The organism is Vibrio sp. F13, assembly GCF_020806305.2.
GTDB lineage: Bacteria > Pseudomonadota > Gammaproteobacteria > Enterobacterales > Vibrionaceae > Vibrio > Vibrio crassostreae_C.
Genome location: NZ_CP170176.1, coordinates 691,485 through 806,827, shown reverse-complemented (window position 1 = coordinate 806,827; position 115,343 = coordinate 691,485). Strand labels below are relative to the sequence as shown.

The following is a 115,343-nucleotide window of genomic DNA, read 5'->3' as shown; positions in this document are numbered from 1 at the left end:
GTTTTTTAACCTCTAAGCTTTTCAAGTGTTGATATATTTCGGGTGATGAAAAGTCCCCTTTGAGGATTCGAGATGTAAATTTGTCTTGGAATTCATCTTTGGCGACAGCGTTTAGCAACTGTCTAATGTTTGGAGAACGCGTATCCGAACGGAAAAATGTATCTAATAGCTGTTGCTGCCTCTCTAGAGCAGCGACATAGCTAAGCAAGTATTGGTTTTTAAACTCTGGGGAGCGATTCAAACTGAAGCTTAACCACGCTTCTCTCTGAGTCCAAAACACATAATGCGTAAGATTGATAAACATCGCTTCAGCTTGACCGATATTTTCATCGACTAAGGCCATACGATATTCAGACAGCTCCATCAGCACGTCTTTTAACAAATCGAAAGCACGCTCTGTCAATTGTCTGCTGTCTCTGGTTTCAGATGTACTAGCTAGGGTCATCAACAGCTTTTTCAATTCAGCTAACTGAGGATCAATACTCCAATTGCTGTCGAACTGTTGAAGTTGCGTTCCATACTGAGTCAGTCTATCCAGTTCTGATTGCAGTGTTAAAAGCAACTGACCTTTCTCAGGGGAATCATTAGACAGCACCAACCATCGATAAGCATCACTTGAAACCGTATTAAAAAATTGAAGCGCTTCGACCTTAATACGCGTTGTTTCAAGGTGATTCATCTTCTCATCGTTCTTAAGCACTTCATTCACTGTAAACCCGAACATAATGAGTACAGAAACCGTGGAAAGAAAAATAAGACGCCATCTAATTGACATATTTATCATTTTTATAACGACTCCCTTCCCGAAAGTAATTTACCTAGCCCAAATTAAGAATAGGACATTAACAGGGGGTTATTGATCAAATTGGATATGAACAAATGATACTCTGAGCCCAGAACGAAAAATTAGAATCAACAGGCATCCAAAACAGGGCTTTAAAGCGGAGGAGTCTGCTTTACTAAGTGAGATTGAGACAAGCCGATTTTAGACAAGTGAACGTTACGTGAGAGAGGTCTACTCGAGGAGGTTTCTACAAATGAGATGTAAGCAAGCGAGGTTTTAGTGAGCAAAATGTAAACAAAAGACGTTTTCTCCAGTTATTATCACCGGCATAACAAGTACACATCCACATTCTGCGGCTCAACTAGACTGTGAATAATGACTCTGCGTGCTAACAAAGTGGATAGTTAGGTTAAAATTGTGACATCCAATCGTTTGCGTGATGCACTTTTCACACTCAAGCTAGGCTTATTCAAAGGTCAAACATCAATACTCGTTAATTCCCTTATTTATCGTTTACTGTTTACGTGTAACTTGAGTTAGCGATCACACTTTAATGTTCAATATGACCTGTATTACATATTATCCTTTGAATTGAGTATTTTTTGACGAAAAATAAGTGCTACAGATTATTAAAGTCAATAGTCTTTATCGACGTTCAAATCTTGATTTATGGCTAATATAAAGCCAATTTACAGATATTTTGTCTGCATTTATTTTTCCTAGCAGAATAACCCGTCGTACCTTACAATCCTGCCACATAAAAATTACAAGTTACACACAAGGTATATCAGCACATTTAAGTGGCAATAAAGACCACAGACTGATGCCTCAAATCCCCTATGCTGATTGGCTTCCCTACAACCGCCATGAATGCAGAAACTTAACGTGAAAGGTCCCGAGTAAAGATGAGTCCCGAAAAGCACCTCCTAGATTGGCAAACTAGTCAAACCATTGCTGAATCCATCGCTCCAACTTTAGGTCAGTTATACCGTCAAAAAGGCGTAGAAGTTATCCTCTTTGGTAAGACCTTAGTTAACGCGACAACTATCGACATCATCAAAGCTCACCGCATCGCAAAACGTTACACTGGTTCTCCTCTTACAGCAGAACAGACTCAACCTATTATTCAACACCTTCTCTCTATGGACTTATCTCCATGTCGTATTGATGTTGGTCGCCTTGCGCATTCATTCTGGCAAGATCGCGAAGACACACATGGGTTGGATGATTTCCTACAAACTGCACTTATCGAATCGCTTGAAGGCGATGCAATGACAGAACCTCGTGACGTTGTATTGTACGGTTTTGGTCGTATTGGCCGACTGCTAACTCGTCTGTTGATCGAGAAAAGTGGCCCGGGGTACCCACTGCGTTTACGTGCAATCGTTGTACGCGGCGGCAAAGATGGCGACCTAGAAAAACGTGCAAGCCTGCTTCGTCGTGACTCTGTACACGGCCAATTCAACGGCAGCATTGTTGTAGACCAAGAACGCAAAGCGATCATCGTTAACGGTAACTTCATCCAAGTTATCTACGCAAACAAACCAGAAGAAGTGGATTACACGGCTTACGGTGTTGAAAATGCACTTGTGGTTGATAACACAGGCGTATGGCGTGACGCGGAAGGCCTGAGCCAACACGTTGCGTGTAACGGTGCGAAGAAAGTGCTACTGACTGCACCTGGTAAAGGCGACATCAAGAACGTGGTATTTGGTGTGAATGAAAATGTTATTCAGCCAGAAGACACCATCATCTCTGCAGCAAGCTGTACTACTAACGCAATCACGCCAGTATTGAAAGCGGTTCACGACAAGTTTGGCGTGCTGTCTGGTCACATCGAAACGGTGCACTCATTTACCAATGATCAAAACCTAATCGATAACTTCCACTCGGGTGATCGTCGTGGTCGTGCTGCATCATTGAACATGGTACTGACATCGACTGGCGCTGCTAAAGCAGTATCAAAAGCGATGCCGGAAATGGAAGGTAAGCTAACAGGTAATGCGATTCGCGTTCCTACGCCAAACGTTTCAATGGCAGTTGCGAACCTAAACCTTGAGAAAGGCACAAACAAAGAAGAGTTGAACGAGTACCTGCGTGAAATGGCGCTGTCTTCTGCTTTGTCTGCACAAATTGATTACACAGACTCGACTGAGATTGTATCTACCGACTTGGTTGGCTCTCGTCACCCAGGTGTGGTTGACGGTGTGGCGACTATCGCACAAGACAACCGTGCCGTGCTGTACATTTGGTACGATAACGAGTTTGGCTACAGCTGCCAAGTTGTTCACTGTATGGAACAGATGATGGGTGTACGCTACAAGACATACCCAGAAGTTTAATTAACTTCGCTCTTGTAGATACGTCCATCGCAACAAGCTCCACAACATAATAACTATATCTGCGAAGTCTGTATGGACTTCGCAACCCCTTTTGTTTTACTCCCCCGTATAAACAAGAGGGTTGCCACTTAGATCTGCTCTCTCTAACTGATCTAGGTGGCCTTTTTACATCTAGCGCCCTAACTTTTATCGCTATAATAAGATCTTGTCTTCATCACTCTTGCACAGCTTTACGTCTGTTATAACTCAACCTCAACATCTGACTGAATCGAGCTTGAACATGCAAGCACGTAGCCCTGTTCAATCTGCTCTGGCGTCAATGTTTCTTGGCTGCTTGATTCCACAGATCCTTTGGTCACTTTGCATTTACACGAACCACAAATCCCACTACGACAAGCGATAATAATTGGAACGCCTGCTTTTTCTAATGAATCCGCCAATGGTGTGCCAGTTTCCGCTTCAACTTCAGCGCCGAACGCAGGCACAAATACCTTAACAGCACTATTCGTATCGTCAGCAATTTCGGCGTTTGACGCTTCTGATTGAGCATCCTGAGTAGCAGGAGTAAAGCTTTCTTGATAGAAGTTATCCATGTTGAACTCAAGCTCTTTCAGATAACTCTCAATATCTTGCATGAAGCCGACAGGCCCACACAGGTAAACCGTTCTATCTAAGATATCTGGGCTCAGTTTCACCAACCAGTTTTTATCTAAACGACCTTGAGGGGCGGTTGTTCCTTCGTTGTCTTTTAACAGCAGTTTTAAGTTGAAATTCGCATGTGATTCATCGAGCTGATGAAGTTCTTGAAAGTAGATAGTCTCAAGCTTGTTGCGTGCCATGTGGACGAAATCAATCTCAATGTCACTGTCACTGTCTTGAGACAGCCAATATTTTACCATCGCCATTACGGGTGTAATGCCACAGCCCGCACTCACTAGCGTTACTTTCTTTGTTGCCGTTGGCATGCAATCAATACAGTTAAACGCGCCTGCCGGCTTCAACACAGAAACCTCGTCACCTTCATCAAGCTCATCAACAATAAAGTTCGAAACCAAGCCACCTTCCACACGCTTGACCGTCAACTTCAGGCGGTTATCTTCGGGGCAAGAAGCCACGGAATAAGCACGGTAATCCGTTTTCGTCGGCATATCTAAACCCAAGGTGATGAACTGACCGGGCTTAAAATTGAAATGTAAATCTTGTGGAACACTGCCAAGCTCAAAGCTGACCGTATCTGGCGTCTCGTGCCATTTCTTTAAACACACTAAATTGATTGAATCGCTATCCGACCATGCATACATAGTTCACACACCTCACTGATACTAAAGAATTAAATCTAAAAAGCCCCGCCGCTGCACGTTCCTAGAGAACAGCAACAACGGGGCTTGGGAGTGGGCTTAGATTAAGCCGCTAAGATTGTTTTAAGATCTTGCTCTGGCGTTGAGATAGAACGCATATCGAACTCGTCTTGAATAATCTTTAGTAGGTTTTCAGTTAGGAATGCAGGCGCTGTTGGGCCTGTGTAGATACCTTTCACACCCAGTGCGAACAGAGTAAGCAGGATAACGATCGCTTTTTGCTCGAACCAAGAAAGAACAAGTGTTAGTGGTAGTTCGTTGATGCCACAATCAAACTCTTGAGACAGCGCAAGAGCAAGCTGAATCGCTGAGTATGCATCGTTACATTGGCCAACATCGAGCAGACGTGGAATACCGTTAATGTCGCCGAATTGGTTTTTGTTGAAACGGAATTTACCACATGCCAATGTCAGGATTACTGAATCTTCTGGCGCTTGAGCTGTGAAATCTGTGTAGTAGCTACGTTCAGATTTGTCGCCGTCACAACCACCCACTAGGAAGAAGTGTTTGATGTTGCCTTCTTTCACTTGTTCAACAACCGCAGGCGCTGCTTCCATCAAGGCGTTACGACCAAAACCGACAGTGATCATTTGCTCGATCTCGTCATGCTTAAAGCCTTCTTGCGCAAGAGCACAATCGATCACTGCACTGAAATCGTCACCTTCAAGGTGAGCAACACCCGGCCAGCCTACGATGCTACGCGTAAATAGGCGGTCAGCGTACGAGCCCACATCTGGGTTAAGCAGACAGTTAGATGTCATTACGATCGCACCTGGGAAGTTCGCAAATTCTTTTTGCTGGTTCTGCCAAGCGCTGCCGTAGTTACCCGCAAGGTGTGGGTACTTGTTTAGTTCAGGGTAGCCGTGTGCAGGTAGCATCTCACCGTTGGTGTAAACGTTAATGCCCTTGCCTTCCGTTTGTTGAAGGATCTTTTCTAGATCATGCAGGTCGTGACCAGAAACAAGGATACAGTGACCTCGCTTCGTCTTCACATTCACGGTTGTTGGTTGAGGGTGACCGAAGGTATCTGTCTCGCCTTTATCCAACATTTCCATGACCTTGTAGTTCATTAAGCCGATCTGCATAGACGTATCTAACAGTTGTTTTAGGTCTGATGGATCTGTGCCTAGGAACGCCATGATTTCATGGTATTCAGCGAAAATAGCGTTATCAGTTTGACCAAGAACACGTGCGTGATCCATGTAAGCTGCTGCACCTTTTAGACCGTATAGGCAAAGAAGGCGAAGACCAATCACATCTTCGTGTTGAGAGTCGTGACCACGGTTTACCGCCGCTTGAGGGGCAAGCGCCAATAGCTCTGAAGAGTCCGTTGGAAGGTCGAATTGAGCAGCAGCAGAAAGCGCTGGGATCTCAAAACCAATCAATGTCGCTGCCGCGCGAACCTGTTGCTCTAAACGCTGCTTGAATTCATGGGACTGTTGTGCGAATTCGATGATACGAGCAGGGTCGAAGTTAACGTTGGTTAGTGTTGCGAAAAACGCTTTTGGCGCCCACTCGTCGATTTCAGTATCAATAACATCACACGCACGGCCCAAATTGGCCCAAAAAGAAACACCTTGAAGAGAATGCACCAACACGTCTTGAAGGTCGGATACTTCCGAAGTTTTACCACACATACCTTGTGCGAAAGAACAGCCTTTTACGGTTGGGGTTTGAATTGTTTGTTCACATTGAATACAGAACATATAAGGGCTCCAGTAATTTTTATTAACTGTAAGTACTTTGCTTACAGTGACTTATTCCAACCCCTATAGAGCATCAAGCGTGCCAACTTTTAACATATTGATTTTATTAAACTTAGTTTTATTCCATGTTTTTAGTGCGTGATTATGACTACATATAAACTCCCTAACAGCACACATCCGTGTCATAGTGACTCTCAGAGATTTATTAACGGCGTTCATGTTTCGTTCAGAATAGAAGCGATAAAGTAACAACATAGAAAAAGAGGAATGAATATGAAAAATATATTAGTTACGATTGTTGCATTGTTTACTGGCCTTTTGGCGTTATTCACAAGCTTGATCCTTGCTATTCCTTTAGCTATTGCAGCTTTAATTACTGGCAAGCGCATTCAGAATCAAATGAAGAAACAAGGTTTCGCAGCTCATATGAACACTCGTCAGTCATCAACCAATGATGCCGGTGTTATTGAAGGTGAATACGAAGACCTTTCAAGCAAAAAGTAACCTAAACTTTAGTTTCAGACATAGTGAAAGCACAACAGAGACAAGATTACATAATGCAAAGAAAGCCCCTCCTAGCACTGCTGGCCTTAACGACTTTAAGTCTCGTTGGTTGTTCCAACGAGACACCGATACCCGCTTACGAAACATCTCCAGACTTGCCTAGCTATCAGCAAGACAGCTTTGATGCCTACGTCAATGACACACAAGATTGGTTATTGAAAAACCGCGTGTTCATGACGGAAGACAAGCAACTCGAGATCCAACTCAATTCACCAACCGAGTATCAACCAACCTCGCCAAACGGCAAGGCGGTATTATTGGTTCATGGATTAGGCGACTCACCTTACTCATTTAAAGACATCGCTACCCATTTGGCAGAGCAAGGTTACTTAGTGAGAACCGTATTACTTCCGGGTCACGGCAGTCGCGTGGGTGATTTAATGCAGCCGAGCCTAGAAGATTGGCAAGGTGTGGTGGCTCATCATACGAAGTTACTTGAGCAAGAGTATGATTCTGTTTGGCTAGGCGGCTATTCAACCGGCGCGAACCTCGTGACTTCACAGGCGATGAACGATCCAAAGATCTCTGGGTTACTGCTGTTCTCACCTGCGTTTCAACCGAGCTCGTCTGCCGTTCAATACGCGGGACTAGCAAGCTACTTTGTCACTTGGGCGGATCAAGATCCTGAAGACAATGTGTTGCGTTACAACTCGTTGCCAATGAATGGTGCATCGGTTTACTACGAGACATCAGAAGTCGTACGTGGTAACTTACAAGATAAACACTTCGATAAACCAGTTTTTATTATGATGAGTGAAGGCGACAGCGTGATTGACACCAACTACGTTCAGCAAGCCTTTACTGAATCTATGCCGAATCCAAACAATGTGTTGGTTTGGCAAGGAGAGACGACTCTCGAGGATCCTCGCGCTGTTCAGTACAGCATGAAGATCCCAGAGCAACGCATCTCGAACGGCTCTCACATGGGCTTACTGTTCTCACCAAACAACCCTTATTACGGAATCAATGGTAGCGAGAAGATTTGCTCCAATGGTCAGGCAGAAGGGTTTGAAGAACAATGCAATGCAACCAGTGAGGTTTGGTACTCAGCTTGGGGGTATCGTGAAGAAGGGAAGAACCATGCTCGTTTGACCTATAACCCTTACTTTGCTGACTCAATGAAAGAATTAGATTCGGTTCTAAACTCAGCAGGCTAACTTCTTTTAGCTGTTAACTGTTAGCGTTTAGATAAGTAGAAACAAAAACGGCTCACAAGATAATCTCTTGTGAGCCGTTTTAGCTCTTAAGGTCTAGTGATGACTAAATCATCCACACCACGCGAACAGCAAGCAGGATCAGCACCACGCCAGATAGTCGATCAATCAACTGAGCTTTCGAGCGAATACGTTCAACAATCAACGGGCTAGACAGTACCAAGGTGATAAAGGTGTACCAAAGGCCGTCGACAATCAGCGGCGTTGAGACAATAATCACTTGATTGGTCAGTTCATTACCTAGCGCTACAAATTGGCTAAACAGAGCGATGAAGAACAATGCGATCTTTGGGCTCAAGATAGAGATCAAGAAAGCCTCACGAGCAGACTGCATGTAACTCATCTTTTCACCCGCTTCTAATTTCGCGGCAACACCACCTTTCGAACGTAACGCATTAACGCCAAGATAAAGCAGATAAGCAGCCCCCGCTAAGCTAATACCTTTAAATAACATTGGGGATTGCTCAAGCACAACGGCTAAACCAACAATGGTTGCGAACGCATAAATACCGATACCAGCAGCGTGTGACCAAGCTGCGATAAGCCCGTTCATACGGCCACCAGCCAAACTGTGTTTAGCGATCATCGCCAAGCTTGGGCCCGGAGACATTGCACCCAACAAGCAAATCGCTAATAAAGAAAACCAAATTGTTACTGTCATCATTCCATTCCTAATAAAATAAAGCGTTCCAGCTGAACGCTCTACGCTTAATACTCAATACTTGGCACTTACCATAATTCGCAGGAGGTATTATTTGAAATCAAAGATTATCATCACACCTATGATTTCAAGTCATACTGATATTGTAACTCGACTTTTGCATGGCTTGGAATGCTTTTTCTCGCGCCCATTTGTGGGCAGAGTCGTTGTCATATTTAGGATGCCACATTAACCAATAGGTATGCATTTCCGTATCAAATGGCAACGAAAAGTAGGTAGTATCGAGGTGTCGACCTAGGTTATAGGCGATATGTTCTGGCACGATCATCAGATAGTCGTCTTGCAATAACACAGTACCAGCAGATGAAAAGAACGGAACCTGTAAAGCCACTCTTCGCTTCAGCCCTTGCTTCTTCAATGCTATGTCCGCGTAACTGTCTTTATCTCCACCACCCGTCACTTTGATGTGAGAGTAGTGAACAATATCTTCTGCACTCAAAACCGCTTGTTGAGCCAGCGGGTGCGACTTTCGCATCAAACACACCGACTTATCTTCACCAAGTTTGATACTTGAGACATGTTCTGGCTTTGTGGGAAACATACTGGAAGCCAAATGAATCCCAGACTCGTTCAGTGCTTCAAGGTAGTTTGGCTGCCACAATCGATAAGCCAGATTAATGTTCGGTGCTTCAGCAGACACCTCTGCCACAATCACAGGAAGAATATACTGAGCGACATAATCACTCGAAGACAACACCAATTCACCCTGCCAGTCTTGCGGCTCGAAGGGTTTATCATCTAACAGGTGGTCAAACTCGCCAAGCAGGTCGTCGAGTTTACCTTTGAGTAGCAATGCACGGTTGGTCGGCACCAGTTTGTTGCCGTCACGGACCAGCAAAGGGTCGCCACACAAATCACGTAACTGGCTGAGCTGACGGCTCACCGCGGATTGTGTGATATGCAAACGTTGGGCGGCACGGCTCACATGACACTCTTCAAGAAGTACATGCAGTGAACGCAGTAGGTTTAAGTTGATATTGCCTAACATGAATGCACCGTCGCATTCTGTTTGTTGAAAAACTCGGTCAAAACCGTATGAGTCATTAAGTGGCGAAGATCCGGGTAACTTTGCAGCTGATCGCGAACTCGGTTCAAGCTCTCCATGCTTTCCACTTCCACGTACAACATCATATCTGTCTCACCGCTAATAGAGTGGCACCATTGCACCTCATCAATACTCTGGATTTGTTTCGCGTAAGACTCACAACTATGGTCACTACTCGACATGTCGAACTTCAACAAGATATAAGCGCACACATTCTTCGTTTGGTTGGGTTCTGCCACTTGAGCGCAGTAGCCCGTAATCACTTTGTCGCTTTCCAGTTTCTTGATTCTGGCGTTCACCGCTGAGCGCGAGAGGCTGACATCTCGGGCGATATCGCTCACTGAGCATCGTGCATTGGTTTTGAGAATATCCAAAATCTGGCGATCAAATTTATCCATGCTTCTGATTCTTTTCATTTATTGTTCTATTTATAACGCCTAATTTGACACAACTTTCCTACTTATAACAGCCATTCTGACAGCCGACACTTTCACACTGAATCGGATTAATACCGTTAAAATGACGGTGTCTTACGACGTTTCGCTAGCTGTATTATTGATGTCAACAATGTATGCTCTCAATCATAACTTCTCACACACCAGAAGAAAGTTACTGGAAGACCGTGACCAGAATCAAATAGCTAGGAGAGCGAATGACACAACTCAAACAAGAAATCACGCTTATTTCAGGAATCGGACAACTCTCGACGACCTTGCTAGGCACTGGATTATTTATGATCCCTGCGATCGCAGCAGGCATTGCAGGACAGTTGTCTCTTCTCGCTTGGTTAATCCTGTTTATCGCTATTTGCCCGATTGCACTGACCTTCGCATCATTAGGAAAACGCTACCCGAATGCAGGTGGTACTGCCTATTTTGTGCGCCAGGCGTTTAGCGAGCGATTAGAAACAAGCGTGGCGTGGTTGTTTGTGAGTGTTATTCCTGTCGGTATTCCAGCGGCCATTGCACTGGCTGGTGGTTTTGCTCAACAATTGTTACCCGCACCTCTCGATACACCACTTGGTGCTCAATCCTTTACCGTCGCCCTGCTTATTGCCGTCAATTTGATGGGCAGTAAATCTTCTGGCCGACTGCAAACCGTGATCGCATTGTCGATTTTTGCCTTAGTCAGCGCTTTTGTTTGGAAAGCCGACATCACGGCAACCGATGTTGCTCTTCCTGCCATCTCATCCAATTCAATGTGGTCTATCGGCGCTGCTTTAGCTGTCATGTTTTGGTGCTTTGTCGGAATAGAAGCTTTTGCTCACATGGGAGAGGAATTCAAAAATCCACAACGTGACTTCCCAATCGCCATCATTGCAGGCTGTTTTGTTGCGGGGCTAGTGTACTGGGCTTGTTCAGTAGTGATTCTTAAGCTGGGTGCTTTCGGTTCATCTGAATTCGATGCCGCATCCATCCCTTGGGTAACAGAACAACTGTTTGGTAATGGCTTCAAAACCGTCATCAGCGTGCTGGGGTTCTTTGCTTGCTTTGCCAGCCTAAACCTTTACACACAAAGCCTGTCTCGGATGATCTGGGCTCAGGCCCGCCAACACAGCCCTGCAAGTCGAATGGCTCAACTGAACAGCCGCGGCGTACCGCTCTACCCAACGTTAGCAATTGGCTTTGTCGTGCTTATTTCGTGTGTGATTGGTGAGCTGTCTAATTTAGACCTTGAGTTCTTTCTCAAGCTCGCCAACGGTATTTTTGTTCTGGTTTATCTGCTCGCAATGTTAGCCGCTTGCCGATTACTAACAGGCGCATCTAGATACACTGCCATGCTTTCATTGGTCATCTGTACCTTGGTGTTTATCTGTTTAAGTTGGTCGATGCTCTATGCTGTGACTGTTTTTGTGACATTGTCACTCCCTTGGCGGAAGTGGCTAGGTAAAGGTAAACCCACCGTCTCTATCGACAAGTTGTAACTCGATTCGTGATGAATCAGAAAATGGTAAACAAGCCCTACCAATATTACTGATAAAAAAGCCGAGCGATCTGTTTGATCTTCGGCTTTATGTCAGCCAATCGGATATTTCCAAACCCCAACACCACCCCACTCCAATCACGAGCATCACTTGATCCATATTCATAAAAATCAAACGGACGAATGATGATATTTTCAAGCTCAGCTCTATGACTCCATTCAGTCTCAGATATACCTTGATACCACTTCACGGTCACATGTAGCCCTGCTGCCTGACTGATCACTTCAAGATCACCGTTAAACTCGCTTTCAATCGCTTCTATCATGGCTTCATACTTGAGTTTGTATGACCGACGCATCTTTCTAATATGACGCAGCAAGTCGCCTTCTCGAACAAAATCCGCCAAAGCTTCCTGTGTGTGGGACGCCGTGTCTCCAGTAAGCGCGTCTTTGATCTCAAGACACTTCGCCACCAGACTTTCTGGTACCACTAAGTACCCTAATCGAAGGCCATTGAACATAACCTTACTCAGAGAGCCGACATAGATGATGCGATCATCGAACCCCAACTTTCCCGCCAACCCTTGCATGCAGGTATAAGGGCGATGAGCAAACTGGAACTCACTGTCATAGTCATCTTCAATGATCCATGACTGATGTTGATTGGCCCAGTCGATCAGTTTAAGGCGTTGCTCAGTATTTAAAGTCGTGCCCATTGGGTATTGGTTACTCGGTGTAACATACAGAGCCTTAGCGTTACTGGACAACACTTTTTCAATATCTAGCCCCACCTTTTCACGCACACTTACACCTTCTAACTCTAGTCTCAACAGATCGATAATTTTATGTACTTGTCGATAACCGGGTTCCTCCACGAGGATTTTGTCGCCCATCGCTAACGTTGCCATTAATCCGATTGAGATGGCTTGCTGCGCACCTGCGGTGATGATGATTCTGTCGGCATTACAATGAACGGAACGACTGCTTGCAAGATACCCACTCAACGCTTCCCTCAAGGCTGAGCTTCCCTGAACCTCTTGATTGCCCGCAATGTTCTGACGTGTAGAGTGACGTTGCAGCAACCTCTGCCATTTCGCAAAAGGGAACGCATCTAAGTCAGGAACTCCTGGGGCAAAGCTGCGGTTAATGTCGTTAGGTGTCGCTATGTTTGTACTCGGTTTACTGACTGTTTGTTTGACCTTCGGATCCTGAACACTGTTTGGCTTAGACAAACTTAGAAAGTGTTCTGGTTGTTCAACCGAGACATAAAACCCTGAGCCTTGCTTACTCTCGATATAGCCTTCAGTAACCAGTTGTTCGTACGCATAAATCACCGTATTTCGACTCACCGATAACTCGACAGCCAACTTACGTGTTGAAGGTAACTTACTGCCCTTGCTCCATAAATCTTGAACGATCTTCTCTCTTATCGCGTGGAACAAGGCGGTTTGACGCGTGCCGTGTTGTTCGTCTAACTGTAGATCACCGACATCGATAGGCTGCATAACTGGATCCAAATAGTGTTTAAAAGTGGCTCTATTTAATAGACCAGTTAATCGCTACATTAATCAAAAGGCAATGATTAAGGAGCGATTATGTTATCTAACACGAAAAGAACCACGATTAAAAAAGGGGCTCACAAAGCCGTATTTGAACAAGAGAAACTGCACCAAATTATTGATGAGAGCTTAATCGCACACATTGCATTGCAGGGCGAACAAGGACCAATGGTCATCCCGATGCTCGCGTGGCGAGTGGGTGATATAGTCTACATTCATGGAGCTAAAAACAGTCGCCTACTAAAAGGACTAAAAAAGGGAGAACCAACCTGTTTAACGTTCACCTTGTTCGATGGTTGGGTGCTGGCTCGTTCGGCATTTCATCATAGTGCGCATTATCGTTCTGCTGTGGTATTGGGGTCATTTTCAGTCATCGATGACAATCAAGAAAAGGATCGCTTGTTGAATATCTTTATTGAGCAAATCGCACCGGGCAGAACCGATGAAGTGAGGCTCAGTAATGAAAAAGAACTCACTGCGACCGAGTTGTTGGCGATACCTTTAACAGAAGCTTCCGTGAAGATTGGTAAACATGGAGTGAATGATGATAAAGCCGATATGGACATTCCAGTTTGGGCTGGCGTATTACCCTATAGAACTGTTGTTGGGCCGTTAGAAACCGTTCCAGAACAAGAAGGCATCATTGAAACACCAGATTACCAACAAGCTTATGGTGAACGCTGGTATCAGAATTAACACTCGAAGATGGTGAACTTGATAAAATTGTATACAATCTGAATTACAAAAATTTAACATGACTCAATAATGTAATCAGACGATGAAAACGAACAAGGATATTCTGCCGTTTCAAGGCTTGCTCAATGGCATTGGGCAAGTCTATTTCACACCGTCTATCATGACGTCGACTTTGCTGTTGCTTGCCATTTCTATTAAGTCACTGGCGCTGGCTTTTCTTACCTTACTTGGCGCCAGTTGCAGCTATGCATTAGCTTTCTATGGCTATATGTACACCAACACCAACACCAACACCAACACCAACAAGTCAGTTGACGACATTGATAGTGGAATGTACGCGCTAAATGGCGCTTTGATTGGTTTATTTATCGGTAACTTTTTTGGTGTGACACCATTATTGGCTTTAGTGACTGCGTTAGGTGCATTACTCACGGTGCCGATTGCCCACATCGTATTCAGTTTTGAGAAATATCGCGGTTACACTAGCGCCTTTATCCTCACCACTTGGCTGATTTATATTATCCAATCAACCTTTGAGCTGTCAGCGTTTTCTGCACCTGATTCCGCACTGATGCCACTCATCAGTATTGAGGCTAACTCGTGGTTCAACCTGCCGACAGTGGTGATCCCGTTGTTAAAAGGGATAAGCCAAGTCAGCTTCATCGAAAATGCGTTGTCGGGGCTCGTTATCTTAGTCGCCATCGCACTCAACAATATCAAGCATGCCATTTGGGTTATGCTCGCAGTAATAATTAGCACCGTATTTAGCGGGTTGATTGGCGCTTCTAACGAACTGGTAGCCCAAGGTCTTTACGGGTACAACGCCATTCTTGCCACTTTAGCACTTGTGCCCTATCCGCGAATCCGTTGGCCGTTAATCCTATTAGGCATGCTGTTAAGCTGTCTCATCACACTTGGTTTTCATGAACTGTCACTGTTACCACTCACCGCCCCTTTCATTTTGAGTACTTGGGGGATGGTTTACTTGTCCAGCCTGATCCATAAACGAACCATAAGTTAGCTCTGAATAGTTACAGGCCAGTTTTTAGGCGCTCAACATATTGCTTGGGTGTCAAACCTCGATGTTTCTTAAACATCCGATTAAAGCTCGCGACATTGGTATAGCCGAGCCTCGTCGCGACTTTATCTATTGGCACTGAATACATCAACAACTCCACCGCCACATTACTTAACGCATAGCCCATAATGGTAGAAAAGTTGATGCCTAAGTTATGCAATCGACGTTGAAATTGCTGTTCAGATAACCCAAGCAAACTCGACACTTTATGCAGTGTTGGCAGGCCGAAATGGCGACTGTAATTGATCATCTCATAGGTCACCTTATGCTCATCCGCGGCATCAGGCATGTTGAGGTAATTATCTAAGTCATGAAAGTTCATTGCCAAGCTCATCTTGCCGCTAGAAGGGGCTTGATTGCTCGATAACCTCGACTGGCTTGGTATCCAGATTTCAGTTCGTGGCTGGCCCCACTGAATATTGCACCCAAAATACTCTTGATAGAGTTGAGTGTTCTCGCGATAACCTGCGATAGAGACGGCTGCGGGAGTAAAGTCGTCTCCCAAGTAACGCCTTAATATCTTCATCATAAAGATGGCAACTCGAATTGAGTCATGAACTTTACCCACCTCAGTATAAGCAGGATTGTCGTAGCACCATTTGATGAAATTACCGACTTGAGCGCCATATAGAAAAGCCCCGGACTGCAAACAGTGCAACCCGATGTTAACTCGGCGTATAGACGACGCCAGATCGTGCCCCGAGAAAAACCAGTTAGAGAGAGGACCTAGCCTTTCAATATCCACTCTATCAGCCAGCTTCAAGATAATATCGGAATCACCGGTTTGTTGTTCAAGTAAGCCATACCATTTGTCCACTTCACTTACGGGGATAAGGTTCATCGGGTTATTAAACACCGATTTAGGAATACCTAATTGCTCAGTATTCACAGCCTTATTAGTCGTTGCGTATTGGTAAATACCCAAAATACCCAATGCTCTTAAGAAGTTACAATTGTTCATTAGCCACCATACTTAGAAGTCACTATTACAGATCAAATCATAATGACATCATTATTAAAGTAATTGGTAAATTATCAACTTCTAAATCTGATATCAATAACACTCGGTGCTCAATTTAACCTAGGGTATATCAATGAGTTTAGTTAGTGTCCCATTTGTCGGAACCGGCGCAGATACCGCACTACACGTAGTTGCAGGCGTAGTGTTAGTCGCAACCATCGCTGCTGCATGTTACGGCTTCTGGCGTGTGCATGAATTACCAATCAACAAGGCTCACAGTAAAGAGCATCAACAACTCGGTTTGATCACCGCATTAACATGGATTGGTTTTGTATGGCACTGGGTATGGGTACTAGCAGTAATTTTGGCCTTCGTTGATATGGAAAAAGCCATCATCAATCTAAGAGACACATGGAAGTCACCGACCACAACCAAGGAGCAAACAACTTCCGACAAGCAAGATGAGGAGAGCCAAACATGTTAGAAGGCTTGGCAATTTGGGCACTGTTCATTTACTTACTCAGACTTGTTGGTATGCCTTGGAACAAAGGCACCAAGGCGTTTGCGTACCTAGGGGGTACATCTTGGTTGCTGTTTGTATGGGTTGGCCTACTCAATTTTACTCCGATGGATCTATCGGGAGGCTCAGTGGTTCAGTCTCCACATATTCAGCTGCGTCCCGATTCAACTAATGTGTCGGGAAAAACTTCCAAAGTCCACATCGACCCAAACCAGGATGTGACTGAAGGACAGCTAATTTACGAAATTGATGACACTAAATATGTCATCGCAAGAGACAAAGCCAGCGTTCAACTTGAGTCTGCAGAGGTCGCTTTAGACACAGCTCGTCAAGAAGTGAGCATTGCAAAAGTCAGCTATCAATCGGCGCTTGAAGACATCAAAGCTTCAGTCGCACAAATAGATTCGGCTAAAACAGACTTAGTACTGCAGTCAAAGACGCTTGATCGTTACCAGAAGCAAAACAAAGTGGTAGAACATACGATCACTGAAACTGACATCGACCAACAAACAGCAAAGGTAGACTTAGCGACGTATAACGTTACGACATTGGAATCTCAGCTTAGCAAGAAAGAAGTCGATGCCGAGAATGCGAAGTTGAACATCCACAAAGCTGAAACCAATGTGAGCAAGAAGCAAACTGAGGTCGATTCAGCAAAGGCAACACTGGCACAAGCACAATGGGACTTGAACAGCACCAAAGTCACGGCACCGACTGACGGCTTTGTAACGAACTTTATTCTTCGTGAAGGTCAGCGTGTTTCAATGATGCCTCGTATCCAGATGTATACCGAAGAGAAGTACGTGCTGATGCGAGTTAACCACCAAGCGATTCGTAATATTAAGGTCGGTCAACCTGCGGAATTTGCGACAGCGGTATACCCAGGAAAAGTGTTCTCTGCAACCGTAGAAGGCATTGTAGAAGCCACTGGTGAAGCGCAAGCAAGTTTGCTGGGTATCGATGAGCAGGTTCGTGTTACCACAGGCAAAAACCTTCAGAACAAGCACCACTTTGTTCGTTTAAAAATTGATGAGGCAGAGGGTTACGATATTCCTGTTGGCTCTGTCGGATTAGCGTGGGTAAGCGGTGAGAAGCCTATCAGCTTTATGGCGTTCCTAGACGTAATACGCGGGATCATCATTAGAATGAAGTCTCAACTGTACTTCTTCTACTCCATCTAATACTTCCTATTGGTGAAACAATACCCAAGCCCGTGCGCTCTTAGATCGCACGGGCTTTTTGTTTATTTCACCATTCGTCGCCAGAAAGAACACAAACCCGAAAAACGAATAAACACTCTAAAGTTGCAAATCGCAATTGCATTTTGCAATTGGGTATTTCAAAAACGCAAATTAAACGCTCAAATACGCACCAGATTGCTATAAAACTGCCGTTTTACGTGGTTTTAAAAGTTGGCACACTAACTGCAATGTATATATTGACCCTTCTTAAGCCGAGGGTCACCTAGCCAACTGACGTTGTTAGTGAACCTATTCTTGTTCACAAAATATATAGGCCAATTGCGATTATTGCGATTGGCTATTTTTTTGCCTGCAGTTTGGCCAACCGCCCTCTTTTTCGATACAGACACCCATTCAGACGTATAATAATAAGCATTCATAGCCAACCAAGAACAGCAGATAACCAACGCATTATAGAAAACGTTTTCTATTTGTTTTTTTTAAATAAAGACAGAAAATAACCCTATGTTTTACAAGACAATTACTGCAATAACTGGTTTTTATGGGCAATTATTGACAAAATTAGCATTGACTATGTGATTTATATCACCATAATGCGCAAGTTTGCCTGCAATACGGCGACCGTTAATTTTAATTTTGATCATTTGCGGAGGTAAAAAATGGCTGCTGATAATAACTACAGTCTAGGGCCGGTTCCTACATCGGCTAGGAAAGGAGTCGCTTCACTCACCATGGTAATGCTTGGACTCACTTTCTTCTCTGCAAGTATGTGGACAGGTGGTTCACTCGGGACAGGTCTTTCATTCAACGATTTCTTCCTCGCCGTTCTCATCGGTAACCTAATCCTCGGTATTTACACTTCTTTTCTTGGCTACATCGGCTCATCTACTGGCCTCTCTACCCACCTCCTTGCTCGTTTCTCTTTCGGTACTAAAGGCTCATGGCTTCCTTCTGCTTTACTTGGTGGTACACAAGTCGGTTGGTTTGGTGTGGGTGTTGCGATGTTTGCTATTCCAGTACAAAAAGCAACGGGCATTGATACCAACACCTTGATTATCGTATCTGGCTTATTGATGACGGGTACAGTGTACTTCGGCATTCAAGCGCTAATGGTGCTTTCAGCGATTGCAGTGCCTGCGATTGCGATTCTGGGTGGTTACTCAGTACTGACTGCGGTAGACAGTGTTGGTGGACTAGAGCAATTGCAACTTATTAAACCAGAGACGCCAATGGACTTTTCAATGGCTCTTGCAATGGTTGTAGGTTCGTTCGTAAGTGCGGGTACGTTAACGGCCGATTTCGTTCGCTTTGGTAAAAAGCCAGCAAGCGCAGTATTAATTACTATGGTTGCGTTCTTCATCGGTAACTCGCTGATGTTTATCTTCGGCGCAGCAGGAGCAGCAGCAACCGGTCAGGCTGATATTTCAGATGTGATGATCGCGCAAGGTCTGCTGCTTCCAGCCATCATCGTGCTTGGCTTGAATATCTGGACAACCAATGAAAATGCACTTTATGCATCCGGTTTGGGTTTATCTAACATCACTGGTCGCTCAAGTACTACAATGTCAATCATTAACGGCATTATCGGTACGATTTTCGCACTTTGGTTATACAACAACTTCGTTGGTTGGTTAACCTTCCTTTCGCTGGCGATTCCACCAATTGGTGGCGTAATCATCGCCGACTTCTTCGCGAACCGTAAACGTTACAAAGATTTTGCAAATGCAGAGTTCCAAACCGTTAACTGGGCTGGCATTATCGCGGTAGCAACAGGCGTAGCCGCTGGTCACTTCCTACCTGGCGTTGTTCCTTTGAACGCAGTGTTAGGTGGTGCAATCAGTTACCTCGTGCTTAATCCTCTATTGAACAAAAAAGCTCTGAAATCTCAGGCCGCTTAAGGACACACTATGACAACCTTATTAATCAAGAACGCGAAACTTCAAGACCAAGAAGGCTTGAAACAGATTCTGATTGAAAATGGTCAATTTTCTCGCATTCTCGATAATGGCGCGCAAATCAATCATCAAGGCGACATCCTTGATGCTGAAGGTGGCATTGCAGTTACTCCTTTCTGTGAACCGCACATCCACCTAGATACTACTCAAACTGCTGGTGAGCCTAACTGGAACATCTCTGGCACTTTGTTTGAAGGTATTGAGCGTTGGGCTGAGCGCAAAGAACTGCTATCAATCGAAGACGTAAAGTCTCGTGCCAAGCAAACACTGAAATGGCAGATAGCTAACGGTGTTCAACACGTTCGTACACACGTTGATGTGTCTGACCCAACACTCGTTGCGTTAAGAGCGATGGTTGAAGTTCGTGAAGAGATGAAAGAGTGGGTCGACATCCAGATCGTTGCATTCCCTCAAGAAGGTATTCTTTCATACCCTAACGGCAAAGAGTTGCTTGAAGAAGCAGTGAAGATCGGCGCTGACGTTATCGGTGCTATCCCTCACTTCGAATTCACTCGTGAATACGGGGTTGAATCTTTGCATTATGTGTTCGAGCTTGCACGCAAGTACGACTGTCTGATCGACGTTCACTGTGATGAAATCGACGACGAACAGTCTCGCTTTGTGGAAACATTAGCAGCCCTTGCTCATAAGTTTGAAATGGGCGAGAAAGTAACTGCTAGCCACACCACTGCAATGGGTTCGTACAACAGTGCTTACACATCTCGCCTATTCCGTCTATTGAAGATGTCTGGTATCAACTTCGTGGCAAACCCGCTAGTGAACATTCACTTACAGGGCCGTTTCGACGATTACCCGAAACGCCGCGGTGTAACGCGCGTTAAAGAGATGCTAGCAGCAGACATCAACGTTTGTTTTGGCCACGATGATGTGTTTGACCCATGGTACCCACTGGGCACAGCGAACATGCTTCAAGTTCTGCACATGGGACTGCATGTAACACAGGTTATGGGCTACGACCAAATCAACAACTCACTTGATTTGATCAGCAAGAACTCTGCTCGCACATTGAACATTCAAGACAACTTCGGTATCGAAGAAGGTAAGCCAGGTAGCTTGCTGATTCTTCCTGCTGACAATGGCTTTGATGCAGTACGCCGCCAAGTACCAGTGCAGTACTCAATACGCCACGGTAAGGTGATTGCAGAGACTCAACCAGCGAAAACAAAAATAAATTTAGATCAAACTGAAGATATCAACTTTAAGCGTTAATATCGTCTATACTAATGATCAAAAGGAAGCTGAGATGCTTCCTTTTGTTGTGTTGGACGAAGCGACAAAACTATCACTAAATCAGTGTAAATCTTGTACATTCGCACGGTATGACAAAAAAAGCACAAATTTCTTAAGCAATGCGTGTACATCTCAAAAGACTGTGTTAACATGCTCTCGCTCTGTTAGCCGGAGTTATTTAAGTTAGATGAATAGTAAAAAATTGACATGTAAAATCGTTACCCGTTTTTGTAAGTAGTTTTTCCTTATTTCTTAGCAATATTAAATAATTCAATTATCAGCGCATTGCATTAAATGCAATCAACAACTTAGAAAATTTATGAATAAGGGACAAATTATGTCTAACACAAATACTGGCACTGTAAAATGGTTTAACGAAGAGAAAGGTTTCGGTTTCATTTCTCAAGACAACGGCGGCGCTGACGTATTCGTACACTTCCGTGCAATCGTTTCTGAAGGCTTCAAAACTCTGAAAGAAGGCCAAAAGGTTTCTTTCGAAGTTGAAAATGGTCAAAAAGGCCTACAAGCAGCAAACGTTGTTGCTCAATAATTAGCTCTTATAGCTAAAAAGAATTTTAAAGCGCTGATTTTTATCGGCGCTTTTTTATGCCTGCTTATAAACATTTCCCCTCTCGATACAGGCTTTCCCCCGTAAACTCTGAACAAATGCAAATCACCAGCCAAGCGTCCTCAACCTAGACTTTCTCAATTAAAGCTCAACGATCAATTTACGTCACTTTTTGTATGCACTTCCCTAGACAACACTTAATTCTCAGTAATACCAATCCGGAAAATTAACTGATCAGGTCAGTCCAATCTCTTGTACACATTTTTGTGACGCGATCTTTGCACTCAAGAAATCCATTCCAAGCGCTACAGACCTTCGAAACAATATCGTTATAATCAATGAAGTTTTGGTTTGCTAGATAGTGTTGCCTTAACCAACTCCACACTTGCTCTATAGGGTTAAGCTCTGGTGAGTATGGCGGCAATTTGATAATACTGACATTATCAAATGGGTTAGCAATATCATCGGTATGCCATCCTGCGCCATCCATTATTACCACTGAATGACGGTCTTTTTCTGTGACTTTAGATATCTGCTCTAGATGGTTTATCATGATGTCTTTGTTAACCCAAGGGACGACCATTGCCTCACCAATCCCTCTCGATGGGCACACTGAGCCAAACAAATAAGCGTATTCAAATTGCTGCTGTTTTACTACGCGAGGTCTCGTTCCACGAGTAGCCCAAAGACGTGTTGTTGTGTTCTGCTGACCAAACCTAGCTTCGTCTTGAAACCAGACATCAACACTCTCTAGCCCAATATGGCCGGGGATCTTAAGGATCGTTTCGATTTGGAATTTTTTTAAAATCGTCCTGTATTTGCTGTGATTGTTTAGGGTGTTTGGAACGAGAAGTTATCCAAGAAAAACCCATGTGGTCGAGGAGATAATAGATGGAATTAGGGTGGTAGTGCTTGTCAAAGTGTTTAACGATGTAGTCATGTATATCGCTTCCAACAAGGCGGCCACCAGAAGGTGATTCAGCTTCTTTTTTTATGAAGGCACTGAGTTGAGCCCGCTGCTCATCGGTGAGGTATGCAGGCCTACCAGTCCGAGGTTTTTCTTGAAGTCCTTCTAGGCCTTCTTCAAAAAAAATCCGAACCCATTTATTGACACTGGTTCGACTGACTTTGAGAGATTTTGCAATTTGTGTACGAGAGAGGCCGTCTTTAAAGTGTGCTAGCGCAAGTAAACGCATCTTCATCTGAATGGTTTTTTGCTGGCTCGCAAGCTTTTTGAAGTCAGTGTTATTAAGGCTATCCATGGCTAAATTTCACAATAATTCATCAATCTTAATTAGATCACATTTTTACTTTAATTGGTATAATCTTTTGATACTAACTCACGCTACACCGAAAGTTTGATAAGCCCAAATATGGTTAAAGAACAATCCATTAGATTACGCTTATGAATACGCAATCGATATTCATAATAAAAATGAGTTATTTATCCAACCCTCATCCACTAATCATATAATTTTTAAAGCAAAGACCTTCGAAATCCGCTAACCTTGTTCGCAAGTGGCTTAGTTGTTTTGGTATCTGCAGTAAAAATAATGAACAAAGACGAATTTCAGAAATCCACCGCAAATCTAAAAAAAGCGGTGCCTCTTATGATGAAGAACAGGGTGTCAACGACACCTGCAAATTACGCACTTTGGTACACCTATGTCGATAACGCTATTCCCCAGCTGACTCAAGACATGGATGGTGTTTTAGAACACTACGGTATTTGTCCTCCTGCCGTTGGTGAGCAGCTATACAACAATTATGTTGCCAGCAAATCCGAAACCAATATCAATGACCTTCGCGCTAATTTGGAACTGTTAGTTTCTGAAGTTTCCAATTCAATGAATGACACCCTGACCGACACCTCCGCTTTTTCTGACATGATCGATAAAAGCTTCGAGGACTTGGCTCGTGTTGATAATGAAAGCCTATCTATTGATGAAGTCATGTCCTTAGTTCGACAGCTGGTGTCTGAATCCCGTCATATTCGTCACTCTACTCAGTTTTTAAACTCTCAGCTAAACTCTGCAACCTCAGAGATCACCAAGCTAAAAACCCAGTTAGTAGAAGTTCAGAAAGATGCGCTTTTCGATAGTACAACCACACTCTATAACCGTCGCTCTTTCGACCGTGACATAGAAACCCTGTGTGAAGCACAACAATCTTTGTGTCTGATTCTTCTCGATATCGACCACTTTAAAAATTTCAACGACACCTATGGCCACTTGTTTGGCGATATGGTGCTTAAAGCGATCGCTCGCAAGCTGAAGTTAAGTTGCCGTGAAGGTATTTCTGCCTATCGATTTGGTGGTGAAGAGTTCGCGCTGATTGTGCCTAACAAGTCTTTGCGTATTGCTCGTCAACTCGCTGATACCAATCGTCGCTCTCTAGAAAAGCTGTCGATTAAAGATCGCCGCAGTGGTCAACAAGTCGGCAGTATCACTGCATCGTTTGGTGTCGCTGAACTTGAACCCGGCGAATCAGCTCAATCGCTGATTGAACGTGCTGATAAGCTACTTTATGAAGCGAAATCACTTGGCCGTAACCGAGTCATGCCTTTGTAAAACACACCAACAATGCTCTTATCGACATATTAGTCGGCTCGTATTGAGACTAGAAAGCCCCAAAGTTCATTATCTTCGGGGCTTTTTTTTCTTTAGTTGTATAAATTACTTTAGCTAACTAGGATTCACCGTTAGATCTGGAAGCAATAATTCAAGCAGTAGTCTTCACCACTCTTTGCTCTGAACTCTTTATCTTCACTGCATGCCTTTGGTTTACCCTTTGCGTCACCTTGAATCAAACTGATCCAGTGGCGCATCGCTGCAATGGTCTCTTCACGCATTGTGGTTGTTGCTTCCATTGGTGATTGGCCAAACGTGGTGCATGATTCCAACTGAATATCATCAATTTCTACTAGCTCAATACAACCTGTCCCTTTGTGGCAACCAAACATCACCTCTAGGTGGCTGCCACTGCCATCTCGAAACAAGATAGAGTCTGGGTCGTTCTTCTCACCCATGTACGCTACAAACTGCTTAGGGTGCTTCAGACCGCTGTGCTGACCGTCTTTAAAGTAAGCCATAATATGGCGGTAATCGACTACGTAGCTGGTTACGTCTTGATGTGAGCCATTCTCTAGTGGGAATAGTCGATCAAGCAGCTGCTTTGCTTTCACTTGCTTTTCAGTTTGCTGATTAGCATTGATTGTCTCCACGGCAAAGACAGCTTCAGCGATAAATGGCTTTGATTGTTTTTGGATTTCTGTTTTATCGAATGTAAGCATATTCATAGTCTTTCCCTCTTGACCAGTCCGGTGATAACCACCGATTTCTACAGCAAAAATGTGTCCTAGAGCAATTATTCCAAACTAACGTTTAATTTATTTGTCATTTTGTGAATTGCTTAGTTTGTAGATTAGCGCTTTTTTACATACAATTTCACAACAAAAATTTTACAATGTGAATTTTACAAATATGGCCTTGTCAAAAAGTTTAGTTCGTCAGTCACATTTCCTAGGTACGAAAATACGTAACCTAAGAAAACGTAACCATTTAACGATGGAAGACCTGTCTGCGCGTTGTATTAGAATCGACCCAGAATGTGCTCCTTCCGTTTCTTACCTTTCAATGATTGAACGTGGAAAGCGGGTTCCGAGCATCGATATGCTGGAAGTGATTGCACAGGTCTTTCAGAAGAATCCGACGTGGTTCCTCGACGACGAATCTGAACAACAAGCCATTGCTCCTGATAAGGGGAATCGTGGTGGGATAAGTGGCATGGCGCTCGAGCCGAGCTTCCTATTCTCAAACGACATCCTGCAAATTGCGATTCCTGAGATGCTGTCACAAACGGGCATTTCAGGCCGCCAGTTTGCGCACCTCTTGATTCGAGCACACCAAGAGAGCAACCAGAACCACTTCCCTGACCTTGAGCGCGCTGCGGAAGAAGTAGGCTTAAAACGTCTTAACCTCAGCGTAGAAGACCTGATAGACATCGCTAGAAGCCTAGGAATCAACATCCGCTGGGTAACGCGAACGCCGCAAGACGTAGTCGATGAGCTCGGAATTAACGCTAAGCAGTTGGTGACATCCTTCTTTGAGCCTCCCGGTACTATCTTCTTAAACGAGATCCTTAAAGAGTACCCAACCCGTCTGAAATACGACCTTTCGGTTTATATCGGTCATTGCATTCTGCACAGCAAAGAGGGCCTAAAGAGTGTGTTGTCGGTCGGTAACAACAACACGTGGGACGACAACCAGATATCGGGATCTTCACAGCTCAACTCCCAAGATATTCTTCAAGCATGGCGAGACTTTGAATCTAGCTTCTTTGCTGGTGCACTTCTGTGTCCGAAAGTTCCGTTTAGACAGCTACTCGACCGCACTGGTTACGAAATCGACGTTCACAAAAGAGCAGGGGTTTCCCCCTCTGTTGCGATGCGTCGAATGACTGTAGTATCGCCCTACCCTCACTGGCACTACTTTGATGCTTATGGGCCGGGGAAACTCAAGGCGGTATATCGCGGAAACGGGATTCCACTGCCTTGGGGAAATATGAGAACGGTCGCTGACCCATGTCAACATTGGGCTGTGTTCCGTCGATTATCAGAACCTCGAGCGGGAAGCTCGGCTCAAATATCCATTTTGAACGTGGGTGATGAGCCAAGGATCTACTGCTGTGAATCCATCAATATGACGGATCCTGCGGGTAACAATCGTGTGCTGTGTGCTGGTATAGATCTCAACCCTGCGATTGATGCTCAAGGCGGTAATTCAAGAGACATAGCAGAGCAGCTTAAAGCGTCATGCGTTAACAATGGTGGCTCTGTGGTAATTCCGCGTAACATCAAGAAAGATCTCACGACAATAGCCAAGATTCTAAATATAAATTGGATTGAACGTGGGATTGAGACAGAGGCGAGGCTTATCTGCTCCAGAGGTGGAGAATGCCCACGCCAGCCAAGCTGTTACTCGAAGTGTGGTGAGTAAAAAAGTAATAACAAAAAATAGAACCTAAAATTCAGGCAAAAAAAAACCAATCACAATAAGGGTGATTGGTCATATATTTTGTGTGAACAAAAAAGGTTCACTAACAACGTCAGTTGGCTAGGTGACCCTCGGCTTAAGAAGGGTCACCATTACTAATGCAGCATGCGTGCCAACTTTTAAAACACGTATTTACTACGCATCTGGACACGTATTAGCCGTATATCCTTGTTTGTTTTGCAAACTGGAATTGCAAATTGCGAAACTCAACAAAAACGCTAGTGATTATGTTGTTATTAATAAATCATTAAAGATTCATTACCCTTCCCAAAAATGCCATATTTCCCTTAGATTCAATCACTTTAAACAGCAATAAACCTCTCCCTAGGTTGCTCAACATAAACGGCTACTCAACATCAACAACACCCCAAACAGCGCCCATAAAAAAACGCGAACATTGAGATTCAATATTCGCGCTTATTCGATTTCTATGACAGAAAGAACTTAACCCACCAGACGCCTTTTTATAAAGCGACTCCTGTTCATTGCTCTTTCAATATCTCAGAAAAGATTACTTCTGAGGAGCTGGCTTAGAACGGCTTCGAGACGGTTTGTTTGTCGAAGGTTTGTTGCTTGTCGGCTTATTTGACGACTTGCTTGGGCCGTAGCTACCGCCGTAACCAGACTTCTTAGGTTTGCCTGCAGGTTTACCCGCGCTGCTAGGTTTGCTCAGAGTGTTCTGAGCACCTGCGTTATTTGCAGCAGGTTTATTGCCCGCACTACCGCGTTTAAAGTTGCTGCCGTTGTTTCTTACTGATTTATCTTCAGTTGTCGCAGCTGAGTTGTTTTCAGCAGGTTTCTTACCAGATGTTGGCTTACGTTTTGGCGCTGAGCCATTGCCAGCTACATGACGCTTGTTCTTACCTGCTGGCTTGTGCCCGCGAGCGTTATCACCAGAACGTTGACCATCGGCATGCTCACGTGGCTGTTTTGCTTTCTTCGGCTTCTTAGGCTTGATTGGACGTGAATCCAAGCGAGACTCAGGCAACTTGTTTACTGGAGAGAAACCTTCCAGTTCACGACGCTCTAGCACTTGTTGAATCAGGCGTTCAATACCGAACAGCTCACCCACTTCATCAGCACAAACCAATGAAATCGCTTTACCTACTTCACCTGCACGGCCAGTACGACCGATACGGTGTACATAGTCTTCTGATACATGAGGAAGATCGAAGTTAACTACTTGAGGCAGTTGCGGGATATCGATACCACGAGCGGCGATATCAGTTGCAACAAGTACTCGTACCTTACCTGTTTTGAAGTTCTCTAAGGCTTTAGTACGTGCACCTTGGCTCTTGTTACCATGGATAGGTGCAGCAGTGATGTCTTGCTCTTCAAGGAAGCGAGCAAGCTTGTTCGCACCGTGTTTCGTCTTGCTGAACACCAACACTTGTTGCCAATCGTTATCTTTGATTAACTTCGCTAGCATTGCGCTCTTTTTCTTTTTGTCTACTGGGTAGATGCTTTGCTCAACCGTTTTTGCCGTTGAGTTTGCAGGGCTTACTGAAATCTCAACAGGATTGTTCACCAAGCCTTTCGCTAAGCTGCGGATATCATCAGAGAACGTCGCTGAGAACAGTAGGTTCTGACGCTTCTTAGGCAAGAAAGCTAAGATCTTACGAATATCGCGGATGAAACCCATGTCTAGCATGCGGTCCGCTTCATCTAGCACTAGGATTTCTAGTTGGTCAAAACGCACTGCATTTTGGTTGTATAGGTCAAGTAGACGACCAGGTGTTGCCACCAACACGTCACTACCTTTACGCAGTTTTTGCATCTGAGGGTTAATCTTCACACCACCAAACACTACCGTCGAAGTCAGCGGTAAGTTAATACCGTACTTCACTACGCTGCCATTCACTTGCGCAGCAAGCTCACGAGTTGGCGTTAGCACGAGCGCACGAACTTGGTTCTGACGTACGCGAGTACCTTTCGATAACATTTCAAGAATAGGTAGCGTGAAGCCTGCAGTTTTACCTGTACCTGTTTGAGCAGCGGCCATAACATCTTTGCCCGTTAGGACAGCTGGCACGGCTTTCTCTTGTATTGGTGATGGCTTATCGTAACCTTGTGCTTCAATAGCTTTAAGGATCGGTTCAGAAAGGCCAAGGGAGGTAAAACTCATAGATTATTTTCTCAGTTGAATAACATTTAGTATGAGCAACACGTTAAAAAGTGCGTTGCTTCAGCTTTTGCTCATCAAATACATTGATACGGAGCAAAGCGCGGTATTCTGAGGCTTTTCCCCCCATTCAGCAACTAAATTCTAATCGCAGCTAAAATTCAACCTAGATAACTTGTCGCTTCTGTTCGTACATTTTTTCATCAGCGGCTTTTAAGAGCGCATCGACATCATTGTAGTTGTTATTGTGAATAACCCAACCCACACTGATTCTGAGATAAATAGAGTGCGCGTCGTACACAACTGGTGCCGAGCATATCGCCTTTCGTAGTTTAGTCACGATCGACGATACGTGTTGATCATCGATAATGCGTGGCAACAAGACCAAGAACTCATCACCGCCTATCCTTGCGACGATATCTGAAACACGCAGCTCACTTCTGATGCGGTTAGCACACTCAATCAATACCTGATCGCCTGCCGCGTGACCATAAGTGTCGTTGATTGCTTTAAACCCATCGAGGTCGATATTTACAACGGCAAAGGTTCTCGCTCTCTGTTTTTGAGTGGTTTTGAAGGCCTGTTTGAGGCTATACATGAAGTATCGACGATTCGGTAACATCGTTAGCTCATCATGCATAGAGCGGCTATCTGCAATCCGGTACAGACGATAAATAGTAAAGAAGGCAAACGCCAACACTAATATAATGGAGTAGCCTACCAGCCTTACCGCTTGGATTCGATACCAAGGCTCATCCATCAATACATGTTCGTTACCGGAGAGAGCAAGGTACCAACCCCCGTATGGGAAACTCACCTGTTCAGTGGCGAACGCATTATCGAACACATCCTGAGTGCCATAAAAGACAGCGCCATCTTTCCCTGAACTGTTTGCACCACGAATTGCTAATTCATACTTGTTCTCTATCTTGCCGATTCCAACATCTTCAAACAGCTCATCTAAACCGATAACAGCACTGGAGACACCCCAGTAATCTTGATTGAAAGGCGGGTCTCGGAAGATCGGAGTGCGTGCAATGAGGGCTTGTCCACCTTGAAACAGCTCAAAAGGACCGGCAATAAAGGTGTTGCCAAGATTACGGGCTATCTCAACCGACTCCCATTGATTTGGGTGATCACGATAATTAATACCGAGAATCTGCTCATTACCTTCCATCGGGTAAACAAAGTTTAGAATGTCGTCTTTGGCGAGTCCGATAAGTCGAATATGGAAGCCATCTTGAATGATATTCTCAGCAATCTTATCCCAATTTTTCACCTCACCATCGGGGTTGATGGTCACTAAGGTCGAGAAATTATTGAGGATATACATATCTGACACGATCGCGGCTTCAATCCGAGAACGAATAATGGATAGTTGCTTTTTTGCCTCTGAATACGATTCGTTTTTAAGAAAAGTTAATTGCTTGGCATGAAAGAACTCAATTGCGCTTACTATCGCAAGGAAAAAAAGAAAAGATACTACTCTGGCAGACCACTGCTTGCTAGAACCACTTGGCATTTACGAACCTCTAACACTATTGTTCTATATACTGCCTTATAACGGCTCATTTCTGGCTTATTGCCCCAGTATGCCGCTAAGTCATTAAAAATCCATACTGACGTCGACTATCTATCAAATATTGAGTGATCCATCACTTCAAACTTCTTTACTAAACGAATGGTTTAATCAAAAAGGGTTAGTGAACCTTATAAAGCTTACATTGTATTGACTCAACGCTTACATTGAAGGATTCATCAATGTTATTTTACATAGACTAATAATCAGCTTGGTACCTCACGACATGAAGTTAAAAACTATCACACTGTGTACATTGCTATCAGCCTCGGTTGCCGTTCACGCACAAGAAAACGTTCAAGCGCCAACCGCAGTGAACGTTCAATCCCAAGCAGATTCGCTCAATTCTCAAGAACAATCTTTCAAGCAATCTGCAGACCTAATTCGCACCACCTACGAAAGCCAGCTTTACACCCTGCCTGCATTCAAAGAAGGTCACTACGGGCTGCGCATGTATCGTCAAACATTAGACGATAAGTATTCAGCGGCGGTGTGGAGCGACATGGCTCGAGTGGCAAGCAAGCTCAGCACCCTGTCGAATGACGTTCAAACCATGGAACAAATCGTACTCTACTCAGAGAAGCGAGTTGCATCTTATATTGGTGATAACGATGAGCGCAGTATTCGACGCTACAACATCACCAAGCACATGCCTGAATACCTTTACCTTGGTGTTGACCTTCTAGGCTCTATGGCTCGTGCTAACGAATACGGTTTAGAACACAAGAACGATGCCAAGCTACGCGAAATCATTCGTCGCTATGACTTCTCACGATACGTGACCAATGAAGACATGGTGAAAGCGTGGGCCGCTCAATTAGCGAATCAGGTTTACTGGTTGCGCCAACTGGGTGAGCAGGATGTCGTTGATGAGTTTGTCGATACCTTCAAAAAAGCGTATCCAGACGATAAAGACAAAAAACTCTCAAGCCAGCAATTCGGCAATAAGATCTATGGTATGACACACGTCATCTTCGGCGACTCAGAATATTACCAACATCAAGTAAGCGAACAAGACCATCAATGGATCTACGATTACTTTAGAGAAAACATCGATACGATTCTGCTGCGTGCGAAAGAAGATGTGATTGCTGAGGTTGGATTAACCTTCTTATTGGCAGGTTTAGAAGATGACCCAGTTCTAGAGAAAACTCGACTCGCGATTCAAGCTTCAATCGATGAGAAACAAGGCATGATCCCTTCAATTACTGGCGATTTTGACCTTGAGTACGGTGAACACCGCAACGTATTAGCAATCATGCTACTCGATTGGCAGCAAGTGAATGAAGCGCCGACTTATGAAGGCAACCCTAAGGTGTTTACTAACATCCCTTACGGACTCATTAAAAACCAACCACCGAAGAACTAGCAACATACCTAGCCTAGGTTCATCATAGAACCCAAAAAGCCTCATACCTTTCAAGGCTGCGGCTTTTTGCTGTTTACTACGTCAGTACTCGTATCAAAAGTTGTTAATATCAAAACCTGCGTAAAGATAAAAACAAAGACGACATCAAGCTCCTGACACGGCTTTGTTCATCACTATCGTAAAATCCCCTTCTGCGTAGCCCTCCGTTAAAGAGACATCATCGCAGAGCGTTTTACAGAAACGATAGACACCTTGAGGGTGATAACTCATCAAGGTATTACGCGAAGGATACTGGCTTGAGTTGAGAAGATTAAAAATCACCGTCTGATTCGCCAGTTCATACATGCGAGTAATCATGTTTGTCAGATAATCAGAATCACGAGAGATGTAGTTCAGTGAACCACTAGCGATGACAATGTCGTGCGCCTCAAGGTTCATTTTGCTCATATCACCCGCCAAAAACTGACAACGATCTTCTGTGTAGTTTTGCTTCGCCTTCTTAAGAAAGCCTGCGTGTTGGTCAACGCCGGTATAAGATTGAATACGATAGATGCTGTCGAGCAGTTCAAACAGCTCGCCATAGCCGCAACCCAAATCTAAAACACTCTTCTTTTCGAAGTCCGCCGCACGAGCGATTACTTCAAAGCGACACAATTGACTCTCTTCGCTAGTCCAACCTAAAGCTTTAGCCTTGTCGCCATTCGAGCGGTTAGTTTGTTTCCGATGATAGCGATACACCTTCCAACGATCGAGCCAGTGCATTCAAATCAGCCCTACTTCAATGAACATCAGCACACCTTGATAAGATTAAGCTTTAGAACTTGAAGAAAAGAGCCCACCGATTTTATAACCGATCGCATAGCAAACCACGGCGACAGTAACAAACACCAATGCCGAGAAGAAATACGCTACAGACGCTGCGACACCAGCCCCCCACACCACGCTGAACACCAAACCGAGATAAGCCTCTTTTGGCCACTGGTAGATAGGAAACTGAGCGCCGCCAGCAATTAGGTAAACCATCGCAAACAAGCCAATGAAGGTAACAATAAGACCGATGAGAACGCGAATGTTCATGGAGAGACCCTTGATTAATTTAGCTTGGTTGCTATTGTTCCTAATCGAAAGCGGATATGCTTAGTCGGAACCGAATGTTCTCAATCGAAATCGAATGTTCTTAATCGAAGCCGAATGTTATTAATCGCAACCTGATGATATTCAAGTATATCGGATAAAAGGAACTGGCTCTATTACTCTTCCGAGTGAGCTTTTACTCACGATAGACAAATCACAGTCGACGGCCAAAACCTGATTTCGCCTGATTAACAGGCACAAAAAAGCGGACACCCTCCTTACGTTAACTCCGTAAGTAAAGTGTCCGCTTTAACTGAATATAGCTTAAAGCAGGATGAAAATACCCGCTAAGCATGCACTCATTAGGTTTGCTAGCGTACCAGCAGCTACAGCTTTCAAACCTAAGTTTGCAACTTCAGCACGGCGCTCTGGTGCCATAACACCGATTGAACCTAACTGAATCGCGATAGAACCAATGTTAGCAAAGCCACATAGAGCAAAAGTCACGATCACTTGGCTGTGTTCAGATAACAGAGCTTTGTTCTCAACGAAGTCGATAAAAGCAACAAACTCGTTCATAACGATCTTCTGACCGATGTAAGAACCTGCCATCAATACTTCATCACTCGGGATACCGATCAGCCATGCAAGAGGCGAGAACAGGTAACCGAAGATAGCTTGCAGCGTAATGCCCGCAAAACCGAACGTTTCACCTAGGCTTTCTAGGCCAGTGTTGACCATCGCAATCACACTCACGAATGCAACCAACATAGTACCAACCGCTACCGCAACCTTCATACCGTTCATCGCGCCGCTTGCCAATGCATCAATCACGTTGCTTTGGTCAGCTTTATCTAGTTCGATATGGTCGTAATCACTTGGTGTGCTGCGCTCAGGAACAATGATCTTCGCCATTAACAGACTGCCCGGAGCCGCCATAAAGCTTGCAGCGATAAGGTATTTAAGCTCAACACCAAGGCCAGCATAACCACCAAGTACACTACCCGCTACCGACGCCATACCACCTGCCATTACAGCAAACAGTTCCGAACGAGTCATAGACTTTAAAAAGGGACGAATAAGAAGAGGAGACTCACCCTGAGAAAGGAAGATATTACCTGTAGCAACCAGAGATTCAGCTTTACTTGTACCCAGCAGTTTTTGCACCGCTCCGCCCAAGATTTGAATCACTTTCTGCATAACGCCTAAATAATAGAGCGCAGAGATCAAAGCACTGAAGAAGATAATGATTGGAAGTACGCGAACCGCGAAAATGAAGCCTTCAGTAGCAAGGTCACCGAAAAGGAATGCGATACCAACGTCTGCAAAACCAAGCAGGCTAGAAACACCATTACTTAGGCTTGTTAGCGCCAATTGTCCCCATGGGAAATACAAGACTAAGGCTGCAAAACCGATTTGAAGTAATAGTGCACGAGAGACCGTTTTCCAGTTAATTGAAGAACGACTTTCAGATAACAGGTACGCGCAAGCAATCAGTGCAAGAACACCGACAAAACCAAATAGAATATTCATAATGTGTCCTAGTAACCCTTAAAGAGTGAACATGAGCCAAGCAAATGACATCAAAGGAACAGGACAAAGAACCGCAAGCAAAACGCTACGCGATGAAGGAGCTAACAGGGTTAGCGAATGTAACAACGAGTTGTTCATGTAAAAAATCACCTTATACAAGCAGTGGAACGTAGCTGGTCCGGTCCGTGGGGTCATTCACATATCCATGTGACGGCTTGTATTGGCTAAGCACCGGCTTAAAACCGGAAAAGAAGTATAAACAGTTAAGTGAGACTTTCATCACATTTTTTGACGCAAACGATCGCGCGGTCATAAAGCGTACAAATCGAACTACTTCTCGCAATAATTAATTTTTCCAGCAAGAAATAATGCAAAAAAACCATCATTAAAATAAAAAGCCACAGAGTGTGGCTTTTTCAAAATATGAGATCAAAGTGGGAATAACTAGTTTAGCAGGGCACTTTTCACTTCAGCATCTCGGAATATCTCTTCAAAACGCTGTTTGTAGATCAGTTGCATCTCATTGATGATTGCACCACCATCAGGTACATCATTCTCGCCTTGGAAATTTTTGCTGAGTAGCTTATTACCAGCTTCATCATAGATAATCACATTAACGTTGTACCAAGAGTTATCCGTAAATGCGTGGAAGTCATACTTCCACTCATTCAAGACAAACATCATCGATTTGTTGTCGAATGCTTTCATCTGCTCAGCAACCTTGGTGATATCCTCTTCAGGCGTCGTCTCAACCGACTCAACAGCTACTTGCTGTTTTTTCAAGCCTGCGACCAATCTGTCAGTCAAAAATTGAGACATTGGCTGCTGTGTCGCCGTGTTGTAGGTATAAGGAATACCTAACGAACTGCGAATAATTCCCTCAAATTTTGGCTCTTTATCATGATCGAGAACGTATGGTCTCTTATCGATTACAGCGACGGTCAACGCTTTTTCCTGTGGAACTTCATTGAGTTGAGGCGCACTTTGTTCTGCTGTTAATACCGTTGCACAACCAGAAAGCCCTAACGATACTGCAGCGAGCAGTAAACTGACGAGTTTTTTCATAGATTTACCTATCTTATGTTTTGAATAGGCTGTTCTAACAAAAATCGACTTAATGAGTAAACATTCATAAAATCAATATTTTACATAATTGTTATTTATATAAATTCGCTCACACATCGGGTTAAATTTATTGAGTCATCAGTCAATAACAAGGGTTTGTAACGGAACGTTATGAAATGAACAGATTATGTTCAAGCTATCAAGCAAAAGCACAAGGACATCGGCGCGTACTATGTTCTGGCACCAAAAATTGCGATGCCTCATGCTCGCCCTGAAGATGGTGTGAACGAAGCATCACTGCAAGTAACGGTATTCAAAAAGGGTGTTGATTTAGAGTCAGAAGACAACGGTGACGTTTACCTTTCGATTACTCTGGCGGCGATGAACTCAGATAGCCACATCCATACGATTATGGCGCTATCAGAGTTGTTCCAAAATGATAATGACATTGATGCCATCATCGCAGCGGAAACTGAGCAAGCGATCATCGAGATCTTAAAGCGATACTAATCTCGATCTAAAAATCCTGATAAGCCCCCATTAAAAAAAGCGATAGCCTCGGCTATCGCTTTTCTGTTTCTGGTGTTTAGTCATTTCGACCGAGTATGAGTTTAGGCGTCACACCTCGAAAGCATTCAGTGGCGTTAAAACGCGTACATTCGTTTGTCTGTCGATAATTCAAAGCAATATTGCGCGTGTTTATTAAGGCACTCAAACACTTCTCGATCCAACTTAAAGTTATCAACGTGGTCCCTCAAAATAGCGAGAGTCTCTTCTAACGTCATGCCTCCACGATAAGGTCGAGACTGAGTTAGCGCTTGAAACACATCCACCACAGCAACAATTCGACTGGGTTGATCCAACTCTTCCGCCGTTTTTCCCATTGGGTAACCCGAACCATCTAACCTTTCATGGTGATTAGATGCCCACTGACAAACCTGAGGTGAACTGAACAACTCCTGCAATGCGAATCGAGTGTCCGTTGCATGGCGTTTAATACAGCAATACTCTTCTTCAGTGAGTAAATCCGGCTTATGCAGAATGTCATTAGGGGTTTGCAGTTTACCGATATCATGGACTAACCCAGCCAGATAGAGTTTGCGCTGAGTGGTGTAGGAATAACCCAGCTGTTTGGCGAGGTATTCTGAAAGCTGCCCAACCTTTAAAGAGTGCTTAAAGGTAAACGAACTTTTGGTATCAACAACATTGGCGATAAACTCGGCAAAGGCCACCGTCTCATCCAGCGACATTTGCTGGGAGAAAAATGGCACAGGTTCAAAGTTATCCCTCATGTTCTCGATGTATGGAATCTCCATAGAAAACCAGAAGTCATCCAAATCAACCAACTCGCACATGTGTTGCACAAGGTTGGTTTCGAACATCTCATCCGCTTGTTCAGTCAAACGTTCAATGATGCTCGCTTTGCCATCTGGTGTTAGGTTTCCATAACGATCAGAAGAGGTTATGCCGTATAGATAATCGACTCTATCGGCAAGCATCACGATGGCAGCTAGTTCTCTTTCTAACTCGCTGATATGAATAGCCCTTAGCTCAGACCACGGAGTATGGTGATAAAGAACCGGCTTAGCAAATATAGAAAGAACTGGGCACTCTTTTAAGATTTGGTAGCCCTTTTGACAATGGTGATAGCTTGAGTCAGGTACAAACCCAGACGTTAAACTGAGCTGTTCATCAATTTGCGAGACACCACAGTCGTGAATCAAGCCTAACGAAAACGCGAGCTGCGCTTGCTCTTCTTCCCACCCCACACTCAGAGCACACCGATACGCGATGTAACCCACCCTCTGTCCATGATTTTTACTTTCGAAACCGACGTTATCAAGCGCCTTAGCAATACCGAATAGAGCCTTCCTTAGGTCCACGGTCACGTCCTGGCAATGTTGATTCATTATTTAAGCCTAGCATTTTTATATTTTTTATATATTTAGGCCGCTAATACTAATGCATAGCTAATGATTATATACACAACTATTGTAAGGTTTAATGAGTTTCGTGATAGAACTAACGTATCACGAAAAATCCGTGCTACAAGTGGTTGCATATTAAAAATCATGCGACATTATAGCCTGCCGACTAAGATTCGCTTAAATAAGCAGCCATAAGAAAAGGAAAGACATGTTTAAAACGGTTATCGACAACGAACTCTCCATCGCATTGGTTGAAGAGAGCTTCGCTTCTCACTACGCGGACATCTCACAAAACCAGAATGAGTACCTAAGCCAATGGCTCGTGTGGCCGCCACATTGTAAAACCGAGCAAGACTTTAGGATCTTCATCCAACGCTCGCTACACGATTATGCGGAAGGGAAAAGCATGACCTGTGCGATCGTGTATCAAGACAAGGTCGTCGGTAACTGCAGTTTCAATACTATTGATCATGATAAGCAAAAGGTGACGATAGGTTATTGGTTATCTGAGACATACCAAGGAAAGGGGATTGTGACGCGCGTTGTCCAGAAGCTGATTGATATTGCTTTCAATGAGTTAGATATGGAAAAGGTAGAGATATCAGCCGCAACCGGTAACCAAAGCAGCCGTAAGGTTTGTGAGCGCTTACATTTCACGTTAGAAGGTATCATCACGCGTAACGAAAACTTGAATGGTCGCATCATTGACCACGCTATTTATGGCCTTCATCGCTCTAAGCTCTAAGCTCTAAGCAGTAGTACTAAGAAGTCACTAGCTTGTAAATCGGAATATGAAAAAGCCACGGTATTAGTCCGTGGCTTTGTTATTTGACGAGCCTGAAGAGTTCTTAAAGCTACAGTTTATGCGATCTTAGGAATCACGATACTGAACTTGGCACCACCATGGTTGCTGTCGTCGATTTTGATATCCCAAGAAAGTTTTTTAGCCGCCGATAGAGCAATCGCGAGGCCCAACCCCAATCCACCGTTGGTCGACGTTCTGCTTGAGTCTAGTCGAGAGAACGGAAGGAATACCTCATCACGCCTATTCTCTGGTATTCCAGAACCATTGTCTTCAATCACCACCAGCCAGTTTTCTGAGTTCTCATCCAGCGTCATCCACACTTTGTCTTGTGTGTAATTACCCGCATTCTTGAGAACGTTATCGAACACCAAGCGTGCCATTGAGCAATCACACTTAATCTTGCACTCTAGCTGTACCTTAGATTCAAAGGTGGCATTGTCTAGTTTCGAGTAACGAATTCGGTCTAGGCAATACTCACGAAGATCGGAGGTCACTTTAACGAGCTCAAAGAAAGAGTTATCCATGACATTCAACTTCGACAGCATGATGATTTCTGACGTGAGCTCGTTGATATCCTCAATGTAGGTATCAATGTCATCGAAAAGAACCTGATGATTATCGGGGGCTCCCCTTCTTAGGATATCGGTAGCCAGTTGAATACGACTTAGCGGAGTTCGTACTTCGTGTGGGATAGCTTGAGCGAAAATATGACTTTGTTTTACTTTGCTTTCGATCTCTTCAGCCATGAAGTTAAAACTGCTGGCCAAATCAGAAACAGGATGGATGTCGTCCATGTCAGATCGAGTACTAAGCTTGCCCTTACCAAACTGTTTCTGCTTCTCGACGAGCAACTCTATTCTTTCTTGAAAACGCCTCACAGGTAAGTAAGCACTTACTCCAATCGCCACAATCACAGCCAACAACAGCCCTAACAAAAAGTGTCGTTCTGAGTCTTCGTACCATTCAATGTCAGGAGAGAAAAAGTCCCCTACCTCACTGAACCCAAAACTGAATTTAGAGTTTGGTAGCTGAAACACGGTCGAATAGAGGTTGTCATCACTTAGATATATCGGCACACCGTTTAAGGTTGTGTATAACTCACATTGTTGGCAAGGCGCCTCGCCCGACCAATTCTCCAACAGGCGTAAATTGAATATATAAAATTGTTGGTAGCCTGTTCTATCGAGCTCTTTATAGAGTGAGTTTTCTTGATTGTGTTGACGAACATACTGCTCCGCAAAGTAGATGCCATCATTGAGGAAGGTTTCGATCTCGGTGCGTCGCATGTACCCCTCACCAAGGTTCAAGAACAAAAATATCGTTGCCGACATCCCAGTCACAATCCCAAGGTATAAGCGAGCAAACATCGAAACCGAGCGAAGCTTCGTAGCAATGAACTTACGCAACCAGCATGTACCCCTTGTTGCGAACCGTACGAATCAACTGTTTGTCTTTTGCGTGAATGCGCAGCTTTCGGCGTAACCCAGACACGCGCATATCAATCGAGCGGTCGTTGAACGCGTAATCTATCCCTCTAAATAACTGACAGCACTGGTCTCGAGTCACGACCTGACAGATGTTATTAACGAGAAGGTTTAAGATTTCAAATTCAGCAGAAGTAAGCTTGAGGTTTTGGCCGTAGAGCGTGGCACTTTGAGCAGAGCTGTTGATTACAATATCGCACTGTTTTTCAGCCGTAGTTTCTTGCGCAGTTTTTACGGGAGTCGCTCGACGCAATAACGCTTCAATTCGCGCTAACAAGGCATGGCCACGAATCGGTTTGGCAACGTAATCGTCCGCACCAAATTTAAACAAGCTGACCTCGCTCATTTCATCGGCGGAAGCCGTTAGCACTAAAATCATTCCATTGTAAAACTCACGGGCTTGACGGCAAATTTGCGCGCCGCTCATCCCTGGAAGCATCAAGTCCAACAGCACTAAATCAGGTTCAATACTACGGATCGCTTCAAGTGCCAAGTTCCCTTCATGAACAACGCTAACATTGTAACCTTCAGCTTCGAGGTAAAGCGTCGTTAGACGAGCTATCTCTTGGTCATCTTCAACAATGAGCACTTTGGTTTTCGACATTCCTATCACCAGTATTTATTAAAAGCGAAGGCAGTATATATACTGGTCATAGATCATCAATATTGGAATCAGAGCCCTACATTTACCGTACGCAAAACATAGTAATCACTTTTGTACATACACGTTTACAGAATAGAGAACCAACAACCGGTGCGCCTTGGTTTATCAAGGTTTCCTCCTTCAGAGCACACCATTTTGATGTGCAAGGAAAGTGGCTCTTTGATAAAAGCGAACTGCTGCTAAACCTAACCTGTACAACAAAGCAAAAAGAGAAGCTGATAAAAGCCAGATACAACGCAGAACACGACTGTTTAACGGAGCTTTATAATCGCCGTGGGATCAGCAACCTTCTAGAAACCAGCATTGCCTATCGCTCACCGTTTGAATTGATGTTTGTCGACCTTGATGGCTTCAAATTAGTTAATGACACTTATGGGCACACTGTCGGAGACCAACGACTCAAACAGGTTGGTGAACGCCTTAAACAGTTGGTTGATGAGAAATGCATGATAGGGCGATTTGGTGGCGACGAATTCATTGTGATTGCCCACACCTGCCGAAATCAAAATATCCCACTACTTTGCTCTCGCATCATTGATGCCTTAAACCGAAGTTTCCATATCAGAGGCATCGGCAGTTTATCTGTCGGTTGCAGCATAGGTACCGCGCATTTCCCTGATAACGCGGTTGACCAAGAAACATTGCTAAAGCAAGCGGGTATGGCGATGCATCTTGCAAAAGCGAATGGTCGAAACCGCTTCCAAACGTTTACCCCAGACTTAGCACAAACCCTGCATCGCAAAGTAGAGATCCGCCATCGACTGGCACGCGCCATAGAAAACGACGATCTCAACCTTCACTATCAACCGATCATGAACACCAACAGCGACAAGGTGAAAGGGTTTGAAGCCTTGCTTCGATGGTCAGACAAAGAGCTAGGTAACATAGGCCCTGATGAGTTTATTAGCTTAGCGGAGGAGACGGGGCAGATTGTACCGCTCGGGAAATGGGTTCTGAACTCTGCACTCAAACAGCTATCGATATGGCAACGTGAGTTTGATAGTGAGTTGATGATGAGTATCAATATTTCGAGTATTCAGATGCACGCGACCTTTGCCGAGCAGCTATTAGCAATGTTGAACTTCTACAATATCCAACCTCAAAGCATCGCCCTTGAGATCACCGAACCTTCCATGATCTTCAAGCATGGTAAAGTCAGGCAAGCGTTAAGCGATATTTCTAAATTGGGCGTAGAGCTTCACCTTGATGACTTTGGCACAGGCTACTCGTCACTGTCGATGTTGCATGACTTACCGATTAGCACCGTGAAACTCGATAAAAGCTTCGTCCACGGTTCACACAAAGGGAGCAAAGCGATTGTCCAAGCCACCCATGCTATCTGTGAAAAATTGGGGCTAAAAGTGGTTGCTGAAGGTGTCGAAACCGAAACGCAAAAAGCGTTCTTAATCGATTGTGGATACCAGTATCTTCAGGGATTTTTATTTAGTAAACCAATTCCCTCAAATGAAGTCGAAAGTCAGTTTTTGAATGGTCGACAATCCTACAATTAAAGACTTATTTATCAATAAATTAAGTCGTTTGAATGCTTCCTAAACAATCGGCTGCTGTGGGTGTGTACGCTTACGTATGCTTACATAGCGTTTAACAGTAAGAGGAAATAATTAAGCTATTGTTTATAAAGAAAATTACTTAGAAATTCACACAATAAAACACCAAACCATTATACCCACTAACTGTAATGACTTGGGTATTTAGATTACCCTCATTCCGTCCCTTTAGCAGAGCAAATAATCGGTAACCATGAACAGACAAAACGGCTTCACTCTTTTAGAACTCATCATCTCTGTATTAATTTTAGCGATCGTTTCGGCGACAGCTATGGTCAAGTTCTTAGACGTTCAAGGAAGTGCTCGGGCGAGTAAAATACATGATGTGGCTGGTAACCTTCGCACGGGTATCGATATGATCTACGCGAAGTCAGCGATTGCTGGCGTTGAGGATGAGTGCAACTATGTTGAAAAGACGGAGATTGAGACCTACTACGTTTGTCATGGTTACCCAATCGCCTATGTTGACTCACTAAGAAGACTGCTCAATATCGACGCAACAGAGCTTCATGTCATCAACAAAGAAGTAGACTCTGGCAGCAATGCAGAAAGAGTAGCCGCCATCTCTTTCGACACCGAAAACTACACCTATTCGCCAGAAGGAGACTTTTGTCAGGTGCTTTATCAGCCAGAAAAAGAACCACAGATCGTGGTGCTTGATGGTGCATGTTAAATACTCAACGATTGCACGCTTCCATAGTTAACACAAAGCCACCGCAACAGATCTTTGAATATCATGTGGTTACGCTAACATTTGCTCAAAAATAACACTAATTGATCTAACTTGTTGCTGCTTATACTTTTAGGCAGTGCTCATGGTATAGCACCAACCTCATTCATATCTTATTTTCATCACTAGCCGATTAATATTTACATAGACACATATTTGATACATATGTCAATAATAATTCCATTAAAATTCTTTAATCAACACATCATGATAAAAATCATCCTTTCCCTATTTTAAATATCCCACCTTAAAGTTTAATTATTTAAATTTCGTAACAGAATAAATTAAAGTCAATCATTCAACAAATATAATTAATTCTATCATTTATTACTTTAATTAAATCACCAAAACAATACGCCACATAAATTATATTAATATCACATAAAATGACATAATTTAATTTTATCATGAAAAATTCTGATAAATCTCACACATCGATAAACCGAATGAATACCATCAGAAGCTACATTAGAAACCTCTAAATCCAGTCGCTAAACCTACCGCGTAGAAGCTGTGAAATGGATAAATACCAAAACAAATGGATAAATCCCCCTTACCCCTTGTAAATCATTGGCTTTCATTTATAAATTCAACTTTTGGGTGAACATCTCCATAACCTTTCATTAAAGCCCAAATTCTGCGATTAGTATCAACATCTTGAGATAAAATGGTGACATTTTGGTTATATTATTTAGATTGAACTCTTGTGTTGAATGAAAATCCCAGCCATCACATATCCATCACACAAATATAATAACTATCGCTTAGGAGTTAAGCTATGCACTGTTCTTTCAATATAAATAACAATAATGAGAGCTTGCAACTAATCTACAATGAAGAAAAAATATACATTAAAAGAGACAGTAATAAGATATCAGAGGAAACTCTTAATAGTAAAGAGAGTTTTGTTTTCAAATACCTTATTGAACACTCGTCAATATCAAACCCTCAATCTGCACGAGATGTTGAAGAATCTTTTAAATTACACTTTGACGAAGAGTTTAGCTTATACGCGTTAAAAAACATTATTGCTTCTATAAGAAAGAAATATCGAAGCTTATGTAAAAAAGCGAAGGTAGATAATAATAGCGAACTTATCTCTAACCTTTATAAGGTAGGTTACTTTATCGATCTCGATAAAAGCTCAACCAACCGTATCGCACCAAAGTATGACATCAACCAGTTCAAGCCCAGCCAGTTCGAGATGTTGAAACTGATGTTCAACACCTATCATCGAGAACTGATCAAGGCTCTGATAGCCGTGTTCACCATCTCTTCCTTTTTCCTATTCGTTGTCTACTTTTTCCAAATCCTTTATACGACGAAGATTGCGAATGAATACAGTGAGAACACCAAACACATTGCAGCAGAAGTCATGGACTACGGTTGCGATAGCCACGGGGCTGTGCACTCGCTAAGGCACTCGCTCAACCTTGACTCTGTCGTCATGACCACACCTTATGGCTCCTGCTATATCTCGAAAACACGTTCTAAGATGATAGAGCTCAATCAAGTAGACGACTTCTACGATAGTGCTGACTTGGCCTATTCACGCTTCATGGATACCGAGCACGACATTGAGATGGTTGCTCGAATATCTAAACGATCTATCGAAGCTCGATACAAGAACTCACTATTGCCTCTATTAGTCGATTCGATTTCCATCCAGAAGAATGGTTACCACATCTTAAACCTTGGCGAAGAGAGTAAATCTATCTATCAAACCTCCCTACCAACGGGTGCAACCATCACCTTCTACAGTGACGACATTGTTGCACTATGGATTGCGCTTTCTCTGATACTCGCCACCCTGCTTTATCGCTCCTATATTCTGGGTTTTGTGATCTACCTGTTTCGTTGGAAACACATCTCCTTTGAAGAAGAGCCGATCATCAACACCGAAGACAACTGCGTTCTCTACTACGAGTTGTTATCTCGTGTGCGTAACGTTGGCGTTTTAAGCTTCATCAACACCATGAGACGCACCAATTTACTCACCTTTCATACTATTTTACTCATCGAGACAGTCAGAAAAGCGAAGTTAAACAACAGCCATGAGATCTATGGTGTCAACGTGTGTCCGAGTGCTTTGGTAGGGTCGAACTTCGCAAGGCTCAGAGAGCATTTAGCCGCGATGGAAGCGAATGAGTTTGTCGTAGAGATTACTGAATATTCGAACATTGGCTATGGGTGTGAGGTTATCGATAACATTAAGGATATCAAAAAGCTTGGTATCACTATCGCTCTGGATGACTTTGGTACGGGCAATAACAACATCGAAATCATCAATGTTATCTCTCCGGCCTATCTAAAACTGGATCGTTGCTTTGTTAAGGATATCGAGTCAGGAGAGCATCATCAGGGTGTATTGCTCAATATCTCGGAGATTGGACGCCTATCAAATATCACAATGATTTATGAAGGTGTCGAGACGCGTAGGCAGCAATATATCTTGTGTCAGTTAGGCTACAACTTACATCAAGGTTACCTATATAGCCGGCCTAATGACTCAAAGGAGCAATAGGCCCAGCCTAATAGAAATCTTGATCAGCAACCATTTCCTATTCAAATAATCATCGCTCATACAGCTGCTTGAGAGCCCACAAGGACGTAGGCTTCAAGTACCCTCCCCGCCAAACATGCTTTATCCAAATATAAAAATATCCGATCCATTTTCATAAAACCCTTGCCAATTCGAATAAAAAGGTTAGTGTTATATACATGTATATCACCATGCAGTTTTAATTATGACCGAATGGAAAGACGACCAACCGATCTTTAGGCAACTTGCCGCAAAGATCAGTGACCAAATTCTTCAAGGTGTTTGGTTAGAGCAACAAGCATTACCCTCTGTGCGTGCGGTTGCTGCCGATCTCAAGATCAACCACCTTACTGTCATGAAAAGCTATCAGTTACTGGTGGATGAAGACTTGGTAGAGAAAAAACGCGGCCAAGGCATGTATGTGGCCGAAGGGGCACTTCAAAAATTGAAAGAGTCGGCACACCAATCATTCATCAACACACAGATCCCAGCCATCGCTGAGACGCTAAGCATCATTGATATGAGTGTCGAAGAACTCGTGAAACAACTAGCACAACATATAAAGGACAAGTCATGAGTACTTTACTTTCCGTGAAAAACGTAACCAAAACCTATTCAAATCAAGTGGGTGTCGAAAACATCAGCTTTGAGTTAAAGCCAGGGCAAGTACTTGGTCTGCTTGGCCACAATGGCGCGGGTAAATCGACTCTGATCAAATCACTGCTTGGTGGACACAACTATCAAGGTGAGATTGAAGTAAACGGCTACCACCCTATCCACCAGCACGCAGAGCTCATGCAGCACTTGTCGTACATCTCAGATGTTAACGTGTTACCCGAGTGGATGACGGTTAAACAACTGCTTCGATACACACAAGGTGTGCACCCTAGCTTCAACAAGCAAAAAGCAGAACAGACGTTAAGCAGCACCAATATTAAGTTGTCTTCTACTATCAAGCAGCTTTCTAAAGGGATGAAAGTACAACTTCACCTTGCGATCATCATCGCGACTGACACTCAAGTGTTGATCTTAGATGAGCCTACACTGGGCTTAGATTTGCTGTACCGCGATACTTTTTATCGCCACCTACTAGAATGGTTCCACGACGGCGAACGCGCCATGATCATTGCAAGCCATGAGGTTTCAGAAATTGAACACCTATTAACGGATGTACTGATTTTGAAGCAAGGTCATTGTGTACTGCAAAAAAGCATGGAAGACATCGAGAGCGACTATTTCATTATTGAAGTCGCAAACAACCATTCAAGCGAGATTCAGAAACTCAACCCACTGACCTCACAATCAGGGCTAGGCACTACTAAGTGGTTATTGGAAGGTCAATACAAAGCGCAGGTTGAATCACTGGGTAACATCTATAACGTTGGTCTCGCAGATCTATTCCTTGCAACACAGATGGAGAAGGCATAATGCATCCAAGTTTTTACATGCTAGAAAAAGAACTCATCGAGCACAAAGTTAACACTCGATTGCCTCTGTTTGTCGCGTTATGTGGTTTCTTACTGTTCGTTGGTCTGTTCTTTAATGGCGCAGCACAACATGAGTTTTTCTTTGAAATGCAAGTGAACGGTGACGTGAGCGACATCCACAGAGAGTTCGCACAAGATCTCAACTCAGTGATCTACTTTGGCGCGGGCCTTATTTCACTGATCCTGTCGACGCTATATATCCCTAAAACGCTGCGTAAAGAGCGCCAAGAAGGCAGTTCGATGTTTTGGAGAAGTATGCCGGTATCTAACGTAATGACTCACGGCGTGAAGCTAGGATTCGGTTTAGTGGTTATTCCGGCTATCTGTGCATTGTTAGTGCTGTTCGCAGATTTTCTATTCTGGATATTGAACGTCTCAAGTGAACAACAACTGGCGCTATTGGTTGAGCAGCAATCTCTGTTTTATGTGCTGAGCAACTGGGTCGTGTTTTTTGGACGAATGATGTTAGTTGCACTGGTTTTATTGCCACTGGCAACCGTCACTCTAGCGATTTCGCAGCTGGTAAACTCTCCACTGCTTGTCATTTTCATCTCAAGCTATGCGATTAAGTTCCTCTCTGTCGCCGTGTTTGGGTTCTATGGCATCAATGACTTCCTATCTCTCATCGCGTCATTGCCAATGAATGTGCTCATAGCAAGCAACCCATTAAGTGCGATTGCAGAAGCGCCGATTTTATCTTTAGGTATTTATGCACTGATCGGTGTTGGTGGCTATCTGCTGAGCCTAAAGCTGAACCGAACCGATGATGTCAGTTTGAAGACGCTCTTCCAACGTTAACGCATTCGCTCCTGACGTTGGTGTTATCTCTCCCGAGCAGTTAACCACATCAGATATCAAAATCTAAATCAAAGCTTCTGAGAAATCGGGAGCTTTTTTTGATCACGACTTTGCCAATACAGAAATGAGTAACAAGAACAAAGGGACAAAAGGACAAAAGGACAAAAGGACAAAAGGGTTTTAGTAGGAGTAATAGAGTGAAGCAACAAGAGAATCTAAGAGGAGGTATTAATGAGCTGACATTGAATGCATTGTTGTTAATGCCTGTCAGCTCTTTGGGGGATGATTTCTTTAGTCGCCGACCAGATGAAGGTCCTTGAGAGTGCTAATGAAATCGATTTGTTGCGTTTTACATTTGATTAAGCTTTTCAGCTTTTTTTTATCTTAAAGCTTTACGATTTAAAGCTTATTTCTTTGAAGCTTCTTTCGCTGTGTCTTTCCAGTATTGGATGCGAACGCGATGAAGCTGTGCTCTTCTCATTTTTTTCATAAGGGATATTTCCTTTTCTTTAACTGCTCTTCATGAGCTATTTTTATTGCCAACCATTCGAATCTAACGGTGTTTGATGTCCAGATCAATGATACAAATCACAAAATTTATAGAGTTTTGAGTACCATTTACATCAAAGTATGACCTAGATATCAACTATGGCTCAATTCAATCCTATGAGCCGCTCTTCAAAATTAAGGTTAGTTCTCTCAGATGACAAATTCATTTCAGTATCAATACAGTTCAATGATACGTACTTAATAGACCGGACCAACGCGGATTTAGTTCCAGCATCTTATCTTTTATTACTCACCTTAGCCATAAAGTTACAGCGTAACCCAACCTGTGTTAGATGTGAATAATTAATCGCCACATTAGCCTATACGTCACAACATCAAAATGGGATTATGTTTGTAACGGGTAGAGCTTTTTATAGAAAAAAGCCGTATTGGACAAAATTAAATAGACGTAATTAAATGGACGTAATTATGAGTAAAGTAATTCTGCAAGGGCATATTCTAGTGCCAGACAACGACCTAGAAGCAGTGACACATGCCTTGGTTGTGCACAAAGAACTGACACTAGAAGAACCTGGTTGTATTGTGTTTCGAGTCAGTCAAAGCACGCTTCAACCTAATCGCTTTGAAGTGTATGAAGAATTCACTAGCCGAGAAGCATTCGAAATGCACCAACAGCGAGTAAAAGCCTCTGAATGGGGTGAAATCTCCCAGAACGTGACACGTCACTACCAAGTCACCGACGTTCCGACATCATAATGATACATCCGCTAGCCAACCACATCGTCACGTTGATCAAACAAGATCCCTTACGAATGCAGGTTTTAGACTGTGTCGCTCACCTGGATTTGCCGCAGTGCTATGTTGCTGCGGGCTTTGTGAGAAACCTCGTTTGGGATCACCTACATGGTTATGCCTCCCCGACTCCCCTCAATGATATTGATGTGATCTACTTTGATCCCATTGATACCTCTTACGAATCGGATCTTCGATACGAGGCTCAGCTTAAACAACGGTTACCTGAATTGAATTGGCAAGTTCGCAATCAAGCCAACATGCACACCAGAAATGGGGATGAGTCTTACCAAAGCTCATTGGATGCGATGAGTTACTGGCCAGAGAAAGAGACCGCAGTGGCCGTAAAGCAAAGCCTCAATGGAGACATCGAATGTATTTCGTCTTTTGGTTTAGAGAGTTTGTTTGATTTGCAAATCACACCCAACCCAAAGCGTAACCGAGATATCTTTGATCAAAGAGTACAATCCAAGAACTGGCTGACCCAGTGGTCCAAGTTAACGATTAGTCACAGTTAACTAGCTTTCGAATTCAAAGCTAAAACCATTGACTAAAAGCCCAATCAGATCGAACATGCCCCCACTTGTTAGCTTATTAATTTATTAGCTTAGTAACTAATCAACTCATCAACCGCACGCGACCACTAACTGCTGCGCTCTCTCGTCATACTGAGTAACGACCATGAACCAACAATACATGCAGCAAGCTCTTGAAGCTTCGCGCCAAGCCTTACCTGATTGCCAACCAAACCCGCCAGTAGGCTGCGTTTTGGTAAAGAACGATAAGGTGGTATCTGTTGGGTACACGCAAAAAGTCGGTGGAAACCACGCCGAGGTTGAAGCGCTCAATAGCTATGACGACGGATTGGACGGAGAAATGGAAGGGGTTACCGCTTACGTAACTTTAGAGCCATGTTCATTTGTTGGCAGAACACCCGCTTGCGCCAATACATTGGTTAAAGCCGGTGTAAAACACGTAGTAGTAGCAATGCTAGACCCTGACCCTCGCAATAATGGCCGTGGTGTTGCGATCCTTGAATCGCACGGCGTGAAGGTGGATGTGGGGTTATGCCAAGCGCAAGTAAGCGCCTTTTTAACCCCTTACCTTGGTAAGTCCTAGATCTTAAACAGCCAGTGCTAGTTCAATTTCACGCGGTAAAGCGGATTGACTGGCTTATCGACAAAGTATGACCAAATATGATCGTAGACGGCATGTTGGTTGGGGAACGGCGCAAGTGCTTTCGCTTCCTCTAAATCGCACCAGCAATACTCTGTATGTTCGTCATTCAGTTCAATCGCTTGGTTGGGTGGGCATAGCACCGCAAACACAGGGATTAACTGAATTACATTAACGTGCGCCTCGTAAAACTGCTCCAGAAACTGCGCGTTATACAAAGCTTCCACTTTAATTTGGGTCTCTTCTTCAAATTCGCGCACGATAGCCTGCCAACCTGTTTCGCCCGCTTCAATCGAGCCTGCGACATGGCACCAAAATTCGCCTTTCACACGCTTCATTAATAGCATTTTCATTTGTCCGTCGATCTCTGAAAGAGCGACACCAGCTACGATGGAAGTATTGAGTGGAATCATCACGTTACCTTAGGTTGAATAAGAGGGCGGCAAGGCTACCACCCTTCACTTGTTAAGTTACCTTCTCTGATTAGAAACGAGAAGTCACTCATCAATTCATGAAGTTCAAGCCATAACTCATGGGTTCAGTGTTAACCATCTCGCTTAGCTATCCTGTAATAGAACCATTTCTTATTTGAGGCGCTTTTCGATAAAGAGTAGAATCGCCGCCTCGTACTGTGTTTAAAGCCTCTAAACATACACAGTAGACTCGCAACCATTTATCACCACGATATAAGTATTAATACGACTATGCACTCATCAAAATCATCGCACGACTCAGAAAGCAGCCACACACCTGAGCATTGCTTCACTCGTTTTCAACAGCCGATCGAGTCATATTCGTTGCCAGAGCGTTTTACCTTCCCGTTCTATTATGAACCACACTCACTGTGTGAAATCGCTTCTCATCAGCTTCAACAATATCTAGAAACTCAAACCGACTGGCAGCATGACTTCGGACTGGATTCTGACGCTGGTCGCGGCAAAATGTTTGGTGTGTTACTGGTGAAAAGTCCTGAAGGTGAATTGGGTTACTTCTCTGCTTTTTCAGGGAAAATCGCCGACCAAAACCTATTGCCTCACTTTGTACCGCCCGTGTTCGACATGCTGAGCAGCGACAGCTTTTTCCATCAAGACACAGCCGACATGATGGCTGTAAACGCTGAGTTTAAAGCGCTGCAAGCAAACGCTGAATACCTTGAGTTATGCGAGCAACTGGCGCAGCAAAAAGCGCAAGCTGAGCAAGAGATTGAAGCTCAACGTCTATTGATTATTGAAGGCCGAAAAACGCGTAAAGAACAACGTGAACAAGGCAAAGAAAACCTTGATGAGCAAGCCTTCGAACAGCTAAATAATGAGCTAAACAAAGCCAGTGTTGCCGACAAGAACCAGCAGAAGTACCTAAAACTCAACTGGGAACAGACTCTGCAAGTATTGCAGGCTAAAGTTGATGTGTTCACCACTCAACTGGCTGAGCTAAAAGAGCAAAGAGCACACATTTCTCATCAGCTTCAACACAAGTTGTTTTCACAATACGCTTTCCAAAATGCGGAAGGAAACGTTGAAGACCTTAACCAGATCTTTGAAAACACGCCAAACAAGATACCACCAGCAGGCTCTGGTGAATGCGCTGCGCCTAAATTGCTGCAATACGCGTACTTGAATGGTTACACGCCATTGGCATTGGCTGAGTTTTGGTGGGGTCGCTCTCCAAAGTCCGAAATCCGCAAACACAAAAAATACTACGCCTCTTGCCAAAGTAAGTGTGTACCGATTTTAGGTCACATGATGAAAGGCTTAGAAGTCGATCCCAACCCATTGCTAGAAAACCCAGCTGAAGGCAAAGACCTCGATATCCTGTTCCAAGACGATCACATCGTTGTGGTACACAAACCAGCAGGTTTTCTATCCGTACCGGGTAAAACCATCAAAGATTCGGCTTACACTCGTGTTCAAGAAATGCACCAAGATGTTGAAGGGCCATTTGTTATCCACCGTTTGGATATGGCGACCTCTGGCATTCTGATATTTGCTTTAACACGACGTGCGAACAAAAGCTTACAGAAGCAGTTCATTACTCGTGAAGTTGAGAAGCGATATGTCGCAATGATTGAAGGTGTACTAGACCAAGATGAAGGCTATATTCGACTGCCATTGCGTGGCGACTTGTATGACCGCCCTCGTCAGATTGTTTGCTTCGAACACGGCAAGCCTGCAGAAACCAAATGGGAAGTGATTGAGCGAAACGAGCAAACCACTAAGGTTTACCTGCACCCTAAAACAGGCCGTACACACCAGTTACGTGTTCACTGTTCACACCAAGAAGGGCTTAACATGCCTATCGTGGGTGATGGCCTATATGGAAATAAAGCCGACCGACTGCACCTACACGCAGAAAGACTTGCACTGCACCACCCAGTCACCAAAGAGTGGATGGAATTCCAGTTCGACGCTGAATTCTAAAATCTCTCATTAGTACCGAGCTTTAATAGGAGTCACACCGCTTGTGGCTCCTACCTCTTTTGGGTATATCTCAACGCTTATTGCACTACATCAAGATTCACTTTGTTGTGAAGAGTAGCATGCCCTCCTTCTTCTCTCCTTGAGGCCTTTGATATGTCATCAGCTGCTTTGAATTTACACCACAACACACAAACTTCTTCTTTGATAACTGCGCAAGCACCAAGCTTGAAACCACTAGCAACCAAAAAGCCTAATCTAAATTTGGCAATGCTAAGCTTAATTGAAGAAGTTAAAAACGAACTCCCACTTTACGAATCGGAGACGTTTATCTGTGGGCCAAAAGGAAACTGCTCGGGTTGCTCTAAGAAGCTACTAGAGATGGTCGACAGTGAGTTGATGTACTGGGAGCACAGTATTTCCATTGGCCAAGGCCCCAACTTCGAAGAACTGCGCCACTTTGGTAAACTATGCAGCAGCGTTCGACGTGGTTTAGAGCGTAACGGTTTAGTCGAAAAGCGCCCAAAGAAAAGATAACAAGCCAACTCGATAATCATTACAATGTGTCGTAGGCGATTACAAGCTACCCTGCTACTAACTGATTGAACTCGTTAGCTATAAAAGTAATAATGTTTTGTAATACAATTCAGTATGCAGACCGACTTCGTAGATTCGAACTCATAGAGATAAGCTCATCGATACTTTCACTATATCCTCGAACGCCTCTATCCTTCTTGTCTGACGTGCCTTAACCTTCTGTATATCAATATCACATCAATTAGAAACCTATCTTGGACAACGGAGAGCCACCTTGAAGAGACCACAACCAGTACTGGGAAAGACCGGTATGCTATTTTTTCTCGTCATAATAAGTGCTTTCCCTCCATTGACCATCGACCTTTACCTACCTGCGCTTCCGCAGATGGTCGAGGTGTTTAATACTGACCGATCCATGGTCAACCTAACCCTGAGCAGCTACTTCGTTACTTACGCCATCGGTCTTTTGTTCTGGGGGCCGCTCAGCGAAAAATTCGGTCGTAAGCCGATCCTATTAATTGGATTAGCGGGTTATATGGTCGCGAGCATATTGTGCGCGATGACCAATAGCATCGAACAGTTAATTGGTGCTCGTGTATTCCAAGCCTTTGCTGGTAGTGCTATCACCGTTATCGCTACCGCCATTGTCAAAGATCTTTATGATGGCCGAGAACGTGAAAAGATCATGGCGACTATCATGTCACTGGTGATCATCGCGCCAATGGTTGCGCCTGTATTTGGTGCCTTTCTACTGAAAATTGCTTCTTGGCGAATGATGTTTGTCACGCTCGCCATTTTTGGTGCATTTGCGTCAGTATTAGCTTGCTGCTACCGAGAAACACTCGAAAACAAATACCAAGGTTCTATATTCCGATCATGGGGAAGAATGGGCGTGGTCATGAAAAACCGCTCGTTCGTCAAGCTGCTGGTCATTTTCTCTATCATACCGATGGCGTTGATGGGCTTTCTTGCGGCGGGTTCTTATATCTACATCGATCACTTTGGATTGACCGAACAACAGTTTAGTTACGCGTTCGCATTCAATGCACTGTGCGCCTCATTTGGTCCAACAATTTACATGAAGTTGTCCTACCGAATGCCGGTTCAAAAGGTCATCTCAGGATGTTTTGCTTTATTAGCGCTTGCGGGAATCTTCACCCTAACCATTGGCGACCTGTCCCCTTGGTTCTTCATGTTCATCGCTGCACCAGCGACATTAATGGCGATCATCATGCGAGTACCGGGGACCAACTTGATGTTGAATCAACAAGATCATGACACGGGCTCTGCCGTCGCACTGATACAGTTCTTCAGCATGATTTGTGGCTCGCTTGGCATGGTATTAGTTTCAATCCGCCCAGAGTCACTGATTGAAAACCTAGGCTTTATCCAATTATCCATCGGTACGCTAGGCGTCCTGATGTGGCTAATGGTCAGAAACAAAGAGTTCGTGACTAATAAGCTGAATTAAAGCTCTCAAGCCTAATTGTCATTCACACTACAATAAACTTGAAAACCGCTATAACGAAATTAGAAACCGTCTACATAGGCGGTTTTCTTGTATTTGAAGACGTACATTGAATTTTCAAGCCATGAGTTTCACGCACAAAAAAGCTCCTATTAAGGAGCCTTCTTATCAGAGCCAGTGAGCACTCAGTTTGGTCAATTGTTACTAAGCTTGAGCCACTTGACGTGCTGGGTGTTTAATAAACACAGCAACCACAGCCACGATTGCAAGAGCAAAACAGTAGTAAGAGTTAGCTACAATATCCAAAGGCGATAGGTTAAATACCGAACCTAACAGCAATACCTGCGCACCGTAAGGCAACACGCCTTGAATCACACAAGAGAAGATATCCAACAAGCTTGCAGAACGACGTGGAGACACATTGTTCTCTTCCGCCAATTGACGAGCCACACTACCAGACACAATAATCGCTACCGTGTTGTTTGCAGTACATAGGTTCACCATAGATACCAAGCCAGCAATGCCTAGCTCACTCGCACGACCATTCGCTTGCTTAGAGTGTGAAGAGCCAAACGCACGAATCACACCACTTACTAAGTTAGTCAGGAACGCCAATCCACCTTGACGACGCATTAGCTCACTCAAACCGCCAATTAGCATCGACAATAAGAAAATCTCCTGCATGTTGCCGAAGCCTGCATAGATATCTTGAGCGTAATCAGTCATACCGTATTTCTCAACAGAACCTAGGCTCACGCCACCCGCCAGCAAGATACCAATCGCCAACACGACAAAGACATTCATGCCCGATACCGCAAGAATCAAGATAGTGATGTACGGAAGGACTTTTAGCCACTCGATTGGACCTGTTTCAGGAACCTGAGTTGCCGTGCTGTTGAAAGCAAAGATAACAATCGCGATAAGTGCAGCAGGAAGTGCAATGCGGATGTTCTCTTTAAACTTATCTCTCATCTCACAGCCTTGCGAGCGTGTCGCGGCAATCGTGGTATCAGAGATGATAGAAAGGTTGTCACCAAACATAGCGCCACTTAGCACTACGCCAGCGGTTAGAGGAATACTCATGCCAGCTGAGTCAGCAATGCCTAGTGCAACAGGAGCAACCGCAGCGATAGTACCCATAGAAGTACCCATTGCCGTCGCAATGAACGCCGAAATAAGGAAGATGCCCGGTAGGATCATGCTCGTTGGGATAGCAGATAGACCAAGATTTACCGTCGCGTCCACGCCACCAGAAGCTTTAGCCACAGCAGCAAAAGCACCCGCCAATAGGTAGATCATACACATTGCAATAATGTCTTTGTGACCCACACCACCTAAGAACTGCTCGATCGCACGGTTCAATTTATCTTTGCTCAATAGCAACGCTAACATCACGGCAGGCAGAGCCGCAATCGGAGCTGGAAGCTGATAGAAAGCAAAATCGACGCCTTGTAGCGACAGGTATGTACCCACGCCAATAAACAGCGCAAGGAAAACGATCAGAGGGATAAGCGCCACTGCAGAAGGGGCAATTACCGCGTTAGAATTTTTTGAATTGGACATGGAACGACAACACAATAGAACAGGAAGGTGAGCAGACTAATGTCACACTTAGAACTTGTCAACGTCTAGACGTCTAAACGCCTAATTTAATGCAAAGTAATAAGAACCCTATTAAGCATCACGTAATAAAAAAGGCTATTTACTCATCAGTAAACAGCCTTTCGATAACAGATAGTGCGCCGCTAGAAGTTAGCGTTTCTGCTTGAACGTTACTTGGTATTCACCAATGCCTTCGTAGTGGAAGGTCGTTGGTTTATCGAATTCCATTTCCACGATACCGCAGTAAGAGCCCGTGATAATGGCTTCACCCGCTTGGAAATCAACACCACGACGTGTCATGTAGTTAATCAGCCAGTAAATTGGGCTTGCTGGCAGTGTATTCGGGTGCTTACCGTCGAATGCTTGAACTTGCTCGCCTTGAGTCACTTCAATACTGATCTCTGCAGAAGTGAACGCTTTTTCGCGATCAATCTCAGAGCCAATAAATAGACCTTGGTTTACTAGGCCATCGGCCAGCTTTTCATAGAACTCAGCGCCGCTGTCATCCGCAAAACGAGACTGCATTAACTCAAGTGCCATGTGGCAAGAACCAATCGCTTCGTTGATTTGCTCTTCGCTGTAGCCTTCTTGGCTTGCAGGCAGGCTCTTAGCAAGCGTAAATGCGATTTCAGGCTCAACGCGTACTACGCCGTTGTCAGCAAACAGTTCACAAACTTCGCCTTGTTGAACGCTGCCCGAGAAGATTGGCGCAACAACAAACTTGTCTTCAGCTAGAGGAAGTAAGCACTTCCAACCGCCGACTTTATCGCTTTTCAAATCGATCATTGAAGATTGGATCTTTAGCGCATCTTCCAAGTTATTCGGACGGTACTGTTCGTCCAATCTTGGTGCTTTGGTGCCAGCAACACGACGACTCAACAGTTCTTCAGCTGCTTGTTTAAATACATTTGTCATATAATACCACCTTTAGTTTTATGACCAGTATAATATCGGATTTCTTAAAGCTTGAATAGACAATTCAACAACGGTGCTACACCGAAAATTCAGCCATCAATTTTCGCATATTCTAGACGCAAACAACTGAAACTATTTTGATTTAAATGTAAAAAAGCCAGTAAGTTCGTTACTGGCTTTTCGATGTGTTGCTGATGGTTAGGCTTTACTGCCCTTTCAACGTATTCTTCAAATTCTGCATGAAGTTTCTGAAGTGAGGCATAAAATCAACAAACAGAGGGTGTTTTCTATCTTGCATCATCAATGGGCCTAACAAGCGAATGCTCACTCCTAGTCGCGCTGCTGATTGCTCATCTAAGCCGCTGTCATGTTTGATCTTCTCAACAATCGCGAACATATCTTCTCTGTCTTCAATTTCAAACTGCATGGTTTGAAGTTCACGATCTTCTTTGATGTTCACTTCTTCGATAGTGATACGGTAGTTATTGTGTTTGCCTGTGAATGCTTTCATTTGGACCTCCTAAAATGCTTAAAAAGTGTTTTGGTTAGCTCTTCATGAATCGTTCGAGCTTAGGTTTAACCGTCATCGACATCACGACCATGATCGCAAGGCCAATGGGAAGTGCGGCAATAAATCCATTAAACCATCCACTGGTAAACGCCGATGTATCCGAAAATCCAATGTTATTTGCCGCTGTTACAAATGCCATCATGGACTCCATTATGAATGCCATGATCAGTCCTACGATCAGGTTGCGAACTTTCTCGCTATAAGTTGTGAACACTCTAGCAACGGCTTTGGTGACTAAAGCCATCATCACCGTGCCCATTGGCATCATGATCACGACAACAAGGGCTAACGAAGAAAGCCAGTTGCCAATAAATTCCTCGCCGAATCCGACATTCATGTAAGTCATCACAGCCGTTAAACTGCCGCCAATCGTCAGCATTAAGCTCATCATGACCAAAACTTTGTATAAAACCGGTGTGCCTTTTTGCTCAGGAAGAGTTGGCGTTAGAGTTGCTTGAATCGTCATATCTATTTCCTGTCTTGAATTTACGAACAATTAAGTTGATAATGTCAACTATAAATACAGTAGTTGATAATGTCAACTATATTTCTAAGGATAGTTTATGTCTGATAACACATCGCTAGAATCAATCTTTCGTCTAGTGCACTCTTTGAAACGTCAAATGAGCGAACAGATTGAGAGCTTAGACTCAGAGATCGCACCTATGAACATTCGTGTCATGAAGATCATTACTAAGAAGTCTCCATGTACCGCTATCGATATCGCACACTTCCTAGATCGTGATAAAGCACAGGTCACTCGGCTCATTAATGCCTTGATCAATCAGGAACTTGTGAAGAAGTCTCCGAACCCGGAAGACAAGCGCAGCCAGTTATTGGTTCTGACTGATAAGGGTCAAGAGATCATGAGTAAGGTCTCGGATATCGATCGAGACATGCTGAAGAGAATGACCAAAGGCATGGCCGAAGACGAGTTAGAACAATTCAGAAAAATTGCGAAGAAAATGGCGCAGAACTTAGAAAGCTGATCTTAAAAATAAAACTAAAAAACGCCACCGAATCGTAAGATCGGTGGCGTTTCGTGTATAAGTTGGGTTGTACAGCTTAGTGGTTTAGCTATGTCTATTTGGATGACAGCTCTAATTCGATGCTAGTTTCCACCATGCCTGAACAGGTACAGGCTCTGAGATCACCAAACGTTCACCCATCACCGGGCTTACCATTTGTACATCTCGCTCTTTGCTAATCGCCAGTGCTTGTTCCATTGGGTCTTGCCAATCATGCATAGAAAGGTCGAAGGTACTGTTGTGGATTGGCATCATCACCTTACCTTGCAGATCAATGTGTGCCTGAACACTCTGTTCTGGGAACATATGAATATCCGCCCAAAGTGAGTTATACGCACCCGTTTCAACCATGGTTAAATCAAACGGCCCAAAACGGTCGCCAATCTCTTTAAAGCCATTGAAGTAACCAGAATCACCGCTAAAGAAGACTTTCTTGTCTGAAGCGTTAATAACCCAACTGCCCCACAGTGTTTGGTCACGATCAAGCAAGCCACGACCAGAGAAATGCTGTGTCGGTGTCAACGTGAACTCAATGTCTGAGGCCGTTGCCGATTCCCACCAGTTCAATTCGATGATCTTCTCTTTATCCACGCCCCACTTTTCCAACAGTGCGCCCACTCTTAATGGCACTAAGAACGTCCCTACTTTGTCGGCTAATACCTTCACGGCACCTTTGTCTAAATGGTCGTAGTGATCATGGCTGATCACTACCACATCGATGTCAGGTAGATCTTGCAGTGAGATTGGGGTTGGGTGAAAGCGCTTTGGCCCCATCCATTGCACTGGTGATGCTCGATCACTGAACACAGGGTCAGTCATCACTAGCTTGCCATCTAGCTTCATCATCACACTTGAGTGACCTAAGCGGTACGCAACGTCTTCTGTCTCTTCGATCAATTGCTCGGCTGTCATCGGAATCAAAGGCAATGCAGCACGTGGCACTGGCTCATTTCTTTCCACGGTTACATACGCTTTCAAGATTGAAAAAATATCAGACATGCCCGATTTGTACTCTAACTCACTGTTAGCAAACTTCTTTGGAAGCTTATCTAGATTGTCATTTGATTGTGAACCTGTGCTTACGATAGCGACCACGGCAAGTACTCCTAAAATCGGTAATAGATATTTTTTCATTGGTATCTCTTTAACCGTTGGGATAGACCCAACACATAAACTACACCGACTAGTTTATATGCCAAAACCAAAAAGTAAACCACCGAGTGTAATTTTTAATTTATCTAGACGTAAGCGTGTCAAAGTCGATTTTGGAAAAACCAATTTTGGCAACGAGTTAACTTAGTTATTTAGCTAGTAAGAAAGGTTAATCAGCAGACCATACATTCTTGAAATCTGGCCATCCCCAGTTGGTAATGGCCACGTTTTTCAAAATGCCTTGAAAACGCACGGTTTGTAGGTGATGGAACATAGGCACTAGCCAATAATCAGAAATCAACGTCGATGCAACAGGCTCCAACTCTGCCAAGTAATTCGGCAGTTCAACTGAGGCTTTGTGATGATCTAAGCGCTGTTTAAGCCAATCACTGTTCATCTCTCCGAGCGCGGAATGCAATACAGGGTCATTCATCAACCACGAGAACAGCGAAGATGGCGCATTATCATCGAGATTCAGGTTACACAATACCAAATCTTCTTTTAAATCGCCCCGCTGAGAAAGCAGCGCCAACTCTCGAAAGCTATAGGTGTTCACTTCAACTTCCACTCCATGTCGTTTAAGGATGTCCGACACGCAAATCGCACACCGATAAAGGGCATAGTAGTTATATACCGCAATGCTCAATTTCTTAGGCAACTCGCTCTCTCTGGAAGGCGTTCGATACAGCTTCTGCCAACTTGGCAATATGTTCTGAGCCAAAGAGACACTAAATAATCCTTGGTTTTGCTCCAGTTGCGCCAAAATAGCCTGAGGGTTTGCAAGGGCTGATAGGTACTTACGTTGCTCGTCGCTTAACGGATTCACTGCTGAGTTTTGATTGAACAGAACAAACAAACAACCATCTTCGATTCGACTACGAAGCCCGTCAGTTTCAGCCGAGACTAGCTCAGTGTCGCTTTTCCCTAATTGGTGAAAACAGGCGGAGTCTTCATAAGGTGACACCTGCATCTGGCTATCATCGAATCGAGCACTACCTGTCATCGACTCTTCAAACTGCCAAATAGTCACTTCATCGGTTAAAGAGCGACACCCGTAAAAGTGTTCGAATGCCGAGAGCTTGATGCGCTCACTATTGGTCTCAACCACTTTGAAGGGGCCGGTTCCAATCACAGCATGAGAGACCGAATTTAATGGCGATGGCTCTCGTGTGACTTGCGCAGCAGGTTGAATCGAATACTTAACGCCAGCCAATAAGCCCGCGAACCCGGTGTCTGCTTTGGTGAGTTGAAAGCTGATCCTCAATGGCTGTTCACTGTAGATGGAAGAAACATGATCTAACTCAGCTTGATAGAAAGGCAGAGCTTGTAAAGCAGTAAACAAAGCAACCAGCTGCTTGGCATCTACTGGCTGACCATCATGAAAAGTCAGACCGGGGCGCAGATAGAAAGTCCAAACCAGTTGCTCTGTGTCATATTCCCAATGGTGAGCTAATTCAGGCTTTAACTCACCTTTACCATTACACGTCACTAGGCAGCTAAAAACCTGTCTTATCAAAAATCGTTCGCTACTGCGGTGTATATGGTGCGGAAACAAATCCTCAAACTTACGCTTATAGGTTAATTGAACGTGCAGCAGCCCTTCACGCATGGTCGCGCCGGAAGTTTCTTGCAGTAAAGAACCAAACACAGCGCGGTCATTATCCAATATGGAAAGTGCTTTTTCGTACTTGCCCTGCTCTATCAGTTTACTTGCAACATGCTGCGCCAACTCTGAATTGCTAAAACGCAGTGTTAAGTTAGAGCGTTGATTCCTGCCAACTTTTGGCTCCCACACCACCCATTCAGCTTGATGCATCTTACCAAGTAAGGTTCGAGCGTGACGCAAGCTTGTAAACAGCATATCCGCTACTTCGGCTAGGGTGACTGAATGAGAAATGTTTGGCTCGAACGACTCTAGCCGCGTGTAGTAACGCATCATGTTTAGATCAGACAAATAATGAACCTTTTAAAGATAGCTCTTCCTAATTAAGCCCATTATAAAACACATTCATCAAAAAGTAGTGTAATGCGACCAAAACAGGAACAACCAATAAAAATAACATCTGTTTTTTAGTTCCTCTTAATTATCCATAATGAACGGGTCAGCAACAAACCATAGGTTGTAAATAAAGCCTAACCAGAGAGAGTAATGACCATGAGAAAATACTATCTTAACAAGCTAAAAAGCACCTGCAGTAAGCTCGAAAGAGAAGCACTACGAACACTTTTAGATCTATGTAACTGGCGTTATTAGTACACTTTTTAGCACCGAGTAAACGCGAGTTGGGTACAACCTAATATGCTCCTACCCCCAATATGAGTTAGGTCTCAACTCGCTTTTCCATTCCAATTCCCCTCTCAAGCCTGCTGTACCAATAGCTCACACAATCGATAAATTTCCGTTGTCGACTCGACAAATTTAATTCGTTTTCTTAGTTGAACGAAAAGCCTTAAGGTTCGCCCCGAAGCAAGCAAGGAGCCTCAGAAAAAACTGAAAGCTCAGCTAACAACTAATTTATTTGCAGTTACCAATCAGGTATTAACTAAGGAAACGCCATGCGTATCGCAATTCTTTCTCGCAACGAAAATCTATACTCTACCGCTCGTCTAAAGCAGGCTGGAGAAGCACGTGGTCATCAGGTCGATGTTATCGACACGTTGCACTGTGATATAGATATCGCGAGTAACAATCCGAAGATTCGCTACATGGGTGAAGAGCTACCTCAATACGATGCTGTTATTCCACGTATTGGCGCTTCCATTACCTTTTACGGAACTGCGGTTGTTCGCCAATTTGAAATGATGGGCACTTTTTGTATCAATGAGTCAGTAGCAATCAGTCGCTCTCGCGACAAACTGCGCTCACTACAACTGTTGTCTCGTAAAGGTATTGGCTTACCAAAAACAGGTTTCGCTAGCCGCCCAGACAAGATTCAAGACCTGATCAAAAACGTAGGCGGCGCGCCACTTGTGATCAAGCTTCTTGAAGGCACTCAAGGTATCGGCGTTGTACTAGCAGAAACAAACAAAGCAGCAGAAAGCGTTATCGAAGCGTTCATGGGCCTAAAAGCGAACATCTTGGTTCAAGAGTTCATTGAAGAAGCAAATGGCGCAGACATCCGTTGTTTTGTTGTTGGCAACAAAGTAATTGCTGCAATGAAGCGTCAAGCTGGTGAAGGTGAATTCCGCTCTAACCTGCACCGTGGCGGCACTGCTCAGCTGGTTAAACTAACCAAAGAAGAGCGCGCAACAGCAATCAATGCAGCGAAAATCATGGGATTAAACCTATGTGGTGTAGATATCCTACAATCTAAGAACGGCCCAGTAGTAATGGAAGTAAACTCTTCTCCAGGCCTAGAAGGCATCGAGAAAGCAACGGGTAAAGATGTAGCAGACATGATTTTCGAATTCATCGAGAAGAATGCAAAACCAAACGCTAACCGTACTCGTGGCAAGGGCTGATTGAATACCGATAACTCATGATTGGAAAGAAAATGAACAATAAAATGATCATAGGGAATACCGAAGCACTTTGCTTACCAGAGTTAGGGATAACTGGACTACATACACGTGTTGATACAGGGGCTAAAACCTCTTCTCTACACGTAGACAATCTACTATGTGTTAAATCAAATGGTGAGAAATTCGTAGAGTTCGACCTTCACCCAGACGTTTATCACCTAGAAGAGACGGTGCGCTGCAAGGCGAAACTGAAAACAAGTAAGAAAATCAAATCATCTAACGGCGAAGTTGAACACCGTTGCGTGATTGAAACCATGCTAAGAATCGGTGGTCAGGAATGGCCTATCGATATCACGCTAAGCAACCGTCAAGACATGACTTACATGATGTTGCTTGGACGTCAAGGCATGAGTGACAAAGTGATTGTTGACCCTGCGGGTGAATTCCTGCTGACTCACTAATCCGAGTCATCGTAACCGCTCCACAGGTTATAACTAAAGCTACTCACAACGATATAAGGCCAGTCTCATGACTGGCCTTATTGCTATCTATTTTTCTATTTCTACTTTCAGCTCTGAATACACGACTTTGCATTCAAGCTTCTGATCTATTTCTTCGATTTACCATGAGATTGAAAACCAAATCGCCCAATCGATAAAAGTAATTTCTTGGTTTTGATTTTCGTCACTCGCCAATGTGTAACAGGCCTTCTTGGGGCACTCATCAACAGGTGTTCAAAAGCCTTCTGACTGAAATCGACTTGCCCACCATGCGCCACCAGCAAGGTATCGAGCTGCATGTCATAAATGCGCGATACAGACGCTCGATACTTATTAGGGTGAAAGATAGGAAATGGCGGAATCAGCTTCTTCTTAACCTCGACCATTAAATCGGCCACATAAGCCACGCTGTGTGATGGGCAATAGACCGAGAGATCACGGTCGGTATGGCCCGGTGTTTCAAGAACCAACCAATCATCAAACCCTGGAATACTATCCCCATCAGACAGCTTGTAGTCCGGCTTTAACTTTCTTGAATACCATAGGTTTGCTTTAGGCTTGCCTAAGCGGTTCGCCATCCACCTAGCAAGCGCTAAGTCGGTCAGGTGCATCAAAATGCCATCGATGCCGTGATACCAATCTTTGTCTCTGTTTGCTGCCACCAAATGACAATTAGTCAGCTTTCTGAGCGTATGCGCTGCCCCTGCGTGGTCCGGATGCATGTGTGTAACAACCACAGTATGTAGGTCGCTAAATTCACGGCCAAGCTCATCTTCAATGAAAGCCCTAAGATGAGGAATATCCGCACGGCACGCACCATCAAGTAACAGCAACCTATCTGGGTACTCTACGAGATACATGTCTTGGATATAGCCTTTAATGGTATGCAGCTGCAAACCCACTCCTTGTGATAATTCAACTGGTCAGACCTACACCATAGCAAACTCACATTTATTTGTAACAAATTTGTTAACTATAAAATCACATCAAAGTACCATGCTCTTCCGCTCTTTTATCGTGACGACAAAATACGTGATTTGTTGACCTAAGTTATTAGGACTATATATGCGCCTCTAATTTATTGTCTGAGTGCTATACATGAACCAACTAATCGATGCTCTTTCTACCCAAGGCTACTTTGTTTGGGATGACTTCTTAACTCATGAAGAAGTGGTGGCATTGAGGGATTGCATTCCAGAGAACTGGAAAAAGGCTAGGATTGGCCGTAACGATGAAGTAACGCGAGAGTCGACCATTCGTAGTGACAAGATTCAATGGGTGCGCCGCGATATGGGTCAGCCAGCATCTCTGTTCCTAGACAAAATGGAACAAATTCGTTTAGCGGCAAACCAAGCGTTCTTTTTGGGTCTGTTCGAGTACGAAGCGCACTTTGCTAAATACGAAAAAGGCGACTTCTACCAGAAGCACTTAGACTGTTTCAAGGGCAATGAAAACCGCCGCCTGACCACTGTGTTCTATATGAATGATGAGTGGACAGAAGAAGACGCTGGTGAACTTGTGGTTTACGACCTAAAAGACAACCACATCGCGACCATTCCACCAAAGTCAGGCCGCTTATTTGTGTTCTTATCTGAACAGTTCCCACACGAGGTACTGCCGACAAACACAGAGCGATTCAGTATTGCAGGTTGGTTCCGTATCAACGGCGTGAAAGACAACCAACTCGATATCGCACACTAGAACAAAGCCGATTATAACAAGCTCTAGCTTATTCAAAGCCTCTCCTTCGAGAGGCTTTTTTATGGAACAAATATTGAGCGAGTATTGAACAACATACCTCTTAAAAACCGCACGCAATAAATATTAAAACCATCAATAACTTTCTCTTAAATGAAATCGAAATGAATCTTTCATATCAGTGAAACGGTTTAGCCACTTAAGTGAAATACGCCCTGTTCAAGATAGCTTCAAACGACACCCCTACCGTCTCGTTAACACTCTAATCCAATACCTCGACATCGATTTCATCCAAAAGGAAACGAAGATGAATAAGCTAATTTTGGCAGGCGTTCTTTCTGCGACAGCGGCAATGCCAGCGTTCGCAACGACTCAAGTCACTTGGTGGCACGCAATGGGCGGCCAGCTTGGAGAAACAGTAAACAAAATTGCGACCGACTTTAATGCGTCACAAGATGATTACGAGATCACGCCAATCTACAAAGGTTCATACACAGAGACCTTAACAGCCGGTATCGCGGCATACCGAGCAGGTGAAGCACCCAATATTCTGCAAGTCTTCGATGCAGGCGCAGCAACCATCATGAACGCGAAAGACGTCGCGAAACCGGTACAGGATATTCTGGTTGAGTCGGGTTACAACTTTAATTCAAACGACTACCTAGCGGGCGTTCGTAACTTCTATGCCGACAACCAAGGCAAGATGGTTGGTATGCCTTTCAACAGTTCGACACCGGTTCTTTACTACAACAAAGATCTTCTCGCGGAAGTGGGTGCAGACGCGCCTAAAACTTATGAAGAACTAGAAGTGGTCGCTAAGAAACTGAAGGCTGAAGGACACATCGCGTTTTCTCAATCTCTGACGCCGTGGATCATGTTCGAGAACTTTAAGTCTCGCCACAACCTGCCAGTCGCAGATCAAAACAACGGCTACGATGGCTTGTCCACTAAGATCATGTTCAACACCAAAGACATGATGATGCACGTTAGCAAGATGAAAGAGTGGTCAGATCTAGGTTACTACAAGTATTACGGCAGCGACTGGGATGCAAACCAAACCCCTTTCGAGCGCCAAGAAGTGGCGATGTGGATGGGTTCTTCAGGCTCATTCGGTGGCTTACGTAATCGCGTACCTTTCGAACTCGGCACCACATACCTTCCATACTGGAAATCGGTTAACCCAGACGCAGGCTTAACCTTCATTGGCGGTGCTGCTCTGTTTGCACTCAATGGCCATGACCAACAGCAAGACAAAGGTGTAGCAGCGTTCTTTGATTACCTGACGAAGCCTGAAACTCAAGTCTACTGGCACAAAACCACTGGTTATGTACCTGTAACAACGGCTGCCTATGAGCTAGCGAAAGAGTCTGGCTACTACAACGAACAACCAGATGCAGAAGTGGGCGTTAAGCAGCTAAGCCTAAAATCGGGCGAATGGACTAAAGGTTACCGCTTAGGTTACTACCCTCAAATTCGTGAAGTGATGCATCGTGAATTCGACAATATCTTCGCCGACCGCTCTAGCGTCGAGAACAGCCTAGATAAAGTCGAAGATAAGAGCAGCAAACTGCTGAAACGCTTCGCTCGTACGATGAACTAATTTGGCTTTTTAACCAAAGCAGATTACTGAGCTAAAGGCTTAATAAACCAAAGCCGTTCATTGCTCCTCACCACTTGTCACTGCGTCATTAAAAACGTAATGGCAAGGTGTGAGGAGATTCTTCACTAGCGCCATTTCTTGCTCCAAAAACTACAACTCAACTGGATGCATTCCTTTGCTATAGCGCTAGTGCTCACCGTAACTAACAGTGATAACAGTCACTAATTTTTGGGGATTACCCTGTGGAACGACGTCAGCAATTCTTTCACTCTCCGCTGCCTTACCTATTTTTGGCGCCTCAGATACTCATCATTGCGGTTTTCTTTATCTACCCAGCGGCAAAGGCAGTTTACCTGTCCTTCATGCTAGAAGACCCTTGGGGCACCTCTTCCATCTTCGTGTGGTTCGAAAACTATCAGATGCTATTCGAATCGAGCGAGTATCTGAACTCGATTGTCTTCACATTAATGTTCGCAATCGTGGTCTCTTTCTTATCGCTTGCCTTAGCGCTGCTGCTCGCGGTTAAAGCCGACAACATCATTCACGGACAAGGCGCTTACAAGGTCACTCTTACTTGGGTTTACGCGGTTGCTCCTGCGATTGCAGGCGTAATCGGTGCTTTCTTGTTTAACCCACACATTGGCGTGTTTACCGAGATATTTGCGGTTATAGGCTGGGACTTTAGCTTCCAAACCGACCCTTTAGATGCCACGTTTGCTCTGATTTTGGTTTCGGTTTGGAAACAGGTTTCGGTGAATTTCATCTACTTTCTGGCTGGGCTTCAATCGATCTCTTACGCCGTAAAAGAAGCGGCGATGCTCGATTGCGTCAGCGACTCAAAACGTTTCTGGACCATTACTTTCCCGCTACTCGCACCTACAGGCTTCTTTCTTCTGGTCATCAACCTCACCTACTCGTTCTTTGAAACCTTTGGCGTGATCGACACCATGACCAATGGCGGCCCAGGTGGCGGCACAACGTCGTTGGTGTACAAGGTGTATCGAGACGGGTTTGTTGGCGCAGATTTAGGCGGCAGCTCTGCGCAGTCAGTTGTGTTGTTGCTACTGGTACTCACTCTTACATTTATCCAGTTTCGCGTTGTAGAAAAGCGTGTTCACTACTAGCCCACCACAGCTAGGTTTTAACGCGACAGGAGTTATTTATGAAAAGTAATAAGGTCTATGACCACCTAATTCTAATTGCTGGGATGCTGTTCATGTTGGTCCCTATCTGGCTAATCTTCGCCAGCTCGACGCATAACCCGAACACCATTGTCAGCGAAGGCCTGCAATGGGTACCAGGCGATAACTTTACGGCCATTTATAGCGAAGCTTGGAACAAAAGCATGGGCTTCAGTGGCGAAGTCACCGCCAGCAAAATGATCGCCAACTCGATGATCATGGGGCTAGGTTTTGCGATCGGTAAGATCATCATTTCGATGATGGCTGCGTATGCTTTGGTCTACTTCAGACTGCCTTATGCTACAGCTTGGTTCTGGTTAATCTTCGTGACGCTTTTGCTGCCATTAGAAGTGCGCATTATCCCTTCCTATGAGGTTGTCGCTGGGCTTGGGCTTCTTAATAGCTACACAGGTTTAATTCTGCCTTTGATCGCCTCAGCCACCGCGACGTTCTTTTTTAGGCAGTTCTTCAAAACCATCCCCGATGAATTGTTAGAAGCCGCTCAGCTAGATAACGCAGGTCCATTTCGATTCTTTGTCGACATCTTATTGCCACTGTCTAAAACCATGATTGCCGCAATCTTCATCATCATGTTTGTGGTGGGTTGGAACCAATATCTGTGGCCAATCATGATGACCACGGACGAAGGCTACAACACCATCGTGATGGGCATCAAACAAGTACTCAACAACATCAATGAAACCAGTTTACCGCGCTACGACTATGTTTTTGCCATGGTGATTTTAGCTATGTTGCCACCCGTTTTAGTGGTGGTTGTATTTCAACGTTGGTTTGTAAAAGGGCTAGTAGAAAGTGAAAAATAATAACGACAAAAATCAAATGAACGATAACCGCATTCAATCACTCGCTGAGTACAAGATGTCTCACCTGCATTCTCACCAAGCTATCCACAAAAATACAGAGGACACCCCGATGCCAAAGTTAAAACAAACGTTAGGGCACACCCAAGCCACTCACAACCATACGCACAAAGCACCTACCATGTTAGGCATCAAAAACTTGGTAAAGACTTATGAGAACGGTCATCGTGCAGTGAAAGATGTCTCGCTTGATATCGAAAAGGGTGAATTTCTTGTGTTGGTTGGCCCATCGGGTTGCGGCAAGTCTTCTATCCTACGTTCAATAGCGGGGCTGGAAAGTATCTCTGGCGGAGAGATTCACTTAAGTGGCCGCCGTGTTGATAACGAAAAGCCAGCTCAACGAGATATCGCAATGGTCTTTCAAAATTACGCACTCTACCCTCACATGACGGTATACAAAAACCTCGCTTATGGTTTAAAGAACCGAGGTGTCAGCCAACACGTAATTGAAGAAAAGATTGAGAAAGTCGCCAAGACACTAAAGATCGAAGAATACCTAGATCGCAAGCCAGCCAAGCTTTCGGGTGGTCAGCGCCAGCGCGTTGCTATGGGACGAGCGATTGTACGCGACCCTCAACTGTTCCTGTTTGACGAGCCTTTGTCTAACCTAGATGCCTCATTGCGCGCTCACATGAGGTTAGAAATCAAAAAGCTACAACGCGAGCTAGGCGTAACCAGTGTTTACGTGACTCATGACCAAGTCGAAGCCATGACACTGGCAGATAGAATCGTGGTTCTCAACAAAGGTCAGATAGAACAAGTCGGCACACCAAGAGAAGTCTACCACCAGCCTGCCAGTACCTTTGTGGCAAGCTTTATTGGCAGCCCCGCGATGAACTTCCTTACTGCCACGCTCGATGATGGCTATCTTGAAATCGGTGATCAACAAATGTACCTGCCAGAGTACGCGCACGTTAAGAACGCGACTATCACGCTTGGCATTCGCCCTGAACACTCTGAGGTTTGTTCCGAATTAAAAATGAACACCTTGCCTCTCGAACTGCGTATCAGTGTGGTTGAGCCATTGGGGCCGAATCAATTGGTTCATGGCCTTGTGAACGACCAACCCTTTATTGCAGTGACACCCGAAACGACGCTGTGCCAAGCCGTCCCTCTCGGGCTAAGCATTAATAAATCCAACCTGCATATTTTTGACAGTCGTGGGAAGCGTATTCAGCCGAATAACTTTACTTCACAAGAGTCACGCGAAGAGACGACAAGCATAACGACGGCTCTCGCTTAATCGAGTACACTGATATTTAATGCGTTTTTACGGTGCGTCTTTAAAAAGGATTAATTATGTCGTCTATCATCGTAGGTCATCGGGGTGTAGCAGGTACTCACCCAGAAAATACCAAAGCAAGCATTGAACAAGCCGCTAAACTTGGCTTGAAATGGATTGAAGTAGATATTCAGCCAACTCAGGATGATCAACTTGTGGTTTGTCACGACCACACCCTTGAGCGCTGCAGCGATGGCAAGGGTCGTGTCGACGAACACACCCTTGCAGAACTGCGTCAGCTCGATTTTGGCAGTTGGAAGTCTGAGCAGTTCGCTGGTGAAAGAATATTGACGTTGGAAGAGTTGCTCGCGCTTGCTGAACAGCATGATCTCAGCGTGAACTTAGAGATCAAAGTCGACAGTCGACATCAAGCGCCTCATGTCGTTGATTTGCTGCATACCGAGTTGATTCGTTCAAATCTAGACACCGACAGAGTGCTGCTTTCAAGTTTCAGCCATCAAGTCGTTTCTGAAATGGCTCGTCACCTGCCGAGATACCGCGTAGGTCTGATCACAGAGCAACTGACTCAAGCCGACTTGATGTTGATTGACGAGGTTAAAGCGTTCAGCTGTCACATGAACTACGAGCATGTGAATCAGAGCGATCTTGATACACTCAGTGAAGCAAACATCCAAACATGGTGCTACACAGTAAACGATCCGTCTCACTTCAAATTCATCTCAAAAGTAGATGCCGTATTCACTGATTTTCCGAATCAATTTACCTCTATAAATTGACCAAACAAATACCGCAAAAACAACCCCGAGAGACTTTAAAATTAACTCTCGGGAAACCTTAAAATTAGGTAGCAAACACAAGTGAGTAGGAGTACATTCCGCTACTCACTTGGTTTCATTAGCTCGCTCTATACAGACAGCTTCATTGGTTACTTAATTTATGGATCTCATTTTTAGTCCAACCTTCCCAATTTTGGGTGCAATCTTCATTTTCGCCGCTATTGTTCGTGGCTTCTCAGGTTTCGGTTTCACCTTAGTGGCATTGCCATTAAGTGCGTTATTCGTGCCTGTTATCGAACTGGTTCCTGTCTTCATGTTGATCGATCTCCTAGGCAATGTTCAATTACTGCCTAAAGTTCGAAAACACGTTAACTGGCGCTGGGTTTTAAAGGTATTTATCCCTTGTTTTGCCTTCACACCAGTCGGCTTACTTCTGCTTAAATCCGTTAGCCAAGACACGATCATCTTGATCATCAGTGCCTTCATTTTTGCGTCTGCACTTATGATCTACAAAGGTTTCCAGTACAAAAGCGAACCTAGATTTACTCCCTATATTCTAGGAAGCCTTGCGGGTGTAATGAACGGCGCGGCTTCGATGTCAGGGCCTCCAATTGGCACTCATGCATTAGCAAGCCCAGTCGGTCCGCACATTGCCAGAGCAGGCCTGATAGCCTTCTTTGTATTGGCTGATTCCACTGCGTTTGTTTCGGCATCTATCGCTGGGTTAGTCGACCGCGATGTAGTTTGGCTGACTCTCGCGCTTCTACCAAGCAGCATGTTTGGCGGTTATGTGGGTTCTAAACTGTTCGAAAGATTTGGTGGAGCGAAGTTTAAGCCAGTCACCATTGCATTGCTGATTGTGATTGCAATATTCAGTGCAGGTCGAGTCTTACTGTAACGGCTTTAGCGTTTAATTTTGGACGTTGCTTTTACGAATTGGTTTCGCGAATTGATTGCGCTAATTGATTGCGCTAATTGACTGCGGAAAGTGATTAAGAAAACTGGGTACCAATGACTACCATTCGATATGGATAGGGGTACCCATTTTTACAAGTTGGAGAAACTCATCCATATCTTGATTGGTTAACGCGATACAGCCATCCGTCCAATCAAAACTTTGAATAAAGCTCGGCGAACGACGCTCGCCGTTTTTGATGCCATGGATTTTGATGTTTCCTCCAGGATCTACATCATTTTGCTCTGCCCATTGCATATCCGAAGGTTGCGGATAGTTAATATGTACTGAGCGATAAAAGTCCGACTCTTCCATCACATAATCGAGCTGGTATTCCCCTTCCGGCGTTCGGTTGTCCCCTTCAAAGCGTTTATGCCCTTTCGGTTGTTTGCCTAGCGCAATACGAAACTCCTGAATCACCTCTTCACCTTTTAGCAGATACATCCTACGTTTCGATTTATCGACTTTAATTAACGTAACCACTTGCGACAGCGAATCTATCTCAGATGCGCTATCCGGTACGTTGTAAAACTGTCGAGAGGAACTTTGAGGTGGACGTTTCGATAACCCTTGAGAAAACTGAGCTACCTTTTCATCAGGGCTACTGTTAAGAACATCATCCACAATAATCACATGCTCGGAGTTTGAGCTCGTGGAAGAGGTTGAGTTAGATGAAGACGTTGAGACACGTTGAGAATGAGCCGGTGCAGACTCGAATACGATGGTTTCGATAGCGGTCGCGTCAGAGACTATTTTCTCGACCACGACTTGCTCAGCATTCGCGTTCGAAGCCACAAACAGTAAACACAGTGATAAAGGCAGAAACAGACGCACCTTTAGATCTCCTCAAAACGCATGGACATAGTTCGTGACTGAGTTTCCATTCCTAACGACTCATAGAAACCCTGAGCTTGTTGGTTAAACTCCATTACCTCCAACCTAAGTTCTATCGCTCCTCTCGCCTGCGCCCATTGATTAAAAGACTTCATTAACGCTCGACCAGCACCTTTGCTTTGAACCTGATCGTTCACCACAATCGTATTGACCCTTGCCACCTTGTGCGGCTGAATAAAACTGACGCCTTTGTTCTGCGTTACCTTACCCGCTAAAAAGCCAACGACTTGCTTGTCGTCTACTGCAACCAAGAAAGCGCCAAGTGGGTCAAGCATCAAACCTAACCAATACTCTTCACTGTCGGCCAAGCCTTGTGACGCTGGTGCAAATACCATAGGCGCACCAAGATGATGTTGACGGTTTATCTGCTCAGAGAGCGCTAAGATCGCGTTAATATCAGTTACCTTGGCCGTCCGGATTTGCATATCATCACCTTGTTTGAATTCAATAACACCTTAGCAAAAATGGCTTAGTTGTGCACCGTTACACTGGTCAACTCAGACGCTCTGTGAAGGCTGAACATTAATATTAGGCACTATGTTTAGGGAAATTGTTCCGTAAATCTCAGGCACATTGCCAGCCGTTGAGTGCTACTATCTCTGCAGAATCAATATACTAACGACGACTAACGACTGGATACCTATATGATTAAGTTTGCTGTAATTGGAACCAATTGGATTACACAAAAGTTTGTTCAAGCTGCGCACGAATCTCAATCGATGCAACTTGCTGCGGTTTACTCTAGAAATCTAGACAGCGCGGCACAGTTCGCCCAAGAATTTGACGTTGAAACCACGTATGACTCACTCGACGCATTGGCCAATGACAACACTGTAGAAGCCGTGTACATCGCTTCCCCTAACTCACTGCATTGCGAGCAATCTATCTTCATGATGGAACACGGCAAGCATGTTATCTGTGAAAAGCCGGTTGCATCAAATATTGATGAAGCAACACGCATGTTCGAAGTCGCTGAGAAAAACGGTGTGGTGCTGTTTGAGGCGTATAAATCTCAATTCCTACCGAACTTTAAGCAAGTTCAACTTGGGTTAGAAAAGATTGGCAAGGTACATAAAGCACACATCAACTACTGCCAGTATTCATCGCGCTACCAAAAATACCTAAACGGCGAGAACCCAAATACCTTCAACCCAGCTTTTTCTAACGGCTCATTGGTCGATATTGGCTTTTACTGTGTTGCCGCGACAGTCGCGCTATTTGGCAAACCTGAAAACGCACAGGCTTCTGCAAAGCTACTTGATTCAGGTGTCGATGCTCATGGCTGTGCGATCTTCCAATACCCTGAGTTTGATGTGACCCTTGCGCACTCCAAAGTCAGCGACTCTTATGCGCCAAGCGAGATCCAAGGTGAATTAGGGGCGATCATCATCGATCACATCGCTGAATGTACTGACGTTAAGATCCGCTACCGCGATGGCACGGTAGAAAACCTTACTCAAGCACAAAGCGAAAACTCCATGAGTTACGAAGCGCAGGCCTTTGCTAGCTGCATTGCTGGCGACAACGCAACACAAGCGCAGGCCCAACTGCGCGCTTTAACGGTTGCGAAGTTAATTACAGAGATGCGCCAACAAGTTGGTGTAGTGTATCCAGCGGATAAATAACGTCACAGCGTAAGTTAACAAACTGATTTTTAATACATAATTATTTATACATAACTGAATTTAATCTTTACGACAAATAACCGGATTAGTTGATTGAGGTCCCATCTGTTTAAATCCGCGTTCGATATCTATCGTATTTATTTAATTTATTGAAGGTGTGTAAAGTGTTTTCAGTTGATGATCGCGTTGTAGCAACAAAAGGTGTTGAACTAGGTGAAATGGTAGTAACTGGCCTAAGTGCTGGTGGCGGCTACGTTCACGTTACAACGGTAGAAGGCGCAATGACGCTTACTTACCCAGCGCAAGATCTTAAAAAAGCATAGTTTAACCACTCTGCCCTTTTAGTAGTCACTCTACTAAAGGTAACAAAATTGAGGCTTTGGCTGACTTCACTCTTCTGCATTAGAGTAAGCAGCCAGAGCCTTTTTTATGCCTGTAATTTACCCACTAGCTTTCTCATTCGCTTACTCGTTACAATAAAACCGCACTCAACTGACAATAGAATTAGGCAACGAGTTTCTACACTAAGTGCTTATTCCCATCGTTCTCTTGATATCCCCGAGCACTTAATCGCAGTGAATAGTTCTTGTTAACAAAGGCTTATTGTCTGCGAAAGTTTCTGGTACATTAGCATCATCTTATACTAAGAAAGACCCGAATGAGGGAAGCTATGAAGCTTTACATTTACGGCCACTGCCCTTTCTGTGCAAGAGTCTCCTACATTGCTCAATCGCTAGGCTTGAACATTGAGCTTGTTTCTGTCGATTATGATGATGCCCAAACCCTTATCGATCTGATCGGTAAAAAGATGGTGCCCGTCTTACAAAAAGACGATGGCTCTATCATGGCAGAGAGCCTAGATATCATCGCGTACTTCATGGACTTGAAATCAAGCGATGAGCAGCGTGTGCCATCTGAGCAAGTGACTGTGTTCCAAACTCGCGCATTCCCTCTTACTCAACAGATTGGACGCCCACGTTGGTGGAACCTCGACTTGGCTGAATATCGCTCTTCTGGAGCCAAAGAAGCTTGGCGTGCCAGTAAAGAGACCGAAGGTTTTAACTTTGAAGAACTGTTAGAAAAGACGCCTCAGTTCGTTCAACTGATTAACCCATTACTGAAAGATGCCGAACTCTTACTGGATCTAGAGAATGGTGAGTCATCACTGCCTCTAATCGATCAAGCGGTGTATTTCTCGATGCTTCGTGGCTTTTGCGTAGAACCAAGCATCAGTTGGCCACCAGCACTTGAACGCTGGTTAGAAAAGAAAAGCGAAACGCTAAAGCTGTCTTTACTTCGCTAGAAAGCTATCTCGATTAAGAAAGCAAGCTCTGATTAAGAAAACAAGCTCTGACTCGCAAGCGACTACAACGAGCACAAACAAAAAATCGAAGCTCTCAGGTGTAAACTGCGAGCTTCGATTTTCTTTTATCTGGCCATTCTATTTCTCTAAGGCTTTGTCTTACAGCAGACGCCTTCTCAAACCTGTTCGCTCCAAGATTCGTGTCGAAATTTCTTCAACCGATAGTGAAGAGGTGTTGATGTAAGGTATCGCTTCTCGACGGAACATCGCCTCTACCGTTTGCAATTCATACAAACATTGTGAGTCACTGGCGTATTCGCTGCCTGCTAAGCGGTTCTCACGAATTTCAGTGAGCCTTTCTGCATCAATGGTTAAACCAAACAGCTTATGTCGGTAGATCTCAAACTCGGGCAACAACTTTAAGCGAGCCAAGTCATCGTGGATAAATGGGTAGTTTGCTACGCGTAAGCCAAACTGCATCGCCATATACAAACTTGTTGGTGTTTTGCCACTTCGAGAAACACCCAACAAGATGATGTCGGCTTCTTCCAGCCCTTTTAGCGTGATGCCATCATCATGCGCGAGCGTGTACTCAATCGCAGCAATACGGTCGAAATACTTCACCGAGTCCTTGTTTACACTGCGTGAGCGCTGCAACTTAGGAACAGGCGCCATCTGAATGTCATCCTGTACTTTCTGCACGATGCTCTCTAACACGTCATAACAGTGCGCGGGCGCTTCTAGCAATTTGGTTTTGATATCAGGTATCACAATCGAAAAGAACACTAGCGGTTCTAATCCGGTATCACGATACGAAATTTCAATCTCTTTTAATAAATCAGAAAGTTTGTCCTCACTTTCCACAAACGGAAAGGTTTTTTCATTGGCTTTAAAAGGGAATTGACCTAGAACAACATGCCCTAAAGTCTCACATGTTATGGCCGTTCCATCAGAAACATAGAATACATCACGACTTTGAATATCAATTTGCATTTTTTATTTAATGTTTAAAATTATTTTGAGTAGGATGGTAACCATAATATAGATAATAAAACCCTGCTGACTATTACGTCCCCCACAGCTTTAGAAAATAATTTACATTTTTTTAAACTGATACGTAATCGTTTGCCTTTAAATCCCTACAATGCTTGCTATGTTTCTGGAGAAATAAATGCAAAATAATACCCTATGGTTCAATGGCCTATCCATGGAAGATGTCGACAAAGTCGGCGGTAAGAACGCCTCACTGGGCGAGATGGTTTCTAACCTGTCCAATGCTGGTGTTTCTGTACCTAATGGTTTTGCTACCACCTCTTATGCGTTTAACGACTTTCTTGATTACAAAGGTCTTGATGAGCGCATTCACCAACTACTTGATGAACTTGATGTTGAAGACGTTGACGCCCTGCGTAAGACAGGTGCAACGATTCGACAATGGGTTCTAGATGCACCCTTCCCAGAATCACTAGAGCAAGACATCCGTGATAACTACCGCGAGCTAATCGAAGACAACGAAGAATTGTCTGTAGCTGTGCGTTCATCTGCAACCGCAGAAGACCTTCCAGATGCTTCATTCGCAGGCCAGCAAGAGACCTTCCTTAACGTGAAAGGTATCGACGCGGTACTCGAAGCAACCAAGCACGTTTACGCGTCTCTGTTTAACGACCGAGCTATCTCTTACCGTGTACACCAAGGCTTTGACCACCGTGGCATTTCATTGTCTGCGGGTATTCAACGCATGGTTCGCTCAGACAAAGCCTCTTCAGGTGTGATGTTTACGCTTGATACTGAGTCAGGCTTCGACCAAGTCGTGTTCATCACTTCTTCTTGGGGTCTTGGCGAAATGGTTGTACAGGGCGCAGTGAACCCAGATGAGTTCTACGTGCACAAGCCAATGTTAGAAGCAGGCCACCAGCCTATCGTGAAGAAGACCTTTGGTTCTAAGTTGATCAAGATGATCTACTCGACCAATCAAGAGATCGGTAAGCAAGTCGACATCATTGATACTGACGAGCAAGAGCGTAACCAGTTCTCACTGAACGATGAAGAGATCAAAGAGTTAGCAAAACAAGCGATGATCATCGAGAAGCACTACCAACGTCCGATGGACATCGAGTGGGCGAAAGATGGTATCGACGGCAAGCTATACATTGTTCAAGCTCGCCCAGAAACCGTATGTTCTCAAAGCGATCAAAACGTTATCGAGCGTTACGAGCTAAACAATAAGGCGGATGTCTTGGTTGAAGGCCGCGCTATCGGTCAGCGTATCGGCTCTGGCCCTGTTCGCTTGGTTGATTCTCTAGACCAAATGTCACTGGTTCAAGAAGGCGACGTGCTGGTAACTGACATGACAGACCCGGACTGGGAACCTGTGATGAAGAAAGCGTCTGCGATTGTGACTAACCGTGGTGGCCGTACTTGTCACGCTGCGATCATTGCTCGTGAGCTAGGCATTCCAGCAATCGTTGGTTGTGGCAGCGCAACAAGCAGCCTAAACGATGGCGATACCGTGACAGTGTCATGTTCAGAAGGCGAAACAGGCTACGTTTACAACGGCGAACTCGACTTTGAAATCAAACGTTCTGAGGTTGATGAGCTACCAATGCTACCGACTAAAGTGATGATGAACGTGGGTAACCCAGATCGTGCTTTCGATTTCGCGCAGATTCCAAACGAAGGCGTCGGCCTTGCTCGTCTAGAGTTCATCATCAACAAGATGATCGGTATTCACCCGAAAGCACTGCTCAACTTTGACGCACAGTCTGATGAGCTTAAAGCTGAAATCACACAGCGTATTCGTGGTTACAAAGATCCTATCGATTTCTACGTAAGCAAATTAACAGAAGGCATCGCGACTATCGCTTCTGCATTCTGGCCTAAGCGTGTGATCGTACGTATGTCTGACTTTAAGTCGAACGAGTACAGCAACCTAGTCGGCGGTAAAACGTTTGAACCGCATGAAGAGAACCCAATGCTGGGCTTCCGTGGTGCATCTCGTTACATCTCACCAGTATTCGAAGACTGTTTCGAGCTAGAAACTCAAGCGATCAAACGCGTTCGCAACGAAATGGGCCTTAAGAACGTTGAAATCATGATCCCATTCGTTCGTACTCCAAGCGAAGCGGCATCGGTTATCGACATTCTGGCTAAATTCGACCTTCGCCGTGGCGACCAAGGTCTGAAAGTGATCATGATGTGTGAGCTACCATCGAACGCAATCTTGGCTGATGAGTTCTTGAAGTACTTCGATGGCTTCTCTATCGGCTCAAACGACATGACGCAACTGACACTTGGCCTCGACCGAGATTCAGGCGATGTGGCACACCTCTTCGATGAGCGTAACCCAGCCGTGAAAGCAATGCTGAAAATGGCGATCGATGCGGCAACCAAAGCGGGTAAATACGTGGGTATTTGTGGCCAAGGCCCATCTGACCATGACGACCTAGCAGAGTGGTTAATGGAGCAAGGCATCAGCTCTGTTTCACTAAACCCGGATACGGTTATCGATACGTGGTTGAAGCTAGGTAACGTTGCTAATAAATAAGTAAATAAGTAAATAAGTAACGCTTCACGCGGTACCTTAACGACAAAAGCCAGTCACGTTGACTGGCTTTTTTAGGTTCTTTCCAAATTAGCTGGCTAGAGCGCTAGAAGTAGTATCTCACACCAACCCAAGCTTCGGTTTGCCAACCATTCGGCATTGGCACACCTTTCACATCAACATCCGCTTTGGTAATGTCATAGCGCGTATTCAACCACCAAGTTCTTGCAGTGTTCATCGGCACATTTAACGATGTTTTAAATGAGAAGTTTTGCATGTCGATATCATCACCAGAAAGATCTTGCCACTCAGGAACCAAAGACACATAAGCGCCAGAGTCACCGAGATGCTTCGCGGTAATCAAACCAAGCGAGTATCCCGTTAAATCATCTTTAGATGAAGTGACGCCAGGGATCTCCATACTACCAGTCATCAGTCCTGCTCTTGGAAATACCAGGAATCCACCGGTATAAGCTGGATTAATCGCAACAACACCGCCAACCGACAATAAGTCATTTTTAATACTGTTGCGCGTATTAATATAATCTAATGAAAGACCCACTTTAGGCGTAGCTTTCGTCCCTGTTTCAAAGACGTGGAAGTACTGAATTCTAGAGTTGCTGTACTCTGTACCGAATTTGTCTGGATCGCGAAGCGCTGTGTTGCTTTCATCGACAAACGTCCCTTCGGCCAGTAGGGCAAACTGCTGACCGTTTTCTAAACCGCCAGAAACTTGCCCTTGAAATTGGATATCTGAACTACCATTCAGCATCAATGCAGCTTGAGTATAAACTTTAGTGACATCAGCAGGATCGATAACACGTTCGGAATCTGAATCGGCATGTGCAGGAAGGGCTAGACCTAAACTCAACGGGATTAATAGAGCAAACTTTTTCATTATATCTCTCGAAAGTCGTTTGCTTCCTCCTTGAAGCCTGGAACATCCTGTTAGGTAATAAATAGATTACTTGTCAGCAAGTAGTTTTGCTGCCGAACGCATTAGTGCAGGGCCTTTATTCTCACCAAAACCTGAGTGGTATGGGTTGGTTGAGAACATCACACCCACAAAGTCACGCGCCGGATCGATGTAAATAAATTGGCCTAGGTTGCCGCTTTTCGACATCGCACCATCGTTGAAAATGAAATCAAACTGGTATGCGTTGTAGTCTGCTTTTTCGTTGTATGCGTGCAGTGAACTGCTCTCTTTGCTAGTACCTACGAATGCTTTTGGATCACCGCCGTTGCGGATACGATCAATCACAGCTTGTGACACCACTGGCTCATCAGCCACCGCTTTCCAGCTAGGTGTAAATAGTGTTCCCCAGCGAGCCATATCTTCTACCGTTGATGAAACCAAACCAACCGCGATCGCCATGCCATCTGGCGTCAAGTTGAATTGCATTGGTTGACGTGCGTGCACTTTTGACCAAACACGATCTTCGAATACTTGAGTCCAAGTTTTGTTTTCAACGTTTTCAACTAACTTAGTCAGCACCATGGTGTTGATAGATGCATAACGGAAGTGGTCACCTGCTTGTTCACCTTCCAGTTTCTGTGCACCTTGAGCCACTTCCATCCAAGTTTCCATTTCACCCGTTTTTGCACGAGGTGAGTTGAACGATGCCGCGAAGAAGCGCACCACATCAGAGTCTGGGTTCAAGATAGACTCTAATGTCTCTTCATTGTCTAGCGCGGTCGACATGTTCAGAACTTGGTGTACTGTGATGCCATCCCAGTTCGTTCCTTTCAATTCAGAAACATACTCAGCGATCTCTTTTTCAGGGTCGACTTTGCCCTCTTCCACTAACATTGCGATCACTGTGCCAACCGTCGTTTTTGCTGTAGATGCCCAAACGTGCGTATCTGTCGGCTTCATACCTGGGTAAGCTTCGTAAACGATCTCCCCTTTGTGAATCAACATAAAGCCTTGGGTACGGAACTGTTCATCCGCCAAGTACTCATCCATTGTCAACTGACCTTTGCTTTCAGTATCAACTTTCAGTGCAGCGAGTCGTGGGTCGATATTTTTGACTAAAGGCTTGTACTCTTCGTTTGGAGCCGCCAGTGCCGTTGGTAGAAACTCACTCATGTGCATGTTGTAGTAAACGCTGTGGTCGCCGCCCATCTGCCAATGAAAGTTATTGAATAACTCACGAGCTGAGTCAGTAAAACTTGGGGTAAATGCTGTGCTCGCCTCTTTCACGGTCAAGGTAACTTGAGCACCTTCAACTTTCAGAGCTTCTTCAACTGGGTTTGCTGCAAGAGCAAATGATGATGGGGTCGCTAACGATACTAGAACGGCAATGTGTTTAAGTTTCATAATTGTTCTCCTGTTTGGGTTAGGAAAAGTATAGGGAGATGCGCTACACTTAATTAGGTCACTTGATGACATTTAATGGTAGGCACAAAACAATGAAAGCATCATCGAACACCACCAGCATACTGCTCACTTCGACCAGTAACATTGCTCCATATATTCAGTATTGTGACAAACATAGACTGGATTGGCGCACCGTCGCCGTTGCGTGCGGTCTACCCATTGAACTGACACAATCCAATCAATGGCTTCCTACACAAGACGTGATTCGCTTCATTCATGGCCTTGAGCGTAAGTTTGGCTATTCGATAGGGATTGAGGTTGGACGTAAGGCCTCTCTAGAGCAATTGTCACCTGAGCTAGACCGAAAAATTGAACAATGCACTTCTCTCGAGCAAGCGGTACGCTGCTTGATTACTGAAATATCGACCTTAAGTAATCACGTCACCATATGGACGGAAAAAAGCGATGGATTGTGGTGGCTGTGTCATCGAAGTTGCTATCACCCATCGACCTCAGGTTTTGAACAAGCAGAATGGTTTCGCGCCCTGACCGTGATTAGCCTATGCCGTAAGTTCATTGACAGTCGCTGGCAACCATCACACGCCAAGTTGGTCTCTAAGCACAACAGCGCACGTAAATTACCTAAGCATTTCTTTGATTCTGATATTCAGTTTGAAGAGCAATACGGTGCGTTCTCGATTCCGCTGCCCGATGATTATCGTGCCATTTCAGAACGAAATAGTACCCAAGATTGGCATCACGCTGTCGAGATATTAATAGACACCTATGCGACTCTACCTTGGTTCAATATTGAGTGGTTTGCGACCATGCTCGGCATGACAAAACGAACGCTGCAGAGAAACCTGAAGAGCAAAAACATTCTCTTTAAACAAGCCAAAGAACAAGTTCGGGAAGCTAAAGCAAAACAGCTACTTGAAGAGACCAACCTTTCTGTTCAAGACATCAGTTGGCAAGTGGGTTACAGCGACTTGAGTAATTTCAATCGTGCATTCAAAGGTTGGGTTGGAGTCACGCCACCAAGTTATCGGGATAAAGCGAAACATTAGAAATAGTCGAATGGAAAACCTTTAGACCCAATCCGCTAATATAAAACTCAGAAACAAGATACGACACCTTAAATTTCAATAAGCGAACGCATAAAGTTGCATTGCACAATGCTCACATACCGATGAAACTGTGCAAAGGTAATATCGATAGATTTAATGACATTTATTGGTATCGAGCTAACGTTACGTTATCCTTTACGCAATTCTTCATTGAGTGGATTGTCACTACGACAAACCTACCTTCAAGACTGATAAGAGTGTTATGAATTCTACGACCGCAACTCCCTCGCCTTCTCTTGGCCGACAACTCTATACAATGACATGGCCAATGCTGTTTGGGGTGCTCTCCCTGATGAGCTTCCAACTTGTAGACAGTGCTTTTATTGGCCAGTTAGGCGTACTGCCGCTCGCGGTTCAAGGCTTCACGCTACCAATTCAAATGATCATTATCGGGATTCAAGTCGGACTAGGCATCGCGACAACGGCTGTGATCGCGAGAGCTATTGGGGCTAACGAGATACGCTATGCCAAACAGCTCGGCGGATTAGTCGTTGCGATGGGCAGTGTGAGTGTCGCGCTGTTCTCGGTCATCATCTATCTGTTGCGTGGTCCTATTTTACAACTCCTCGATGCACCACCGACGGTACTGCCGATCATTGATTATTACTGGATCTATTGGCTGGTAAGCTCTTGGACAGGCGCACTGCTCTACTTTTTCTACAGTGTGTGTCGTGCCAATGGTAATACCATGCTGCCCGGTTCGATGATGATCGCGACCAGCATCATCAACTTGATATTGGACCCGATTTTCATATTCACGCTCGACATGGGCATCAACGGAGCCGCGATTGCGACCATCTTGGCGTTCGGTGCGGGTATCTTTATCGTTGCTCCTAAGGTAACTAAGAAGCATTGGATGACATTCGACTGGCACGATCTTGATATCGGCAAGAGTATTCGTTCTATAGGAAACATCATGGGGCCTGCGATGATCAGTCAGCTACTGCCACCAGTCTCTTCGATGCTCGCCACCAAACTGCTTGCAGGCTACGGCACAGCAGCCGTTGCAGCTTGGGCGCTAGGTTCACGTTTTGAGTTCTTTTCGATTGTTGCAGTGCTTGCTCTGACTATGTCGATGCCACCTATGATTGGCCGAATGTTGGGAGAAAAGAACCTAGGGAACATACGTAGTCTTGTGAAGATTGCCGTGATGTTTGTATTAGGATTCCAATTGGTGATCGCACTGGTAACTTGGGTGTTCTCTGGCGGGTTGGCAAATCTCATGACCAGCGAAGACGAAGTCTCGACCATTTTGAACTACCACTTACTTATCGTTCCTATCAGTTTAGGGCCGTTGGGTATCTGTATGCTGATGGTTTCTATCTCGAATGCGCTTGGTAAGTCTTATACTGCCTTAACGATATCAGCACTGCGCCTGTTCGCCTTCTTCTTGCCTTGCTTGTGGATTGGTTCGCAGCTTGCTGGTATTGAAGGCCTGTTCTGGGGTGCCATGGTGGGTAATGTGCTTGCCGGTACATGTGCTTGGTTTATGTACCAACGCGCACTTGGGCAAGTCGAGGCTAAGCTTTCTAATTAATCAGTTAGCGAACTAAACGGCTTGCCAGCTAAACCGCTATAAAGTTATTAAACGAAAAAGCAGCCACTTAGGCTGCTTTTTTAGTTTCAGACTTAAAATATATTGGGGTTAGACTTGCTCAAAGTAAGCCAAAAACTCACCGCAATCTTTTTGGAATGGTGGCAATATTTCTGCTAGTGTTTCATCATCCCAATGCCACCATTCAAAGCTTTCTAATCGCTCGGCATAGCTAGGAGCATCAAACCGAGGACGCAGTTGCCAAACGCAATCGAGTATGGCGGTACGCCTTAAGCAGCGGTTGCCAACGAAAACAATCAAGCAGTTCAGGCCCTGCATCAACATAAATGAGTTAATCATTCCATTGTATCAAAGTACTTCACCAGCCTAAAACTGCAGTACTTCAGTTTCATTCGGGACCATTTTAAAAGGAAGTTATACCAATTAAAGTAAAAATGTGATCTAATTAAGATTGATGAATTATTGTGAAATTTAGCCATGGATAGCCTTAATAACACTGACTTCAAAAAGCTTGCGAGCCAGCAAAAAACCATTCAGATGAAGATGCGTTTACTTGCGCTAGCACACTTTAAAGACGGCCTCTCTCGTACACAAATTGCAAAATCTCTCAAAGTCAGTCGAACCAGTGTCAATAAATGGGTTCGGATTTTTTTTGAAGAAGGCCTAGAAGGACTTCAAGAAAAACCTCGGACTGGTAGGCCTGCATACCTCACCGATGAGCAGCGGGCTCAACTCAGTGCCTTCATAAAAAAAGAAGCTGAATCACCTTCTGGTGGCCGCCTTGTTGGAAGCGATATACATGACTACATCGTTAAACACTTTGACAAGCACTACCACCCTAATTCCATCTATTATCTCCTCGACCACATGGGTTTTTCTTGGATAACTTCTCGTTCCAAACACCCTAAACAATCACAGCAAATACAGGACGATTTTAAAAAAATTCCAAATCGAAACGATCCTTAAGATCCCCGGCCATATTGGGCTAGAGAGTGTTGATGTCTGGTTTCAAGACGAAGCTAGGTTTGGTCAGCAGAACACAACAACACGTCTTTGGGCTACTCGTGGAACGAGACCTCGCGTAGTAAAACAGCAGCAATTTGAATACGCTTATTTGTTTGGCTCAGTGTGCCCATCGAGAGGGATTGGTGAGGCAATGGTCGTCCCTTGGGTTAACAAAGACATCATGATAAACCATCTAGAGCAGATATCTAAAGTCACAGAAAAAGACCGTCATTCAGTGGTAATAATGGATGGCGCAGGATGGCATACCGATGATATTGCTAACCCATTTGATAATGTCAGTATTATCAAATTGCCGCCATACTCACCAGAGCTTAACCCTATAGAGCAAGTGTGGAGTTGGTTAAGGCAACACTATCTAGCAAACCAAAACTTCATTGATTATAACGATATTGTTTCGAAGGTCTGTAGCGCTTGGAATGGATTTCTTGAGTGCAAAGATCGCGTCACAAAAATGTGTACAAGAGATTGGATTGACCTGATCAGTTAGTTTTCCGGATTGGTATTAGAAGAGAGAATTTAAACTCTTTGGGATAACCGCTGCTACGCAGTGAAAGTGGGGTGGCGATACGTGTGTAGTATACGCTATTTGGAAGTCTCAATAAGTACATCTGTGCTACCTTTCTGTGCGAGATGATTTTCGAGGCTTTAGATACGGAAAAACCGCTGTAAAAACAGCGGTTTAATCTTTAAGAGTGGTGGAGGGATAGGGATTTGAACCCTAGAACCGCTATTAACGGTTGCCGGTTTTCAAGACCGGTGCTTTCGACCACTCAGCCATCCCTCCAACAAATTGTCATCAACAGATTAGTACACTGTTGAGGTTGTTATTTGCTAATGCAAGTAACGATACCTTTTGTCTTCACCTTTCAAAAAAGTGAAAATAAATTTAAAGCCTGGCGATGTCCTACTCTCACATGGGGAAGCCCCACACTACCATCGGCGCTATTGTGTTTCACTTCTGAGTTCGGCATGTAATCAGGTGGGTCCACAATGCTATGGTCGCCAAGCAAATTTTGCTTTTACTTTCAGCTTTTTTAAAAACTGAAGGCAAAATAATCTGGAAAACTGTATTTAAAAGTCTCTTTCAAACTCATTCAAGCGTTTGTACTTTGTTTCTGCTTTTAAAAAGCGGAGACAAATAGTTTTGAGTCCACAAAACCCCTTGGGTGTTGTATGGTTAAGCCTCACGGGCAATTAGTACAGGTTAGCTCAATGCCTCGCAGCACTTACACACCCTGCCTATCAACGTCGTAGTCTACGACAACCCTTTAGGACACTTATAGTGCCAGGGAAAACTCATCTCAAGGCTCGCTTCCCGCTTAGATGCTTTCAGCGGTTATCGATTCCGAACTTAGCTACCGGGCAATGCCATTGGCATGACAACCCGAACACCAGAGGTTCGTCCACTCCGGTCCTCTCGTACTAGGAGCAGCCCCTTTCAATTTTCCAACGCCCACGGCAGATAGGGACCGAACTGTCTCACGACGTTCTAAACCCAGCTCGCGTACCACTTTAAATGGCGAACAGCCATACCCTTGGGACCGACTTCAGCCCCAGGATGTGATGAGCCGACATCGAGGTGCCAAACACCGCCGTCGATATGAACTCTTGGGCGGTATCAGCCTGTTATCCCCGGAGTACCTTTTATCCGTTGAGCGATGGCCCTTCCATTCAGAACCACCGGATCACTATGACCTGCTTTCGCACCTGCTCGAATTGTCATTCTCGCAGTCAAGCGGGCTTATGCCATTGCACTAACCACACGATGTCCAACCGTGTTTAGCCCACCTTCGTGCTCCTCCGTTACTCTTTGGGAGGAGACCGCCCCAGTCAAACTACCCACCAGGCACTGTCCGTAATCCCGATTCAGGGACCAACGTTAGAACATCAAAACTACAAGGGTGGTATTTCAAGGACGACTCCACCACATCTAGCGACGCGGTTTCATAGTCTCCCACCTATCCTACACATGTAGGTTCAATGTTCAGTGCCAAGCTGTAGTAAAGGTTCACGGGGTCTTTCCGTCTAGCCGCGGGTACACTGCATCTTCACAGCGATTTCAATTTCACTGAGTCTCGGGTGGAGACAGCGTGGCCATCATTACGCCATTCGTGCAGGTCGGAACTTACCCGACAAGGAATTTCGCTACCTTAGGACCGTTATAGTTACGGCCGCCGTTTACCGGGGCTTCGATCAAGAGCTTCGACCGAAGTCTAACCCCATCAATTAACCTTCCGGCACCGGGCAGGCGTCACACCGTATACGTCATCTTACGATTTTGCACAGTGCTGTGTTTTTAATAAACAGTTGCAGCCACCTGGTATCTGCGACTCTCGTCTGCTCCATCCGCAAGGGACTTCACTGATAAGAGCGTACCTTCTCCCGAAGTTACGGTACCATTTTGCCTAGTTCCTTCACCCGAGTTCTCTCAAGCGCCTTGGTATTCTCTACCCGACCACCTGTGTCGGTTTGGGGTACGATTCCTTACAATCTGAAGCTTAGAGGCTTTTCCTGGAAGCATGGCATCAATGACTTCACTACCGTAGTAGCTCGACATCGTATCTCAGCGTTAAGAAAGTCCGGATTTACCTAAACTTTCCGCCTACATACTTGAACCTGGACAACCGTCGCCAGGCCCACCTAGCCTTCTCCGTCCCCCCATCGCAATTGTAAGAAGTACGGGAATATTAACCCGTTTCCCATCGACTACGCCTTTCGGCCTCGCCTTAGGAGTCGACTTACCCTGCCCCGATTAACGTTGGACAGGAACCCTTGGTCTTCCGGCGAGGGAGTTTTTCACTCCCTTTATCGTTACTCATGTCAGCATTCGCACTTCTGATACCTCCAGCAGCCCTTACAGGCCACCTTCAACGGCTTACAGAACGCTCCCCTACCCCACATACCCTAAGGTACGTAGCCGCAGCTTCGGTGTATAGCTTAGCCCCGTTACATCTTCCGCGCAGGCCGACTCGACCAGTGAGCTATTACGCTTTCTTTAAATGATGGCTGCTTCTAAGCCAACATCCTGGCTGTCTGAGCCTTCCCACATCGTTTCCCACTTAGCTATACTTTGGGACCTTAGCTGGCGGTCTGGGTTGTTTCCCTCTCCACGACGGACGTTAGCACCCGCCGTGTGTCTCCCGGATAGTACTTACTGGTATTCGGAGTTTGCAAAGGGTTGGTAAGTCGGGATGACCCCCTAGCCTTAACAGTGCTCTACCCCCAGTAGTATTCGTCCGAGGCGCTACCTAAATAGCTTTCGGGGAGAACCAGCTATCTCCAGGTTTGATTGGCCTTTCACCCCTAGCCACAAGTCATCCGCTAATTTTTCAACATTAGTCGGTTCGGTCCTCCAGTTGATGTTACTCAACCTTCAACCTGCCCATGGCTAAATCACCTGGTTTCGGGTCTAATCCTAGCAACTGTACGCCCAGTTAAGACTCGGTTTCCCTACGGCTCCCCTAAACGGTTAACCTTGCTACTAAAATTAAGTCGCTGACCCATTATACAAAAGGTACGCAGTCACACCACGAAGGTGCTCCTACTGCTTGTACGTACACGGTTTCAGGTTCTATTTCACTCCCCTCACAGGGGTTCTTTTCGCCTTTCCCTCACGGTACTGGTTCACTATCGGTCAGTCAGTAGTATTTAGCCTTGGAGGATGGTCCCCCCATATTCAGACAGGATATCACGTGTCCCGCCCTACTCGTTTTCACTGATTATGATGTGTCGGTTACGGGGCTATCACCCTTTACTGCGAGACTTTCCAGACTCTTCACCTGCATCATTAAAAGCTTAAGGGCTAATCCAATTTCGCTCGCCGCTACTTTCGGAATCTCGGTTGATTTCTCTTCCTCGGGGTACTTAGATGTTTCAGTTCCCCCGGTTTGCCTCCTGTTGCTATGTATTCACAACAGGATACTTACTTATGTAAGTGGGTTTCCCCATTCAGGAATCCCAGACTCAAAAGGTTATTACTACCTAATCTGGGCTTATCGCAAGTTATTACGCCTTTCATCGCCTCTGACTGCCAAGGCATCCACCGTGTACGCTTAGTCACTTAACCATACAACCCGAAAGGGTTTCTATTTGCTTTCACTTTAAAAAGTGAAGACAAATAAGCGTATGGCAACTAACCAAGGTTTTTGGTTGTCATCAAGAAGGGTTAATTCTCAATGACTGTTTGCCGGACTCAATTTCGATTCAAACTAAGTTTGAATCACTCTTTATTTCCACTTTTAAAAAGTGAAGACAAAAAGCCAAGACACTTGAATGTGTTTGTTGTGTTTATACCGTTCTTATTAAATAAGAGCAGATAAACATTGAGAACTTTTAAATTTGATTGAATTACTCGTAAGTAAATCAATCAGTCAGCTTTCCAAATTGTTAAAGAGCAAGAGTTTTTAAAGCATTAAACTTTCAAAACCATTTTTAAATACACTCAGTTTTCTATTACTAAGAAAAGTGTGCTTAAAGATGGTGGGCGATACCGGGCTCGAACCAGTGACCCCCTGCTTGTAAGGCAGGTGCTCTCCCAACTGAGCTAATCGCCCATGATAGTTTTGATTCCTTCATGGAGAAAGAATGGTGGAGCTATGCGGGATCGAACCGCAGACCTCCTGCGTGCAAGGCAGGCGCTCTCCCAGCTGAGCTATAGCCCCATATTTTTATTTCCTTGGGAGGAAATGGTGGGCGATACCGGGCTCGAACCAGTGACCCCCTGCTTGTAAGGCAGGTGCTCTCCCAACTGAGCTAATCGCCCCAAATTTTATTTCCTTGGGAGGAAATGGTGGGTCGTGCAGGATTCGAACCTGCGACCAATTGATTAAAAGTCAACTGCTCTACCAACTGAGCTAACGACCCAATGGTATCCCGTAGGGGAGTCGAACCCCTGTTACCGCCGTGAAAGGGCGGTGTCCTAGGCCTCTAGACGAACGGGACACTGCAATTCGTCTCTACTTTAAAAAGTAGAAACAAACTTCGAAGAACTTGGGAGTTCTTCATCTCTTTGCTTTTCTAAACCTAATCAATCTGTGTGGACACTCATCGTGTATATCTTCGTATAAGGAGGTGATCCAGCCCCAGGTTCCCCTAGGGCTACCTTGTTACGACTTCACCCCAGTCATGAACCACAAAGTGGTGAGCGTCCTCCCCGAAAGGTTAAACTACCCACTTCTTTTGCAGCCCACTCCCATGGTGTGACGGGCGGTGTGTACAAGGCCCGGGAACGTATTCACCGTGACATTCTGATTCACGATTACTAGCGATTCCGACTTCATGGAGTCGAGTTGCAGACTCCAATCCGGACTACGACGCACTTTTTGGGATTCGCTCACTATCGCTAGCTTGCTGCCCTCTGTATGCGCCATTGTAGCACGTGTGTAGCCCTACTCGTAAGGGCCATGATGACTTGACGTCGTCCCCACCTTCCTCCGGTTTATCACCGGCAGTCTCCCTGGAGTTCCCGACATTACTCGCTGGCAAACAAGGATAAGGGTTGCGCTCGTTGCGGGACTTAACCCAACATTTCACAACACGAGCTGACGACAGCCATGCAGCACCTGTCTCAGAGCTCCCGAAGGCACACCTGCGTCTCCGCTGGCTTCTCTGGATGTCAAGAGTAGGTAAGGTTCTTCGCGTTGCATCGAATTAAACCACATGCTCCACCGCTTGTGCGGGCCCCCGTCAATTCATTTGAGTTTTAATCTTGCGACCGTACTCCCCAGGCGGTCTACTTAACGCGTTAGCTCCGAAAGCCACGGCTCAAGGCCACAACCTCCAAGTAGACATCGTTTACGGCGTGGACTACCAGGGTATCTAATCCTGTTTGCTCCCCACGCTTTCGCATCTGAGTGTCAGTATCTGTCCAGGGGGCCGCCTTCGCCACTGGTATTCCTTCAGATCTCTACGCATTTCACCGCTACACCTGAAATTCTACCCCCCTCTACAGTACTCTAGTTCACCAGTTTCAAATGCAGTTCCGAGGTTGAGCCCCGGGCTTTCACATCTGACTTAATGAACCACCTGCATGCGCTTTACGCCCAGTAATTCCGATTAACGCTCGCACCCTCCGTATTACCGCGGCTGCTGGCACGGAGTTAGCCGGTGCTTCTTCTGTTGCTAACGTCAAGAGATAGCGCTATTAACGCTACCCCCTTCCTCACAACTGAAAGTACTTTACAACCCGAAGGCCTTCTTCATACACGCGGCATGGCTGCATCAGGCTTTCGCCCATTGTGCAATATTCCCCACTGCTGCCTCCCGTAGGAGTCTGGACCGTGTCTCAGTTCCAGTGTGGCTGATCATCCTCTCAGACCAGCTAGGGATCGTCGCCTTGGTGAGCCATTACCTCACCAACTAGCTAATCCCACCTAGGCATATCTTGACGCGAGAGGCCCGAAGGTCCCCCTCTTTGGCCCGTAGGCATTATGCGGTATTAGCCATCGTTTCCAATGGTTATCCCCCACATCAAGGCAATTTCCTAGGCATTACTCACCCGTCCGCCGCTCGACGCCGTTATCGTTCCCCGAAGGTTCAGACAACTCGTTTCCGCTCGACTTGCATGTGTTAGGCCTGCCGCCAGCGTTCAATCTGAGCCATGATCAAACTCTTCAATTTAAAGTTTTGATTACCTAAATTAATAGGTGTGACTCAACGAATACTGACTTCAAAACTAATATTTACCGAAGTAAACATGTAATTCTAAAGCTATTACCCCTCTCTTCTTAAATAAATAGGAACAGAATGGTAATGAATTGACTGTGCCGAATAACTACAAGTAGTTAAACGTATTGGTCACTCAGTTCATTGAAATCAATTTTGTTACCGAAGTAACTGCCATTCCTGAGAATGACGTTTTGATATTCATCAACGAGTGCCCACACAGATTGATAGGTTTAAATTGTTAAAGAGCTTTGCTTATCGAAACTTTCTTTTTACAAAGAAACCCTTGAAAGCGGACGTGAATTCTAGCGATTTAATCTTAAGTGTCAAACACTTTTTAAAATTAATTTGTTTCGAACTTTCCGTCTTACTGATTACCGCTGAAGCCTTGTGGCGTCTGCCGTGTCAGTGAGGCGGCATTATAGAGATCATCGTAAACATGGCAACCCCTTTTTTGATAAAAATTCAAAAAAGTTGCTTAAGTGTCTACTTTTACGTCAAAAGCGTCTTTCACAGGTCAAAGCTCATACAATAATGGGTGTATTACTTAAAACTTTGCGATTAGATCTTTCGAAAAAGCCTCTATATCTAGCTCAATGCTCCATTTCTCACTCACTTCTAGGATGTTATCTAGCGATTGCTGAACTGTTTTTATCGTCAATGTGTTGTTGTCTAGGTCGTATACCTGTTTTTGCGTGGTGTAATAGAAATAAAGGATGGTCAGCGCGTCTCGGTCGCCTTGCTCAGCTTTGGGTTGAATACGCTTGAGCTTACGATAGATTTGATTATGGATTTGTTTAAGGTTCCATACATAAAGCGCTTCTTTGAAGTAATCATGCCCTTTCACACGGCTCGCGATAAATGCATTCAATGCGACTGATAAGATCACACCTAATACGTTCAAGTGGAAATTACCTGTCGATTCGCCTGCGATTGATTGCCCTGAACCGAATAGCTCGATCAGTATGGTTCCGAATACAATGGCGAACACTGCGAGTGACCCAACCAACGAAACCAACAGCAGGTTCATCTTCTTTCTATATTCTTCTTTATTGATCTTCTGTAACTTCATCGACTACTTCCTTATGTAAGTCACCTAATAATTGGCGCATACTATCTACGTAAACATTGGGTCGCTTCAACCCTTACCATTTGTAATGTGGTCATTCTCTATTTAATACGCAGAGTTCTTCTGGTTGGCGCTATACGCAACTCTATTTGACTTCATTAATAGAAAAGAGTTACATACCGCCACAATTTTGGTTATTCATCAATTCATGTTGATAAAGCCCGTTTCGCTTTATCACATACTGACAAGGTACATTCCATGCGTTCATTTGTATTACGCGCTCGCGCAGCCCCTACAGAGAGCAGACTTATCTTAGAAGGTGTTGGGCAAGACGCTCATACTGAGATTCTGGCTCATACTCTGATGAACACGATCTTCGTTGCTCAATCTCACCGTGAGAATGTCACCGTGCATCTTGTGCTAGAAAGTACTAAAGACTTTTCACGTACCATTACATTCGATTCAAATGAAATCACCAACATTGGCGGCTTTCATGAATCTGCACTGTTATCTGCGGTAGTAAGAGCGGTTGACGCTTCTCAAGGCATGACAAAAGAACAAACACGTCAGGTTGAACCGGGAATCGTCGTTCGCACTATGAGCTTTGAAAAACTAGTCAAAGAACTGGCTGAAGACCACCAGCTGTACATGATGGATAAAAAAGGCGACTTTATCCGTGATGCAGAGATTGCGGAAAACCCATGTTTCCTTCTGACTGACCACATCCCAATGCCGAAGAAAAGCTACAACAGCTTAAAGCGCTTAGGAACAGAAAAGATCAGCTTAGGCCCGAACATGCTGTTTGCTTCTCAGTGTGTTGTGTTGATCAACAATGAGCTTGATATTCGCGGTTTCTAATCTCCGAACTAATAGTCTCAACGCAAAAAGAGCTCAACTATGTGAGCTCTTTTTTATTATCTATCTCTTTGTATCAATGGTGTTATCTCGAAATCAGACCTGATTAACCAAAGATGAAGCTGTATAGGAAGCCTGCACCCATCGCCATGCTTAGGATAACGAATAGGAATGCTGCAATCATTTGGTTCTTGAAGATTGATTTAAGCAGGATAACTTCCGTCAAACTTGCACCTGCACTACCAATGATCAATGCCATTACTGAACCCAACGCCATACCTTTCTGTACTAGAGCTGCACTTAATGGGATTACCGCTTCAGCACGAATGTACAGTGGGATACCAATCACGGCTGCTACTGGAATCGCATACCACATACCTTCACCAGCGTACTGTGCAATAAGGTCTGTAGGAATGAAGCCGTAGATGAATGAACCAATCGCGATACCCATCATTAGGTAAGGGAAAACTTGTTTAAAATCTTTCCAAGTTGAGAACCAAATTCTCATCCAACGGCTAGGTTCTTTCTTCTCTACGATTTCAGCTGTTGCGCTTCCATCCGCTGAACAGCATGAAACCGTTACTTGTGGCTCTTCTTTTTTAGAATCGCAGCAAGATGTCTCTTTTGCCATTACTGGTGCAGGTTCGCCACATGCACTTGTACCACATGAAGATTCTGCTTTAACCGGTGCTGCTTTCTTAGGAGCAGAGTCACCACAGCTAGTGCCACAGCTTGAAGCTGAACCTGTTGATTCATACGCTTCAGGTTTTACGTAACGCTCAAAGCCAAGCTTCTCAAGTGCGTAACCAGCCACTACAGACACCGTCATTGCTACAAGGAAGTAGAACACAGCAACTTGCCAACCGAAAGTAATCACAAACAAACCAATGATCACTGGGTTCAATAGTGGGCTACCAAATAGGAACACCATCATTGGACCGAAACCCGCTCTTGCACGCAGCAATCCTTTTAAGAAAGGAATGGTCGAACATGAACAGAAAGGTGTAATTGCACCCAGTAGTGCTGCTACTACATAACCCTTACCATTACGTGAGCTCAGGATAGATTGAATCTTTTCTGGTGTAAGGAACTCTTGAAGAATCCCAACAATGTAGCTGATCGCTAAGAAAAAGATAATTAGCTCTACTGCTAAGAAAGCGAACATATCAAGTGCGTCTTTCAGCATTGTTAACATTTCATTGCTCATAATTAACTCCAAACTGGATTGAAGGTCGGGCTCTATGAGAAAAGTAACCAATCCTTAATTTCGAACATTCTCGAATTATAGAAATAAACAGCTCCAGGACAAGCATTATTTCGATAAAAATCGAAATGATTTTCGAAAACACAGTTTTTCAATAACTTACACAGACACCGTTTTTAAATTTGAATTCGACATACATTTCGACTAACATCGAAATTAAATCTTGAGGAGTTAATATGAACTTAGAAGTCGTTGCGAAAGCACTTAAAGAGTTGGGGCACCCTATTCGCCTAACCATTTATAAGAGTGTCGTTAAAACTGGCTACCAAGGCATTGCAGTTGGCGGCCTACAAGAAGAGCTAGGCATTCCCGGTTCTACCTTGTCTCACCACATATCAAGCTTGGCGTCTGCGGGCCTAATCAGCCAAAGACGAGAAGGAAGAACTCTATTCTGCGTGGCGGAGTATGAGTGCCTAGAAGGTGTGATTGATTTCTTACAAGACGAATGTTGCGTAAATGAACAGTGCAACTAATGCACCTTTGAAGATCGAACAAGTCTGGGCCGAGTATCAGCAAGCATTAAAGTCATTCCTGCATTCAAAGGTCAACAACTCTGCGGATGTAGACGACTTGCTCCAAGATATCTTGATTAAGACCTATCAGAACTTAGATAAGGTACAAGATGCTAGCAGTGTTAAGGCTTGGCTGTTCCAGTTAGCCAACAACACCATTATCGACTTCTACCGTAAGCATGCACGCCAACAACGTGATAGCCAAATTGATGCTGAAGATCTGTGGTTTACCGATTTAGACCACGACTCTGAATTTAAGCAGAAACTTTCATTGTGTATTGAACCTTTTATTCAGGCATTGCCAGAACAAAGTTCATCGCTACTGCTTGCGGTCGACATCAAAGGCCAAAGCCAAAAAGAGATCGCAGAAGCGCAGAACGTCAGCTATTCAACGGTTAAATCCCGCGTGCAAAAAAGCCGTGCTGATCTTAAGAACCTGTTTGAAGAGTGTTGTAACTTGTCCCTTGATCAACAAGGCAATGTGATTGATTGCGAGCTTAAGCCGAACGCCAGCTGCGGCAAGTGTTAATCGTTACATCGAATCCGTTATTTCAATAGAACAAAGCCAGCAATTAATGCTGGCTTTGTTGTTTTCATAATCTGCAAATCACTCTTTACTTAAGCAAATCTAGAGCTTGAGCGAACCGAACTATGCTGCTTCCGCTTTTACCACAGGTTGATAGCGCCCCGGTTTATGATTCATTGCTAGAATCAAGTTGGTGACTATCGCACCAAGCACAGACAGAAGAACCAATGACACATCAACAATGAACAGAGAAAGCACAACAATCGTGCAGTCTAATGCCATCTGAACCTTACCTGCTCGAATTCCAAAACGTTCTTGTAAGAACAACGCCAGAATGTTGAAGCCACCTAAGCTCATCTTGTGACGGAAAATCACCAGCATGCCGGTACCAATCAAGCCACCACCAAGTAAAGCTGCATACAATGCATGAATTTCGGCAATTTGAATCACGTGATACAAGTGATCCACGGCGAACGAAACAATCGAAACCGCGATAAACGTATTGATTGTGAAGCGCCAGCCCATACGAGCAACCGACAAAATATAGAAAGGTAAGTTAAGTGCGAAGAATACTTGGCCAAAGCTCAAATCTGTTACTTTGGTAATGAAGATCGCTAGACCAGCCGTGCCCCCGGTGAGCAAACCGACTTGGTTGAAAAAGATAACGCCGAGTGAAACCAATGCGCTACCTAAGATCAGTGCCAGTAAGTTTTCGCGAAGATTATGATCTTTATCCATGTGAATGACTCTCCCTGAATCTTTTAACATCGCGTTTCAGTAGTCTTGAAACGATTTATGCCCAAATTTACGATGTTTGACAGATAAGTCGAGTGAACGAGCAATGTTGCTTAGTGATTAGTTTGTATATTAGTTTTTACAGCTTTGTGAAACTTTAAATTAAACAGCTAGTTATAAGCCCTAATTTGGACTTTCATTCTTAATTAGATACTTGTTTCTATTAACTAACGAGCTTCAAGTTTTCTTATTTATTGAGCGCGTTTTATACCAATTCCAATCAAGCGACAATCTATGCATAAAACGCATAGACTACATCACAAATGGTCATTTGATACATACCCGACTCATCACTATGATGCGCGACTTCTTACAACATTGAGCGCATGTCAACACCGTATGTTTTCACAATCTCTTTTTGCCCAACTTGCCAGAATGACGTTATTCCTCGTCATTAGTTTGGTTATTGTGCATCACAGTCAGCCATTGATTGATCTCTTGGCTCAGCATGCCGTAAGCAGTGGTTGCCACCAGCAGTCAGGGCATGATCATTCTGGGCACGAACATCACCATGAGATCACTGACCAACACATGTCAGCGCAAGATCACTCACATCACCACCATTAATTTAAGAGTATTAGAATGAGCATTTTCCGTTTTCCTTTACTGGTATGGCTAGGGATAGGCACACTTATTATCAGTCTAGGGATCAGACAATCATTCGGCATTTTCATGATGCCAATTTCAGAGCATTTCGGCACGGGTCGAGAGTTTTTCAGCTTCTCTATTGCTCTACAAAACTTATTGTTCGGTGTGTTCCAACCTTTTGTTGGTATGGCCGCTGACAAATGGGGAGCAAGACGCATCATTATTGCTGGCGCATGTGCTTACGGTTTGGGTTTACTTCTTACCTCAATTTCTACCGAATCGAGCATGCTTTACGTTTCGTTAGGCGCACTGGTTGGTCTTGGCTTGAGTGCGACAAGTTACGTGATCGTGCTTGGCGCAGTAGCGAAAGTTGTACCAGCAGAGCACGCGGCTAAGGCGTTTGGCTTAACCACGGCTGCAGGTTCATTTGGTATGTTCGCGGTAATTCCGGGCGCACAATACATGCTGAATGAATTTGACTGGCAGAGTGCGATGCAAGTGTTTGGCGTACTGTGTTGTTTGATGATCTCTTTTGCGCTGTTCATGCGAGCGCCTAAAGCAGCCTCAAACAAACAAGCGCAAGCTGAAGAGAACCAAACACTCAAAGAAGCGTTGTCTGAAGCGTTTGCTCACAAAGGTTACTGGTTGATTCACGCGGGCTTCTTCGTGTGCGGTTTCCACGTAATGTTTATCGCAACGCACTTACCGAGCTATTTAGCAGATAAAGACCTACCCGCGAGCAGCGCTGCGATGGCACTGGCTTACGTTGGCATCTTCAACATCTTTGGGTCTTACTTCTGGGGTGTAATGGGCGACAAGTTCAGCAAACGCCACGTTATGTCTGCACTGTACTTAGTGCGTACTGTGGTTATCGGTGCGTTTGTGACTCTGCCTGTGACTGAATCAACCGCGGCTATCTTCGGTGCGGCCATTGGATTCTGTTGGTTGGGTACAGTTCCGCTAACGTCTGGCTTAGTTCGTCAGATCTTCGGTGCCCGTTACCTATCAACGTTGTACGGCTTGGTATTCTTTACTCACCAAGTGGGTAGCTTCTTAGGCGCTTGGGTGGGTGGTCGTATTTACGATTACTACGGTTCTTACGAGCCAATCTGGTGGTCAACGGTGGTGCTGGCATTTGCAGCAGCACTTATCCATTTACCAATCAATGACAAGCCCATTGAGCGACTGAAATTGGCAATGGCTTAACGTTTTATGCTGACTCCCCCACTAGCGTAAACAAGTCGTTCCAATAAAGCGAGTGAGTATTGAAAGGAAGCATCCTGAGATACTCACTCGCTTTTTTGTTGGTCGTTATAGTAGAAATTATAACTAGCGAAACTGGCATAAAGCTCACTGAATAATAAGACTATTATTTTAGTTTTCATTTATAGTATCCACCCGCTCCTTTAAAACTAATCCGCAGGCTTATGGAATACATAGATCAGACTGTCCTTATCGCAATGACACTCATTTTTGTCGGCTCGTTTGTGCAAACCGCAATCGGCTTTGGTTTGGCCATTGTTGCAGCCCCACTGCTGTTTTTGGTCTCTCCAGATTATGTGCCTGCGCCTATCTGTTTGATCGGTCTGTTTATCTCATTATTCAACGCTTTTAAACATAGAGCAAATATCTCTATTGGCGGATTAAAAATCGCATTGCTGGGCCGTATTCCTGGGTCACTGGCAGGTGGTGCTTTGTTGGTGATGGTTTCAACGAGCGTGTTATCACTATGGTTGGGCTTATTGGTAGTATTTGCCGTGATTGTTAGCCTACTGCCCTTTAGACTCGAACCAACCCCAACTAAGATGGGTATTGCGGGGTTCTTCTCTGGGTTCTTTGGCACCAGTTCTGGTATTGGTGGTCCACCGATGGCACTGCTACTCCAACACCAAGATGCCAATCAGCTTCGTGGTAACCTTTCTGCGTTTTTCGTGTTTAGTTCGATCATTTCGTTGGTTGTACAGATCCCAATTGGCTTCTTCACGCTACACCACTTGATCATCACTATACCTTTGCTGCCTGCTGCTTGGTTGGGTTACAAAGTGGCGTTAATGACGACACAAAGCATCCCTAAAGAGAAGATACGCATTGGTTCATTACTGCTATGTTCTCTCAGTGGCTTTACGGCAATCTGGCAGGGTTTAGCTGGCTAGTTATTGGCGATAAAGACAAGAAGAAGAAAGACATCTTAGAAAACCAACACAAACACCCAATAGTTAAAAGGACGCTCTATGACTTACGACGAATTCAACGCATTCTGCGAGTCACTGCCTGCAACCAGTTATGTGATGCAGTGGAATAACTCGCACGTTTGGAAAGTGGGTGGCAAGGTGTTTGCGATTGGTGGTTGGGGACCGAAAGATGAGCCTGCGTTTATCTTCAAGGCGTCCGATCAGAATTTCGACTTTCTCAAAGAAGAGCCGGGCTATAAACCCGCACCCTACTTTGCTTCACGCGGTATGAAATGGATTCAGCTGTTTGAAAGCACGCCACAAAGGGATGAGGAGCTGAGATACTATCTCATTGAGTCACACCGAATTGTGTCCTTAGGTCTAACCAAAAAGAAGCAAGCAGAGCTAGGGCTCAATCAGTAGCGTTTATTACGTACTGCTAATCTGAGCCCTTCTTTTGCAGTGAGGACGGATCCCTAAGAAGTCTGTTTCAAAAATGCAGGTAAATAGCGTTCTATTTTTTGCTCTGAGATAAGCGGCACCAATAAATAGATCAAACCCGCAAAGGCAATAGATCCGGCTAAGTCTTCTGGTCGATGCATGCCAAGCCAAACACGGCTATAGGCGACACCACCAGCCCAAACCAGTAAACCGCCGACTAGATAAAAGCGTTTCGCCTCTAGGAGAAGACCACCAAAGAACGCCAAACACACACCGACGAAAATCATATGTCCAGATGGGAAAGAGTAGTCAGTTTCACCCAACCAGTGACGCGTTCGCCACTCGCTCACCTTATCTTGTACAGACTCAATCGCAGCATTCTTTTCAACCAATGGTAATTCGTAAAACACTTCCGGCATATCAACCACTTCCTGCGTCACCAAATACTCAGAATAAGGACGAGGGCTCTCAGTGGAATGCTTTAAGAAGGTTTTCGCTGCAAAGCTAAGCACCAACAACAAGCCGAGCTGCAGACAAAGACTGACTAACTTCGCTTTGGAAAACTTCATCGTGAACAATACTAAAGACAAAATCGCTAGTGTTACCAAGAACCCTTGATTGCCCGCAGAGTAAGTCACAAACGTTATGAAGGCGCCATAGAAAGGCAAAACAGCACTTCCAAGGTCGAAGTCAGATCCAAAGATCAAAAAGGGTATGAGGGAATACAAACTTAGAACGAGCAGTAATAAGCCTTTGGATTTGTTAGAGAACAGAGAAGTCATGGCTAAGATCTTTTAGATAAAGTGGTCGGATGCTATCGCAGCTTAGCATCGTCAATATCAATTTTATGTCAAAACGGTCAGTCAGCCGTCATGGTGTAACAATATTCGATTAATGGACCTCTTGAGTATTGATTCGGTGAACAGCCACGCCAGCACCAATAATGTTCAACATCCATTTATGTTCATAGAGATAGCAAAAACCACTGAAACCAGACGAGACAAAGGCATCATCCCATTAATAGACTACCGGACGCGTTCTGCTGATAAAGTGAACACTTACCGGATTATAAGGCCAGAATCTTAAAAACTTTGCTGTCAGTCCTTTAAATCCACTATTGAAAGGATTAACATCTGGTCTGCTTTCAAAAGCAAAACAGATTATTAATTTTTATTCTCAGGGCGGGGCGAAATTCCCCACCGGCGGTATGTCCTTAGCAAAATCTAAAGATAAGCCCGCGAGCGCTCGATTCGTCGAGGTCAGCAGATCTGGTGAGATGCCAGAGCCGACGGTTATAGTCCGGATGAGAGAGAATGAAAACACACTCGTTTAAGTTGGAAAGGCGTACCCGCGTGAGTTGGGTTCGTACCTCCAACTTAGGCGGGTGCATTTCGTTTTGGATAAAACCATAATGAGCTAAAGTTGACTTGTAATGAGTAGGCTTTGTTGTGCTCGGTTGAGATCCCTCATACAGCCCTGATTCTGGTGATATTTTAGGAGTTTAACCATGAATCAGTCTTCACTACTTGCCGAATTTGGCGAACCAATCACTCGCGTTGAAAATGCACTGCAAGCTCTACGCGAAGGTCGTGGCGTACTTCTACTTGACGATGAAGATCGTGAGAACGAAGGCGACATCATCTACTCAGTAGAACACCTGACGAATGCTCAAATGGCGCTTATGATCCGCGAATGCAGCGGCATTGTGTGTCTGTGTCTAACTGACGAGCAAGCGAACCAACTTGAACTTCCACCTATGGTTGTTGATAACAACAGCGCAAACCAAACTGCGTTTACCGTCACTATCGAAGCGAAAGTTGGTGTAACAACAGGTGTTTCTGCCGCTGACCGTGTAACAACGATCAAGACAGCTGCAAACCCAACAGCTAAGCCTACTGACCTTGCTCGCCCTGGCCACGTATTCCCATTACGTGCTCGTAAAGGTGGCGTACTTGCTCGCCGCGGCCACACAGAAGGTACTGTGGATCTTATGCAAATGGCTGGTCTTCAATCGGCAGGCGTACTATGTGAAGTAACCAACCCAGACGGCACAATGGCAAAAGCGCCAGAGATCGTTGCTTTCGGCAAACTTCACAACATGCCAGTACTGACCATTGAAGATATGGTTATGTACCGCACTGAGTTCGACCTTAAGCTTGCGTAACGTTTAGTGCTAAACGCTTAGCTCTTAAGCTAACGAAACTCAGAAATGAACATTGAAAGGTCTCACTCTTACTGCTTTTTCTAGTTAAAAGTATATAAAGGGTGAGGCCTTCTTCATTTCCTACACTGAAATCTAAGTTCCATCTCATCGCCCACGACTAACCTCTCAAAAAATCCTGCAAAATATGAGAAACATTCACTAGAATGGTGAAGTCATGCACCATCATTGATCATCCATAATTACAGGGAAATCATAAGCAACTGAAATATAACACTTATTTATTTTGGCACGGTGTCTGCACTACCACTAAGTAGGTATACAAATATTAGGAGTTGAATATGTTTGTAGTTATTTCAGTGGGTTTATCCCTATTAGTACTTGCGGCCCTGTTTCATTTCTCAAGGAAGAGACAAACAGCGCTATCACACAGGTTTGAAACCTTAGTTCTGCTTAGAGAATTATTGTTGTTATCACGCAAACATCGCGCGGCAACGCACTATGCTCTAGCTTATAAGTTGTCTAGCGACTCGATTCGCAAAGTGAACGAGATTTACGACAACATACTTGAAGTATCTGAACTGCTTCAGTCCCATGTGTCGTTTGATAGCCGCCCTATGTATCGCATCTATCACCTCAAGCTCATCGCCATGCACAGCGACTGGCAAAACCGTAGCTTGGTGCGTAACCAATCGATTCATGGCAAAACGATACGTCACAGCATGTTCTTAATGGATGAAGTGATGATCATCTGGCTTATTCAGTCTGAGCGAGAAGACATGAGCCGTGAGTATCACATGAATTGGCAACAGATCTTAGACTGCATGGAGATCCTGACCAAGTTACGCATGTGCATACCTGATATGGAGAAGCCTGAGGAGTACGCGAGATTCAAATTCTACGCATCTCAAACACACCGCAAACTTAACCAATTATCGATTATCTGCCCGATCAGCAGTGGGTCACCCATTTGCACGCGTGCGATGCATGCACTCACCGAGATCGCATCAAGCACTGAAGCGACCCAACCAGCAGATAGCATGTACGAATTAACCAGTGATATATCTACTGTGGTATCGCAAGTTTACGACCAAGTATTATCCGACATTACGAGAAGCTTGTATCAGCCTTTACCAGACGTAAACGAAAAGGTAATAAATACCCGATTATCCGTACACCATTACATGTAAAGACTTCGTGAGAGGAGAGCGTGCTGGAACTCTGAATTATTGAGTTCAAATCCGATATCACCATTGATATCGGATTTTTGTATTTATGAGCTTTTAAAATTCTATCGCTATGTATCATTGCCTATGAAGTTTCAAACATCGCCAGATTTGATATCGCTAGACCAAGCTTCTGCGGCAAAATCAATGAACTGACGAACAACCGGCAGCTGATAACTACGAGACAAATACACCGCCCACAGCACACTACTCGGTGAAACAAACTCATCCAATATTCGTATCAATTTGCCATTCGCAATCAGTGGGTTGGCTAAGTCACAAGGTAAACGAACTACCCCTTTCCCGTGCTGTGCGGCGCGAGTTAGCACTCCAACATCATTAGCCTTGATAGTGCCAGACACCTCAACTGAATAATGTTGGTTATCTTTCACGAAATCCCATTTAGTCACACTAAGGTGGCGAAAGCAATTATGTTGTCGAAGTTCTTCAATCGTTTTAGGTTCTCCATGCTTGTCTATATAAGCAGCAGATGCACACACAACCGAGTCGATTTCCATCAGCTTTCTGGCAATTAAGTTTTCATCAGGTTGATCGGTATATCGAAGGGCAATATCAATTCGCTCATCCACCAACTGAGTAAAACGATCCGAAGCAAAAAGTTCGACCATAATATTAGGGTGGCGTTCAGTGAACTGCTCGACCACATCCAATAACATGTTTTGAGTCAGCCCAATAGGCGCTGCGATTCGAATTGTCCCGGAAAGATCATCGGTTTGATTAAGCGCAGTAACCTCTAGCTCTGCGGTCTCATGGAGTATTTTTTCACAGCGTTGTAATGCGATTTCCCCTGCCGCCGTCAAACTCACCTTTCGAGTTGTTCTATGCAAAAGTCTTTGTTTTAGCCACGCTTCGATCTCTTGAACGTGGCGCGACACTTGTAATCGACTCATGTCCAAATGCTCTGCCGCTTGCGTAAAACTGGCACAATTTGCCACTTCGACAAAGCTGCGCATCGCCGTCAACCTATCCATCGCACTCTCCTTGAGCTGTTTAGCAGCTAACCGAATCTTATTAGATCACTATATAGATACAATCTACATCATTTTACGATATTTATCGCAACCCAGTAAGCTATTAGACTGCAATGGCTGTCGAGAAACAGACTCAATAAATTAGATAATTGGAGAGACATTATGAAAATTGCAGTATTAGGTGCATCAGGTTGGATTGGTAGTCACATCGCTCAAGAAGCTCAAGATCGCGGACACGAAGTCGTTGCTGTTGTAAGAGATGCAAGCCGTGTAGAGATTAGCGATGTTGAGGTTCGTTCATTTGATTTACAAGATGAAGCCGCAAGTCTAGCAAACGCACTATCCGGCGTTGATGCAGTCATTACTTCGATTGGCGGACGTGCTCTGGGTAATCACGACATCGTAAAAAACACTGCGACTAAATTGCTGGCAACATTACCGAGCATCGGTATCGATCGCCTACTTTGGGTTGGCGGAGCTGGCTCATTAGAAGTAGCGCCAAACGTACCGCTAGTGACTGTTCCTGACTTCCCTGCGGATTACAAAAACGAAGCGCTAGCACAGGGCGAAGCTCTTGAAGTGTTCAAGCAATCTAATAGCGAAGTTAACTGGACGTTCGTTAGCCCTGCCGCAGAAATATTCCCGGGCGAGAAACTATCGACCTACCGCACTGGTGGCGATCAACTGCTCACCGACGAAGATGGTAACAGCAAAATTTCAGTCAGCGATTACGCTATTGCGATGATTGATGAACTCGAAGCTGGCAAATTCCCACGCCAACGTATTGGTGTTGCGTACTAGTCAGCTCATATATAAAAACTAAAAAAAGCCGCTTGTTCAAAATAATGCGGCTTTCTCATCTTTTACTGAGCATTCCTTTAATCCAATGGCAGATGCCCTGTTTTCACTAGGATAACCGTCTCTTCTTCCACATAAGGAAAATGCTCACTCATGTGTGGGCTGCGCATCCATGTGTGTTTTGGATACTCACCATGTTCGTCTTTAAAGGTGCCAGAAAGTACAAATATCTCTTCACCGCCAAAGTGGCGATGCGGCTGAAAACGTTCGCCAACCGGCCACTTCACTAACGCGACATGCTCGTGTTCGAACTCATGCAGTGGCATCACTTGTAAGCCGCCAATACCCTGAAGCCATTCTGTTTCCAAAGTATTAATACGAACTTGAGTTAAGTCTCTCGCGTCAAACTGGTTGAGCTTAACCAAGATCGTACAGCCATTTTTGCTGGATGGGGAATGCGCGCTGCCCGGCGGATTACGGATATAAGTGCCCGCTGGGAAATCTCCGGTTTCATCAGAGAACACACCCTCTAATACGAAGATCTCTTCACCTTGCGGATGTGGGTGCTCAGAAAACGAAGAGTCAGGATCGTACTTCACCACGCTGGTCGTGTGGCCCGATTCTTTCTCTTCTCTTTCAAGTGGCTTACGCCAAACCCCTTTAGCAGGGCTTGCGACCCAATCTAATGTCTCGGTTTCTATAACCAATCTCTTTGAAAAGTCCATGTTGAACATAATGGCGACCTTACTCTTATTATCGTTTTAATTATTATTGTTGTCTTTCTCGTTTCTATTCTACGCGAATACTGATCAAGGAGGCCATCTCGCTGCTATTTTGCCTGCGCGATAGCCACCTAAAAAGAATCCTAATTAATTGCGGCCAGCAATCACTCCGCCATCAACATCCCAGATTGCACCCGTTACCCAATCAGCACTGTCTGACAGTAGGAAAGAGATGCTATTAGCGATGTCTTTCGGAAAACCTACTCGACCAATAGGATGGAACGCGTTGAAGCCTTCTAGCGCTTGATCCACTTCTTCAGGTTTGATGAAAGATTCGTAAATCGGCGTTTTAACAACAGCAGGAGAAACCGCATTCACGCGAATGTTGTAGTCCGCAAGCTCCATTGCCATGTGTTGTGTTAATGCATGCAGGCCAGCTTTAGCCATTGAATAGGCAGAAGATGGCGTCGCTTTGATTGCTTGCTTCGCCCACATAGAACCAACGTTAACCACACTGCCGCCGCCATTCTTGATCATCAATTTACTTATCGCTTGAGTGATGAAGAAGGTTGCTTTATTAAGCTGCATGTATTGCTCGTAATCAGATTCTTGGTGCTCAATAAACGCTTTAGGGTTGAAGTAACCTGCAGCATTTACAAGGTAACCAATACCTTCATCTAACGATTCAAGGTGTTCGATAAGGCGAGACACACTCGCATCATCATAAAGGTTAGCTTGCCAACCTGAAGCGTGACCTAACGATTGCAATTCTGACACCGCTTTATCTAACTTAGTTGGGTTATTGCCGACAACCAGCACATGGATATTTTGAGCGACTAACTGCTTCGCTGTTTCAAAGCCCATACCACTTGTGCCACCGATTACGACTGCAATACCATTTTTAGTGAAGTTCATTTTGTTATCTCCTAAGTCATGTGAACGTGGTAATCTTAGGCTTTGAACTAACACTATGAATAGTAAGTACAAATCGGTTAGGTAGGTACTTATTGGTACATCTTTATGAAAAATCAGGAAAACTTTTTTTCAAGAAAATCAGCACCAGAGCGCTCAGCTCGCATGGTAGAAACCATCTACGGCTGTAAATGGTCGCTAACGGTCTACCAATTGCTCGCAAATGGCATTAATCGCCCTGGTGAAATGGTGCGCTCGGTCGAAGGGTTATCGACCAAGGTATTGAATGAATGTTTGAAGCGAAATGTAGAATTTGGGATTTTAGATAAGCAAATGTTCAACGAACTGCCACCAAGAGTTGAATACCAAGTGACTCCGTTCGGCGAGAAGTTTTTGTTGATTCTAGACCAGCTGGAAAACCTACAAAACGAAATCGACGAGATGTAAGTTCAAGCCAGTCCAACTATTGTCAAAAAACGGAAGACAAAAGAAGGAGACGGGAGACAGCAAACACACTTAGCTCACTGGCATTTGCTCAAAGCGACCTTTTACAAATTCAATGAAGGTTCGAATTCGGCTTGGTTGATAGCGGTCTCGATGGTAGATCGCTGAAAAGTCGACCTTAGGCACCACCCATTCTTCAAACACTTGCAGCAATTGCCCGTCGTTCAGTTCTTGTAAGCAATAGATGGTTGGAACACGAATAATTCCGTTGCCCGACTTCGCGCCCTGCACCAACACTCGCCCATTTTTACATTGCAGTCTGCCCGTCACATGCACATCGACCGTTTTCTTAGTGTCGTCTAGCGCTTGAAAGCTCCACTTACGCACCGATCCCGTTAAGCAGTCATGATGGATCAGATCTTTAGGATGACTTGGCTTTCCTTTACGAGCGAAATACTCAGGGCTCGCGAGTGTTCCCATTTCAATATCCAATAGCTTTCTAGCGATAAAGCCCGCATCTTCAAGACTCCCCATACGAAAAGCGATATCAAACGCGTCTTCAATCAAGTCGACTCGGTTACTACTGAAATCAAGACTGATGCTGATGTCTGGGTAGAGTTGCATGAACTCATTGACCAGATCCGCGATGATCACCTCGCCCAGATAACCGCCAACACAGTTTACTTTTATGTCGCCACGTACTTCTTCGACATCATCAACCGCAGCAATCAGCGCTTGGTCTATGTTATCGAGGGCTTGCTCACATCTCGCGTACAGATCTTGCCCCGCGTGAGTCAGCCTCAAGGTTCGAGTGGTGCGGATAAACAGTGTCACACCCATCTGCTTTTCTAGGCTACTCACTTGGCGTGATACGTGGGAACGAGACACATCCAACTCCTCAGCCGCTTTGGTGAAATTACCTAAACGAGCGATAAGCACGAAAGAGCGAATATCAGACAGGTTAATTTGATTGAGCATAGTCGCCAGCTTACTAATGAAGTTATGAGATAGACGCTTTTATTGTTGCACCACAGCAACAGTGTTTCAAGTAAAGCGCTATATATCAACAATGCTATTTTCCTTAATATACCTCCATCGCAACGAAGCAAGGCAACAAGCACTTGATTCGAATGCACTTAAACAACACGTCGTAGCCAACCGACGCAATAAAAATACAGAGGAAATAAAATGAAAAAGCTAATCGTAATTACAGGTGCAAGCTCCGGTATTGGTGAAGCAATCGCTCGTCGTCTAAGCGATGAAGGTCACCCTCTGCTACTTTTAGCTCGTCGTGTTGACCGCCTTGAAGCGCTGAACCTACCAAACTCACTGTCAGTAAAAGTAGACGTAACAGACAAAGCGTCTTTTGATGCAGCAATCGCACAAGGTGAAGCGAAATTTGGCCCTGTAGACGCGCTTATCAACAACGCTGGTGCAATGCTTCTTGGTCAAATCGATACTCAAGACGCTCAAGAGTGGAAGACAATGTTCGACGTGAACGTTATTGGCCTTCTAAACGGCATGCAATCTGTACTTGCTCCGATGATGGAACGCAACACAGGTACTATCATCAACATCAGCTCTATTGCGGGTAAGAAAACATTCCCAAGCCACGCAGCTTACTGTGGTACTAAATTCGCGGTACACGCTATCTCTGAGAACGTTCGTGAAGAAGTTGCTGCTTCAAATGTTCGTGTTACCACTATCGCACCGGGTGCTGTTGAAACTGAGCTTCTGTCTCACACAACATCTCAAGAGATCAAGGACGGTTACGATTCTTGGAAAGAAGACATGGGCGGCGTATTGGCAGCTGACGATATCGCTCGCGCTGTATCATTCGCTTCCCAACAACCACAGAACGTATGTATCCGTGAAATCGCTCTAGCACCAACTAAGCAACAGCCATAAGCCTTTGCTATCGCTACTAAATCAGCGATGAACTAAAAAAGCGCCACGACTTAACAAGTCGTGGCGCTTTTGTTTTGATTCAATCTAATTGCTAAGCAATAAGCGAGATTAGAACTCAACGCGGTAAACTGATGTGCTACCACTCACTTCGTTGCCAACCGCAATAAAGTGGTTACCTGAACGTGTGAAATACTTGATTGACTCTGGGCCTAGGTCACCCGCTTTCGAGTTGTAAGTATCGTTGTCGCAATCACCGTCTTCATCAACTTTGGTACACACTGGCTGTGTAAAGTCTCGATTGTTCAAGTAGCTGATGAAACTTGCGTTTTTAGGCTGTGTTACGTCGTAAACCATGATACCACCTTGGCGCTCAAGACCAATAAAGGCATAGTGCTTGCCGTTGATCTCCGCCACTTCGATAGCTTCAGGCTCTACCCCTTTGTCATCGCTGCGATCGTCACCACTTTGGTTGTTATCATTGGTGCTGTTGAAATTTGCAGGATCTTGCTCAAGAACGATTCGAGCGAAATCATCACCGCTATCAAACACTAACTCGCCAGACTCATCCCAAATAGAGAAAGAACGACTACCGAATGCTTGAACCTTTTGGTCAGCAACAAGTGTTTCTTGTGGCTTAATCACCTTAAGGCGAGCCAGTTGCTTATTGTCTTTTAATGCGCCAGCTAATGGGTGGTTAGCGTCAACATCTAACTTCTTGCCACGCACTTCATCGACATAAGCGATACAAAAGTCTTTTTCTGTGGTGTAGTTTTCAGTGCCTTGGTAATCATCGCCATCCCAATCAAACCCTTTATCATCACACACTTTTTGCGTCGTCTTGATGCCGTACTCACGGCCATCGCCTTCGTTCGCAGTTACAATGTAGGTGTTGCCATCCACACTGTAACTAGTGATGCTATCAGGCATGTAAAGGCCTTCTAACATTGCGTAGCTTTGGAGATTACCGATGTTTTTGTCTTTGTTTGATGCATCTAGCTTAGCTTTATCCCAAGGCTTGCCGCCTAATCCCAGAATCGCATCCACTTGTGCACTCGCCACATCAATCGCGGCCAAAGCGTTGTTCTCTTGAAGGGCAACGTAGAGTTTTCCGTTATCAGCAAACGTTAGATATTCAGGTTCTAGATCTTGAGCAACGGTTGCATTCGGCGCAGAGATTCGAACCTTGTCGGTCAGCTCTGCATGGCGAGGCTGACCTTGATTGAATGCCTTAAAATCGATCTGCGTGACTCTTGCTTGCAGAGGACCATAAGTTAAATCCACCAGTGTCACTGAACCTTCAGGGTCAATGCTGTAATCCGCATTCGGCTCACCTTCATTTGCAGAGGCAATATAGCGACCATCTTTCGAGAAGCTCACCATGTCCGGTAATGCACCAGCCGTATAAGTAGTGATCAGCTCTAACGTGTCTGAACGATAAAGTGCAATGATGCCGTTTCGTTGCTTGTCGGCATTTTCAATAGCGACAGCAACTAATCCTTGATGAGTCGACACACTATTCGCTGCACCAATATCAACACCCGAAGCTGCAGCCGCTGATTGAAGATCAATAGAACCCGAAGATGTTGGTTCGCTAGCTGAGTTCATTGATAACACATCGACTTTCTGCGCTTGAGCGTTCACAACATAAAGCTTATCGGTACATGAATCGTAGCTGACGATTTCGGCTGCTGAGGTATCAAACGGGGCGTCGGCAATAGCACGACCAACCAGACTGATTCCGGTTACCTCAGCATTGGAAGCGCTTGGCTGCTCGATGGATTGGCATTGAAAGCTAAAAGCATCAAGTGACGTTTGAGATGGGATAGCAGCCGTTGGTGATGTTGACGTTGATTGAGAACACCCTACTAGAGCAGAACTTACCGCAATAGGTAGTAATAGTGTCAGCTTATTAAATTTACGATTCATATATCCTCCATGATTTGAAACGCGATCATAGAGGGCTGTTATGACACTTATCTTTCTCTTTCATTAACAATAAATGACAACAATCAGTTTGCTTCACCCATAACAACAATAAGTTGGAGTGAGCATTTCATTAACAAGCAAGCAAAAAAAAGCGCCCAAGCTGGCTGATGCTTGAGCGCCTTTAGTAAACTGTATAGGGAGATTAGAAGTTGTAACCACCACCAATCATGAATACCCATGGGTCGATATCAACGTCGGTTGAGTATTGTTTTCCACCCGCTTTATATTTCGCTGTAGTATCAATGTCTGCATACCAAACTGACGCATTCAAGAACCAATCTTCATTGATCATGTAATCCATACCAATGTTTGCCGCAAGTCCCCAAGAGTCATCAAGAGATAAGTCACTTAAGCCTGCATCTTTACCAGTGCCATTAAGTTCTTCATCAAAGAAGACAGTGTAGTTAATGCCCGCACCTACGTAAGGGCGGAACTTGCTGTTTGCTTCGCCGAAGTAGTACTGAACCATCAACGTTGGTGGTAAGTGTTTTGTCTCGGCGATATCACCTAAACCACCATGGTTTGTAGAAATTGTATGGGAGAACGGTGTCGCTGCAAGAATCTCGAGACTGATGTTGTCTGTAAACATGTAACCAAATGTCAATCCAAGTTGGGTGTTTGAATCCACACCAAATTTTGACCCCGATGTCTCCAGAACATCTCCACTGCTATCGTTAGGAGATACCATTGCTGCACCTGCACGGATGATGAAATCACCTTCTTTATGAGCAAGAACGTTGGTTGACATAAGAGCCGCAATAACCGCAATACCACATACTGTTTTTTTCATTATAATTTCCTTTTGAGGGCTTAATTTTTATTGGTGAATGAGTAATCATTTCTTATTTTGCGTGCAAGGTAGCATATAATAACCCTACTTTATTGATGGAAATCAATTTGTGAAAAGTTGTGATTATTTATGTAAATTTATATCGACCTGATCACTTTATTCCTTCATTTTATTGACAGTTTTGTAATGCAGCTTTTCCGTGCGTCATTTTGTTAATCCAATCAATTCACTCTATTCGGATCTTTTTTGGATCAAAATAGAGCAAGCCAATATCTCACATGCATCATTTTGGTGCAGAACAACAAGAATCAATCTCGCCTCGTATAATATTCAATGAGTTACATTTGGCTTAGTGCTTGCAAGTCTATGTTCATAATCATAAATACATTGAGGTTCTGATCATGCAAGACACTCTAACAATCGTTCTGGCCGGCGGTGTTGGCTCTCGGCTTTCCCCTCTCACCGATAACCGTGCAAAACCTGCGGTACCCTTTGGTGGCAAATATCGAATCATCGATTTCACACTCGCGAACTGCTTACACTCTGGGCTACGCCAAATTTTGGTGCTGACTCAGTACAAATCTCACTCTTTGCAAAAACATTTAAGAGATGGTTGGTCGGTGCTTAACCCTGAGCTCGGCGAATACATCACCAATGTTCCTCCACAAATGCGAACCGGTGATAGCTGGTACAGCGGTACTGCCGATGCGATTTATCAAAACTTGTATCTACTTTCACGCAGTGAAGCCAAGCATGTGGTGGTGTTATCCGGTGACCATATCTATCGCATGGATTACGCGCCAATGCTCAAGCAGCACAAAAAGAACGAGGCCGACCTAACCGTGGCGTGCATGGAGGTTTCGATTGACGAAGCCAAAGAGTTTGGTGTGATGGAGATAGATGAATCTCTAGAGATCAATAACTTTACCGAGAAGCCACGTTACCCTGCATGTGTACCTGGTAGGCCGACTCGAAGCATGGCTTCAATGGGAATTTACATCTTTGATAAAGAAGTACTGACACAGGCATTATTGGCAGACGCAGAAGATCCAGACTCAAGCCACGATTTTGGTAAAGACATCATTCCTAAATTGGTGGGCAACAACAGTGTTTACGCATACAAGTTTGGGGATGAAGAAGGCCGAGTGACCCAAGATGCGTACTGGAGAGATGTTGGTACTATCGACTCTTATTACCAATCCAACATGGACCTGTTAAAGCCAGCTTCGCCTATCGATTTATATCAACCTGATTGGGCAATTCGTACTTACGAACCGCAGCTGCCACCCGCACGAACCATTGCTTCGGTAGAGGGAAATCAAGGGATTTTCATCAACTCGATGATCGCGAATGGCGTAGTGATTGAAGGTGGCTCAGCGCAAAACTCAATCTTCTTCCCGAAAGTGAAAGTCAGCAATGCCGCGATTGTGATTGATAGTATTCTGTTTGAAGATGTTGAGATTGGAAAAAATTGCCACATACAAAACTGCATCATCGACAAGAACGTTAAGGTGCCTGACGGAACCCAGATCGGTCTTGATGGCCTTGCCGATGCGAAACGCTTCCACATATCAAAACAAGGCGTGATTGTGGTGCCCTCTTCTTACCAATTTGAAGAGTAACCTTTAACGTTGGAATAGCTTTTCTTTAAACGAAAAAAGGCAGCGAATTCGCTGCCTTCTTATTTACTCACACAGCTTCAGTTAAGCCTTAACTGTCCATGTATTCGATTAAACAGAAACCTTAGAAAGGCCCTAACTCAATCATTTGAGCAATCACAACAGAAACCAAAGCGCCTACCGACCAGAACAAGAACAGTGGTAAGAAGAAACGAACCCACTTGGTGTAAGGCACTTTTGCAATAGCCAATACCGCTAACAAGCCACCATTAGTTGGGTAAATATAGTTAGAGATACCATCACCCAATTGAGAAGCCAGTGCTGCCACTTGGCGAGTCACTTCACCAATATCTGCCAACGGAATAATGATTGGCATGGTGATCACCGCTTGGCCACTGCCTGATGGAATAAACAGGTTGATCGCAGCCTGCGAGAAGTAGATACCTGCCGCCGCAACAAGCTTAGAGCTGCCTGAAATGATCTGCGCAAGATAGTAGATAATCGAGTCGACAATCTTCGCGTCTTCCATGATGGTCAACACCGAACGCGCAAAGAAGATGATCAGTACCGCGATCAATACGTCGCTAACACCTTTGGTCCAATACTCACAGATCTTGTTCGGAGATAAACCCGCCACCAAACCCGGAATAATAGCCATCGCCACGAATGCACCCGCAATCTCGGTGAAGCCGAACCCCATCGTCAACGTGCCGAAGATCATGTATGCGAATACGCCCAAGAACGCGATGCCCGCAAGCTTTTCACGTGTGGTCAGTGTTTTCGCTTCAACATTTGATTCATAGTGGTAACCCGTGCCGTGTAACAAGCCTTTGGTCGGATCTTGCTTAACTTTGCGCGCGTAGTTAAGCACATACCATGCACCCGTTAACAACATGAACATACCAACAATAAAGCGGTACCACATGCCTGAATACATAGGCAGTTCAGCGATAGTGTGTGCAATACCCGTAAAGAATGGGTTAGCCAAAGCGGCCGCGAAACCGGCACAACTTGCCAGTAAAACAACGCCAAGTGCCGTAATCGCGTCATAGCCAAGCTTGATACAGATCGGGATCATCAAAGAGATAAAAATGACATCAAGTTCACGCATACCGGTGAAGGTAACGTTGAAGAAGATCGCCGTCATGATCACAGGCGCAATCACGTATAAGCCTTGCTTCTTTAGCTTAGTAGTTAGTGCAACAACGGATGCGTCTAACAGACCCATGTGTTTGATAATGCCAAAAGCACCACCCACAAATACCACAACGCCCATCACGCCAGAAGCGGATTTGAAGCCTTTAAAAAATGATTCGAAAAAAGAGGCTAATGTTGTTGGGTTGCTGGTCAATTGTGTGTAGCTGTCTGGGTCGATAACCGTGCGGCCATTCATGACCACTCGCTCGAATTCACCAGCAGGGATGAAGTAAGTTGCAATTGCAGCAACGATCACCATGATAACCAAAGAGAGAAACGGGTGGTTTACTTCTTTCTCTGTGGGCGCTGCGTTAGCAGCTTGAGATGTAGGTACGGATGTAGATACCGTAGTCGTCATATAGACTCCTTATTTGTCAGCAACTAAGGTTCACTTAGCCGCCGGAGGGATTTTTGGAAAAACGAAACCCTTCACGCTGAACTAAGTTCGCGCTAATTTAGGTTGTTTCAAAAAGGCCTTTGATAGATGGTGCTCTCAAATGTACATAGTGAAGTAGTGAGTATTACTCTCTTTGCGTCCGAGCAAAATGCAGATGTTCAGCCAAGTCAGGCCAAACTGAATGAGGTCATTACAAGCAGGTAAAC

At 44.6% G+C, this 115,343-nt stretch carries 100 protein-coding genes, 6 tRNA genes, 3 rRNA genes, 2 pseudogenes and 1 riboswitch (1 of these 112 only partly in view); of the genes and pseudogenes, 58 read left to right on the top strand and 53 right to left on the bottom strand.

All coding sequences use genetic code 11. The annotated features are described in order from the left end of the window. A protein-coding gene (locus LMH68_RS18600; RefSeq protein ID WP_229648196.1) for an ATP-binding protein crosses the window boundary here: on the bottom strand, positions 1–724 show its 5' portion. It extends 1,841 nt beyond the left edge of the window; 724 of the gene's 2,565 nt are visible here — the first part of the coding sequence; its start codon is at positions 722–724; the stop codon falls past the left edge of the window. Positions 725–1,689: 965 nt separating this feature from the next. On the opposite strand from LMH68_RS18600, the gene LMH68_RS18595 reads away from it, so the two are divergent. Further along, entirely contained in the window at positions 1,690–3,126 is a 1,437-nt protein-coding gene (locus LMH68_RS18595) for a glyceraldehyde-3-phosphate dehydrogenase (protein WP_017068649.1), read from the top strand. Positions 3,127–3,365: 239 nt separating this feature from the next. Here the strand turns inward: LMH68_RS18595 and LMH68_RS18590 are convergent, their stop codons facing one another. Beyond that, entirely contained in the window at positions 3,366–4,427 is a 1,062-nt protein-coding gene (locus LMH68_RS18590; RefSeq protein WP_102332008.1) for a hybrid-cluster NAD(P)-dependent oxidoreductase, read from the bottom strand. Positions 4,428–4,528: 101 nt separating this feature from the next. After that, positions 4,529–6,190, bottom strand: coding sequence for a hydroxylamine reductase (gene hcp / locus LMH68_RS18585; RefSeq protein WP_102332007.1), 1,662 nt, complete (start codon positions 6,188–6,190; stop codon positions 4,529–4,531). A 273-nt stretch (positions 6,191–6,463) separates the two neighbouring features. Between hcp and LMH68_RS18580 the strand changes: the two genes are divergently transcribed. Together LMH68_RS18580 and LMH68_RS18575 are read left to right on the top strand one after the other, a co-directional pair. Beyond that, positions 6,464–6,694, top strand: coding sequence for a hypothetical protein (locus LMH68_RS18580; protein WP_017061777.1), 231 nt, complete (start codon positions 6,464–6,466; stop codon positions 6,692–6,694). A gap of 53 nt (positions 6,695–6,747) precedes the next feature. After that, positions 6,748–7,911: an alpha/beta hydrolase gene (locus LMH68_RS18575; protein ID WP_229648192.1), complete on the top strand. Its 1,164-nt coding sequence runs from the start codon at positions 6,748–6,750 to the stop codon at positions 7,909–7,911. A gap of 103 nt (positions 7,912–8,014) precedes the next feature. Here the strand turns inward: LMH68_RS18575 and LMH68_RS18570 are convergent, their stop codons facing one another. The 3 genes from LMH68_RS18570 to LMH68_RS18560 all read right to left on the bottom strand — a co-directional run bounded on the left by LMH68_RS18570 (position 8,015) and on the right by LMH68_RS18560 (position 10,132). Beyond that, positions 8,015–8,629 (bottom strand): LysE family translocator, encoded by a 615-nt coding sequence (locus tag LMH68_RS18570; protein ID WP_050052408.1) that lies wholly within the window; start codon positions 8,627–8,629, stop codon positions 8,015–8,017. Between the two features lie 127 nt (positions 8,630–8,756). Beyond that, positions 8,757–9,677: a LysR family transcriptional regulator gene (locus LMH68_RS18565; protein ID WP_017061780.1), complete on the bottom strand. Its 921-nt coding sequence runs from the start codon at positions 9,675–9,677 to the stop codon at positions 8,757–8,759. Continuing rightward, positions 9,671–10,132: an Lrp/AsnC family transcriptional regulator gene (locus LMH68_RS18560; RefSeq protein WP_017061781.1), complete on the bottom strand. Its 462-nt coding sequence runs from the start codon at positions 10,130–10,132 to the stop codon at positions 9,671–9,673. Before LMH68_RS18560 ends, LMH68_RS18565 begins: the two co-directional genes overlap by 7 nt. Positions 10,133–10,386: 254 nt before the next feature. Between LMH68_RS18560 and yjeH the strand changes: the two genes are divergently transcribed. Next, positions 10,387–11,658, top strand: a complete 1,272-nt coding sequence (gene yjeH / locus LMH68_RS18555; protein ID WP_017066490.1) for an L-methionine/branched-chain amino acid transporter — start codon at positions 10,387–10,389, stop codon at positions 11,656–11,658. A gap of 46 nt (positions 11,659–11,704) precedes the next feature. On the opposite strand, the gene LMH68_RS18550 is transcribed toward yjeH, so the two are convergent. Beyond that, complete coding sequence (locus LMH68_RS18550) at positions 11,705–13,162, bottom strand: PLP-dependent aminotransferase family protein (protein ID WP_229648193.1); 1,458 nt, start codon at positions 13,160–13,162, stop codon at positions 11,705–11,707. A 90-nt stretch (positions 13,163–13,252) separates the two neighbouring features. Between LMH68_RS18550 and LMH68_RS18545 the strand changes: the two genes are divergently transcribed. Further along, positions 13,253–13,912, top strand: coding sequence for a pyridoxamine 5'-phosphate oxidase family protein (locus LMH68_RS18545; protein WP_017061784.1), 660 nt, complete (start codon positions 13,253–13,255; stop codon positions 13,910–13,912). A gap of 82 nt (positions 13,913–13,994) precedes the next feature. After that, entirely contained in the window at positions 13,995–14,933 is a 939-nt protein-coding gene (locus LMH68_RS18540) for an urea transporter (protein ID WP_229648194.1), read from the top strand. 10 nt (positions 14,934–14,943) lie between these two features. Here the strand turns inward: LMH68_RS18540 and LMH68_RS18535 are convergent, their stop codons facing one another. After that, positions 14,944–15,951 (bottom strand): AraC family transcriptional regulator, encoded by a 1,008-nt coding sequence (locus tag LMH68_RS18535; protein WP_017061786.1) that lies wholly within the window; start codon positions 15,949–15,951, stop codon positions 14,944–14,946. 133 nt (positions 15,952–16,084) lie between these two features. Between LMH68_RS18535 and LMH68_RS18530 the strand changes: the two genes are divergently transcribed. From LMH68_RS18530 to LMH68_RS18510, 5 genes are all read left to right on the top strand, one after another. Beyond that, positions 16,085–16,435: an MFS transporter gene (locus LMH68_RS18530; protein ID WP_017066493.1), complete on the top strand. Its 351-nt coding sequence runs from the start codon at positions 16,085–16,087 to the stop codon at positions 16,433–16,435. Next, a complete protein-coding gene (locus tag LMH68_RS18525; protein ID WP_017066494.1) occupies positions 16,429–17,652 on the top strand; it encodes an HlyD family secretion protein in 1,224 nt (407 codons plus the stop codon). Before LMH68_RS18530 ends, LMH68_RS18525 begins: the two co-directional genes overlap by 7 nt. Before the next feature lie 680 nt (positions 17,653–18,332). Beyond that, positions 18,333–19,571: a cytosine permease gene (gene codB, locus LMH68_RS18520; RefSeq protein WP_032545811.1), complete on the top strand. Its 1,239-nt coding sequence runs from the start codon at positions 18,333–18,335 to the stop codon at positions 19,569–19,571. 9 nt (positions 19,572–19,580) lie between these two features. After that, positions 19,581–20,858, top strand: a complete 1,278-nt coding sequence (locus LMH68_RS18515; RefSeq protein WP_102332003.1) for a cytosine deaminase — start codon at positions 19,581–19,583, stop codon at positions 20,856–20,858. A 358-nt stretch (positions 20,859–21,216) separates the two neighbouring features. Further along, the gene (locus LMH68_RS18510; protein WP_004740083.1) at positions 21,217–21,429 is read left to right on the top strand and encodes a cold-shock protein; all 213 of its coding nucleotides are present in this window, start codon (positions 21,217–21,219) and stop codon (positions 21,427–21,429) included. Between the two features lie 244 nt (positions 21,430–21,673). Here LMH68_RS18510 and LMH68_RS18505 read toward each other — a convergent pair. Further along, positions 21,674–22,709, bottom strand: a protein-coding gene (locus LMH68_RS18505; protein WP_141707904.1) for an IS630 family transposase whose coding sequence is annotated in 2 segments (ribosomal slippage) — positions 21,674–22,249 and positions 22,251–22,709 — 1,035 coding nt in all. Because the reading frame shifts where the segments join, the coding sequence is not laid out codon by codon here. Between the two features lie 291 nt (positions 22,710–23,000). On the opposite strand from LMH68_RS18505, the gene LMH68_RS18500 reads away from it, so the two are divergent. Then, positions 23,001–24,017, top strand: a complete 1,017-nt coding sequence (locus LMH68_RS18500) for a GGDEF domain-containing protein (RefSeq protein WP_017060611.1) — start codon at positions 23,001–23,003, stop codon at positions 24,015–24,017. A gap of 131 nt (positions 24,018–24,148) precedes the next feature. Here the strand turns inward: LMH68_RS18500 and LMH68_RS18495 are convergent, their stop codons facing one another. After that, the gene (locus LMH68_RS18495) at positions 24,149–24,745 is read right to left on the bottom strand and encodes a malate synthase (protein WP_017060610.1); all 597 of its coding nucleotides are present in this window, start codon (positions 24,743–24,745) and stop codon (positions 24,149–24,151) included. Between the two features lie 268 nt (positions 24,746–25,013). Between LMH68_RS18495 and LMH68_RS18490 the strand changes: the two genes are divergently transcribed. Continuing rightward, positions 25,014–26,444 carry a DUF3612 domain-containing protein gene (locus tag LMH68_RS18490; protein WP_065675833.1) on the top strand — a complete coding sequence of 477 codons (1,431 nt, stop codon included), beginning with the start codon at positions 25,014–25,016 and terminating at the stop codon, positions 26,442–26,444. Positions 26,445–27,012: 568 nt separating this feature from the next. On the opposite strand, the gene LMH68_RS18485 is transcribed toward LMH68_RS18490, so the two are convergent. Together LMH68_RS18485 and LMH68_RS18480 are read right to left on the bottom strand one after the other, a co-directional pair. Then, positions 27,013–28,626: a DEAD/DEAH box helicase gene (locus LMH68_RS18485; RefSeq protein WP_229648238.1), complete on the bottom strand. Its 1,614-nt coding sequence runs from the start codon at positions 28,624–28,626 to the stop codon at positions 27,013–27,015. A 163-nt stretch (positions 28,627–28,789) separates the two neighbouring features. Then, positions 28,790–30,145, bottom strand: coding sequence for a diguanylate cyclase (locus tag LMH68_RS18480; protein WP_102394160.1), 1,356 nt, complete (start codon positions 30,143–30,145; stop codon positions 28,790–28,792). A gap of 283 nt (positions 30,146–30,428) precedes the next feature. Between LMH68_RS18480 and LMH68_RS18475 the strand changes: the two genes are divergently transcribed. Next, positions 30,429–31,571: a DUF3541 domain-containing protein gene (locus LMH68_RS18475; protein WP_017060606.1), complete on the top strand. Its 1,143-nt coding sequence runs from the start codon at positions 30,429–30,431 to the stop codon at positions 31,569–31,571. A gap of 144 nt (positions 31,572–31,715) precedes the next feature. Here LMH68_RS18475 and LMH68_RS18470 read toward each other — a convergent pair whose 3' ends face one another. From LMH68_RS18470 to LMH68_RS18455, 4 genes are all read right to left on the bottom strand, one after another. After that, positions 31,716–32,333, bottom strand: coding sequence for a class I SAM-dependent methyltransferase (locus tag LMH68_RS18470; RefSeq protein ID WP_017064868.1), 618 nt, complete (start codon positions 32,331–32,333; stop codon positions 31,716–31,718). A 45-nt stretch (positions 32,334–32,378) separates the two neighbouring features. After that, entirely contained in the window at positions 32,379–32,648 is a 270-nt protein-coding gene (locus LMH68_RS18465; protein ID WP_017064869.1) for a hypothetical protein, read from the bottom strand. 321 nt (positions 32,649–32,969) lie between these two features. Further along, positions 32,970–34,178 (bottom strand): NupC/NupG family nucleoside CNT transporter, encoded by a 1,209-nt coding sequence (locus LMH68_RS18460; protein ID WP_017060598.1) that lies wholly within the window; start codon positions 34,176–34,178, stop codon positions 32,970–32,972. A 444-nt stretch (positions 34,179–34,622) separates the two neighbouring features. Next, a complete protein-coding gene (locus LMH68_RS18455) occupies positions 34,623–35,243 on the bottom strand; it encodes a hypothetical protein (protein ID WP_017060596.1) in 621 nt (206 codons plus the stop codon). A 186-nt stretch (positions 35,244–35,429) separates the two neighbouring features. Here LMH68_RS18455 and LMH68_RS18450 point away from each other — a divergent pair. Beyond that, positions 35,430–35,753 (top strand): annotated as a pseudogene (locus LMH68_RS18450) (PTS sugar transporter subunit IIA); the annotation flags it as partial. 134 nt (positions 35,754–35,887) lie between these two features. Here LMH68_RS18450 and LMH68_RS18445 read toward each other — a convergent pair. Further along, a complete protein-coding gene (locus tag LMH68_RS18445) occupies positions 35,888–37,153 on the bottom strand; it encodes an HD-GYP domain-containing protein (protein ID WP_029235617.1) in 1,266 nt (421 codons plus the stop codon). Positions 37,154–37,379: 226 nt separating this feature from the next. On the opposite strand from LMH68_RS18445, the gene LMH68_RS18440 reads away from it, so the two are divergent. Next, positions 37,380–37,916, top strand: a complete 537-nt coding sequence (locus LMH68_RS18440) for a GNAT family N-acetyltransferase (protein WP_102331999.1) — start codon at positions 37,380–37,382, stop codon at positions 37,914–37,916. Positions 37,917–38,032: 116 nt separating this feature from the next. Here the strand turns inward: LMH68_RS18440 and LMH68_RS18435 are convergent, their stop codons facing one another. Beyond that, positions 38,033–39,382, bottom strand: coding sequence for a sensor histidine kinase (locus LMH68_RS18435; RefSeq protein ID WP_229648239.1), 1,350 nt, complete (start codon positions 39,380–39,382; stop codon positions 38,033–38,035). Further along, positions 39,375–40,064 (bottom strand): response regulator transcription factor, encoded by a 690-nt coding sequence (locus tag LMH68_RS18430; protein ID WP_017060591.1) that lies wholly within the window; start codon positions 40,062–40,064, stop codon positions 39,375–39,377. Before LMH68_RS18430 ends, LMH68_RS18435 begins: the two co-directional genes overlap by 8 nt. A gap of 182 nt (positions 40,065–40,246) precedes the next feature. Between LMH68_RS18430 and LMH68_RS18425 the strand changes: the two are divergent. From LMH68_RS18425 to LMH68_RS18385, 9 genes and pseudogenes are all read left to right on the top strand, one after another. Beyond that, positions 40,247–41,635 (top strand): annotated as a pseudogene (locus LMH68_RS18425) (putative bifunctional diguanylate cyclase/phosphodiesterase); the annotation flags it as partial. 250 nt (positions 41,636–41,885) lie between these two features. Continuing rightward, entirely contained in the window at positions 41,886–42,365 is a 480-nt protein-coding gene (locus tag LMH68_RS18420; protein ID WP_017060589.1) for a type II secretion system protein, read from the top strand. 835 nt (positions 42,366–43,200) lie between these two features. Continuing rightward, entirely contained in the window at positions 43,201–44,946 is a 1,746-nt protein-coding gene (locus tag LMH68_RS18415; RefSeq protein ID WP_229648240.1) for an EAL domain-containing protein, read from the top strand. A gap of 223 nt (positions 44,947–45,169) precedes the next feature. After that, on the top strand, positions 45,170–45,541 hold the full coding sequence (locus tag LMH68_RS18410; protein WP_054547155.1) for a GntR family transcriptional regulator: 372 nt from the start codon (positions 45,170–45,172) through the stop codon (positions 45,539–45,541). Beyond that, the gene (locus tag LMH68_RS18405; protein WP_017079596.1) at positions 45,538–46,392 is read left to right on the top strand and encodes an ABC transporter ATP-binding protein; all 855 of its coding nucleotides are present in this window, start codon (positions 45,538–45,540) and stop codon (positions 46,390–46,392) included. Before LMH68_RS18410 ends, LMH68_RS18405 begins: the two co-directional genes overlap by 4 nt. Continuing rightward, positions 46,392–47,249: a hypothetical protein gene (locus tag LMH68_RS18400; RefSeq protein WP_229648241.1), complete on the top strand. Its 858-nt coding sequence runs from the start codon at positions 46,392–46,394 to the stop codon at positions 47,247–47,249. Before LMH68_RS18405 ends, LMH68_RS18400 begins: the two co-directional genes overlap by 1 nt. 978 nt (positions 47,250–48,227) lie before the next feature. Beyond that, entirely contained in the window at positions 48,228–48,515 is a 288-nt protein-coding gene (locus LMH68_RS18395; RefSeq protein ID WP_017060584.1) for a putative quinol monooxygenase, read from the top strand. Beyond that, a complete protein-coding gene (locus LMH68_RS18390; protein WP_229648242.1) occupies positions 48,515–49,069 on the top strand; it encodes a nucleotidyltransferase family protein in 555 nt (184 codons plus the stop codon). Before LMH68_RS18395 ends, LMH68_RS18390 begins: the two co-directional genes overlap by 1 nt. 163 nt (positions 49,070–49,232) lie before the next feature. Next, positions 49,233–49,670, top strand: a complete 438-nt coding sequence (locus tag LMH68_RS18385) for a bifunctional diaminohydroxyphosphoribosylaminopyrimidine deaminase/5-amino-6-(5-phosphoribosylamino)uracil reductase RibD (protein WP_229648243.1) — start codon at positions 49,233–49,235, stop codon at positions 49,668–49,670. A 17-nt stretch (positions 49,671–49,687) separates the two neighbouring features. On the opposite strand, the gene LMH68_RS18380 is transcribed toward LMH68_RS18385, so the two are convergent. Further along, positions 49,688–50,140, bottom strand: a complete 453-nt coding sequence (locus LMH68_RS18380; protein ID WP_229648244.1) for an NUDIX hydrolase — start codon at positions 50,138–50,140, stop codon at positions 49,688–49,690. A 291-nt stretch (positions 50,141–50,431) separates the two neighbouring features. Between LMH68_RS18380 and LMH68_RS18375 the strand changes: the two genes are divergently transcribed. From LMH68_RS18375 to LMH68_RS18365, 3 genes are all read left to right on the top strand, one after another. After that, positions 50,432–52,144: an RluA family pseudouridine synthase gene (locus LMH68_RS18375; protein WP_229648245.1), complete on the top strand. Its 1,713-nt coding sequence runs from the start codon at positions 50,432–50,434 to the stop codon at positions 52,142–52,144. A 153-nt stretch (positions 52,145–52,297) separates the two neighbouring features. After that, positions 52,298–52,678, top strand: a complete 381-nt coding sequence (locus LMH68_RS18370; RefSeq protein ID WP_229648246.1) for a hypothetical protein — start codon at positions 52,298–52,300, stop codon at positions 52,676–52,678. A 310-nt stretch (positions 52,679–52,988) separates the two neighbouring features. After that, on the top strand, positions 52,989–54,149 hold the full coding sequence (locus tag LMH68_RS18365) for a multidrug effflux MFS transporter (RefSeq protein WP_229648247.1): 1,161 nt from the start codon (positions 52,989–52,991) through the stop codon (positions 54,147–54,149). A gap of 201 nt (positions 54,150–54,350) precedes the next feature. Here LMH68_RS18365 and LMH68_RS18360 read toward each other — a convergent pair whose 3' ends face one another. The 4 genes from LMH68_RS18360 to LMH68_RS18345 all read right to left on the bottom strand — a co-directional run bounded on the left by LMH68_RS18360 (position 54,351) and on the right by LMH68_RS18345 (position 57,700). Continuing rightward, complete coding sequence (locus LMH68_RS18360; protein ID WP_229648248.1) at positions 54,351–55,709, bottom strand: Na+/H+ antiporter NhaC family protein; 1,359 nt, start codon at positions 55,707–55,709, stop codon at positions 54,351–54,353. 189 nt (positions 55,710–55,898) lie between these two features. Beyond that, positions 55,899–56,663: a hydratase gene (locus LMH68_RS18355; RefSeq protein ID WP_229648249.1), complete on the bottom strand. Its 765-nt coding sequence runs from the start codon at positions 56,661–56,663 to the stop codon at positions 55,899–55,901. 205 nt (positions 56,664–56,868) lie between these two features. Continuing rightward, the gene (locus LMH68_RS18350; protein WP_229648250.1) at positions 56,869–57,174 is read right to left on the bottom strand and encodes a DUF3861 domain-containing protein; all 306 of its coding nucleotides are present in this window, start codon (positions 57,172–57,174) and stop codon (positions 56,869–56,871) included. 34 nt (positions 57,175–57,208) lie between these two features. Next, positions 57,209–57,700, bottom strand: coding sequence for a DUF2798 domain-containing protein (locus tag LMH68_RS18345; protein ID WP_017081271.1), 492 nt, complete (start codon positions 57,698–57,700; stop codon positions 57,209–57,211). 97 nt (positions 57,701–57,797) lie between these two features. Between LMH68_RS18345 and LMH68_RS18340 the strand changes: the two genes are divergently transcribed. Beyond that, complete coding sequence (locus LMH68_RS18340) at positions 57,798–58,223, top strand: MarR family winged helix-turn-helix transcriptional regulator (protein WP_017060573.1); 426 nt, start codon at positions 57,798–57,800, stop codon at positions 58,221–58,223. A 111-nt stretch (positions 58,224–58,334) separates the two neighbouring features. Here LMH68_RS18340 and LMH68_RS18335 read toward each other — a convergent pair whose 3' ends face one another. Both LMH68_RS18335 and LMH68_RS18330 read right to left on the bottom strand, forming a co-directional pair. After that, positions 58,335–59,396: an MBL fold metallo-hydrolase gene (locus LMH68_RS18335; protein ID WP_029235615.1), complete on the bottom strand. Its 1,062-nt coding sequence runs from the start codon at positions 59,394–59,396 to the stop codon at positions 58,335–58,337. Positions 59,397–59,583: 187 nt separating this feature from the next. Then, positions 59,584–61,368: an SgrR family transcriptional regulator gene (locus LMH68_RS18330; protein WP_229648251.1), complete on the bottom strand. Its 1,785-nt coding sequence runs from the start codon at positions 61,366–61,368 to the stop codon at positions 59,584–59,586. A gap of 602 nt (positions 61,369–61,970) precedes the next feature. On the opposite strand from LMH68_RS18330, the gene rimK reads away from it, so the two are divergent. Further along, the gene (gene rimK, locus LMH68_RS18325) at positions 61,971–62,876 is read left to right on the top strand and encodes a 30S ribosomal protein S6--L-glutamate ligase (RefSeq protein ID WP_004740040.1); all 906 of its coding nucleotides are present in this window, start codon (positions 61,971–61,973) and stop codon (positions 62,874–62,876) included. Between the two features lie 32 nt (positions 62,877–62,908). Continuing rightward, entirely contained in the window at positions 62,909–63,337 is a 429-nt protein-coding gene (locus LMH68_RS18320; protein ID WP_017069208.1) for an ATP-dependent zinc protease, read from the top strand. 146 nt (positions 63,338–63,483) lie between these two features. Here the strand turns inward: LMH68_RS18320 and LMH68_RS18315 are convergent, their stop codons facing one another. Then, a complete protein-coding gene (locus tag LMH68_RS18315; RefSeq protein ID WP_017067276.1) occupies positions 63,484–64,272 on the bottom strand; it encodes an MBL fold metallo-hydrolase in 789 nt (262 codons plus the stop codon). 202 nt (positions 64,273–64,474) lie between these two features. Here LMH68_RS18315 and LMH68_RS18310 point away from each other — a divergent pair, with 202 nt between their 5' ends. From LMH68_RS18310 to LMH68_RS18280, 7 genes are all read left to right on the top strand, one after another. Further along, positions 64,475–65,077 carry a 2OG-Fe(II) oxygenase gene (locus tag LMH68_RS18310; protein WP_050711798.1) on the top strand — a complete coding sequence of 201 codons (603 nt, stop codon included), beginning with the start codon at positions 64,475–64,477 and terminating at the stop codon, positions 65,075–65,077. Between the two features lie 304 nt (positions 65,078–65,381). Next, on the top strand, positions 65,382–66,674 hold the full coding sequence (locus LMH68_RS18305) for an extracellular solute-binding protein (protein WP_229648252.1): 1,293 nt from the start codon (positions 65,382–65,384) through the stop codon (positions 66,672–66,674). Between the two features lie 242 nt (positions 66,675–66,916). After that, complete coding sequence (locus LMH68_RS18300; protein WP_229648253.1) at positions 66,917–67,798, top strand: ABC transporter permease subunit; 882 nt, start codon at positions 66,917–66,919, stop codon at positions 67,796–67,798. A 38-nt stretch (positions 67,799–67,836) separates the two neighbouring features. Then, entirely contained in the window at positions 67,837–68,679 is an 843-nt protein-coding gene (gene ugpE, locus LMH68_RS18295) for a sn-glycerol-3-phosphate ABC transporter permease UgpE (RefSeq protein WP_017071585.1), read from the top strand. Next, a complete protein-coding gene (gene ugpC / locus LMH68_RS18290) occupies positions 68,669–69,979 on the top strand; it encodes a sn-glycerol-3-phosphate ABC transporter ATP-binding protein UgpC (protein WP_229648254.1) in 1,311 nt (436 codons plus the stop codon). The genes ugpE and ugpC overlap by 11 nt, the downstream gene beginning before the upstream one ends. A gap of 56 nt (positions 69,980–70,035) precedes the next feature. After that, entirely contained in the window at positions 70,036–70,755 is a 720-nt protein-coding gene (locus tag LMH68_RS18285; protein WP_017067272.1) for a glycerophosphodiester phosphodiesterase family protein, read from the top strand. A gap of 160 nt (positions 70,756–70,915) precedes the next feature. Then, the gene (locus tag LMH68_RS18280; protein WP_102321065.1) at positions 70,916–71,653 is read left to right on the top strand and encodes a sulfite exporter TauE/SafE family protein; all 738 of its coding nucleotides are present in this window, start codon (positions 70,916–70,918) and stop codon (positions 71,651–71,653) included. Between the two features lie 117 nt (positions 71,654–71,770). Here the strand turns inward: LMH68_RS18280 and LMH68_RS18275 are convergent, their stop codons facing one another. Together LMH68_RS18275 and LMH68_RS18270 are read right to left on the bottom strand one after the other, a co-directional pair. Then, positions 71,771–72,544 (bottom strand): L,D-transpeptidase family protein, encoded by a 774-nt coding sequence (locus LMH68_RS18275; RefSeq protein ID WP_229648255.1) that lies wholly within the window; start codon positions 72,542–72,544, stop codon positions 71,771–71,773. Between the two features lie 2 nt (positions 72,545–72,546). After that, positions 72,547–73,029 carry a GNAT family N-acetyltransferase gene (locus LMH68_RS18270; RefSeq protein WP_017064907.1) on the bottom strand — a complete coding sequence of 161 codons (483 nt, stop codon included), beginning with the start codon at positions 73,027–73,029 and terminating at the stop codon, positions 72,547–72,549. Positions 73,030–73,248: 219 nt separating this feature from the next. Between LMH68_RS18270 and LMH68_RS18265 the strand changes: the two genes are divergently transcribed. The 3 genes from LMH68_RS18265 (at position 73,249) to grxB (ending at position 75,532) form a co-directional block, all read left to right on the top strand. After that, positions 73,249–74,229 carry a Gfo/Idh/MocA family protein gene (locus LMH68_RS18265; RefSeq protein WP_017060561.1) on the top strand — a complete coding sequence of 327 codons (981 nt, stop codon included), beginning with the start codon at positions 73,249–73,251 and terminating at the stop codon, positions 74,227–74,229. Between the two features lie 164 nt (positions 74,230–74,393). Continuing rightward, on the top strand, positions 74,394–74,552 hold the full coding sequence (locus LMH68_RS18260) for a hypothetical protein (protein ID WP_004733064.1): 159 nt from the start codon (positions 74,394–74,396) through the stop codon (positions 74,550–74,552). 347 nt (positions 74,553–74,899) lie between these two features. Then, on the top strand, positions 74,900–75,532 hold the full coding sequence (gene grxB, locus LMH68_RS18255; RefSeq protein ID WP_017067268.1) for a glutaredoxin 2: 633 nt from the start codon (positions 74,900–74,902) through the stop codon (positions 75,530–75,532). Positions 75,533–75,691: 159 nt separating this feature from the next. On the opposite strand, the gene LMH68_RS18250 is transcribed toward grxB, so the two are convergent. Continuing rightward, a complete protein-coding gene (locus LMH68_RS18250; RefSeq protein WP_017060559.1) occupies positions 75,692–76,525 on the bottom strand; it encodes a pyruvate, water dikinase regulatory protein in 834 nt (277 codons plus the stop codon). 178 nt (positions 76,526–76,703) lie between these two features. On the opposite strand from LMH68_RS18250, the gene ppsA reads away from it, so the two are divergent. Continuing rightward, positions 76,704–79,076 carry a phosphoenolpyruvate synthase gene (ppsA, locus tag LMH68_RS18245; RefSeq protein ID WP_229648256.1) on the top strand — a complete coding sequence of 791 codons (2,373 nt, stop codon included), beginning with the start codon at positions 76,704–76,706 and terminating at the stop codon, positions 79,074–79,076. 103 nt (positions 79,077–79,179) lie between these two features. Here ppsA and LMH68_RS18240 read toward each other — a convergent pair whose 3' ends face one another. Continuing rightward, positions 79,180–79,971 (bottom strand): hypothetical protein, encoded by a 792-nt coding sequence (locus LMH68_RS18240; protein WP_017060557.1) that lies wholly within the window; start codon positions 79,969–79,971, stop codon positions 79,180–79,182. Positions 79,972–80,037: 66 nt separating this feature from the next. Further along, complete coding sequence (locus LMH68_RS18235; protein ID WP_229648257.1) at positions 80,038–81,393, bottom strand: serine hydrolase domain-containing protein; 1,356 nt, start codon at positions 81,391–81,393, stop codon at positions 80,038–80,040. 92 nt (positions 81,394–81,485) lie between these two features. Here LMH68_RS18235 and LMH68_RS18230 point away from each other — a divergent pair, with 92 nt between their 5' ends. Both LMH68_RS18230 and LMH68_RS18225 read left to right on the top strand, forming a co-directional pair. Beyond that, complete coding sequence (locus tag LMH68_RS18230) at positions 81,486–82,460, top strand: helix-turn-helix domain-containing protein (RefSeq protein WP_017064911.1); 975 nt, start codon at positions 81,486–81,488, stop codon at positions 82,458–82,460. A 262-nt stretch (positions 82,461–82,722) separates the two neighbouring features. Continuing rightward, positions 82,723–84,057 (top strand): MATE family efflux transporter, encoded by a 1,335-nt coding sequence (locus LMH68_RS18225; RefSeq protein WP_102321071.1) that lies wholly within the window; start codon positions 82,723–82,725, stop codon positions 84,055–84,057. Between the two features lie 108 nt (positions 84,058–84,165). Here the strand turns inward: LMH68_RS18225 and LMH68_RS18220 are convergent, their stop codons facing one another. Then, entirely contained in the window at positions 84,166–84,399 is a 234-nt protein-coding gene (locus LMH68_RS18220; protein ID WP_010428389.1) for a phosphonate metabolism protein, read from the bottom strand. 153 nt (positions 84,400–84,552) lie between these two features. Between LMH68_RS18220 and LMH68_RS18215 the strand changes: the two genes are divergently transcribed. After that, a protein-coding gene (locus LMH68_RS18215) for an IS630 family transposase (protein ID WP_102394396.1) occupies positions 84,553–85,588 on the top strand; the annotation gives its coding sequence in 2 pieces (ribosomal slippage) (positions 84,553–85,011 and positions 85,013–85,588; 1,035 coding nt in all). A 206-nt stretch (positions 85,589–85,794) separates the two neighbouring features. Here LMH68_RS18215 and LMH68_RS18210 read toward each other — a convergent pair. The 10 genes from LMH68_RS18210 to LMH68_RS18165 all read right to left on the bottom strand — a co-directional run bounded on the left by LMH68_RS18210 (position 85,795) and on the right by LMH68_RS18165 (position 92,836). Beyond that, a tRNA-Ser gene (locus LMH68_RS18210) sits at positions 85,795–85,885 on the bottom strand. Between the two features lie 107 nt (positions 85,886–85,992). Further along, positions 85,993–86,108, bottom strand: a 5S ribosomal RNA gene (gene rrf / locus LMH68_RS18205). Positions 86,109–86,274: 166 nt separating this feature from the next. Then, positions 86,275–89,167 (bottom strand): 23S ribosomal RNA (locus LMH68_RS18200). A 411-nt stretch (positions 89,168–89,578) separates the two neighbouring features. Continuing rightward, positions 89,579–89,654: transfer RNA gene (locus LMH68_RS18195), tRNA-Val, on the bottom strand. Positions 89,655–89,686: 32 nt separating this feature from the next. Then, positions 89,687–89,762, bottom strand: a tRNA-Ala gene (locus LMH68_RS18190). A 25-nt stretch (positions 89,763–89,787) separates the two neighbouring features. Beyond that, a tRNA-Val gene (locus LMH68_RS18185) sits at positions 89,788–89,863 on the bottom strand. 25 nt (positions 89,864–89,888) lie between these two features. After that, a tRNA-Lys gene (locus tag LMH68_RS18180) sits at positions 89,889–89,964 on the bottom strand. Between the two features lie 2 nt (positions 89,965–89,966). After that, positions 89,967–90,042: transfer RNA gene (locus LMH68_RS18175), tRNA-Glu, on the bottom strand. A gap of 122 nt (positions 90,043–90,164) precedes the next feature. Then, positions 90,165–91,719 (bottom strand): 16S ribosomal RNA (locus LMH68_RS18170). The 16S, 23S and 5S rRNA genes sit together here with 6 tRNA genes alongside, the layout of an rRNA operon. A 592-nt stretch (positions 91,720–92,311) precedes the next feature. Beyond that, positions 92,312–92,836 (bottom strand): DUF3087 family protein, encoded by a 525-nt coding sequence (locus LMH68_RS18165; RefSeq protein ID WP_065584102.1) that lies wholly within the window; start codon positions 92,834–92,836, stop codon positions 92,312–92,314. Between the two features lie 255 nt (positions 92,837–93,091). On the opposite strand from LMH68_RS18165, the gene trmY reads away from it, so the two are divergent. Further along, positions 93,092–93,691, top strand: coding sequence for a tRNA (pseudouridine(54)-N(1))-methyltransferase TrmY (gene trmY, locus LMH68_RS18160; protein WP_229648221.1), 600 nt, complete (start codon positions 93,092–93,094; stop codon positions 93,689–93,691). A 103-nt stretch (positions 93,692–93,794) separates the two neighbouring features. Here the strand turns inward: trmY and LMH68_RS18155 are convergent, their stop codons facing one another. Further along, positions 93,795–94,895 carry a permease gene (locus LMH68_RS18155; protein ID WP_017061701.1) on the bottom strand — a complete coding sequence of 367 codons (1,101 nt, stop codon included), beginning with the start codon at positions 94,893–94,895 and terminating at the stop codon, positions 93,795–93,797. Between the two features lie 233 nt (positions 94,896–95,128). Here LMH68_RS18155 and LMH68_RS18150 point away from each other — a divergent pair, with 233 nt between their 5' ends. Next, the gene (locus LMH68_RS18150) at positions 95,129–95,425 is read left to right on the top strand and encodes an ArsR/SmtB family transcription factor (RefSeq protein ID WP_229648220.1); all 297 of its coding nucleotides are present in this window, start codon (positions 95,129–95,131) and stop codon (positions 95,423–95,425) included. Next, complete coding sequence (sigZ, locus tag LMH68_RS18145; RefSeq protein WP_229648219.1) at positions 95,409–95,993, top strand: RNA polymerase sigma factor SigZ; 585 nt, start codon at positions 95,409–95,411, stop codon at positions 95,991–95,993. Before LMH68_RS18150 ends, sigZ begins: the two co-directional genes overlap by 17 nt. 120 nt (positions 95,994–96,113) lie before the next feature. Here the strand turns inward: sigZ and LMH68_RS18140 are convergent, their stop codons facing one another. Further along, positions 96,114–96,728, bottom strand: a complete 615-nt coding sequence (locus LMH68_RS18140; protein WP_017065874.1) for a YitT family protein — start codon at positions 96,726–96,728, stop codon at positions 96,114–96,116. Between the two features lie 396 nt (positions 96,729–97,124). Between LMH68_RS18140 and LMH68_RS18135 the strand changes: the two genes are divergently transcribed. The 4 genes from LMH68_RS18135 (at position 97,125) to LMH68_RS18120 (ending at position 99,967) form a co-directional block, all read left to right on the top strand. Beyond that, entirely contained in the window at positions 97,125–97,352 is a 228-nt protein-coding gene (locus LMH68_RS18135) for a hypothetical protein (protein ID WP_083190214.1), read from the top strand. A gap of 15 nt (positions 97,353–97,367) precedes the next feature. Further along, positions 97,368–98,579 carry an MFS transporter gene (locus LMH68_RS18130; RefSeq protein WP_017061697.1) on the top strand — a complete coding sequence of 404 codons (1,212 nt, stop codon included), beginning with the start codon at positions 97,368–97,370 and terminating at the stop codon, positions 98,577–98,579. Positions 98,580–98,800: 221 nt separating this feature from the next. Further along, entirely contained in the window at positions 98,801–99,526 is a 726-nt protein-coding gene (locus LMH68_RS18125; RefSeq protein WP_170962367.1) for a sulfite exporter TauE/SafE family protein, read from the top strand. 78 nt (positions 99,527–99,604) lie between these two features. Beyond that, on the top strand, positions 99,605–99,967 hold the full coding sequence (locus LMH68_RS18120; protein WP_017061695.1) for an MmcQ/YjbR family DNA-binding protein: 363 nt from the start codon (positions 99,605–99,607) through the stop codon (positions 99,965–99,967). A 53-nt stretch (positions 99,968–100,020) separates the two neighbouring features. Here the strand turns inward: LMH68_RS18120 and LMH68_RS18115 are convergent, their stop codons facing one another. Beyond that, positions 100,021–100,767: a phosphatase PAP2 family protein gene (locus tag LMH68_RS18115; RefSeq protein ID WP_017064917.1), complete on the bottom strand. Its 747-nt coding sequence runs from the start codon at positions 100,765–100,767 to the stop codon at positions 100,021–100,023. A gap of 386 nt (positions 100,768–101,153) precedes the next feature. Continuing rightward, positions 101,154–101,304, top strand: a riboswitch (FMN riboswitch). A 188-nt stretch (positions 101,305–101,492) separates the two neighbouring features. Between LMH68_RS18115 and ribB the strand changes: the two genes are divergently transcribed. Beyond that, positions 101,493–102,149 (top strand): 3,4-dihydroxy-2-butanone-4-phosphate synthase, encoded by a 657-nt coding sequence (gene ribB / locus LMH68_RS18110; protein WP_017054827.1) that lies wholly within the window; start codon positions 101,493–101,495, stop codon positions 102,147–102,149. 338 nt (positions 102,150–102,487) lie between these two features. Beyond that, entirely contained in the window at positions 102,488–103,336 is an 849-nt protein-coding gene (locus LMH68_RS18105; RefSeq protein ID WP_017065871.1) for a hypothetical protein, read from the top strand. A gap of 131 nt (positions 103,337–103,467) precedes the next feature. Here LMH68_RS18105 and LMH68_RS18100 read toward each other — a convergent pair whose 3' ends face one another. Continuing rightward, positions 103,468–104,364, bottom strand: coding sequence for a LysR family transcriptional regulator (locus LMH68_RS18100; protein WP_108099283.1), 897 nt, complete (start codon positions 104,362–104,364; stop codon positions 103,468–103,470). 162 nt (positions 104,365–104,526) lie between these two features. On the opposite strand from LMH68_RS18100, the gene LMH68_RS18095 reads away from it, so the two are divergent. Then, positions 104,527–105,165 (top strand): NAD(P)-dependent oxidoreductase, encoded by a 639-nt coding sequence (locus tag LMH68_RS18095; protein ID WP_017067752.1) that lies wholly within the window; start codon positions 104,527–104,529, stop codon positions 105,163–105,165. Positions 105,166–105,242: 77 nt separating this feature from the next. Here LMH68_RS18095 and LMH68_RS18090 read toward each other — a convergent pair whose 3' ends face one another. Both LMH68_RS18090 and LMH68_RS18085 read right to left on the bottom strand, forming a co-directional pair. Continuing rightward, positions 105,243–105,896 carry a cupin domain-containing protein gene (locus LMH68_RS18090; RefSeq protein ID WP_017064919.1) on the bottom strand — a complete coding sequence of 218 codons (654 nt, stop codon included), beginning with the start codon at positions 105,894–105,896 and terminating at the stop codon, positions 105,243–105,245. Positions 105,897–106,031: 135 nt separating this feature from the next. Continuing rightward, positions 106,032–106,799 (bottom strand): SDR family NAD(P)-dependent oxidoreductase, encoded by a 768-nt coding sequence (locus tag LMH68_RS18085; RefSeq protein ID WP_229648218.1) that lies wholly within the window; start codon positions 106,797–106,799, stop codon positions 106,032–106,034. Between the two features lie 105 nt (positions 106,800–106,904). On the opposite strand from LMH68_RS18085, the gene LMH68_RS18080 reads away from it, so the two are divergent. Continuing rightward, positions 106,905–107,243, top strand: a complete 339-nt coding sequence (locus tag LMH68_RS18080) for a winged helix-turn-helix transcriptional regulator (protein ID WP_004733017.1) — start codon at positions 106,905–106,907, stop codon at positions 107,241–107,243. Between the two features lie 69 nt (positions 107,244–107,312). On the opposite strand, the gene LMH68_RS18075 is transcribed toward LMH68_RS18080, so the two are convergent. Continuing rightward, entirely contained in the window at positions 107,313–108,218 is a 906-nt protein-coding gene (locus LMH68_RS18075; RefSeq protein ID WP_061025933.1) for a LysR family transcriptional regulator, read from the bottom strand. Between the two features lie 210 nt (positions 108,219–108,428). On the opposite strand from LMH68_RS18075, the gene LMH68_RS18070 reads away from it, so the two are divergent. After that, a complete protein-coding gene (locus LMH68_RS18070) occupies positions 108,429–109,148 on the top strand; it encodes an SDR family oxidoreductase (protein ID WP_229648217.1) in 720 nt (239 codons plus the stop codon). A 108-nt stretch (positions 109,149–109,256) separates the two neighbouring features. Here the strand turns inward: LMH68_RS18070 and LMH68_RS18065 are convergent, their stop codons facing one another. Both LMH68_RS18065 and ompW read right to left on the bottom strand, forming a co-directional pair. Further along, positions 109,257–111,074 (bottom strand): choice-of-anchor I family protein, encoded by a 1,818-nt coding sequence (locus LMH68_RS18065; RefSeq protein WP_229648216.1) that lies wholly within the window; start codon positions 111,072–111,074, stop codon positions 109,257–109,259. Positions 111,075–111,276: 202 nt separating this feature from the next. Further along, positions 111,277–111,924, bottom strand: coding sequence for an outer membrane protein OmpW (gene ompW, locus LMH68_RS18060; RefSeq protein WP_065584094.1), 648 nt, complete (start codon positions 111,922–111,924; stop codon positions 111,277–111,279). A gap of 401 nt (positions 111,925–112,325) precedes the next feature. On the opposite strand from ompW, the gene glgC reads away from it, so the two are divergent. Next, on the top strand, positions 112,326–113,546 hold the full coding sequence (glgC, locus tag LMH68_RS18055; protein WP_017069804.1) for a glucose-1-phosphate adenylyltransferase: 1,221 nt from the start codon (positions 112,326–112,328) through the stop codon (positions 113,544–113,546). A gap of 121 nt (positions 113,547–113,667) precedes the next feature. On the opposite strand, the gene LMH68_RS18050 is transcribed toward glgC, so the two are convergent. Continuing rightward, the gene (locus LMH68_RS18050) at positions 113,668–115,098 is read right to left on the bottom strand and encodes a YfcC family protein (RefSeq protein WP_229648215.1); all 1,431 of its coding nucleotides are present in this window, start codon (positions 115,096–115,098) and stop codon (positions 113,668–113,670) included. Positions 115,099–115,343 lie beyond the last annotated feature (245 nt).

Excerpts from the sequence above, each read along its gene's own strand:
- LMH68_RS18405 (WP_017079596.1), top strand. The coding sequence starts at position 45,538 with ATGAGTACTTTACTTTCCGTGAAAAACGTAACCAAAACCTATTCAAAT.
- LMH68_RS18345 (WP_017081271.1), bottom strand. The coding sequence starts at position 57,700 with ATGACGATTCAAGCAACTCTAACGCCAACTCTTCCTGAGCAAAAAGGC.
- LMH68_RS18530 (WP_017066493.1), top strand. The coding sequence starts at position 16,085 with ATGAGTTTAGTTAGTGTCCCATTTGTCGGAACCGGCGCAGATACCGCA.
- LMH68_RS18130 (WP_017061697.1), top strand. The coding sequence starts at position 97,368 with ATGAGCATTTTCCGTTTTCCTTTACTGGTATGGCTAGGGATAGGCACA.
- LMH68_RS18235 (WP_229648257.1), bottom strand. The coding sequence starts at position 81,393 with ATGAAACTTAAACACATTGCCGTTCTAGTATCGTTAGCGACCCCATCA.
- LMH68_RS18460 (WP_017060598.1), bottom strand. The coding sequence starts at position 34,178 with ATGAATATTCTATTTGGTTTTGTCGGTGTTCTTGCACTGATTGCTTGC.
- trmY (WP_229648221.1), top strand. The coding sequence starts at position 93,092 with ATGCGTTCATTTGTATTACGCGCTCGCGCAGCCCCTACAGAGAGCAGA.
- LMH68_RS18050 (WP_229648215.1), bottom strand. The coding sequence starts at position 115,098 with ATGACGACTACGGTATCTACATCCGTACCTACATCTCAAGCTGCTAAC.
- LMH68_RS18535 (WP_017061786.1), bottom strand. The coding sequence starts at position 15,951 with ATGAACAATTGTAACTTCTTAAGAGCATTGGGTATTTTGGGTATTTAC.
- LMH68_RS18115 (WP_017064917.1), bottom strand. The coding sequence starts at position 100,767 with ATGACTTCTCTGTTCTCTAACAAATCCAAAGGCTTATTACTGCTCGTT.
- LMH68_RS18285 (WP_017067272.1), top strand. The coding sequence starts at position 70,036 with ATGTCGTCTATCATCGTAGGTCATCGGGGTGTAGCAGGTACTCACCCA.
- LMH68_RS18125 (WP_170962367.1), top strand. The coding sequence starts at position 98,801 with ATGGAATACATAGATCAGACTGTCCTTATCGCAATGACACTCATTTTT.
- LMH68_RS18100 (WP_108099283.1), bottom strand. The coding sequence starts at position 104,364 with ATGGATAGGTTGACGGCGATGCGCAGCTTTGTCGAAGTGGCAAATTGT.
- ompW (WP_065584094.1), bottom strand. The coding sequence starts at position 111,924 with ATGAAAAAAACAGTATGTGGTATTGCGGTTATTGCGGCTCTTATGTCA.
- sigZ (WP_229648219.1), top strand. The coding sequence starts at position 95,409 with ATGAACAGTGCAACTAATGCACCTTTGAAGATCGAACAAGTCTGGGCC.
- LMH68_RS18150 (WP_229648220.1), top strand. The coding sequence starts at position 95,129 with ATGAACTTAGAAGTCGTTGCGAAAGCACTTAAAGAGTTGGGGCACCCT.
- LMH68_RS18135 (WP_083190214.1), top strand. The coding sequence starts at position 97,125 with ATGTTTTCACAATCTCTTTTTGCCCAACTTGCCAGAATGACGTTATTC.
- LMH68_RS18280 (WP_102321065.1), top strand. The coding sequence starts at position 70,916 with ATGGATCTCATTTTTAGTCCAACCTTCCCAATTTTGGGTGCAATCTTC.
- LMH68_RS18410 (WP_054547155.1), top strand. The coding sequence starts at position 45,170 with ATGACCGAATGGAAAGACGACCAACCGATCTTTAGGCAACTTGCCGCA.
- codB (WP_032545811.1), top strand. The coding sequence starts at position 18,333 with ATGGCTGCTGATAATAACTACAGTCTAGGGCCGGTTCCTACATCGGCT.
- LMH68_RS18230 (WP_017064911.1), top strand. The coding sequence starts at position 81,486 with ATGAAAGCATCATCGAACACCACCAGCATACTGCTCACTTCGACCAGT.
- LMH68_RS18155 (WP_017061701.1), bottom strand. The coding sequence starts at position 94,895 with ATGAGCAATGAAATGTTAACAATGCTGAAAGACGCACTTGATATGTTC.
- LMH68_RS18445 (WP_029235617.1), bottom strand. The coding sequence starts at position 37,153 with ATGAATCAACATTGCCAGGACGTGACCGTGGACCTAAGGAAGGCTCTA.
- LMH68_RS18095 (WP_017067752.1), top strand. The coding sequence starts at position 104,527 with ATGAAAATTGCAGTATTAGGTGCATCAGGTTGGATTGGTAGTCACATC.
- rimK (WP_004740040.1), top strand. The coding sequence starts at position 61,971 with ATGCGTATCGCAATTCTTTCTCGCAACGAAAATCTATACTCTACCGCT.
- LMH68_RS18140 (WP_017065874.1), bottom strand. The coding sequence starts at position 96,728 with ATGGATAAAGATCATAATCTTCGCGAAAACTTACTGGCACTGATCTTA.
- ribB (WP_017054827.1), top strand. The coding sequence starts at position 101,493 with ATGAATCAGTCTTCACTACTTGCCGAATTTGGCGAACCAATCACTCGC.
- glgC (WP_017069804.1), top strand. The coding sequence starts at position 112,326 with ATGCAAGACACTCTAACAATCGTTCTGGCCGGCGGTGTTGGCTCTCGG.
- LMH68_RS18365 (WP_229648247.1), top strand. The coding sequence starts at position 52,989 with ATGCTATTTTTTCTCGTCATAATAAGTGCTTTCCCTCCATTGACCATC.
- LMH68_RS18545 (WP_017061784.1), top strand. The coding sequence starts at position 13,253 with ATGTTATCTAACACGAAAAGAACCACGATTAAAAAAGGGGCTCACAAA.
- LMH68_RS18395 (WP_017060584.1), top strand. The coding sequence starts at position 48,228 with ATGAGTAAAGTAATTCTGCAAGGGCATATTCTAGTGCCAGACAACGAC.
- LMH68_RS18250 (WP_017060559.1), bottom strand. The coding sequence starts at position 76,525 with ATGCAAATTGATATTCAAAGTCGTGATGTATTCTATGTTTCTGATGGA.
- LMH68_RS18465 (WP_017064869.1), bottom strand. The coding sequence starts at position 32,648 with ATGAACATTCGCGTTCTCATCGGTCTTATTGTTACCTTCATTGGCTTG.
- LMH68_RS18305 (WP_229648252.1), top strand. The coding sequence starts at position 65,382 with ATGAATAAGCTAATTTTGGCAGGCGTTCTTTCTGCGACAGCGGCAATG.
- LMH68_RS18560 (WP_017061781.1), bottom strand. The coding sequence starts at position 10,132 with ATGGATAAATTTGATCGCCAGATTTTGGATATTCTCAAAACCAATGCA.
- LMH68_RS18455 (WP_017060596.1), bottom strand. The coding sequence starts at position 35,243 with ATGAAAAAACTCGTCAGTTTACTGCTCGCTGCAGTATCGTTAGGGCTT.
- LMH68_RS18415 (WP_229648240.1), top strand. The coding sequence starts at position 43,201 with ATGCACTGTTCTTTCAATATAAATAACAATAATGAGAGCTTGCAACTA.
- LMH68_RS18510 (WP_004740083.1), top strand. The coding sequence starts at position 21,217 with ATGTCTAACACAAATACTGGCACTGTAAAATGGTTTAACGAAGAGAAA.
- LMH68_RS18370 (WP_229648246.1), top strand. The coding sequence starts at position 52,298 with ATGTCATCAGCTGCTTTGAATTTACACCACAACACACAAACTTCTTCT.
- LMH68_RS18440 (WP_102331999.1), top strand. The coding sequence starts at position 37,380 with ATGTTTAAAACGGTTATCGACAACGAACTCTCCATCGCATTGGTTGAA.
- LMH68_RS18085 (WP_229648218.1), bottom strand. The coding sequence starts at position 106,799 with ATGAACTTCACTAAAAATGGTATTGCAGTCGTAATCGGTGGCACAAGT.
- LMH68_RS18470 (WP_017064868.1), bottom strand. The coding sequence starts at position 32,333 with ATGCACTGGCTCGATCGTTGGAAGGTGTATCGCTATCATCGGAAACAA.
- ugpE (WP_017071585.1), top strand. The coding sequence starts at position 67,837 with ATGAAAAGTAATAAGGTCTATGACCACCTAATTCTAATTGCTGGGATG.
- LMH68_RS18375 (WP_229648245.1), top strand. The coding sequence starts at position 50,432 with ATGCACTCATCAAAATCATCGCACGACTCAGAAAGCAGCCACACACCT.
- LMH68_RS18550 (WP_229648193.1), bottom strand. The coding sequence starts at position 13,162 with ATGCAGCCTATCGATGTCGGTGATCTACAGTTAGACGAACAACACGGC.
- LMH68_RS18080 (WP_004733017.1), top strand. The coding sequence starts at position 106,905 with ATGAAAAATCAGGAAAACTTTTTTTCAAGAAAATCAGCACCAGAGCGC.
- LMH68_RS18500 (WP_017060611.1), top strand. The coding sequence starts at position 23,001 with ATGAACAAAGACGAATTTCAGAAATCCACCGCAAATCTAAAAAAAGCG.
- grxB (WP_017067268.1), top strand. The coding sequence starts at position 74,900 with ATGAAGCTTTACATTTACGGCCACTGCCCTTTCTGTGCAAGAGTCTCC.
- LMH68_RS18090 (WP_017064919.1), bottom strand. The coding sequence starts at position 105,896 with ATGTTCAACATGGACTTTTCAAAGAGATTGGTTATAGAAACCGAGACA.
- LMH68_RS18525 (WP_017066494.1), top strand. The coding sequence starts at position 16,429 with ATGTTAGAAGGCTTGGCAATTTGGGCACTGTTCATTTACTTACTCAGA.
- ppsA (WP_229648256.1), top strand. The coding sequence starts at position 76,704 with ATGCAAAATAATACCCTATGGTTCAATGGCCTATCCATGGAAGATGTC.
- LMH68_RS18065 (WP_229648216.1), bottom strand. The coding sequence starts at position 111,074 with ATGAATCGTAAATTTAATAAGCTGACACTATTACTACCTATTGCGGTA.
- hcp (WP_102332007.1), bottom strand. The coding sequence starts at position 6,190 with ATGTTCTGTATTCAATGTGAACAAACAATTCAAACCCCAACCGTAAAA.
- LMH68_RS18575 (WP_229648192.1), top strand. The coding sequence starts at position 6,748 with ATGCAAAGAAAGCCCCTCCTAGCACTGCTGGCCTTAACGACTTTAAGT.
- LMH68_RS18565 (WP_017061780.1), bottom strand. The coding sequence starts at position 9,677 with ATGTTAGGCAATATCAACTTAAACCTACTGCGTTCACTGCATGTACTT.
- LMH68_RS18515 (WP_102332003.1), top strand. The coding sequence starts at position 19,581 with ATGACAACCTTATTAATCAAGAACGCGAAACTTCAAGACCAAGAAGGC.
- LMH68_RS18270 (WP_017064907.1), bottom strand. The coding sequence starts at position 73,029 with ATGCAAATCCGGACGGCCAAGGTAACTGATATTAACGCGATCTTAGCG.
- LMH68_RS18390 (WP_229648242.1), top strand. The coding sequence starts at position 48,515 with ATGATACATCCGCTAGCCAACCACATCGTCACGTTGATCAAACAAGAT.
- LMH68_RS18240 (WP_017060557.1), bottom strand. The coding sequence starts at position 79,971 with ATGAAAAAGTTTGCTCTATTAATCCCGTTGAGTTTAGGTCTAGCCCTT.
- LMH68_RS18570 (WP_050052408.1), bottom strand. The coding sequence starts at position 8,629 with ATGACAGTAACAATTTGGTTTTCTTTATTAGCGATTTGCTTGTTGGGT.
- LMH68_RS18350 (WP_229648250.1), bottom strand. The coding sequence starts at position 57,174 with ATGAAAGCATTCACAGGCAAACACAATAACTACCGTATCACTATCGAA.
- LMH68_RS18120 (WP_017061695.1), top strand. The coding sequence starts at position 99,605 with ATGACTTACGACGAATTCAACGCATTCTGCGAGTCACTGCCTGCAACC.
- LMH68_RS18485 (WP_229648238.1), bottom strand. The coding sequence starts at position 28,626 with ATGAGTTTTACCTCCCTTGGCCTTTCTGAACCGATCCTTAAAGCTATT.
- LMH68_RS18480 (WP_102394160.1), bottom strand. The coding sequence starts at position 30,145 with ATGCCAAGTGGTTCTAGCAAGCAGTGGTCTGCCAGAGTAGTATCTTTT.
- LMH68_RS18220 (WP_010428389.1), bottom strand. The coding sequence starts at position 84,399 with ATGTTGATGCAGGGCCTGAACTGCTTGATTGTTTTCGTTGGCAACCGC.
- LMH68_RS18580 (WP_017061777.1), top strand. The coding sequence starts at position 6,464 with ATGAAAAATATATTAGTTACGATTGTTGCATTGTTTACTGGCCTTTTG.
- LMH68_RS18380 (WP_229648244.1), bottom strand. The coding sequence starts at position 50,140 with ATGATTCCACTCAATACTTCCATCGTAGCTGGTGTCGCTCTTTCAGAG.
- LMH68_RS18490 (WP_065675833.1), top strand. The coding sequence starts at position 25,014 with ATGGAAGACCTGTCTGCGCGTTGTATTAGAATCGACCCAGAATGTGCT.
- LMH68_RS18225 (WP_102321071.1), top strand. The coding sequence starts at position 82,723 with ATGAATTCTACGACCGCAACTCCCTCGCCTTCTCTTGGCCGACAACTC.
- LMH68_RS18335 (WP_029235615.1), bottom strand. The coding sequence starts at position 59,396 with ATGAAAAAATATCTATTACCGATTTTAGGAGTACTTGCCGTGGTCGCT.
- LMH68_RS18340 (WP_017060573.1), top strand. The coding sequence starts at position 57,798 with ATGTCTGATAACACATCGCTAGAATCAATCTTTCGTCTAGTGCACTCT.
- LMH68_RS18355 (WP_229648249.1), bottom strand. The coding sequence starts at position 56,663 with ATGACAAATGTATTTAAACAAGCAGCTGAAGAACTGTTGAGTCGTCGT.
- LMH68_RS18310 (WP_050711798.1), top strand. The coding sequence starts at position 64,475 with ATGAACCAACTAATCGATGCTCTTTCTACCCAAGGCTACTTTGTTTGG.
- LMH68_RS18385 (WP_229648243.1), top strand. The coding sequence starts at position 49,233 with ATGAACCAACAATACATGCAGCAAGCTCTTGAAGCTTCGCGCCAAGCC.
- yjeH (WP_017066490.1), top strand. The coding sequence starts at position 10,387 with ATGACACAACTCAAACAAGAAATCACGCTTATTTCAGGAATCGGACAA.
- LMH68_RS18075 (WP_061025933.1), bottom strand. The coding sequence starts at position 108,218 with ATGCTCAATCAAATTAACCTGTCTGATATTCGCTCTTTCGTGCTTATC.
- LMH68_RS18430 (WP_017060591.1), bottom strand. The coding sequence starts at position 40,064 with ATGTCGAAAACCAAAGTGCTCATTGTTGAAGATGACCAAGAGATAGCT.
- LMH68_RS18595 (WP_017068649.1), top strand. The coding sequence starts at position 1,690 with ATGAGTCCCGAAAAGCACCTCCTAGATTGGCAAACTAGTCAAACCATT.
- LMH68_RS18070 (WP_229648217.1), top strand. The coding sequence starts at position 108,429 with ATGAAAAAGCTAATCGTAATTACAGGTGCAAGCTCCGGTATTGGTGAA.
- LMH68_RS18540 (WP_229648194.1), top strand. The coding sequence starts at position 13,995 with ATGAAAACGAACAAGGATATTCTGCCGTTTCAAGGCTTGCTCAATGGC.
- LMH68_RS18420 (WP_017060589.1), top strand. The coding sequence starts at position 41,886 with ATGAACAGACAAAACGGCTTCACTCTTTTAGAACTCATCATCTCTGTA.
- LMH68_RS18590 (WP_102332008.1), bottom strand. The coding sequence starts at position 4,427 with ATGTATGCATGGTCGGATAGCGATTCAATCAATTTAGTGTGTTTAAAG.
- LMH68_RS18105 (WP_017065871.1), top strand. The coding sequence starts at position 102,488 with ATGTTTGTAGTTATTTCAGTGGGTTTATCCCTATTAGTACTTGCGGCC.
- LMH68_RS18165 (WP_065584102.1), bottom strand. The coding sequence starts at position 92,836 with ATGAAGTTACAGAAGATCAATAAAGAAGAATATAGAAAGAAGATGAAC.
- LMH68_RS18360 (WP_229648248.1), bottom strand. The coding sequence starts at position 55,709 with ATGTCCAATTCAAAAAATTCTAACGCGGTAATTGCCCCTTCTGCAGTG.
- LMH68_RS18320 (WP_017069208.1), top strand. The coding sequence starts at position 62,909 with ATGAACAATAAAATGATCATAGGGAATACCGAAGCACTTTGCTTACCA.
- LMH68_RS18495 (WP_017060610.1), bottom strand. The coding sequence starts at position 24,745 with ATGAATATGCTTACATTCGATAAAACAGAAATCCAAAAACAATCAAAG.
- LMH68_RS18475 (WP_017060606.1), top strand. The coding sequence starts at position 30,429 with ATGAAGTTAAAAACTATCACACTGTGTACATTGCTATCAGCCTCGGTT.
- LMH68_RS18400 (WP_229648241.1), top strand. The coding sequence starts at position 46,392 with ATGCATCCAAGTTTTTACATGCTAGAAAAAGAACTCATCGAGCACAAA.
- LMH68_RS18265 (WP_017060561.1), top strand. The coding sequence starts at position 73,249 with ATGATTAAGTTTGCTGTAATTGGAACCAATTGGATTACACAAAAGTTT.